This is a genomic window from Ruegeria sp. CG8, from assembly GCF_056537165.1.
Genome location: NZ_JBQFRA010000007.1, coordinates 1 through 94,694 on the forward strand (window position 1 = coordinate 1; position 94,694 = coordinate 94,694).

Annotated in this window: 111 protein-coding genes and 2 tRNA genes; 63 read left to right on the top strand and 50 right to left on the bottom strand. The window is 60.0% G+C overall.

What is annotated here, in order from left to right; all coding sequences use genetic code 11:
- The first annotated feature begins 217 nt into the window (after positions 1-217).
- From ACR0EF_RS17565 to ACR0EF_RS17630, 14 genes are all read left to right on the top strand, one after another.
- Entirely contained in the window at positions 218-1,165 is a 948-nt protein-coding gene (locus ACR0EF_RS17565; protein WP_170343453.1) for an aldo/keto reductase, read from the top strand.
- A gap of 222 nt (positions 1,166-1,387) precedes the next feature.
- Entirely contained in the window at positions 1,388-1,702 is a 315-nt protein-coding gene (rpsJ, locus tag ACR0EF_RS17570; protein WP_008756422.1) for a 30S ribosomal protein S10, read from the top strand.
- An 18-nt stretch (positions 1,703-1,720) separates the two neighbouring features.
- Complete coding sequence (gene rplC / locus ACR0EF_RS17575) at positions 1,721-2,446, top strand: 50S ribosomal protein L3 (RefSeq protein WP_170343454.1); 726 nt, start codon at positions 1,721-1,723, stop codon at positions 2,444-2,446.
- Positions 2,443-3,060 carry a 50S ribosomal protein L4 gene (gene rplD / locus ACR0EF_RS17580; RefSeq protein WP_170342972.1) on the top strand — a complete coding sequence of 206 codons (618 nt, stop codon included), beginning with the start codon at positions 2,443-2,445 and terminating at the stop codon, positions 3,058-3,060. The genes rplC and rplD overlap by 4 nt, the downstream gene beginning before the upstream one ends.
- Entirely contained in the window at positions 3,057-3,353 is a 297-nt protein-coding gene (locus ACR0EF_RS17585; protein WP_093965341.1) for a 50S ribosomal protein L23, read from the top strand. The genes rplD and ACR0EF_RS17585 overlap by 4 nt, the downstream gene beginning before the upstream one ends.
- A 183-nt stretch (positions 3,354-3,536) precedes the next feature.
- Positions 3,537-3,896: a helix-turn-helix domain-containing protein gene (locus ACR0EF_RS17590; RefSeq protein WP_170373354.1), complete on the top strand. Its 360-nt coding sequence runs from the start codon at positions 3,537-3,539 to the stop codon at positions 3,894-3,896.
- Positions 3,893-4,432 (top strand): ImmA/IrrE family metallo-endopeptidase, encoded by a 540-nt coding sequence (locus ACR0EF_RS17595; protein ID WP_170373355.1) that lies wholly within the window; start codon positions 3,893-3,895, stop codon positions 4,430-4,432. Before ACR0EF_RS17590 ends, ACR0EF_RS17595 begins: the two co-directional genes overlap by 4 nt.
- A gap of 751 nt (positions 4,433-5,183) precedes the next feature.
- Positions 5,184-6,026: a 50S ribosomal protein L2 gene (gene rplB, locus ACR0EF_RS17600; RefSeq protein ID WP_093965344.1), complete on the top strand. Its 843-nt coding sequence runs from the start codon at positions 5,184-5,186 to the stop codon at positions 6,024-6,026.
- Between the two features lie 3 nt (positions 6,027-6,029).
- Positions 6,030-6,308 (top strand): 30S ribosomal protein S19, encoded by a 279-nt coding sequence (gene rpsS / locus ACR0EF_RS17605; RefSeq protein ID WP_005980699.1) that lies wholly within the window; start codon positions 6,030-6,032, stop codon positions 6,306-6,308.
- A gap of 3 nt (positions 6,309-6,311) precedes the next feature.
- Positions 6,312-6,692 carry a 50S ribosomal protein L22 gene (gene rplV, locus ACR0EF_RS17610; RefSeq protein WP_039538267.1) on the top strand — a complete coding sequence of 127 codons (381 nt, stop codon included), beginning with the start codon at positions 6,312-6,314 and terminating at the stop codon, positions 6,690-6,692.
- A complete protein-coding gene (gene rpsC, locus ACR0EF_RS17615; protein ID WP_093965346.1) occupies positions 6,692-7,402 on the top strand; it encodes a 30S ribosomal protein S3 in 711 nt (236 codons plus the stop codon). Before rplV ends, rpsC begins: the two co-directional genes overlap by 1 nt.
- Positions 7,403-7,414: 12 nt before the next feature.
- On the top strand, positions 7,415-7,828 hold the full coding sequence (gene rplP / locus ACR0EF_RS17620) for a 50S ribosomal protein L16 (RefSeq protein ID WP_005980704.1): 414 nt from the start codon (positions 7,415-7,417) through the stop codon (positions 7,826-7,828).
- 126 nt (positions 7,829-7,954) lie between these two features.
- Entirely contained in the window at positions 7,955-8,356 is a 402-nt protein-coding gene (locus ACR0EF_RS17625; protein ID WP_170373356.1) for a YybH family protein, read from the top strand.
- 75 nt (positions 8,357-8,431) lie between these two features.
- A complete protein-coding gene (locus tag ACR0EF_RS17630) occupies positions 8,432-9,052 on the top strand; it encodes a 2OG-Fe(II) oxygenase family protein (protein ID WP_170373357.1) in 621 nt (206 codons plus the stop codon).
- Between the two features lie 16 nt (positions 9,053-9,068).
- Here the strand turns inward: ACR0EF_RS17630 and ACR0EF_RS17635 are convergent, their stop codons facing one another.
- The gene (locus ACR0EF_RS17635; protein WP_170373358.1) at positions 9,069-9,662 is read right to left on the bottom strand and encodes a thermonuclease family protein; all 594 of its coding nucleotides are present in this window, start codon (positions 9,660-9,662) and stop codon (positions 9,069-9,071) included.
- A gap of 305 nt (positions 9,663-9,967) precedes the next feature.
- Between ACR0EF_RS17635 and rpmC the strand changes: the two genes are divergently transcribed.
- The 32 genes from rpmC to ACR0EF_RS17795 all read left to right on the top strand — a co-directional run bounded on the left by rpmC (position 9,968) and on the right by ACR0EF_RS17795 (position 33,062).
- On the top strand, positions 9,968-10,174 hold the full coding sequence (rpmC, locus tag ACR0EF_RS17640; RefSeq protein ID WP_093965352.1) for a 50S ribosomal protein L29: 207 nt from the start codon (positions 9,968-9,970) through the stop codon (positions 10,172-10,174).
- A 4-nt stretch (positions 10,175-10,178) separates the two neighbouring features.
- Positions 10,179-10,409, top strand: a complete 231-nt coding sequence (gene rpsQ, locus ACR0EF_RS17645; RefSeq protein WP_170342963.1) for a 30S ribosomal protein S17 — start codon at positions 10,179-10,181, stop codon at positions 10,407-10,409.
- Between the two features lie 76 nt (positions 10,410-10,485).
- On the top strand, positions 10,486-10,854 hold the full coding sequence (gene rplN / locus ACR0EF_RS17650; RefSeq protein WP_008757934.1) for a 50S ribosomal protein L14: 369 nt from the start codon (positions 10,486-10,488) through the stop codon (positions 10,852-10,854).
- A 2-nt stretch (positions 10,855-10,856) separates the two neighbouring features.
- Positions 10,857-11,168 carry a 50S ribosomal protein L24 gene (gene rplX, locus ACR0EF_RS17655; protein ID WP_068340764.1) on the top strand — a complete coding sequence of 104 codons (312 nt, stop codon included), beginning with the start codon at positions 10,857-10,859 and terminating at the stop codon, positions 11,166-11,168.
- Positions 11,161-11,721 (top strand): 50S ribosomal protein L5, encoded by a 561-nt coding sequence (gene rplE / locus ACR0EF_RS17660; protein WP_170373359.1) that lies wholly within the window; start codon positions 11,161-11,163, stop codon positions 11,719-11,721. Before rplX ends, rplE begins: the two co-directional genes overlap by 8 nt.
- A gap of 19 nt (positions 11,722-11,740) precedes the next feature.
- Entirely contained in the window at positions 11,741-12,046 is a 306-nt protein-coding gene (rpsN, locus tag ACR0EF_RS17665) for a 30S ribosomal protein S14 (protein ID WP_068340744.1), read from the top strand.
- Between the two features lie 13 nt (positions 12,047-12,059).
- The gene (gene rpsH, locus ACR0EF_RS17670; RefSeq protein WP_170373360.1) at positions 12,060-12,452 is read left to right on the top strand and encodes a 30S ribosomal protein S8; all 393 of its coding nucleotides are present in this window, start codon (positions 12,060-12,062) and stop codon (positions 12,450-12,452) included.
- An 11-nt stretch (positions 12,453-12,463) separates the two neighbouring features.
- Positions 12,464-12,997, top strand: coding sequence for a 50S ribosomal protein L6 (rplF, locus tag ACR0EF_RS17675; RefSeq protein ID WP_170373361.1), 534 nt, complete (start codon positions 12,464-12,466; stop codon positions 12,995-12,997).
- Positions 12,998-13,008: 11 nt separating this feature from the next.
- A complete protein-coding gene (gene rplR / locus ACR0EF_RS17680) occupies positions 13,009-13,368 on the top strand; it encodes a 50S ribosomal protein L18 (RefSeq protein ID WP_010437103.1) in 360 nt (119 codons plus the stop codon).
- 114 nt (positions 13,369-13,482) lie between these two features.
- Complete coding sequence (rpsE, locus tag ACR0EF_RS17685; protein WP_093965365.1) at positions 13,483-14,046, top strand: 30S ribosomal protein S5; 564 nt, start codon at positions 13,483-13,485, stop codon at positions 14,044-14,046.
- Between the two features lie 12 nt (positions 14,047-14,058).
- On the top strand, positions 14,059-14,247 hold the full coding sequence (gene rpmD / locus ACR0EF_RS17690) for a 50S ribosomal protein L30 (RefSeq protein WP_093965366.1): 189 nt from the start codon (positions 14,059-14,061) through the stop codon (positions 14,245-14,247).
- A gap of 235 nt (positions 14,248-14,482) precedes the next feature.
- Positions 14,483-14,818: an ArsR/SmtB family transcription factor gene (locus tag ACR0EF_RS17695; protein ID WP_170342961.1), complete on the top strand. Its 336-nt coding sequence runs from the start codon at positions 14,483-14,485 to the stop codon at positions 14,816-14,818.
- Entirely contained in the window at positions 14,811-15,266 is a 456-nt protein-coding gene (locus ACR0EF_RS17700; RefSeq protein ID WP_170372865.1) for an SRPBCC domain-containing protein, read from the top strand. Before ACR0EF_RS17695 ends, ACR0EF_RS17700 begins: the two co-directional genes overlap by 8 nt.
- A 150-nt stretch (positions 15,267-15,416) precedes the next feature.
- The gene (locus tag ACR0EF_RS17705; RefSeq protein WP_170343462.1) at positions 15,417-15,632 is read left to right on the top strand and encodes a DUF1127 domain-containing protein; all 216 of its coding nucleotides are present in this window, start codon (positions 15,417-15,419) and stop codon (positions 15,630-15,632) included.
- A gap of 184 nt (positions 15,633-15,816) precedes the next feature.
- Entirely contained in the window at positions 15,817-16,647 is an 831-nt protein-coding gene (locus ACR0EF_RS17710; protein WP_254434037.1) for a hypothetical protein, read from the top strand.
- A gap of 149 nt (positions 16,648-16,796) precedes the next feature.
- Complete coding sequence (rplO, locus tag ACR0EF_RS17715; protein ID WP_170342955.1) at positions 16,797-17,270, top strand: 50S ribosomal protein L15; 474 nt, start codon at positions 16,797-16,799, stop codon at positions 17,268-17,270.
- A gap of 109 nt (positions 17,271-17,379) precedes the next feature.
- The gene (secY, locus tag ACR0EF_RS17720) at positions 17,380-18,744 is read left to right on the top strand and encodes a preprotein translocase subunit SecY (protein ID WP_093965375.1); all 1,365 of its coding nucleotides are present in this window, start codon (positions 17,380-17,382) and stop codon (positions 18,742-18,744) included.
- Positions 18,741-19,385 carry an adenylate kinase gene (locus ACR0EF_RS17725; protein WP_170343464.1) on the top strand — a complete coding sequence of 215 codons (645 nt, stop codon included), beginning with the start codon at positions 18,741-18,743 and terminating at the stop codon, positions 19,383-19,385. The genes secY and ACR0EF_RS17725 overlap by 4 nt, the downstream gene beginning before the upstream one ends.
- 199 nt (positions 19,386-19,584) lie before the next feature.
- Complete coding sequence (rpsM, locus tag ACR0EF_RS17730; protein WP_093965378.1) at positions 19,585-19,953, top strand: 30S ribosomal protein S13; 369 nt, start codon at positions 19,585-19,587, stop codon at positions 19,951-19,953.
- Between the two features lie 15 nt (positions 19,954-19,968).
- Complete coding sequence (gene rpsK, locus ACR0EF_RS17735) at positions 19,969-20,358, top strand: 30S ribosomal protein S11 (protein WP_008757289.1); 390 nt, start codon at positions 19,969-19,971, stop codon at positions 20,356-20,358.
- Positions 20,359-20,474: 116 nt separating this feature from the next.
- A complete protein-coding gene (locus tag ACR0EF_RS17740; RefSeq protein ID WP_170343465.1) occupies positions 20,475-21,491 on the top strand; it encodes a DNA-directed RNA polymerase subunit alpha in 1,017 nt (338 codons plus the stop codon).
- Between the two features lie 118 nt (positions 21,492-21,609).
- On the top strand, positions 21,610-22,035 hold the full coding sequence (gene rplQ, locus ACR0EF_RS17745) for a 50S ribosomal protein L17 (protein WP_093965383.1): 426 nt from the start codon (positions 21,610-21,612) through the stop codon (positions 22,033-22,035).
- 171 nt (positions 22,036-22,206) lie between these two features.
- The gene (locus ACR0EF_RS17750; protein ID WP_170373362.1) at positions 22,207-23,592 is read left to right on the top strand and encodes a trypsin-like peptidase domain-containing protein; all 1,386 of its coding nucleotides are present in this window, start codon (positions 22,207-22,209) and stop codon (positions 23,590-23,592) included.
- A 4-nt stretch (positions 23,593-23,596) separates the two neighbouring features.
- Positions 23,597-24,910 (top strand): replication-associated recombination protein A, encoded by a 1,314-nt coding sequence (locus ACR0EF_RS17755; protein WP_170373363.1) that lies wholly within the window; start codon positions 23,597-23,599, stop codon positions 24,908-24,910.
- A gap of 96 nt (positions 24,911-25,006) precedes the next feature.
- Complete coding sequence (locus tag ACR0EF_RS17760) at positions 25,007-25,813, top strand: crotonase/enoyl-CoA hydratase family protein (protein ID WP_170373364.1); 807 nt, start codon at positions 25,007-25,009, stop codon at positions 25,811-25,813.
- A gap of 133 nt (positions 25,814-25,946) precedes the next feature.
- On the top strand, positions 25,947-26,990 hold the full coding sequence (locus ACR0EF_RS17765) for an RluA family pseudouridine synthase (protein WP_170373365.1): 1,044 nt from the start codon (positions 25,947-25,949) through the stop codon (positions 26,988-26,990).
- Positions 26,987-27,658: an HAD-IA family hydrolase gene (locus ACR0EF_RS17770; protein WP_170373366.1), complete on the top strand. Its 672-nt coding sequence runs from the start codon at positions 26,987-26,989 to the stop codon at positions 27,656-27,658. The genes ACR0EF_RS17765 and ACR0EF_RS17770 overlap by 4 nt, the downstream gene beginning before the upstream one ends.
- Before the next feature lie 4 nt (positions 27,659-27,662).
- Positions 27,663-28,370 carry an ATP12 family chaperone protein gene (locus ACR0EF_RS17775; RefSeq protein WP_170373367.1) on the top strand — a complete coding sequence of 236 codons (708 nt, stop codon included), beginning with the start codon at positions 27,663-27,665 and terminating at the stop codon, positions 28,368-28,370.
- A gap of 210 nt (positions 28,371-28,580) precedes the next feature.
- Positions 28,581-29,597 carry an amino acid ABC transporter substrate-binding protein gene (locus ACR0EF_RS17780; RefSeq protein WP_170343472.1) on the top strand — a complete coding sequence of 339 codons (1,017 nt, stop codon included), beginning with the start codon at positions 28,581-28,583 and terminating at the stop codon, positions 29,595-29,597.
- A 126-nt stretch (positions 29,598-29,723) separates the two neighbouring features.
- Positions 29,724-30,956, top strand: coding sequence for an amino acid ABC transporter permease (locus ACR0EF_RS17785; protein ID WP_170361668.1), 1,233 nt, complete (start codon positions 29,724-29,726; stop codon positions 30,954-30,956).
- Positions 30,957-30,959: 3 nt separating this feature from the next.
- Positions 30,960-32,258, top strand: coding sequence for an amino acid ABC transporter permease (locus tag ACR0EF_RS17790; protein ID WP_170342939.1), 1,299 nt, complete (start codon positions 30,960-30,962; stop codon positions 32,256-32,258).
- Between the two features lie 12 nt (positions 32,259-32,270).
- The gene (locus ACR0EF_RS17795; RefSeq protein ID WP_170361666.1) at positions 32,271-33,062 is read left to right on the top strand and encodes an amino acid ABC transporter ATP-binding protein; all 792 of its coding nucleotides are present in this window, start codon (positions 32,271-32,273) and stop codon (positions 33,060-33,062) included.
- A gap of 48 nt (positions 33,063-33,110) precedes the next feature.
- Here the strand turns inward: ACR0EF_RS17795 and ACR0EF_RS17800 are convergent, their stop codons facing one another.
- The 15 genes from ACR0EF_RS17800 to rpmH form a co-directional block, all read right to left on the bottom strand.
- Entirely contained in the window at positions 33,111-33,608 is a 498-nt protein-coding gene (locus ACR0EF_RS17800; protein WP_170373368.1) for a SixA phosphatase family protein, read from the bottom strand.
- Positions 33,605-34,318 carry a 4Fe-4S dicluster domain-containing protein gene (locus ACR0EF_RS17805; RefSeq protein WP_174825258.1) on the bottom strand — a complete coding sequence of 238 codons (714 nt, stop codon included), beginning with the start codon at positions 34,316-34,318 and terminating at the stop codon, positions 33,605-33,607. Before ACR0EF_RS17805 ends, ACR0EF_RS17800 begins: the two co-directional genes overlap by 4 nt.
- Complete coding sequence (locus tag ACR0EF_RS17810) at positions 34,255-35,049, bottom strand: sterol desaturase family protein (RefSeq protein ID WP_170373370.1); 795 nt, start codon at positions 35,047-35,049, stop codon at positions 34,255-34,257. Before ACR0EF_RS17810 ends, ACR0EF_RS17805 begins: the two co-directional genes overlap by 64 nt.
- 52 nt (positions 35,050-35,101) lie before the next feature.
- Entirely contained in the window at positions 35,102-35,965 is an 864-nt protein-coding gene (gene argB, locus ACR0EF_RS17815) for an acetylglutamate kinase (RefSeq protein WP_170372843.1), read from the bottom strand.
- A gap of 155 nt (positions 35,966-36,120) precedes the next feature.
- On the bottom strand, positions 36,121-37,524 hold the full coding sequence (locus ACR0EF_RS17820; protein WP_170373371.1) for a PepSY-associated TM helix domain-containing protein: 1,404 nt from the start codon (positions 37,522-37,524) through the stop codon (positions 36,121-36,123).
- 66 nt (positions 37,525-37,590) lie between these two features.
- On the bottom strand, positions 37,591-37,947 hold the full coding sequence (locus tag ACR0EF_RS17825; RefSeq protein ID WP_254434038.1) for a DUF2946 family protein: 357 nt from the start codon (positions 37,945-37,947) through the stop codon (positions 37,591-37,593).
- Between the two features lie 8 nt (positions 37,948-37,955).
- A complete protein-coding gene (gene yihA, locus ACR0EF_RS17830) occupies positions 37,956-38,609 on the bottom strand; it encodes a ribosome biogenesis GTP-binding protein YihA/YsxC (protein ID WP_170373372.1) in 654 nt (217 codons plus the stop codon).
- On the bottom strand, positions 38,606-39,343 hold the full coding sequence (locus tag ACR0EF_RS17835; RefSeq protein ID WP_170373373.1) for an MOSC domain-containing protein: 738 nt from the start codon (positions 39,341-39,343) through the stop codon (positions 38,606-38,608). The genes yihA and ACR0EF_RS17835 overlap by 4 nt, the downstream gene beginning before the upstream one ends.
- Entirely contained in the window at positions 39,340-41,166 is a 1,827-nt protein-coding gene (gene yidC, locus ACR0EF_RS17840) for a membrane protein insertase YidC (protein ID WP_170373374.1), read from the bottom strand. The genes ACR0EF_RS17835 and yidC overlap by 4 nt, the downstream gene beginning before the upstream one ends.
- A gap of 116 nt (positions 41,167-41,282) precedes the next feature.
- The gene (locus ACR0EF_RS17845) at positions 41,283-42,833 is read right to left on the bottom strand and encodes a GGDEF domain-containing phosphodiesterase (protein ID WP_170372833.1); all 1,551 of its coding nucleotides are present in this window, start codon (positions 42,831-42,833) and stop codon (positions 41,283-41,285) included.
- A gap of 68 nt (positions 42,834-42,901) precedes the next feature.
- Positions 42,902-43,795 carry a tRNA 2-thiocytidine(32) synthetase TtcA gene (ttcA, locus tag ACR0EF_RS17850; RefSeq protein WP_170373375.1) on the bottom strand — a complete coding sequence of 298 codons (894 nt, stop codon included), beginning with the start codon at positions 43,793-43,795 and terminating at the stop codon, positions 42,902-42,904.
- Between the two features lie 42 nt (positions 43,796-43,837).
- A complete protein-coding gene (locus tag ACR0EF_RS17855; RefSeq protein WP_170372829.1) occupies positions 43,838-45,460 on the bottom strand; it encodes an acyl-CoA dehydrogenase family protein in 1,623 nt (540 codons plus the stop codon).
- Between the two features lie 78 nt (positions 45,461-45,538).
- Positions 45,539-45,778 carry a membrane protein insertion efficiency factor YidD gene (yidD, locus tag ACR0EF_RS17860; protein ID WP_170366389.1) on the bottom strand — a complete coding sequence of 80 codons (240 nt, stop codon included), beginning with the start codon at positions 45,776-45,778 and terminating at the stop codon, positions 45,539-45,541.
- Entirely contained in the window at positions 45,775-46,197 is a 423-nt protein-coding gene (rnpA, locus tag ACR0EF_RS17865) for a ribonuclease P protein component (RefSeq protein WP_170373376.1), read from the bottom strand. Before rnpA ends, yidD begins: the two co-directional genes overlap by 4 nt.
- A gap of 26 nt (positions 46,198-46,223) precedes the next feature.
- Positions 46,224-46,358 (bottom strand): 50S ribosomal protein L34, encoded by a 135-nt coding sequence (rpmH, locus tag ACR0EF_RS17870; RefSeq protein WP_005980833.1) that lies wholly within the window; start codon positions 46,356-46,358, stop codon positions 46,224-46,226.
- A 268-nt stretch (positions 46,359-46,626) separates the two neighbouring features.
- Here rpmH and ACR0EF_RS17875 point away from each other — a divergent pair, with 268 nt between their 5' ends.
- The 4 genes from ACR0EF_RS17875 to ACR0EF_RS17890 all read left to right on the top strand — a co-directional run bounded on the left by ACR0EF_RS17875 (position 46,627) and on the right by ACR0EF_RS17890 (position 50,349).
- Positions 46,627-47,385, top strand: coding sequence for a TVP38/TMEM64 family protein (locus ACR0EF_RS17875; protein WP_254434039.1), 759 nt, complete (start codon positions 46,627-46,629; stop codon positions 47,383-47,385).
- Between the two features lie 3 nt (positions 47,386-47,388).
- Positions 47,389-48,807, top strand: a complete 1,419-nt coding sequence (locus ACR0EF_RS17880; RefSeq protein ID WP_170373377.1) for a dihydrolipoyl dehydrogenase family protein — start codon at positions 47,389-47,391, stop codon at positions 48,805-48,807.
- 18 nt (positions 48,808-48,825) lie between these two features.
- Positions 48,826-50,208 carry a sensor histidine kinase gene (locus tag ACR0EF_RS17885; RefSeq protein ID WP_254429446.1) on the top strand — a complete coding sequence of 461 codons (1,383 nt, stop codon included), beginning with the start codon at positions 48,826-48,828 and terminating at the stop codon, positions 50,206-50,208.
- Positions 50,209-50,272: 64 nt separating this feature from the next.
- A tRNA-Arg gene (locus ACR0EF_RS17890) sits at positions 50,273-50,349 on the top strand.
- 111 nt (positions 50,350-50,460) lie between these two features.
- Here ACR0EF_RS17890 and ACR0EF_RS17895 read toward each other — a convergent pair.
- From ACR0EF_RS17895 to ACR0EF_RS17945, 11 genes are all read right to left on the bottom strand, one after another.
- A complete protein-coding gene (locus ACR0EF_RS17895) occupies positions 50,461-50,838 on the bottom strand; it encodes a hypothetical protein (protein ID WP_170342917.1) in 378 nt (125 codons plus the stop codon).
- Positions 50,839-51,334: 496 nt separating this feature from the next.
- Positions 51,335-52,489 carry a Gfo/Idh/MocA family protein gene (locus ACR0EF_RS17900; RefSeq protein ID WP_170373378.1) on the bottom strand — a complete coding sequence of 385 codons (1,155 nt, stop codon included), beginning with the start codon at positions 52,487-52,489 and terminating at the stop codon, positions 51,335-51,337.
- Complete coding sequence (locus tag ACR0EF_RS17905) at positions 52,489-53,544, bottom strand: sugar phosphate isomerase/epimerase family protein (RefSeq protein WP_170373379.1); 1,056 nt, start codon at positions 53,542-53,544, stop codon at positions 52,489-52,491. Before ACR0EF_RS17905 ends, ACR0EF_RS17900 begins: the two co-directional genes overlap by 1 nt.
- A 26-nt stretch (positions 53,545-53,570) precedes the next feature.
- Positions 53,571-54,629: a LacI family DNA-binding transcriptional regulator gene (locus ACR0EF_RS17910; protein ID WP_170343496.1), complete on the bottom strand. Its 1,059-nt coding sequence runs from the start codon at positions 54,627-54,629 to the stop codon at positions 53,571-53,573.
- A 7-nt stretch (positions 54,630-54,636) separates the two neighbouring features.
- Entirely contained in the window at positions 54,637-56,259 is a 1,623-nt protein-coding gene (locus tag ACR0EF_RS17915) for a dihydroxyacetone kinase subunit DhaK (protein WP_170373380.1), read from the bottom strand.
- A gap of 10 nt (positions 56,260-56,269) precedes the next feature.
- Complete coding sequence (locus ACR0EF_RS17920) at positions 56,270-57,262, bottom strand: ABC transporter ATP-binding protein (RefSeq protein ID WP_170373381.1); 993 nt, start codon at positions 57,260-57,262, stop codon at positions 56,270-56,272.
- Complete coding sequence (locus tag ACR0EF_RS17925) at positions 57,255-58,352, bottom strand: ABC transporter ATP-binding protein (RefSeq protein ID WP_170373382.1); 1,098 nt, start codon at positions 58,350-58,352, stop codon at positions 57,255-57,257. The genes ACR0EF_RS17920 and ACR0EF_RS17925 overlap by 8 nt, the downstream gene beginning before the upstream one ends.
- 2 nt (positions 58,353-58,354) lie before the next feature.
- The gene (locus ACR0EF_RS17930; protein WP_170343500.1) at positions 58,355-58,543 is read right to left on the bottom strand and encodes a hypothetical protein; all 189 of its coding nucleotides are present in this window, start codon (positions 58,541-58,543) and stop codon (positions 58,355-58,357) included.
- A complete protein-coding gene (locus ACR0EF_RS17935) occupies positions 58,540-59,478 on the bottom strand; it encodes a carbohydrate ABC transporter permease (RefSeq protein ID WP_010442361.1) in 939 nt (312 codons plus the stop codon). Before ACR0EF_RS17935 ends, ACR0EF_RS17930 begins: the two co-directional genes overlap by 4 nt.
- Positions 59,475-60,422 carry a carbohydrate ABC transporter permease gene (locus tag ACR0EF_RS17940; RefSeq protein WP_170332156.1) on the bottom strand — a complete coding sequence of 316 codons (948 nt, stop codon included), beginning with the start codon at positions 60,420-60,422 and terminating at the stop codon, positions 59,475-59,477. The genes ACR0EF_RS17935 and ACR0EF_RS17940 overlap by 4 nt, the downstream gene beginning before the upstream one ends.
- A gap of 79 nt (positions 60,423-60,501) precedes the next feature.
- Positions 60,502-61,821, bottom strand: a complete 1,320-nt coding sequence (locus tag ACR0EF_RS17945) for an ABC transporter substrate-binding protein (RefSeq protein WP_093965439.1) — start codon at positions 61,819-61,821, stop codon at positions 60,502-60,504.
- A gap of 397 nt (positions 61,822-62,218) precedes the next feature.
- Between ACR0EF_RS17945 and ACR0EF_RS17950 the strand changes: the two genes are divergently transcribed.
- Complete coding sequence (locus ACR0EF_RS17950) at positions 62,219-62,998, top strand: MOSC domain-containing protein (protein WP_170373383.1); 780 nt, start codon at positions 62,219-62,221, stop codon at positions 62,996-62,998.
- 101 nt (positions 62,999-63,099) lie between these two features.
- Here ACR0EF_RS17950 and ACR0EF_RS17955 read toward each other — a convergent pair whose 3' ends face one another.
- On the bottom strand, positions 63,100-63,987 hold the full coding sequence (locus tag ACR0EF_RS17955; protein ID WP_170373384.1) for a sulfotransferase domain-containing protein: 888 nt from the start codon (positions 63,985-63,987) through the stop codon (positions 63,100-63,102).
- A 42-nt stretch (positions 63,988-64,029) separates the two neighbouring features.
- On the opposite strand from ACR0EF_RS17955, the gene ACR0EF_RS17960 reads away from it, so the two are divergent.
- Positions 64,030-64,269 carry a hypothetical protein gene (locus ACR0EF_RS17960; RefSeq protein WP_170373385.1) on the top strand — a complete coding sequence of 80 codons (240 nt, stop codon included), beginning with the start codon at positions 64,030-64,032 and terminating at the stop codon, positions 64,267-64,269.
- 63 nt (positions 64,270-64,332) lie between these two features.
- On the opposite strand, the gene ACR0EF_RS17965 is transcribed toward ACR0EF_RS17960, so the two are convergent.
- From ACR0EF_RS17965 to ACR0EF_RS17990, 6 genes are all read right to left on the bottom strand, one after another.
- On the bottom strand, positions 64,333-65,880 hold the full coding sequence (locus tag ACR0EF_RS17965; protein ID WP_170373386.1) for an arylsulfatase: 1,548 nt from the start codon (positions 65,878-65,880) through the stop codon (positions 64,333-64,335).
- A gap of 568 nt (positions 65,881-66,448) precedes the next feature.
- Positions 66,449-67,297, bottom strand: coding sequence for an enoyl-CoA hydratase/isomerase family protein (locus tag ACR0EF_RS17970; RefSeq protein WP_170373387.1), 849 nt, complete (start codon positions 67,295-67,297; stop codon positions 66,449-66,451).
- A gap of 78 nt (positions 67,298-67,375) precedes the next feature.
- Positions 67,376-68,164 (bottom strand): SDR family NAD(P)-dependent oxidoreductase, encoded by a 789-nt coding sequence (locus ACR0EF_RS17975; RefSeq protein ID WP_170373388.1) that lies wholly within the window; start codon positions 68,162-68,164, stop codon positions 67,376-67,378.
- Between the two features lie 12 nt (positions 68,165-68,176).
- Positions 68,177-69,142: an LLM class oxidoreductase gene (locus tag ACR0EF_RS17980; protein ID WP_170373389.1), complete on the bottom strand. Its 966-nt coding sequence runs from the start codon at positions 69,140-69,142 to the stop codon at positions 68,177-68,179.
- 13 nt (positions 69,143-69,155) lie between these two features.
- A complete protein-coding gene (locus ACR0EF_RS17985) occupies positions 69,156-69,932 on the bottom strand; it encodes a CmcJ/NvfI family oxidoreductase (protein ID WP_170373390.1) in 777 nt (258 codons plus the stop codon).
- A gap of 54 nt (positions 69,933-69,986) precedes the next feature.
- Entirely contained in the window at positions 69,987-70,682 is a 696-nt protein-coding gene (locus tag ACR0EF_RS17990; RefSeq protein ID WP_170373391.1) for an NAD(P)H-dependent oxidoreductase, read from the bottom strand.
- Positions 70,683-70,792: 110 nt separating this feature from the next.
- Between ACR0EF_RS17990 and ACR0EF_RS17995 the strand changes: the two genes are divergently transcribed.
- Positions 70,793-71,707: a LysR family transcriptional regulator gene (locus tag ACR0EF_RS17995; RefSeq protein WP_170373392.1), complete on the top strand. Its 915-nt coding sequence runs from the start codon at positions 70,793-70,795 to the stop codon at positions 71,705-71,707.
- A gap of 44 nt (positions 71,708-71,751) precedes the next feature.
- On the opposite strand, the gene ACR0EF_RS18000 is transcribed toward ACR0EF_RS17995, so the two are convergent.
- From ACR0EF_RS18000 to ACR0EF_RS18025, 6 genes are all read right to left on the bottom strand, one after another.
- Positions 71,752-72,834, bottom strand: coding sequence for an energy transducer TonB family protein (locus tag ACR0EF_RS18000; RefSeq protein ID WP_170373393.1), 1,083 nt, complete (start codon positions 72,832-72,834; stop codon positions 71,752-71,754).
- Complete coding sequence (locus tag ACR0EF_RS18005) at positions 72,831-73,208, bottom strand: ExbD/TolR family protein (RefSeq protein ID WP_170373394.1); 378 nt, start codon at positions 73,206-73,208, stop codon at positions 72,831-72,833. The genes ACR0EF_RS18000 and ACR0EF_RS18005 overlap by 4 nt, the downstream gene beginning before the upstream one ends.
- A 4-nt stretch (positions 73,209-73,212) precedes the next feature.
- Positions 73,213-73,578 carry an ExbD/TolR family protein gene (locus ACR0EF_RS18010; RefSeq protein WP_254430029.1) on the bottom strand — a complete coding sequence of 122 codons (366 nt, stop codon included), beginning with the start codon at positions 73,576-73,578 and terminating at the stop codon, positions 73,213-73,215.
- Positions 73,571-74,236, bottom strand: coding sequence for a MotA/TolQ/ExbB proton channel family protein (locus ACR0EF_RS18015; protein ID WP_170343512.1), 666 nt, complete (start codon positions 74,234-74,236; stop codon positions 73,571-73,573). The genes ACR0EF_RS18010 and ACR0EF_RS18015 overlap by 8 nt, the downstream gene beginning before the upstream one ends.
- A complete protein-coding gene (locus ACR0EF_RS18020; RefSeq protein ID WP_244952491.1) occupies positions 74,233-74,574 on the bottom strand; it encodes a hypothetical protein in 342 nt (113 codons plus the stop codon). Before ACR0EF_RS18020 ends, ACR0EF_RS18015 begins: the two co-directional genes overlap by 4 nt.
- A gap of 259 nt (positions 74,575-74,833) precedes the next feature.
- A complete protein-coding gene (locus ACR0EF_RS18025; protein ID WP_170370231.1) occupies positions 74,834-75,958 on the bottom strand; it encodes an ROK family transcriptional regulator in 1,125 nt (374 codons plus the stop codon).
- A 306-nt stretch (positions 75,959-76,264) separates the two neighbouring features.
- Here ACR0EF_RS18025 and ACR0EF_RS18030 point away from each other — a divergent pair, with 306 nt between their 5' ends.
- The 4 genes from ACR0EF_RS18030 to ACR0EF_RS18045 all read left to right on the top strand — a co-directional run bounded on the left by ACR0EF_RS18030 (position 76,265) and on the right by ACR0EF_RS18045 (position 79,832).
- On the top strand, positions 76,265-77,233 hold the full coding sequence (locus ACR0EF_RS18030; protein WP_093965461.1) for a sugar ABC transporter substrate-binding protein: 969 nt from the start codon (positions 76,265-76,267) through the stop codon (positions 77,231-77,233).
- A 114-nt stretch (positions 77,234-77,347) separates the two neighbouring features.
- Positions 77,348-78,421 (top strand): ABC transporter permease, encoded by a 1,074-nt coding sequence (locus ACR0EF_RS18035; RefSeq protein WP_093965462.1) that lies wholly within the window; start codon positions 77,348-77,350, stop codon positions 78,419-78,421.
- Entirely contained in the window at positions 78,421-79,197 is a 777-nt protein-coding gene (locus tag ACR0EF_RS18040) for an ATP-binding cassette domain-containing protein (RefSeq protein ID WP_170342885.1), read from the top strand. The genes ACR0EF_RS18035 and ACR0EF_RS18040 overlap by 1 nt, the downstream gene beginning before the upstream one ends.
- Positions 79,194-79,832 carry an AAA family ATPase gene (locus ACR0EF_RS18045; RefSeq protein ID WP_170373395.1) on the top strand — a complete coding sequence of 213 codons (639 nt, stop codon included), beginning with the start codon at positions 79,194-79,196 and terminating at the stop codon, positions 79,830-79,832. The genes ACR0EF_RS18040 and ACR0EF_RS18045 overlap by 4 nt, the downstream gene beginning before the upstream one ends.
- Here the strand turns inward: ACR0EF_RS18045 and ACR0EF_RS18050 are convergent.
- From ACR0EF_RS18050 to ACR0EF_RS18075, 6 genes are all read right to left on the bottom strand, one after another.
- Positions 79,829-80,347, bottom strand: a complete 519-nt coding sequence (locus tag ACR0EF_RS18050; RefSeq protein WP_170372785.1) for a GNAT family N-acetyltransferase — start codon at positions 80,345-80,347, stop codon at positions 79,829-79,831. The two genes, ACR0EF_RS18045 and ACR0EF_RS18050, sit on opposite strands and share 4 nt — an antisense overlap.
- On the bottom strand, positions 80,344-80,898 hold the full coding sequence (locus tag ACR0EF_RS18055) for a helix-turn-helix domain-containing protein (RefSeq protein ID WP_170372784.1): 555 nt from the start codon (positions 80,896-80,898) through the stop codon (positions 80,344-80,346). The genes ACR0EF_RS18050 and ACR0EF_RS18055 overlap by 4 nt, the downstream gene beginning before the upstream one ends.
- 108 nt (positions 80,899-81,006) lie before the next feature.
- On the bottom strand, positions 81,007-82,020 hold the full coding sequence (locus ACR0EF_RS18060) for a Fe(3+) ABC transporter substrate-binding protein (RefSeq protein ID WP_170372782.1): 1,014 nt from the start codon (positions 82,018-82,020) through the stop codon (positions 81,007-81,009).
- Positions 82,021-82,171: 151 nt separating this feature from the next.
- Positions 82,172-83,335 carry a WD40/YVTN/BNR-like repeat-containing protein gene (locus ACR0EF_RS18065; RefSeq protein ID WP_170373396.1) on the bottom strand — a complete coding sequence of 388 codons (1,164 nt, stop codon included), beginning with the start codon at positions 83,333-83,335 and terminating at the stop codon, positions 82,172-82,174.
- Positions 83,336-83,450: 115 nt separating this feature from the next.
- Complete coding sequence (gene ykgO / locus ACR0EF_RS18070; RefSeq protein ID WP_005648635.1) at positions 83,451-83,576, bottom strand: type B 50S ribosomal protein L36; 126 nt, start codon at positions 83,574-83,576, stop codon at positions 83,451-83,453.
- 93 nt (positions 83,577-83,669) lie between these two features.
- Positions 83,670-83,744: transfer RNA gene (locus ACR0EF_RS18075), tRNA-Val, on the bottom strand.
- A 148-nt stretch (positions 83,745-83,892) separates the two neighbouring features.
- Between ACR0EF_RS18075 and ACR0EF_RS18080 the strand changes: the two genes are divergently transcribed.
- Positions 83,893-84,753, top strand: a complete 861-nt coding sequence (locus ACR0EF_RS18080; protein WP_170373397.1) for an N-formylglutamate amidohydrolase — start codon at positions 83,893-83,895, stop codon at positions 84,751-84,753.
- 6 nt (positions 84,754-84,759) lie between these two features.
- Here ACR0EF_RS18080 and ACR0EF_RS18085 read toward each other — a convergent pair whose 3' ends face one another.
- Positions 84,760-86,013 carry a DNA polymerase IV gene (locus tag ACR0EF_RS18085; RefSeq protein ID WP_170373398.1) on the bottom strand — a complete coding sequence of 418 codons (1,254 nt, stop codon included), beginning with the start codon at positions 86,011-86,013 and terminating at the stop codon, positions 84,760-84,762.
- Between the two features lie 373 nt (positions 86,014-86,386).
- Positions 86,387-87,103, bottom strand: a complete 717-nt coding sequence (pyrF, locus tag ACR0EF_RS18090; RefSeq protein WP_170373399.1) for an orotidine-5'-phosphate decarboxylase — start codon at positions 87,101-87,103, stop codon at positions 86,387-86,389.
- Between the two features lie 87 nt (positions 87,104-87,190).
- Between pyrF and ACR0EF_RS18095 the strand changes: the two genes are divergently transcribed.
- From ACR0EF_RS18095 to clpB, 3 genes are all read left to right on the top strand, one after another.
- The gene (locus ACR0EF_RS18095; RefSeq protein WP_170372771.1) at positions 87,191-88,447 is read left to right on the top strand and encodes a tetratricopeptide repeat protein; all 1,257 of its coding nucleotides are present in this window, start codon (positions 87,191-87,193) and stop codon (positions 88,445-88,447) included.
- Between the two features lie 100 nt (positions 88,448-88,547).
- Entirely contained in the window at positions 88,548-88,862 is a 315-nt protein-coding gene (locus ACR0EF_RS18100) for a hypothetical protein (RefSeq protein ID WP_170343525.1), read from the top strand.
- A gap of 126 nt (positions 88,863-88,988) precedes the next feature.
- A complete protein-coding gene (gene clpB, locus ACR0EF_RS18105; RefSeq protein ID WP_170372769.1) occupies positions 88,989-91,607 on the top strand; it encodes an ATP-dependent chaperone ClpB in 2,619 nt (872 codons plus the stop codon).
- A 64-nt stretch (positions 91,608-91,671) separates the two neighbouring features.
- Here the strand turns inward: clpB and ACR0EF_RS18110 are convergent, their stop codons facing one another.
- Positions 91,672-92,655: a hypothetical protein gene (locus ACR0EF_RS18110; RefSeq protein ID WP_170373400.1), complete on the bottom strand. Its 984-nt coding sequence runs from the start codon at positions 92,653-92,655 to the stop codon at positions 91,672-91,674.
- Between the two features lie 224 nt (positions 92,656-92,879).
- On the opposite strand from ACR0EF_RS18110, the gene msrP reads away from it, so the two are divergent.
- Together msrP and msrQ are read left to right on the top strand one after the other, a co-directional pair.
- Entirely contained in the window at positions 92,880-93,782 is a 903-nt protein-coding gene (msrP, locus tag ACR0EF_RS18115) for a protein-methionine-sulfoxide reductase catalytic subunit MsrP (protein ID WP_170368113.1), read from the top strand.
- Between the two features lie 4 nt (positions 93,783-93,786).
- On the top strand, positions 93,787-94,401 hold the full coding sequence (gene msrQ / locus ACR0EF_RS18120; protein ID WP_170343529.1) for a protein-methionine-sulfoxide reductase heme-binding subunit MsrQ: 615 nt from the start codon (positions 93,787-93,789) through the stop codon (positions 94,399-94,401).
- Positions 94,402-94,480: 79 nt separating this feature from the next.
- Here msrQ and ACR0EF_RS18125 read toward each other — a convergent pair.
- Positions 94,481-94,694: hypothetical protein (locus tag ACR0EF_RS18125; protein WP_480771329.1), on the bottom strand; the 214-nt coding region annotated here is incomplete at its 5' end.

A 94,694-nucleotide genomic window follows, 5' to 3' on the forward strand; every position in this document is an offset into this window, starting at 1 on the left:
GGTTGCGGCAGGCGGTTTTCCAAAGCGAAGCCAGCCGAAAGCAACTCGGTGAGAAACCAAAGAAGGCCGTCCCAATCCGGGGCGGCCTTTTTCGTTAAGTCCCCAAAACATTGGTTGCACACATCTTGGTGTCGCACGCGAATACGCCAAGCTTGCGTTGAGTGGCGCCCCTCGACACAATTGCAGTCAGAAATGTCCTGTAGGGGAGGATAATGGGATGACCAAGCATGTTGAGATCGGCCGGACTGGGGTCAGGTTGCCGCAAATAGGGTTCGGTTCAACAGGGCTGGGAAGCATTCCACAGATATATGGATACGAAGTAGACGAAAGCCGTGCACTGGATACCATCAGGACAATTCTCCAACGTCCGGATGGCTTCATTGATACAGCGCGCGGGTATGCGTTGGGCCGAAGCGAAGAACGTATCGGGCAAGTCATTCGTGAGCTGGGCGGGTGGCCCGAGGGCCGGGTTCTGTCCACGAAACTGGACCGCGACATGGAGAGCAACAGGTTTGATGCGACACAAGCGCGAAGGTCGCTTGAAGCAAGCCTTGAAGCCCTTGGCGTCGACCAGGTGGATGTTCTTCACCTTCATGACCCTGAATACGCCGCAGATCTTTCCGAAGTGACCGGCACGGGCGGCGCGCTTGATGAGCTGTTTCGGATGAAGGAAGAGGGCTTGGCCAAAGCTGTGGGGCTTGCCGGTGGTCGAATTGACGTCCTGATGCCTATGCTACGCGATCGTGAGTTCGACGTCCTTCTGACGCACAACAGGCATACAGTCGTCAACATGAATTCCGCTCCGTTGATTGAACTTGCGCGTTCCAAGGGAGTGACCGTTCTGAATGCGGCGCCTTATTCCGGAGGAATATTGGCCAAGGGAAGTTCCGCTCATCATTTCTACGTATATCGGCCTGCAACCGAAGCTGTTCTGGGCCCGGTTCGTGCTGTCGAGAGTCTCTGTTCCCGCTACGATGTCCCGTTGGGGGCGCTAGCGTTGCAATTCTCGGTCAAAAACGCAGATATAGCTTCGACAATCTGCGGCGCGACATGGCCGCAGCACGTGGACCAGACATTCGAATGGGCCGACTGGTCTATCCCGGATGCGGTCTGGACAGAGCTGGCGGAATTGGGGCAATCCCAAAACGATCCTGAAGCCGGGTAGGGTCTTCAAGATTCAGCGCGGCGGCTCAACGCTCGTTGGACAATCCGCATTTGGGACTTGGTGGCATTTCCCCCTTGCCAAACAGCGCCAACCCCACTAAACCGCGCGAGTTCTCGGTGAGAACGTGAAGGCGGGGTGATTCCCGCCTTTTGGGTTCGATGAGGGTTGGCGATGAGCGCCCGTCCTCCTCTCAACTCCAACGCCTGAAAAAAGGCTGTAAATATGCAAAGCCAAAACATCCGTATTCGGCTGAAGGCATTTGACTATCGCGTCCTGGATGCCAGCACGCAAGAGATCGTCAACACTGCAAAGCGGACCGGCGCGAACGTGCGCGGCCCGATCCCGCTGCCGAACAAGATTGAGAAGTTCACGGTTCTCCGTGGCCCTCACGTTGACAAGAAATCCCGCGATCAGTTCGAGATCCGTACGCACAAGCGTCTCTTGGACATCGTAGATCCGACCCCCCAGACCGTGGACGCGCTGATGAAGCTCGACCTGGCCGCTGGTGTGGACGTCGAGATCAAGCTGCAGTCGTAAGATCGGAGGGTATTGATGATGCGCTCTGGTATTATCGCAAAAAAAGTCGGCATGACCCGCCTGTTCATGGAAGACGGCAAGCAGATCCCTGTGACCGTTCTTCACTTGGACAACCTGCAGGTTGTTGCACAGCGTACCGCTGACAAAGACGGCTACACCGCCGTTCAGCTGGGCGCCGGTGCTGCTAAGGCAAAACGCACCTCGAAGGCCATGCGCGGCCACTTCGCCGCCGCCAAGGTCGAGCCCAAGCGCAAGCTGGCCGAGTTCCGCGTGTCGGAAGACGCGCTGATCGAAGTGGGCGCCGAGATTTCGGCAGATCACTTCCTGGCTGGTCAGAAAGTTGACGTTTCGGGCACCTCGATCGGTAAAGGCTTTGCCGGTGCAATGAAGCGCCACAACTTCGGTGGTCTGCGCGCCTCGCACGGTGTTTCGATCAGCCACCGTTCGCACGGTTCGACCGGTCAGTGTCAGGACCCGGGCAAGGTGTTCAAAGGCAAGAAGATGGCCGGTCACATGGGTGCTGCCCGTGTTACCACCCAGAACCTGGAGGTCGTCAAAACCGACGCCGACCGTGGTCTGGTCTTCATCAAAGGCGCCGTTCCCGGACCGAAGTCGGGCTGGGTTACCGTCAAGGACGCCGTCAAGAAGAAAGCACCGGAAGGCCTGCCTTTCCCGGCTGCTGTGAAATCGGCTGCAACCGAAGCACCTGCGGAAGAAGCACCCGCGGAAGGTGGTGAAGCATGAAACTTGATGTAATCAAACTGGACGGCAAGAAAGCCGGCAACATCGAGCTGGATGCGGACCTGTTCGGCCTGGAGCCGCGCGCGGACATCCTGCACCGTGTGGTCCGTTGGCAGCGCAACAACGCGCAGGCTGGCACCCACAAGGTGAAGACCCGCTCGGAAACCAGCTACTCGACCAAGAAGATCTATCGCCAGAAGGGCACCGGTGGCGCACGTCACGGTGACCGCAACGCGCCGATCTTCCGCAAGGGTGGCATCTACAAGGGTCCGACCCCGCGTTCGCACGGCCACGACCTGCCGAAGAAGTTCCGCAAGCTGGGCCTGCGCCACGCACTGTCGGCCAAGGCCAAAGCCGGTGAGCTGGTCGTGATCGAAAGCGCCGAAGCCGAAGGCAAGACCGCCGCACTGGCCAAGCAGGTTGCAAACCTGGGCTGGAAGCGCGCTCTGGTCATCGACGGCGCCACCGTGAACGAAGGGTTCGCCCGCGCAGCCCGCAACATCGAAGGTCTGGATATCCTGCCGTCGATGGGCGCAAACGTCTATGACATCCTCAAGCGTGACACCCTGGTGCTCACCAAGGCGGGTGTCGAAGCACTGGAGGCTCGACTGAAATGAGCGCGAAGGCAGAACACTACGACGTGATCCGCAAGCCGATCATCACCGAGAAAACGACCATGGCGTCCGAAAACGGCGCGGTTGTCTTCGAGGTCGCGATCGACAGCAACAAGCCGCAGATCAAAGAGGCCGTCGAGGCGCTGTTTGGTGTGAAGGTCAAAGCGGTAAACACCACCGTGACCAAAGGCAAGGTCAAGCGGTTCCGCGGCCAGCTGGGCAAGCGGAAAGACGTCAAAAAGGCCTATGTGACCCTGGAAGAGGGCAACACCATCGACGTGACCACCGGTCTCTGACCGGACCCGTCTTTGGAGAGAGAAAAAGGCCCCCGCCGAAAGGCGGGGGTTTTTTTTGACCTCCGGGATAGGTTAACCGTGTTGGTGAAGAAATAACCCGATGAGGTGCAGAAAATTAACCAGTAAGGTTTACATTCTCAACCTCCGATGTTATATCATGAATACTCAATGAGGAGCGAACCAATGACAACGACTGAAATTGGAAAGGAGCTGCGGAAACTACGAATTGATGAGGGTGAACGTCTTCTGGATATGTCTAAGCGACTTGAAAAATCCTCTGCGTTCATCTCTGCCGTCGAGCGCGGCAGCAAGAGCCCGCCCTCTGGCTTCGAAGATCTTGTGATTTCTGTTTATCATCTTGTCGGAGATGCTGCCCAAGCGCTTCGCAAGGCGGCAGACAGGTCACGCAAGTCTTTTACAGTTGAGGCCAACTCGCCACTTGCCCGCGACACAGCCGGCTTAATGGCGCGCCGGATGGATTCACTATCCGAGGACGAGCTCAAGAGCATCTTCGAAATCCTCAGCAAGAAGGACGAACCATGACTCAGGCTAACGACTTTATTGTACCTCCCCGCAGTTGGCCGGAAATTGGCGGTATTGCCGACAACCTCCGGCACAACTTGGGGCTCGCCAATGAGCCCCACTTGCCAGTGATCGAATTGATTGAGCAAGTCCTTGATCAAAAGCTTGAACTGCTTCGATTGGAAGTGGGGGATCGAGCCGAAATGTGTGGCGCAGAGGGTTTGACCTGCCCCAATGGCGATTTCATCATGCTGCGGGATGATGTCTATGAAGGTGTTTGGGCTGGTCAGGCCCGCCCTCGGTTTACGACTGCGCACGAACTCGGTCACTGGGTAATGCACACGAATATTTCGATGGCCCGCTCGCAGCGAGGTGACGGCACTCCGCACTTTCGGCTCGCCGAACCACAAGCCAATCAATTTGCCGCGGAAATTCTGATGCCCGAGCAGTTCATTACGGCGATGGATCAGGAAGACGATCTTATTAGGCGTTTCAATGTTTCTTGGGATGCGGCGCGCAACCGCCTTCTTTACCTGCATAAGAAAGGGAGGTTGTAACGAAAGAAGGCTCAGGTTGCAGCCCGAGCCTCCAAACGAATTCTGTATCGTGCTAACCGGGGCTTGACGATGCAGTGCCTCCCGAAAGCGCAAATCAGTCTCGTAGCAGGGCCGATTTTTAGCGCACTTCGGGTCAAATGGCAAGATACGCCCCGATGAAGGACGGTGTGATGACGAAGCGTTCACTCACTCCTCCGCCCGGTTACCGGTACGTGTTCCGCCCTTGGCGGACCTGCCCAAAGACCGGGCAGCGGCTCTACGCGAAAGCGTTCGGGTTGCGGGCGTGGCCAATCCTCCTTCCGGAGTAGGTCAGCAAACAGAGAACTTGGTGGGCGAGTCATCGCCCTCCATTCATATCAACTTGCCGAAAGGAATGTAAAAATGGCTCGTAAAACCTTTAAGATTGGTCGCAGCGCAAAGACTGGCCGCTTCACAACCGTCAAACGTGCGCAAACAAAAAAGTCCACTCACGTGGTCGAATCCATCAAAAAGAAAAAGTGAGGGCGCGGCAGGTCTCTGTTTGGGGTTTGGGGAAACCTGCCTTCGGGTGTGCATCGGGGAATTATAAAACCCCTATAGACACCCTCCTCCAACCCTGCTAAACGCTCCCAATCTTGCGGCCTCGGATTCGTTCCGGGGCCTCTGATATTTGCAACCGGGGACCTTCGGGGCCCTATAACCTGGGCACCTACGGGGGCCTCTCACATAGCGGGGATTGATCCTCGCGCTTGCTAAACGGAAGACAGAAAGCATGGCACTCAAGTCGTACAAACCGACGACGCCGGGCCAGCGCGGGCTGGTGCTGATCGACCGTTCGGAGCTTTGGAAAGGACGTCCGGTCAAGTCTCTCACTGAGGGTTTGACCAAATCGGGCGGCCGGAACAACACCGGACGGATCACTTCACGCCGCCGTGGCGGTGGCGCAAAGCGTCTCTACCGGATCGTTGACTTCAAACGGAACAAACTGGATGTGGCGGCAACCGTCGAGCGGATCGAATACGACCCGAACCGGACCGCGTTCATCGCACTGATCAAATATGACGACGGCGAGCAGGCCTATATCCTGGCGCCGCAGCGTCTGGCGGTTGGCGACAAGGTCATCGCTTCGGCCAAGGCCGACATCAAGCCCGGCAACGCGATGCCGTTCTCGGGCATGCCGATCGGTACCATCGTGCACAACATCGAGATGAAGCCCGGCAAGGGCGGTCAGATCGCGCGTGCAGCGGGCACCTACGCCCAGTTCGTCGGCCGCGATGGCGGCTATGCCCAGATTCGTCTGAGCTCGGGCGAGCTGCGCATGGTGCGCCAAGAATGCATGGCCACCGTCGGTGCCGTGTCGAACCCCGACAACAGCAACCAGAACCTCGGCAAAGCCGGTCGTATGCGCCACAAGGGCGTGCGTCCGTCGGTCCGTGGTGTTGCCATGAACCCGATCGATCACCCCCACGGTGGTGGTGAAGGCCGGACCTCGGGTGGCCGTACGCCGGTTACGCCTTGGGGTAAGGACACCAAGGGTAAGCGTACCCGCAACAAGAACAAAGCGTCCCAGAAGCTGATCATCCGCTCGCGGCACGCCAAGAAGAAAGGGCGTTAAGACATGTCTCGCTCTGTTTGGAAGGGTCCTTTCGTCGACGCTTACGTGCTGAAAAAAGCCGAAGCTGCGCGCGAGTCGGGCCGCAACGAAGTCATCAAGATCTGGTCGCGTCGTTCCACCATTCTGCCCCAGTTCGTGGGTCTGACCTTTGGTGTGTACAACGGCCAGAAGCATATCCCGGTAAACGTCTCGGAAGACATGATCGGTCAGAAGTTCGGTGAGTACTCGCCGACCCGGACCTATTATGGCCATGCCGCAGACAAAAAAGCGAAGCGGAAGTAAGTCATGGGCAAGGAAAAGAACCCCCGCCGCGTGGCTGAAAACGAAGCAATGGCAAAAACCCGTATGCTTCGCACCAGCCCGCAGAAACTGAACCTGGTTGCGCAAATGATCCGCGGCAAGAAAGTCGAGAAGGCTCTGACCGACCTGACTTTCTCGAACAAGCGTGTCGCGCAGGACGTAAAAAAGTGCCTGCAGTCCGCAATCGCGAACGCCGAAAACAACCACAACCTGGACGTGGACGAGCTGATCGTCGCCGAAGCATGGGTTGGTAAGAACCTGGTCATGAAGCGCGGTCGTCCGCGTGCCCGTGGCCGTTTCGGCAAGATCATGAAGCCGTTCTCGGAGATCACCATCAAGGTGCGTCAAGTTGAGGAGCAAGCCTAATGGGACATAAAGTCAATCCGATCGGCATGCGCCTTCAGGTCAACCGCACCTGGGACAGCCGTTGGTACGCAGATACCAAGGACTACGGTGATCTTCTGCTGGAAGACCTCAAGATCCGTGAGTTCATCAAGAAAGAGTGCAAGCAGGCCGGCATCGCCCGTGTGATCATCGAACGTCCGCACAAGAAGTGCCGCGTCACGATCCACACCGCGCGTCCCGGTGTCATCATCGGCAAGAAAGGCGCGGACATCGAAGTTCTGCGCAAGAAAATCGCGCAGATGACCGACAGCGAACTGCACCTGAACATCGTCGAAGTGCGCAAGCCGGAACTCGACGCGCAGCTGGTTGCCGAGTCGATCGCTCAGCAGCTGGAGCGCCGAGTTTCGTTCCGCCGCGCGATGAAGCGGTCGGTTCAGAACGCCATGCGCATGGGCGCCCTGGGTATCCGGGTGAACGTCGCTGGTCGTCTGGGCGGCGCCGAAATCGCACGGACCGAGTGGTACCGCGAAGGCCGCGTGCCTCTGCACACCCTGCGTGCCGACATCGATTACGCACATGCCGAAGCGATGACCCCCTACGGGATCATCGGGATCAAGGTCTGGATCTTCAAAGGTGAGATCATGGAGCACGATCCGCAGGCACGTGACCGTAAAGCACAGGAACTCCAGGACGGCCCTGCACCTCGTGGTGCTGGTGGCGGTCGTCGCTAAGGAGGGAAAGATATGCTTCAACCAAAGCGTACAAAATTCCGCAAGATGCACAAAGGCCGGATCAAGGGTGAAGCCAAGGGCGGCTCTGATCTGAACTTTGGCACCTACGGTCTGAAGGCTCTGCAGCCCGAGCGCGTCACTGCACGCCAGATCGAAGCTGCGCGTCGTGCCATGACCCGTCACATGAAGCGTCAAGGTCGCGTCTGGATCCGGATCTTCCCGGATACCCCCGTGACCTCGAAGCCTACCGAAGTCCGTATGGGTAAAGGTAAAGGCTCGGTCGACTATTGGGCAGCCAAAGTGAAGCCCGGTCGCGTGATGTTCGAGATCGACGGCGTCAACGATGAAATCGCGCGCGAGGCTCTGCGCCTGGCTGCGATGAAGCTGCCGATCAAGACCCGCGTGGTGGTCCGCGAGGACTGGTAAACCGGTCTTGCCAAGACTTCAGAAAACCCCGCCGAACCGGCGGGGTTTTTTGTTTTTCGGATGGTTTGGGTTAGGCTCCGCTTCAGCTTTTGATAATTTGGAAAAGCCTAGAACAGGGGGCCTCAAATGGTTTCGACGTCAGAGATAGAAAAGATTGACGACGGCTTCTTTGCCGCACTGAACGCAATGTTCGAGGGTGACGTTGCACCGATGGAGGCGCTGTGGTCGCATGCGGACGATGTCATCTATATGGGCCCGTCACCCGATCTGTTCCACGTTGGGTGGAAAGTCACGGATCAGGATTGGATCGCGCAGGGTCGGGCGCATCTGGGCGGGTCGATCAAAGTGCTGAACCGGCATGTTGTGGTTGGGGATACGCTTGCCACTGTGCATCATGTCGCCGAGGCATCGGGGCAGGGCGATGGGGCCGGTATCCGGATGCGCGGCACGAATGTCTATCGCCATGAAGGTGGAGCGTGGAAGCTGATCGCGCATCACAGCGACCCGTTGCCCTATATTGACTTGTGACAGCAGCAGGGGTTTTCCAAATTCGAAGAAAGTTCCTCTATCGCGCCTGGGCGTCGAATAGGGTAATGGACGCCCATGGCACAGATTGAATCACTCTTCGTTACCCGTCTCTACCGCGCCGCTCTGTCTGAGTTTGATCCAAGGATCGATCCGGAGGAGCTGCAGAACTCGTGCCTTGTCATTGCTGAGGATGACGAGGCCGGGCAGGAGTGGTGCGAAAAAAACGGCTATCCGGGTTACACCAGCTATGCCTCGTTGACTGATCTGCCCTGGCGGTTTCCGATCTTTCAGGACTTGGTGAAGACTTTGGATCAGCACGTGGCTGCATTCGCAAAAGACCTTGAGTTTGATCTCGATGACCGGGAATTGAAGCTGGAGGATCTTTGGATCAACATCCTGCCCGAGGGTGGAATGCATGCCAGCCACATCCATCCGCACAGTGTGATTTCTGGAACGACCTATGTGTCAATGCCGGAAGGCGCCAGCGCGCTGAAGCTGGAGGACCCCCGCTCGGGCCGCATGATGGCCGCGCCGGTGCGCCACAAGGGCGCCCGACGCGAATTGCAGCCCTTCATTTATATGAAGCCGAAGGTCGGCGACGTTCTGCTGTGGGAAAGCTGGCTGCGCCACGAGGTGCCCATGAACATGGCCGAAGAAGAACGGATTTCGGTGAGTTTTAACTATAAGTGGGAGTGAACTCCTTGGGTCGTATTTAACTGCCGGCATTGTGCCGGTTTGATCTGCGCCCATAGGCGACGACTGTCGTCGTCCTGCGAACCGAAATCGATGCGTGACCGAAAGCCCCATTCCGCAGCCGTTCTCTGGCGCCGGTCGGTTCGAGATGCCTATACCTTCCCTGTGAAAAGAAAGGCAGGTCCAGCGCAAGCCCCCTTTTGACCAGCTCCGCGCCGATGTCCTGCCCATTGGGTAGGTATGCAATTCCAACTAACCGGTCATAGGATGTTTCGCCGTTCAGCTTGACGGTAATCACCTGACCTTTGCAGATTTCGACCATCGTCCACTTTGCCTTTAGGCCCCATGGCATGTCCAGCTCGGGCGCATCAATGCCGGCTAGACGGATCTTTGTTCCACGGACAATGATTGTGTCGCCATCGATCACATAGGCGCGCCCCGTCAGAACGCGGTTGGAGGGAACAACACTCGGCTGTTGTCGCGGGATTGCGCGTTTCCGTGTGGAGGCTTGCGGAGGCTTTTGATGGCCTCTATGACGGGCGACAAAGCGTGGCTTTCTTGATATTAAAACAACTAGAAGTGCCGCAAACCCAATTAGGACAACCAGTTCCATTTTTTTCCACCGTTCCTAAGTCAGCGGGCTGAAGATACTTCAAGGGTTTCACGTGTCTTTTGAGTTTCGGCCAAACCCGTTTCCACAGAAGACAACGCGCAAGTGGTCAGGTTCTGACGTGACCCGTTGGTTGCCCGGTTCTGGCTGCAAAACTTCCTCTTGCCACCCACCCACCAAACCCTTATACGGCGGCATCCTGCGGTCTCCCGGCGTTGTCGGGCGATTCGCATGTCTATCATTCATCCACCAGGTCCAAGGTGACCCGTGTACGGGGCCTTCTGGTGTTTTGAGCAAAGGAAAAGGCGATGAACGCCCAAGAACTGCGTGAAAAGACCCCGGACCAGCTCCGCGAGGAACTGGCCAACCTGAAGAAAGAAAGCTTCAACCTGCGCTTTCAACAGGCCACCGGTCAGCTGGAAAACACTGCTGGTATCAAAGCGGCCCGCCGCAATGCTGCCCGCGTCAAAACCATTCTGAACGAAAAGGCCGCTGCCGCGGCATCCGAGGAGTAATCAGATGCCCAAGCGTATCCTGCAAGGCACCGTGACCAGCGACGCCAACGAACAGACCATCACCGTTCTGGTCGAGCGCCGTTTCAAGCACCCTCTGCTGCAGAAAACCGTTCGTAAGTCCAAGAAATACCGGGCTCACGACGAAAAGAACGCCTTCAAGGTCGGCGACACCGTACGCATCATCGAATGCGCGCCGAAATCGAAGACGAAACGTTGGGAGGTTCTGGAGGCCTAAGCCTCCGGGACTTTTCCATTTGTCGAAACCCTGGGGGATTTAACAAGACCAGCCCCCACAGGTCGGGAGAAACCACATGATCCAGATGCAGACCAATCTGGATGTCGCTGACAACTCCGGCGCACGCCGAGTTCAGTGCATCAAGGTCCTGGGTGGTTCCAAGCGTAAATACGCCTCCGTTGGCGACATCATTGTCGTCTCGGTGAAGGAAGCCATCCCGCGCGGCCGCGTAAAGAAAGGTGACGTCCGTAAGGCTGTCGTCGTACGCACCGCCAAGGAAGTCCGTCGCGAAGACGGCACAGCGATCCGTTTCGATCGCAACGCCGCCGTCATCCTGAACAATAACAACGAGCCAGTCGGTACCCGTATCTTTGGCCCCGTTGTTCGGGAATTGCGCGGCAAGAACTTCATGAAAATCATCTCGCTGGCTCCGGAGGTGCTGTAATCATGGCTGCTAAACTCCGCAAAGGCGACAAGGTCGTCGTGCTGGCCGGCAAGGACAAGGGCAAAGAGGGAACCATTTCCTCGGTTGACCCCAAAGCCGGTAAAGCTGTTGTCGAAGGCATCAACATTGCCATCCGTCACACACGTCAGTCTCAAACCTCGCAAGGTGGTCGCCTGCCTCAGGCAAACCCGATCGAGCTGTCGAACCTGGCGCTGCTGGACAAGAACGGCAAAGCAACCCGCGTTGGCTTCCGCATGGAAGGTGACAAGAAGGTTCGCTTCGCGAAGACCACAGGGGACGTGATCGATGCTTGATTCCGCAACCTACATCCCGCGTCTGAAAGCTCAGTACGTTGAAACCATCCGTGCCGCTCTGAAAGAAGAGTTCGGCTACAAGAACGACATGCAGCTGCCCAAGCTGGACAAAATCGTTCTGAACATCGGTTGTGGTGCTGAGGCGGTCAAAGACTCGAAGAAAGCGAAAGCTGCTGTCGAAGATCTGACTGCTATTGCAGGTCAAAAGGCCGTTGCAACCAAGGCGAAGAAGTCGATCGCGGGTTTCCGCGTCCGTGAAGACATGCCGCTGGGCGCGAAAGTGACCCTGCGCGGTGACCGGATGTACGAATTCCTGGATCGCCTGATCACCATCGCGCTGCCGCGCGTTCGTGACTTCCGCGGTGTTAAGCCGTCTTTCGATGGTCAGGGCAACTTTGCCATGGGCATGAAAGAGCACATCGTGTTCCCGGAAATCGATTTCGACAAGGTCGATGAGGTCTGGGGCCTGGATATCGTAATTGCCACCACAGCGAAAACCGACGCTGAAGCGAAGAGCCTGTTGAAAGCATTCAACATGCCGTTCAACGCGTAAGCGCCGGGAGGATTGAGACATGGCTAAAAAAGCAATGATCGAACGCGAGAAGAAGCGCGAACGCCTGGTGGCCAAATATGCCGCAAAGCGTGCCGAGCTGAAAGAAATCGCGAATGACGAGAGCCGCCCGATGGAAGAGCGTTTCAAAGCGCGTCTGAAACTGGCGAAACTGCCGCGCAACAGCTCGGCTACCCGTCTACACAACCGTTGTCAGCTGACCGGTCGTCCCCACGCTTACTACCGTAAGCTGAAGGTAAGCCGTATCGCGCTGCGCGAGCTGGGTTCTGCTGGTCAGATCCCCGGCATGGTGAAATCGAGCTGGTAAGGGAGACATAGATATGAATGATCCTATCGGCGATATGCTCACCCGTATCCGTAACGCGCAAATGCGCGGCAAGTCCACCGTTTCCACCCCGGCGTCCAAGCTGCGCGGTTGGGTTCTGGACGTGCTGGCGGACGAAGGCTACATCCGTGGCTATGAAAAGACGACCGGTGCAAACGGTCATCCGGCCATCGAAATCAGCCTGAAATACTACGAAGGCACTCCTGTCATTCGCGAGCTGAAGCGGGTTTCGAAACCCGGTCGTCGCGTCTACATGGGCGTCAATGACATCCCACAGGTCCGTCAGGGTCTGGGCGTGTCGATTGTCAGCACTCCGAAAGGTGTGATGTCGGACGCAAACGCTCGCTCCAACAATGTTGGCGGCGAAGTGCTCTGCACCGTCTTCTAAGGAGGTCTGCAATGTCTCGTATTGGTAAAAAACCGGTCGAGCTGCCCAGCGGCGTTACCGCCTCTGTGTCGGGTCAGACCATCGAAGTCAAAGGTCCGAAAGGCACCCGCAGCTTCACCGCCACCGACGACGTGACGCTGTCGGTTGAAGACAACGTGGTCAAGATCGACCCCCGTGGCATGTCCAAGCGTGCCCGCCAGCAGTGGGGCATGAGCCGCACCATGGTTGCCAATCTGGTAACCGGTGTGACCGAAGGCTTCAAAAAAGAGCTGGAGATCCAGGGTGTTGGTTACCGGGCTCAGATGCAGGGCAATACCCTGAAGCTGAACCTGGGCTACAGCCACGATGTTGATTTCACTGCTCCGGAAGGTGTCACCATCACCGCGCCGAAGCAGACCGAAATCGTTGTGGAAGGTATCGACCAGCAGCAGGTGGGCGAAGTCGCGGCCAAAATCCGCGAATGGCGCCGTCCCGAGCCGTACAAAGGCAAGGGCATCCGCTACAAGGGCGAGTTCATCTTCCGCAAGGAAGGCAAGAAGAAGTAAGGACGAACACAATGGCAAACAGCAAAAGAACCCTGTTTCTGAAGCGCCGCCTGCGCGTTCGGAACAAACTTCGCAAGGTCAACGCGGGTCGTCCGCGTCTGTCCGTACACCGTTCGAACAAGAACATCTCCGTTCAGCTGATCGACGACGTACGTGGCGTGACCCTGGCCTCGGCCTCGACCCTGGAAAAGGATCTGGGTGTTGTTGGCAAGAACAACGTCGAAGCGGCCACCAAAGTGGGCGCAGCCATCGCCGAGCGGGCCAAGAAGGCCGGCGTCGAAGAGGCTTATTTCGATCGTGGCGGCTTCCTGTTCCACGGCAAGGTGAAGGCAGTTGCCGACGCTGCGCGTGAAGGCGGCCTGAAAATCTAAGACCTGTGGGCGGGTTTCGATCCGCCCCGATGATCCGGGGGCCTCGGCGTCGGTCGAGGCTCACTTGGATTGAAGAAAACGGCGTCAAGCGCCACATGAGAAAAGGGATGCCAAATGGCAGAACGTGAAAACCGTCGGGGCCGTGGCCGCGACCGTGAAGAAGCACCGGAATTTGCCGATCGTCTGGTCGCAATCAACCGCGTGTCGAAAACCGTAAAAGGTGGTAAGCGCTTTGGCTTCGCCGCTCTGGTGGTTGTTGGCGATCAGAAAGGCCGCGTGGGCTTTGGCAAAGGTAAAGCGAAAGAAGTACCTGAAGCCATCCGCAAGGCGACCGAGCAAGCCAAGCGTCAGATGATCCGCGTGCAGCTGCGCGAAGGCCGGACCCTGCACCACGACATCGAGGGCCGTCACGGCGCCGGTAAAGTGGTCATGCGCACCGCACCGGAAGGTACCGGTATCATCGCCGGTGGTCCGATGCGTGCCGTGTTCGAAATGCTGGGCGTAAAGGACGTTGTGTCCAAGTCGCTGGGCTCGCAGAACCCGTACAACATGATCCGAGCCACCATCGACGGCCTGAAGAAAGAACAGAGCCCGCGTTCGGTTGCCGCGCGTCGTGGCAAGAAGGTCGCCGATATCCTGCCCAAGCGGGATGAAGCACCGGCTGAAGCCGAAGCGTAAGGAGAGCGAGCAATGGCAAAAACCATCGTCGTCAAGCAGATCGGTTCGCCGATCCGTCGCCCCGCCGAACAGCGCGCAACCCTGATCGGTCTGGGCCTGAACAAGATGCACAAGACCCGCGAATTGGAAGACACTCCGTCGATCCGCGGCATGGTCAACAAGATCCCGCATCTGGTTGAGATCATCGAAGAGCGCGGCTGAGCGCCAACTTCGAAAGCCTAATGAACGCCTCCGATCTGATCGGGGGCGTTTTCATTTTTGGCCGTCGCCTGCGCGGAATGTCGGAAGACCGCCTTTTGCGGTGAACTAGGGCAAGGCCTGGCCAGGAATTTGCAGGTAGACACCTTTTTGCCCTCCGTCCTGACCCTGAAATTAAAACATAGCCAAACGGCTAACTTTTTCTTGACGCGGGTGGTGCGTTGAAATACTTAGCCTTATGGCTAACAAACTCGATACTTTTTTTTCTGCGCTGGCCGATCCGACCCGGCGTGCCGTGATCGAGCGGCTGATCACTGGCCCAGCGGCCGTGTCCGAGCTGCACGAAGCGCACGACATGGCGCTGCCATCGTTTCTGAAGCATCTCGGCAAACTGGAATCCGCTGGAATGATCCGTTCGGAGAAGATCGGTCGGGTTCGCATGTTGCATATCGAAGCCGCCCCGATCGCCGAGGCGGAAGGTTGGTTGAAACAACAACGTCACCTCTGGGAAGGCCGGCTGGATCGCCTGTCTGCACTTGCCGAGCAAATTGAGAAGGAATCCGACGATGGCTGATTACGAAACTTTGATCCTGGAACGCGAGATTGCCTGCGCTCCCGACCGGCTGTTTCAGGTGTTGACCGACCGCGAGTTGCGCCAGAAATGGGCCGCACCAGACGATGAAAGCGTAGTTTTGATCGATGTGTTCGACTGTCGACCCGGAGGCCGTGAGGAAACGCGGTGTGGACCGAAAGAGGCGCCCGAGTTCAATACGACCAGCCTGTTCCACGTAGTCTCGCCGGAGTTTCTTTCATTGACCGAAACACTTGTCATTCAAGGAGAGTTGGTCTCGGTCTCGCTGTGCGGCCACGAAATCCTGCCGAATGGCCGTGGCAGTACGCTGCGCGTCACGTTGCAGATCACAAGCCTGGCCGGGCCAGAACTGTTTCAGGACTACAAAGGTGGCTGGTCTGCTGCTTTGGACAACCTGTCCCGGCTTGCGGCCAGTAGCGGTCACTCCTGATTGACGCCGCCATGCCAAAAATGCATAGCGGCCAGTCCAAAACCATCGTTGTTAGCGGTAACCGAAGTACCTATCTCAACCCTGTCCAAGACAGGAACCAAGTAAGTGACATCGGGGAATACGCCCCGACATTCGAAAGGAAATGAGATAATGGCACACACAGCGACCCTGACACATGGCGGCTTCAACCTGACCGCCCGTATCGCAAACCTGATCGAGCGCGTGAAAGAAAACCGCGCCCGGGCCAGCGAGTACACCCGCACGTATACCGAGCTGCAGCGTCTGAGCGACCGCGAGTTGAACGACATCGGCATCCGCCGGTGCGACATCGCCGACATCGCCCGCGAGCATGCCTACTGCTCGTAAGATACAGGACGACAACATATGAAGCAGAGGCGCCCAAGTGGCGCCTCTTTTGTGTTTACGGATCCCACACGGGCAGGAAAATGTTTGTTACCACAACTGCGACGTTGCGCGGCGCCGGGAATTGGGTCACTCCGATGCAGGCAAGCCGTCAAGGCATGAACACATTGGGCAGAGAGGGCAGAACATGGCACGGGACTTCCAGATTGCAATGCTGTGGGTCGAGGGGCCGCTCAGTTTTTTGGAACTGCTGTGCATCCAGTCGTACTTGGATATGGGCCACAGCGTGCGGCTTTATACCTATAGCAATGTGACGAACATCCCCGAGGGTGTCGAGCACCGTGATGCCCGCGAGATCCTGCCGGATTCCGAATTTATCACGCATGAGCGTACCAATAGCCCCGCGCCGCATTCCGACAAGTTCCGCTACCGGATGCTGGCTCAGGAGCCCGACCTGATCTGGGCCGACACCGATGCCTATTGCCTGAAACCCTATTCAACGGCGAATGGTCATTACTATGGGTATCTCGAGGGTGAGGTGGCGATTGGGGTTCTGGGCCTGCCGCAGGACAGTGAAACTCTGGCCAAGCTGATCGAGTACACGAATGATCCCTACCTTATTCCTCCTTGGTTACCGCCGCGCCACCGCCGACCGCTGGAAGAGGCGCGGGACGCCGGGAACCCGACCAACGTTCCCGAGGCGTTGTGGGGCGTGTGGGGGCCAAAGGCATTCACCTGGGCGCTGAAGGAAACAGGCGAGATAAAATACGCCCTGCCAGAGCATGTTTTTTACCCGATCAACTTTTCGCGGCGCCGGGCCCTTGCCCGGCCGAACGAAAATCTTGACCGGTTTTTTCACGAGGATACCGTCTCGATCCATCTATACGGGCGCCGGATGCGGGCGATCATGCGCAAGAACCACGGTGGAATACCACATCCCGACAGCCTGGTCGGGCGACTTGTGGCCAAACATGGAATTGTGCCCCAAGATGCGCCCATTGCTGGCCGCGACGACTGAGCCGCTGCTGCCGGGCAATCAAAACTTGCAACTCGGGGCGCGAGGCTGTACTGCGCTCCGGTGGCGTGTTTGCCACGAGAATCAAAACCAAGAAATGCCGTGTTTGGCCCATCACGCTTCGGGGTCATATCCGGCTTAGGAGAAGCGACATGAAACTGCACGAATTGCGCGACAATCCCGGCGCCGTCAAGAAACGCACCCGCGTTGGCCGTGGTCCCGGCTCTGGCAAGGGTAAAATGGGTGGCCGCGGTATCAAAGGCCAGAAATCTCGTTCGGGTGTGGCCATCAACGGCTACGAAGGCGGCCAGATGCCGCTGTATCAGCGCCTGCCCAAGCGCGGCTTCAACAAGCCGAACCGCAAGGAATTTGCCGTCATCAACCTGGGCCTGATCCAGAAATTCGTCGACGCCGGCAAACTGGACGTTAAATCGGCCATCACCGAGGACGCACTGGTTGCCTCGGGTCTGGTGCGCCGCAAGCTGGACGGTATCCGCGTTCTGGCCAAAGGCGAAATCAGCGCCAAGCTGAACCTCGAAGTGACCGGCGCGTCGAAAGCGGCGATCGAAGCCGTGGAAAAAGCGGGCGGTTCACTGAAGGTCACAAAAGCCGCTGCGGCAGAGTAAGCGCTTGTGAGCGGGCGCCGACCCGCTTACATAGACCTCAGAGTTTTCCAAGACGCCGCCCGAGCCGGAAAACGGTTCCGGGCGGCGTTTTCATAAGAGAGACCGATTTATGGTATCAGCAGCAGAACAAATGGCAGCCAACACAAGCTGGGCTGCTCTGGGCAAGGCCACCGATCTGCGCAACCGCATCCTGTTCACGCTGGGTTTGCTGATCGTCTATCGTCTGGGCACCTTCATTCCGGTGCCGGGGATCGACGGTCAGGCGCTGCGCGAGTTCATGGAACAGGCGGGGCAGGGCATCGGTGGGATGGTTTCGATGTTCACCGGCGGGGCGCTGGGGCGGATGGGTATCTTTGCCCTCGGCATCATGCCCTATATTTCGGCATCCATCATCGTACAGCTGCTGACCTCGATGGTGCCCGCGCTCGAACAACTCAAGAAAGAGGGCGAGCAGGGCCGCAAGAAAATCAACCAGTACACCCGTTTCGGCACCGTCGCGCTGGCCACCGTTCAGGCCTATGGCTTGGCGGTTTCGCTGGAATCGGGCGATTTGGCCACTGATCCGGGCCTGTATTTCCGCCTGTCGACGATGATCACTCTGGTCGGTGGCACCATGTTCCTGATGTGGCTGGGTGAGCAGATCACCGCGCGCGGCATCGGCAACGGCATCTCGCTGATCATTTTTGTCGGCATCATCGCCGAGGTTCCGGCTGCGCTGGCCCAGTTCCTGGCCTCGGGCCGTTCGGGCGCGATCAGCCCGGCCGTGATCGTCGGCGTGATCGTGATGGTGATCGCCGTTATCACCTTCGTGGTGTTCATGGAACGCGCGCTGCGCAAGATCCACATCCAGTACCCGCGCCGCAATGTCGGCATGAAAGTCTATGAAGGCGGCTCGAGCCACCTGCCGGTAAAGGTCAACCCGGCCGGCGTGATTCCGGCGATCTTCGCCAGCTCGCTGCTGCTGCTGCCGGTCACGATATCGACCTTCTCGTCGGGTGCGGCGAACGGACCGATCATGTCGTGGCTGCTGGCCAATTTCGGACCGGGACAGCCGCTGTACCTGCTGTTCTTCGCTTCGATGATCGTGTTCTTTGCGTATTTCTACACGTTCAACGTGTCGTTCAAACCGGATGACGTGGCGGACAACCTGAAAAAGCAGAACGGTTTCGTGCCCGGCATCCGTCCCGGAAAGAAGACCGCCGAGTATCTGGAATACGTGGTCAACCGCGTACTGGTTCTGGGCTCGGCCTATCTGGCGGCGGTCTGCCTGCTGCCTGAAATTCTGCGCGGCCAGTTCGCCATCCCGTTCTATTTCGGCGGCACCTCGGTTCTAATCATCGTCTCTGTGACCATGGACACAATCCAACAGGTTCAGAGCCACCTGCTGGCGCATCAATACGAAGGGCTGATCGAAAAGTCCCAGTTGCGCGGTAAAGGCAAGAAACGCGGCAGGAAGGGACCCGCTCGTCGATGAATATCATTCTTCTGGGCCCCCCGGGGGCAGGCAAGGGTACGCAGGCACGTCACCTGGTTGAAACGCGGGGCATGATCCAGCTCAGCACCGGTGACATGCTGCGCGAGGCCCGCAGCTCGGGAACCGAAATGGGCAAGAAGGTGGCCGCGATCATGGACGCGGGCAAGCTTGTCACCGACGAGATCGTGATTGGCTTGATCGAAGAGAAGCTAACCACCGAAAAGGGCGCTGGCTTCATCTTCGACGGCTTCCCGCGCACCTTGGCCCAGGCTGACGCCTTGTCGGCTCTTCTGACCAAGCTGGGCCAGTCGCTGCACACCGTGATCGAAATGCGCGTGGATGACGAGGCCCTGGTTGATCGGATCACTGCCCGGTCGACCTGTGGCGGTTGCGGCGAGGTCTACAATGACAAGACCAAACCGATCCCGGCCGATGGTAAATGCACCAATTGCGGCAAAGAAAACGATTTCGTCCGTCGTGCCGACGACAACGAGGAAAGCCTGCGCACCCGGCTTATGGAGTATTACAAGAAGACCTCGCCGTTGATTGGCTATTACTACGCCAAGGGCGATCTTCGACCGGTGAACGGGCTGGCGGACATCAAGGAAGTCCGAGCCTCGATCGCAGCCATATTGGGTTAAGCTTGCAAAGGGCTTGACGCCAAGCGCAAAAGCCCATATCGACCCCCATCCCTTTGGGGAATCAATCGCGCACGCGGGATTCGTTCCGCTTGTATAGACCACCTCGTATAATGCTGAACCCTCTGGCCACACTGCCACGGTTAGGCGTTGTGAAAAAAGGTTCTGGAATTACGGAACCGCAACGAAAGGAAAGTGACACGTGGCACGTATTGCCGGCGTAAACATCCCGACTGCAAAGCGGGTACCAATCGCCCTCACATATATCACCGGTATCGGCAACACCTCGGCCAAAGCGATCTGCGAAGCCGTTGGCATCGACACGACCCGTCGCGTCAATGAACTGTCTGATGCCGAAGTTCTGGCCATCCGCGAATACATCGACGCGAACTTCACCGTCGAAGGTGACCTGCGTCGCGAAGTTCAGATGAACATCAAGCGTCTGATGGACCTGGGCTGCTATCGCGGTCTGCGTCACCGCCGCAACCTGCCGGTTCGCGGTCAGCGTACCCACACCAACGCTCGTACCCGCAAAGGCCCCGCAAAGGCCATTGCTGGTAAGAAGAAATAAGGGAGGGTCTGACTGATGGCACGTGACAAGACTCGCGTTAAGCGCAAAGAGCGTAAGAACATCGCATCGGGCGTCGCCCATGTGAATTCGACCTTCAACAACACCAAGATCCTGATCTCGGACGTGCAGGGCAACGCCATTTCGTGGTCGTCGGCCGGCACCATGGGCTTCAAGGGATCGCGGAAATCGACCCCCTACGCCGCTCAGATGGCTGCAGAAGATGCAGGCAAGAAGGCGCAGGAACATGGCGTCAAGACGCTGGAAGTCGAAGTTCAGGGCCCCGGTTCGGGTCGTGAATCGGCTCTGCGTGCGCTGGCTGCCGTGGGCTTCAACATCACGTCGATCCGCGATGTGACCCCGATCGCCCACAATGGCTGCCGCCCGCCGAAGCGCCGCCGCGTCTAACCGATCGAATTACCAGGCTGGGGCCGTGTTTTTACACGGCCCCGGTTCGCCGTTTTGAAACCTCGGGCGTCTGCACCTGATTGGTCATGGGGCGCAGACAGGAATGGAGGGATTACATGATCCACAAGAATTGGGCAGAATTGATCAAGCCGACCCAACTGGAAGGCAAGCCGGGCAACGATCCCGCGCGGCAGGCAACCCTGTTTGCAGAGCCGCTTGAGCGTGGCTTTGGTCTGACCCTGGGCAACGCGCTGCGCCGTGTTCTGATGAGCTCGCTGCAAGGCGCCGCCATCACCAGCGTCCAGATCGACAACGTCCTGCACGAGTTCAGCTCGGTCGCAGGCGTTCGTGAAGACGTCACCGACATCATCCTGAACCTCAAGCAGGTCGCTCTGCGCATGGAAGTCGAAGGGCCCAAGCGCCTGTCGATCAATGCCAAAGGCCCCGCAGTTGTCACCGCCGGTGATATCAGCGAAAGCGCCGGCATCGAGGTTCTGAACCGTGATCACGTCATCTGCCACCTGGACGATGGCGCCGAGCTGTTCATGGAACTGACCGTCAACACCGGCAAAGGCTATGTCTCGGCCGAGAAGAACAAGCCCGAAGATGCGCCCATCGGCCTGATCCCGATCGACGCGATCTACTCGCCGGTCAAGAAAGTCGCCTATGACGTTCAGCCGACCCGTGAAGGCCAGGTTCTGGACTATGACAAGCTGACCATGAAGATCGAAACCGACGGCTCGATCACGCCCGAGGACGCGCTGGCCTTCGCCGCCCGCATCCTGCAGGATCAGCTGTCGATCTTCGTCAACTTCGACGAGCCGGAATCGGCCGGTCGCCAGGACGAGGACGATGGTCTGGAGTTCAACCCGCTGCTGCTGAAGAAAGTGGACGAGTTGGAACTGTCGGTTCGTTCGGCGAACTGCCTGAAGAACGACAACATCGTCTACATCGGCGACCTGATCCAGAAGACCGAAGCCGAGATGCTGCGCACCCCGAACTTCGGCCGCAAGTCGCTGAACGAGATCAAGGAAGTGCTGTCCGGCATGGGTCTGCACCTCGGCATGGATGTCGAGGATTGGCCGCCCGACAACATCGAAGATCTGGCGAAGAAATTCGAAGACGCGTTCTAAGCGCGTCTTCTCCAATGCCCGGGCTGCCGGGGACCGTATGGGCATTTCCGCCCCAAGGAGAGCCGGTGACACGCATCGCCGGCCAGACAAAGCAAAACGCGAAAGAAGGAATTGAAAAATGCGTCACGCACGTGGTTACCGCCGCCTGAACCGTACTCATGAGCACCGCAAGGCCCTGTTCTCGAACATGGCCGGCTCGCTGATCGAGCACGAACAGATCAAGACGACCCTGCCCAAGGCAAAAGAACTGCGCCCGATCGTTGAAAAACTGATCACCTTGGGCAAGCGCGGCGATCTGCACGCCCGCCGTCAGGCCGCAGCTCAGCTGAAGGAAGACAAGGACGTCGCCAAGCTGTTCGAGGTTCTGGGCCCGCGCTACAAGGACCGTCAGGGCGGCTATGTCCGTATCCTGAAAGCTGGCTTCCGCTATGGCGACATGGCTCCGATGGCGATCATCGAATTCGTTGATCGTGACATCGACGCCAAAGGCGCAGCCGACAAGGCCCGCGTCGCCGCCGAAGAAGTGGACGTTGACGAAGAATAAGAACCGGCTGCATTGCCGCTTCAAGGCCCCTGTCCGGATATCCCGGTCAGGGGCTTTTTCTTGTGGATCGCCTCGCTCACGGCGGACATGGCAGCGGCAAGGTTTCGCGTGCTCTATTGCATTCGCGTGCCGACCTCCGCATATCTTCGGCGGATGATGAACGGAGCTGTCATGATACGCACGATCCTGGCCGTATGCCTGATGACACTGGCCACCCATGCCGGTGCCGAGACACGGGTTCCTCAGTCACAGGTCGAGATTTCGATGGGTTTTGCCCCGGTGGTCAAAAAGGCGGCCCCGGCGGTGGTGAACATCTATGCCAAGATCGTCCGGCCTGGACGCAGCAGTCCGATTTTCACGGATCCGTTCTTTCGCGACTTTTTCGGCGGTGGGTTCGGTGCACCGCGGCCGCGGGTGCAAAACTCGCTGGGGTCGGGCGTCATCCTGACCGAGGACGGCTATGTCGTCTCGAACTATCACGTTGTCGGCACCGCGACCGAGATCCGGGTCGTGACCACGGATCGTCGCGAGTTCCAGGCCGAGGTCGTTCTGGGCGACGAGGAAAGCGACATCGCCATCCTGCGCCTGCGGGACGCGCAGGGACTGCCGTTTCTGCGTCTGCGGGATTCTGACCATGTCGAGGTGGGGGAACTGGCCCTGGCCATCGGCAACCCGTTCGGCGTGGGGCAGACCGTGTCGTCTGGCATCATCTCGGGGCTGGCGCGGTCTGGCACCGCCACTGGCAATGCACGGGGCTATTTCATCCAGACAGACGCGCCCATCAACCCGGGCAATTCCGGTGGCGCCCTGATCGACGTGAATGGTGACCTGATCGGCATCAACACCTCGATCCTGACGCGGTCGGGTGGATCCAATGGGATTGGCTTCGCCATTCCGGCCAATCTGGTCGCAGAGTTTCTGCGGCAGGCCCAGGAAGGAAACGATGGTTTCGTCAGCCCTTGGGCGGGTATGGCCGGACAGACCATGAGCGCCGACATCGCCGAATCCCTTGGGCTTTCGTTGCCGCAAGGCGTTGTGATCTCGGACCTCCATCCGCTCAGCCCGTTGGCCGAGGCCGGCCTGCGGGTCGGGGACATCGTCACGCATGTGGACGGCGAAGAGGTGAATTCTCCGGCTGAGATGAAGTTCCGCATGTCTGTGGCGGGTTTTGGTGGGACATCCGTTCTGACCCGGCTCCGCGGTAGCGAGCGTGCTGAGGTCAGCGTCGATCTGGTGCCCGCGCCCGAGACGCCTCCGGCCGAGGAAACCACTCTGGACGATCGCACGGTTCTGCCGGGTATGACGGTTGCGCGCATCAACCCGGCAATGATTGCCAAGATGGGCCTGCTTCTGTCGCAGACCGGGGTGGTCGTGGTCGACCCCGGCCCATATGGTGCTCGGGCCGGCTTGCGGCCCGGCGATGTCATTAATGCCGTGAACGGGCGACATGCTGAACGCCCGCGCGACATCGTTCGGGCGTTGCGCGATCCGGGGCGGCGGGTGCAGATCGACCTGGTGCGCGGTGGCAAGCCTGTGTCGTTGCGGTTCAGGCTCTGACGGCATGAGTGACCTTTTCGACACCGAAGGCCAGTCCTCGGAACCGGCCCCGAACCGCCCGCTGGCCGACCGCCTGCGGCCCCAGGCGCTGTCCGACGTGATCGGGCAGCAACAGGTTCTGGGCTCAGAGGCGCCGCTGGGGGTGATGCTGGCGTCGGGCAGCCTGTCCAGCCTGATCTTCTGGGGGCCGCCGGGGGTGGGCAAAACCACGATCGCGCGGCTGCTGGCCAAGGAAACCGACCTTCATTTCGAACAGATCAGCGCGATCTTCACCGGTGTTCCTGACCTCAAGAAGGTGTTCGAGGCCGCCAAGTTGCGGCGGCGGAACGGCCGGGGGACGCTGTTGTTCGTGGACGAGATCCATCGTTTCAACAAGGCCCAGCAGGACGGGTTCCTGCCGCATATGGAGGACGGGACGATCCTTCTGGTGGGCGCGACCACCGAAAACCCTTCGTTCGAGTTGAACGCCGCCGTGCTCAGCCGCGCGCAGGTGCTGGTGCTGGAACGGCTGGATCTGGCCGATCTGGAACGCCTGACACAGCGTGCCGAAAAAGAGCTGGGCAAGGCGCTGCCCCTGACACCCGCGGCGCGGGACGCGCTGCAGGAAATGGCGGATGGAGACGGCCGGGCGCTGTTGAACCTGATCGAACAGATCGCGGCCTGGTCGGTGGACGCGCCGCTGGACCCCGACGCTTTGGCCAAGCGCCTGATGCGACGCGCCGCGAAATACGACAAGTCGGGGGACGAGCACTACAATTTGATCTCGGCACTGCACAAATCGGTGCGCGGGTCCGACCCGGATGCGGCGCTGTACTGGTTAGCCCGGATGCTGACCGGGGGCGAGGATCCGCGATACCTGGCCCGCCGCATCACCCGGATGGCGGTCGAGGATATCGGCCTAGCCGATCCGCAGGCCCAGTCGATCTGCCTGCATGCGTGGGAAGTTTACGAGCGGCTCGGGTCGCCCGAGGGTGAGTTGGCGCTGGCGCAGGCGGTCGTGTATCTGGCGCTGGCGCCCAAATCCAACGGGGCCTATGTGGGCTACAAGGCGGCGATGCGCCTGGCCAAGCAGTCGGGCAGCGAGCCGCCGCCCAAACACATCCTGAACGCGCCGACCGGGTTGATGAAGGATCAGGGTTACGGCGCGGGCTATGCCTATGACCACGATGCCGAGGACGGGTTCTCGGGGCAGAACTACTTTCCCGAGACCATGAAACGCCCGGTCCTGTACCAGCCAGTCGAACGCGGGTTCGAGCGCGAGTTGAAAAAGCGTCTGGACTACTTTTCGAAACTGCGCAGTCAACGCAGCGGGTCGTGACGCAAGGTCAGATCAGCCCGTGCCGTCGCGTTCTGCGCGACACCCAAGGCGTGCCCGGGTTTCCCTAGGGTTACATGCCGCAAGGGAGGAGCGCAGATGACCGTTTCCATCGACAAGACAGACGACGTGTGGACTATCATCCACGACCGGCCCCAGTCCAGAAACGCCGTGGATGCCGAACACGCGGCAGCCTTGGCCGAGGCCTTCATCGCCTTCGAGGACAGCACGGCCAAAGCTGCCGTGTTCTGGGGCAAGGGCGGCAATTTCTGCGCGGGCTGGGACCTCAAGATGGCAGCCACGCTGTCCGACCCGGACCTGCGCGAGCCGTATTTCGACAAGCACGCCTTTTCAATCGGGGCGGCGCCGTCGTTGCTGGGGCCGATGGGTCCATCGCGACTGGAGCTGTCCAAGCCGGTCATCGGCGCGATCGAAGGTGCTGCGGTGGCCGGCGGCATGGAACTGGCCCTGTGGTGCGACATCCGGGTGATGGCCGAGGACGCCTATATGGGCGTCTATTGCCGCCGCTGGGGGATCACGCTGATGGATGGCGGTTCGGTGCGGCTGCCGCGGCTGGTCGGGCAGGGCAAGGCGCTCGAGATCGCGCTGACAGGGCGCAAGGTCAAGGCTGACGAGTGCGAACGGATCGGACTTGCCGAGAAAATCGTGCCGCAGGGTGAAACCCGAATGGCGGCTGAAGCGATGGCGCAAGAGATTGCCCGGTTCCCGCAGGAGGCCGTCCGCGCCGACCGCCGCTCGATCATCGAAACCCGGGGGATGCCGATGCACGAGGCGTTGAAGGTCGAATGGGCCAACGGGCTGGACGCCATCCGCCGCGAGGGCACATCCGGCGCGGCTCGGTTCCGCGATGGGGCCGGGCGGCACGGGGATTTCACTGATATCTGAGCGGCCTTGGCCCCCGAACCCGTCAGCCTGCTTGACTCTTGCCTTGCGGCGCGCGACAGACGCGGATGTTTTCTGAGGCACTGACACGGGCGATTTTCCGGGCGCGCAGCATCCGGTCGCAAGGGGTATTGGCATGAGCGGCGTACAGATGATCACGGTCGAGCCGGGCGACGGCGACCAGCGGTTGGACCGCTGGTTGCGGCGCCTGTTCCCGCATGTCAGCCAGGGCCGGATCGAAAAGATGTGCCGCAAGGGTGAACTGCGCGTGGACGGCGGCCGGGTCAAGGGCTCGACCCGCTTGCAGGCGGGGCAGGTGGTGCGCGTGCCGCCCCTGCCGGACCCGGATCACAAACCGGCCCCGGCCCGCCCCCGCGTGACGGATGCCGATGCGAAAATGATCCAGTCCTGCGTGATCTATCGCGACGACCACGTGCTGGCACTGAACAAGCCCCATGGCCTGCCCGTTCAGGGCGGCAGCGGCCAGGCCCGGCATGTGGACGGCCTCGCCGAGGCGCTGCGTTTTGGCTATGACGAGAACCCGCGGCTGGTGCACCGGCTCGACAAGGACACCTCGGGCGTTCTGCTGATGGCGCGTACGCGCGAAGCGGCCAAGGGGCTGACCGCGGCCTTCCGGCATCGCAACACGCGCAAGATCTATTGGGCGCTGGTGGCTGGTGTGCCGACCCCGTATCTGGGCGAGATCAAGACCGGGCTGGTCAAGGCCCCCGGCCATGGCAAGCAGGGCGAGGGCGAAAAGATGATCGCCGTCCACCTGAACGAGATCGACAGCACGCCGGGTGCCAAACGGGCCCATACGCTTTATGCCACGCTGTATCGGGTGGCGGGGCGCGCATCTTGGGTCGCGATGGAGCCTGTCACCGGCCGCACGCACCAGCTGCGCGCGCATATGGCGGCCATCGGGCACCCGATCGTCGGCGATGGTAAATATGGCGGCTCGGGTCAGGAAAACCTGGGCGACGGCTGGGGCGCACAATTGGGCGGCGTCATCAGCAAGAAGCTGCATCTGCACGCCCGAACCGCGTCGTTCAAGCATCCGATGACCGGCAAGCAGATCACGATCAACGCTCCGCTGCCGCCGCACATGAAGGACAGCTGGGACACCTTGGGATGGACCGAGGATCTGGCCGCCGAGGACCCGTTCGAGGAGTTGCAATGACCGCGCCTCTGCGCCTGGTTCTGTTCGATGTTGACGGGACGCTGGTGGACAGCCAGGCCAGCATCGTGTCAGCCATGACCGCCAGTTTTCAGGCTCTGTCCCTTCCGGTGCCGGATCGCGCGGCGATCCTGTCGATCGTGGGGCTGTCCTTGCCGATTGCAATCGCGCGCCTCGCGCCGGATCAGTCGCAGGCAACTCAACGCCGGTTGGTCGAGGGCTACAAAGAGGCGTATCACGCTCATCGGCTTGAGATGGGGGCGGCAAGTTCACCGCTCTATCCCGGCGCGCGCGAGGTTATCGGATCGTTGCAGGCCGTGCCCGAGATCCTTCTGGGCGTGGCGACGGGTAAATCGCAGCGGGGGTTGGATGCCTTGCTCGAGGCGCACGGTTTGGATTCGGTCTTCGTTACCCGTCAGGTGGCGGACTATCATCCATCCAAGCCGCATCCCTCGATGATCGAAACGGCGCTTTTTGAAACAGGGGTGTCGGCCGGTGATGCGGTGATGATCGGCGACACCAGCTTTGACATGGAAATGGCGCGGGCCGCCGGGGTTGCGGGGATCGGCGTGGGCTGGGGCTATCATGAACGGTCGCAGCTGGGTGCGGCGACCGCGGTGATCGACCGGTTCGAGCAGCTGCCCGGCGTCCTGTCCGCAGTCTGGGGATAACGATATGAGTGAGTGGAAACCGAAACGCTTTTGGACAGCCAGTGCCGTGGTCGCGACCGATAGCGGTTTTACCGTCGAGTTGGATGGCCGCCGGGTGCGGACACCGGCCAAGGCTGCTCTGGTCCTGCCCACCCGGGCCATGGCCGAGGCGGTGGCCCGCGAGTGGGACGCGCAGGAAAAGGAAATCGATCCGGCGGCGATGCCCTTCACCCGCTCGGCCAACGCGGCAATCGACAAGGTGCAGCATCAGCACGCGGAAGTTGCCGACATGTTGTCGGACTATGGCGATTCGGACCTGCTGTGCTATCGCGCAACACACCCGGAAGCCCTGATCGAACGTCAGCGCCGTGAATGGGACCCCGCGCTGGACTGGGCCGCGGAAACGCTGGGCGCCAGACTGATCCCGGTTGAAGGCGTACGGCATCAGCCTCAGGCCCCGGAGGCACTGGACCGGCTGCGTCGGCAGGTTCACGACCTGGACGCGTTCCGTTTGGCGGCGTTTCACGACCTTGTGAGTCTGTCGGGTTCGTTGATTCTGGGTTTTGCCGCTGCCCAAAACTGGCGCAAACCGGACGAGATATGGCGCATTTCTCGGCTGGATGAATCGTGGCAGGCCGAGCAATGGGGGGACGACGAAGAGGCGGTCCAAGGCGCCGAATTGAAGAAGATCGCCTTTTTGCACGCGAAAACCTTCTACGATCTATCGGTTTGAGCCTTTCTGGTCCTGATTTGAGAGGCTTGGGCAGTTGCCTTGCCGGGAACATATCGTTTTCACTGATCCGACCCTTGACGTTTGTTTATGAATGCGCCCAAACTCGGGCGCACTAAAGGGGAGACACCTTTGGGGTAACCTATCCGGCTACCTTTGTGTGTCGGACAAGATCCGTCCCGGGATGGGGCGGGAAATCAGGAAGAGGTAAAAATGAAAAAATCCGTAATCTTGGGCGCGGCGACGATTGCCGGTCTTGCTGCCGGCGCGGCCGCGGCAGGAACCATGGACGACGTCAAAGCGCGCGGCAAGCTGAACTGCGGTGTTACCACCGGTCTGGTTGGCTTTGCTGCACCTGACGCGAATGGCGAATGGCAGGGCTTTGACGTTGCTGTATGCCGCGCAGTAGCCGCCGCCGTTCTGGGTGACGCGAATGCTGTTGAATTCGTTCCCACCACCGGCAAGACCCGCTTCACCGCTCTGGCTTCGGGCGAAGTTGACATGCTGGCCCGCAACACCACCTGGACCTTCAGCCGCGACGTCGACCTGAAGTTCGAATTCGTGGGTGTGAACTACTACGACGGTCAGGGCTTCATGGTTCCCAAGGCACTGGGCGTCAGCTCGGCCAAGGAACTGGACGGCGCCACTGTCTGCATCCAGACCGGCACCACCACCGAGCTGAACCTGGCGGACTTCTTCCGCTCGAACAACATCAGCTACGAGCCGGTTCCGATCGAAACCAACGCCGAAGCGCAGCAGCAGTACCTGGCAGGTGCCTGTGACGTTTACACCACCGACGCTTCGGGCCTGGCCGCAACCCGCGCCACGTTCGAAAACCCCGGTGATCACGTTCTGCTGCCCGAAATCATCTCGAAAGAGCCGCTTGGCCCGCTGGTCCGTCACGGCGACAACGAGTGGGGCGACATCGTTCGCTGGACCCTGAACGCTCTGATCTCGGCCGAAGAGCTGGGCATCACCTCGGCGAACATCGACGAGATGGCTGCAGGCACCGAGAACCCGGAAATCAACCGTCTGCTGGGTAGCGAAGGCACCCTGGGCGAGATGCTGGGTCTGGACGCACAGTGGGCCATGCGCGCCATCAAGGCGGGTGGCAACTACGGCGAAGTGTTTGCCAAGAACATCGGTGAGGAAACCCCGATCGGTCTGGCACGCGGTCTGAACGCACAGTGGACCGATGGTGGTCTGCTGTACTCGCCGCCGTTCCGCTAAAATCCACGGAAAAGGGCGCAGGGCAACCTGCGCCCTTTTTTGCAGAACAGAATGCTACGGGCTGCTCGGGAGCGGGGAAAACCCTGCCGGGAAGGAAGCGTCCGAAAAGCACGGGGATCCCAAAATATGTCGACTATGACTGACCCACCGAAGGCTGACTTTCGGTTGTCGATGCTCATAAACGATACACGCTATCGCTCTCTTACATTTCAGGTGATCGCGGCAATCGTTATTGCGCTCAGCATCTGGTATCTTGGTAACAACCTGATCCAGAACCTTAGGGCCGCAGGGCTCAACATTTCCTATTCTTTCTTGGGCGATCCGTCCGGGTATGACATCAACCAGCGTTTGATCGAATATGACAGCCAGTCCTCGCATGGGCGTGCGGCTGTCGTCGGCATTCTCAACACGCTTTTGGTTGCATTCCTGGCTTGTATCACTGCGACGGTGTTTGGCGTGATCGCAGGTGTTTTACGCCTGTCAAACAACTGGCTCGTATCCAAGCTGATGGCGGTCTACGTGGAAATCTTCCGGAATATTCCGGTTCTGATCTGGATCATCATCATCTTCACGATCATGACAGCCGTTCTGCCGGGACCGAGGGAGTTCCGGGGCGATAACCCAACATCCAGCATGCTGTTTGATCTGTTCGCCTTTACCAACCGCGGCGTCTATGTCCCGCGCCCCGAGTTTGCGAATGGGCTGTTCGGTTCGACCTTTCTGAATTGGCTGCTGGTCATCGCGGTTTTGGTCGCTTCCTGGTTTGCGTCTCGTGAAATTGAGAAACGCGCCACGCTCAAACAGGAACAGACGGGCGAGCGTCCAAAGACTGGCCTTGTGAAACTTGCAGTTTGGCTCGTGCCTTTTGCACTGCTGATGATTTTGATGGGCCTGACCTGGGATGTCCCCGCTCTGAAAGGTTTCAACTTCAGCGGTGGTATCAAGGTCGGCGGTCCGCTGATCGCATTGTGGTTCGCTTTGTCGATCTATACCGGCGCCTTCATCGCAGAAAACGTACGTGCGGGTATTCAGGCGATTTCAAAAGGCCAGACCGAGGCTGCGGCCGCGTTGGGCCTGCGTCCCGGTCGGATCATGAATCTTGTGATCCTGCCTCAGGCGCTGCGGGTCATCATCCCGCCGTTGATCTCGCAATATCTGAACATCACCAAGAACTCGTCGCTTGCGATTGCAGTCGGCTATGCGGATATCACCGCAACGCTGGGTGGCATCACGCTGAACCAAACCGGTCGGGCGATCGAGTGCGTCTTGCTGCTGATGCTGTTCTATCTGACAGCCTCGCTGCTGATTTCGATGGCGATGAACATCTACAACGCATCCGTCAAGTTGAAGGAGCGCTGAGCCATGGCTGATCAAACAACAAATCCGATCGCATTTGTGGCCGACGGCACCATTCCTCCGTCACCTCCGCCGGCAAACCAGACGGGTATCGTCAAATGGCTGCGCGAGAACCTGTTCTCGGGTGTCACAAACACGATCCTTACCCTTCTGTCGATTCTGCTGATCTATGTGCTTCTCAAGAACACCTTGCCGTGGATTTTGAACGGCGTTTGGAATGCGGACTCGCTGGCGCAATGCCGCGAGATTCTGGACGGCAAGACCGGGGCCTGTTTCGCAGTTCTGACCGAACGCTGGCATCAACTGATCTACGGGTTCAAATATCCAGTAGAAGCGTATTGGCGCCCGAACCTGGCGTTTGTGCTGATGCTGGTCGCTGTGGCACCTGTTCTGTTCTTCGACCTGCCTCGTAAGTTGCTGCTGTTTACGGCGCTCTACCCGTTTATCGCTTTCTGGCTGATTTGGGGTGGAACCATCATGGTGCCCATCGTGGCCCTGCTGGGCTGTGTCGCGGCAGGCGTGGTGTTCCAGAAATTTGGCCGCAACAGCTTTGCAGCCGGGTTCTTTGGGGCCATTGTCGTGGCGCTGGTCGTGTGGAATGTCGGCGGGGCACTCATTCCCGAAGACGCCAACGAAGGTGCGCTGCTGACTGCGGTGCCCAGCCGTGACCTGGGTGGTTTTATGCTGAACCTGATGCTGGGCGTGACCTGTGTGTCACTGTCCTTGCCCTTGGGTATTGCACTGGCTCTGGGTCGTCAGTCCGATATGCCGCTGATCAAGTGGGTTTGCGTCATCTTCATCGAATTCATCCGTGGCGTGCCTTTGATCACGCTGCTGTTCGTGGCTTCGGTGATGCTGGCCTATTTCTTCCCGCCTGACAGCACGGTCGACCTGTTCCTGCGCGTCGTGATCATGATCACAATGTTCTCTGCCGCCTATATCGCCGAGGTGATCCGCGGCGGTCTGGCTGCGCTTCCGCGCGGTCAGTATGAGGCAGCAGACAGCCTGGGCCTGGACTACCCGCAGGCGATGCGTCTGATCATCCTGCCGCAGGCCTTGAAGATCTCAATCCCTGGTATCGTGAACGTGGCCGTTGGTCTGTTCAAAGATACCACGCTGGTTTCGGTCATCTCGATGTTCGATCTGGTGGGCATGATCCGGGGTCCCATCCTGGCGTCGACCGAATGGAACGGCGTCTATTGGGAGCTTCTGGGCTTTGCCGCGCTTCTGTTCTTCGTCGTTTGCTACGGCATCTCTCAATATTCCCAGTGGCTCGAGCGTCGCCTTGCCACGGATCATCACTAAGGAGTTCAACACATGTCTGAACTTGCAATCGACCGCGAAATTGACCGCTCTAAAATGCAGGTGAGCGACGAGGTCGCCATCGAAATTACCAACATGAACAAGTGGTACGGGTCCTTCCACGTGCTGCGCGACATCAATCTGACCGTCAATCAGGGCGAGCGGATCGTGATCGCGGGGCCGTCGGGGTCGGGCAAATCCACTCTGATCCGCTGCCTGAACGCGCTGGAAGAACACCAGCAGGGCAAGATCGTGGTGGACGGAACCGAGTTGTCGAACGATCTGAAGAACATCGACAAGATCCGGTCCGAGGTTGGCATGGTGTTCCAGCACTTCAACCTATTCCCGCATCTGACCATTCTGGAAAACTGCACGCTGGCCCCGATCTGGGTGCGCAAAACGCCCAAGAAAGAGGCCGAAGAGCGCGCGATGCATTTCCTTGAGAAGGTGAAGATCCCCGATCAGGCGTTGAAGTATCCGGGACAGCTGTCCGGTGGTCAGCAACAGCGTGTGGCGATTGCCCGCTCGTTGTGCATGATGCCGCGGATCATGTTGTTCGACGAGCCGACCTCCGCTCTGGACCCCGAGATGATCAAAGAGGTGCTCGACACGATGATCGAACTGGCCGAGGAAGGCATGACCATGCTCTGCGTAACGCACGAGATGGGCTTTGCCCGCCAGGTGGCAAACCGGGTGATCTTCATGGATGCCGGTCAGATCGTTGAACAGAACGAGCCGGAAGAGTTCTTCAACAACCCGCAGAGCGAACGCACCAAGCTGTTCCTCAGCCAGATTCTGGGTCACTGACGCGGGTTGAGTACTACGTTGGAAAGGGCGGGGTGATCCCGCCCTTTTTCATTCCAGCAACGCGCGCGGCGTGACGAATTCGATCACCTGGCCGCCGTGCCAACCTATTCCGGACCAGTCCGCCAGATCAAGTTGAAGAACCGTGGTCGCACAGGTCGGATAGTCGAGGAAGCGCGGGTGCTCTGGTGCAGACCGAGCAATACGTTCCGCGAATTCCGCGATCCCCGGATTGTGGCCCAGCAGCAGGACCGTTTGACCCGTCGCCCTGGACAGCGCCTGCCGGATCTGATCGGGCGAGGCATGATAGAGTTCGGAGAGGAACCGGATGTTGGACGCACTCAGCCCCATCCGAAGCCAGGTCTCGCGCGTGCGTTCGGATGAAGAACTCAGGACCTCGTCGGGCAAGTACCCCTTGCGCCGCAGCCAATCGCCGATGGCGGAGGCCGAAGTTCGGCCGCGCTTGTTCAACGGTCGGTCATGATCGGGCAGGCCGGGATGGTCCCAACTGGATTTCGCGTGGCGGGTCAGGATAAGCGTGCGGGTCATTCCGGGTGAAAGGCTCTCATGTGATGGGCGGATTGCTCGGCCCGACGTCCGGCCCCGGCGCTGAGCGGACAGGCCAGCCGGGCCGCGCATCCCTGTGTCATGCAGGCCTGACCGGGCGGAGTTCTCAGGTAGCCGTGGCAGGCGTCGACGTCATAGAACGTCTTGGCGTTCAAGGCCCCAACCGGGCAGGCCGATGCGCAGGGCGCAGGGCAATTGATACATGGCGACGGGTCATCTGCGACGAGAATGTCGAACTCGTGATCAAAATGCAGGGCCCCACGGAATGAAATCATCATTCCCACCGTGTCGTGCACCAGCGCGCCCACCGGGCTTTGAAACGTACGTCCCGATTTCAACGCCCAATCTATGAATGGCGCATACGGGGGGCCGCCGAATGGATACCACGCCTGGGCGCGCAGGTTTTCTGCAAGAGTGCCGACCACTCGGAGCGACCAACGGTCGACCGGATCCGGCTTGCCGTCCAACCACTCGGCCGAAGCGGTGAGGACCGGCCAAAAGCTGCTGCCTGCCCCGAGCAGAATAAGCGTGCCACTATCCAACTGTTTGGCGCCACTCACCCGCGGGTGTTGCGCGCCCATGAGGACCAGGCCCGCGGCCTCAGATGCGGAAACCACTTGATCATAGGTCACTTGCGCCGAAACGGCAGAGCGAGGCTCCACCCCAGCTTCGTCGGTCGATCGTCCTGCCATTCCAGCCCCACCGTCATGTCGTCGTGGCCGGCCTCGGGCTGTGCCACATACGTCCCCATCAAACGATCCCAGATGGATAATGCAAAGCCATAATTGCTGTCATGTTCCCTGCGCAGCACCGAATGGTGGACCCGGTGCATGTCCGGTGTGACCAATATTCGGCGCATGGCGGCATCCACGGCGGCGGGCAGGCGGATGTTCGAATGGTTGAACAAAGCGGTGCCGTTCAGCAGGACTTCGAACAGGATGACCGCCAGCGCGCTGGGTCCCAGCAGGTAGACGAGACTGATCTTCAAACCCATCGACAAGGCGATCTCGACCGGGTGAAAGCGAACGGCCGTGGTGACATCCATATCCCGGTCTGCGTGGTGCACACGATGAAGACGCCACAGGATCGGTACCTTGTGGGTGATCAGATGTTGTGCCCAGATGGCGAAATCCAGCACCAGGACACAAAGGGTGACCTCGACCCATTTGGGCCAGTCCAGAGTGTTGAAAACTCCGACGCCTAACCGGCCGGCATCCAAAGCCGCCCCGACCGCCAGCAAAGGGAACCCGATCGCCATCGCCCGCAGTGTCAGTGTGTTCAAAAGGGTGACCGAGAGGTTGGTCAGCCAGCGGCGCGATCGAGGCACGCGTAGTGGACGGCGCGGGGCAAGCCTTTCGGCCAATGCGAAGGCCAGAAACAGCGTCAGAAAGATGCCCAAGCGGATGATGAGTTCACGCTCCATGCATTCAATTTTAAGCATGTGAATGTGAACTGCAAGGGCGGGCTTGCTCGCTTCAGTCGGGGCGGATCAGAGACCCCGCACCATGTTCGGTGAACAATTCCAGCAGCACGGCATTGGGGGCACGGCCGTCCAGAATGACCACGGCGCGCACGCCGCTGTGCAGCGCGTCCAGCGCGGTTTCGGTCTTGGGGATCATGCCGCCCGCGATGGTGCCCTCGCGGGTCATCTCGCGGATCTGACCAGCCTTCAACTCGGTCACGACCTCTCCGGCAGCGTTCTTGACGCCGGACACGTCCGTCAGCAGCAGCAGGCGATCGGCCTTCAGTGCCGAGGCGATCGCCCCGGCGGCGGTGTCGCCGTTCACGTTGAACGTCTCGCCATTGCGGCCCGCCCCCAGCGGAGCGATCACCGGGATTACGTCGTGCGAGAACAGGTCGTGCAGGATCTTGGGGTTCATTTCGGCGGGCGTGCCGACATAGCCCAGCGACGCATCGGTCTGCTCACAGGTCATCAGGTTGGCATCCTTGCCCGACAGGCCGACGGCCGTTCCACCCTGGGCATTGATGGCTTGCACGATGCGCTTGTTGACCACGCCGGACAAAACCATCTCGACCACTTCGACCGTGGCGGCATCGGTGACGCGCTTACCGTTCACGAAGTCCGACTGGATGTCCAGCTTGTCCAGCATCGCGTTGATCATCGGCCCGCCGCCATGCACGACCACCGGGTTCACGCCGACCTGACGCATCAGCACCACGTCGCGGGCAAAGCTCTCCATCGCTTCGTCGCTGCCCATGGCGTGCCCGCCCAGCTTGATCACGACGATTGCCCCGTCATAGCGCTGCAGATAGGGCAGGGCGCTGTTGAGCGTGGCGGCGGTGGCTATCCAATCCCGGTTCATGTCCTGTTTCTTCATGGCTGTCGTCCCTCTGGCCTTCCCTGTTAGGGCCTTTGGCCGGACCTGCCAAGCCCGGAACGGGTAGGCCGCAGGTTTTGTTGCGTGGCGCGCCAAAAGGGGGACGCTGTCGCGCCACGCAGACGGGCGGACCACAGGGGCACCGCCCGAACCGGTCAACTGAATGTGCGCCGAACCGCGGGGATGTTGCTGACCACCAGCAGGTCGACGGCCAGCACCGCAAGCAGCGTCAGCCCGACCAGCGGAAAGGCCATGGCCGTGAACAGCCCGACCAGCACCGCGCCCTTCCACAGGGGCATCTCAGACGGCATCGGCGGCGCCGCTAGACGGCTGGCGCCGGAGGGCCGCCGCTTGATCCACATGACAACGCCGGACACGCAGACAAAGATCACCGACAGGCAGAACACCACGTTCAGGACAAAGTTCCACAGACCCGCCAGACCCATATGCAGAGGAATGCCCACCGCCATTGCCTTGCCCATCAGCGAGTAGTCCTGAAACCGCACGTCGGCCAGAATCTTTCCGGTGTACTGGTCGACATGGACGGTGCGGTCCTCGGTGGCGTCGGTCGAATCGCCGCTCATGCTGTCGCGGTTCAGGGTCCACACGCCCGTGTCACCGTTGGGATAGGCGACGCGGAACCGGTTCTGCATGCCCAGGGACTCACCCAGCGCAACCATCGCATCGATATTGACCGCAACGCCCGCCGGTACCCCGGCCACGCCCGCTTCCGAACCCGAGGCCGGCATCGGCGTCTGTTCCAGCGCCCAGGGCACGTCGTTCTGGCTGCCGTGGTTCATGCTGGCATGCAGGTCGTCCGACAGTGGGACGTCGTCCCATTTCTCGGCCGGAAAGCTGCTCCAGGCCTGCACGAACTTGCCGCCCCAGATCCCGGTCCAGGACATGCCCGAGATCAGGAACCCGACCAGCAACAGCGACATCCAGAACCCGGTGACCGCGTGCAGAGATTTCCACAGGGCCCGGCCCCGCGCCCGCAGGTCGGGCACCAGGGCCGCCACCACGTTGCCGCGCGGCCACCACATGTAAAGGCCGGTGAACACCAGCAGCAGCGCCATCCCGGCCGCGATTTCCAGAATCCGGTCGCCAGTATCGCCCATCAGCAGGGTGGAGTGGATGTTGTCGGCCAGATCGTACCACCCCGCGCGGCGGTCCCAGACCTGGATCACCTCGCCGGAATACTGGTCGATCGCCACCATGCGCTGGCCGGTTTCGGCCTTGACGCGGAACACGGTTGCCAGCTCCGGCGCCTTGGGGCCGATCCATTCGACCACGCGGCCCGGTACGCGGGCCTGCACCAGATCGGCCAGTTCGGATGCGGGCATCGCCTGGCCCGTGATCTCGACCGCGATCTTTTCTCCGTCGCGGCCATCGGATTGGGTAATGAACATCATCATCAGGCCAGTCACCGCCAGGATGATAAGGAAGGGGACAACAAAAAGGCCCGCATAGAAGTGCCACCGCCAAGCGGCCCTATAGAATTTTTGCGCGTGCTCGCGCCGGGCCGTCTGCGCGACCCCGGTTTGGCTGTCTTGTGCCATTTCAGTCTCCAGAAATTCGGAACGTCCCCGGCCGGGCGGCCGAGGTTTCAGGTCTTGTTCGCGGTTTCAGGAGAGGTGGGGTGGACCCCGGGCATCGTACCGGGCGTAAAAGCCCGCGCTGCGATGGGTGAAATCCACATGCGCCCAACGCGCGGCAATCGGCCAGTCGGCGGGCAGCACTGCACCGACTTCGGGCAATTGGCCTGCCAGAACAATCCCGCCATAGGGGCAGGCGCTGCGTTCGTCGGTTTCGTTGTGGTCCGGGGCGTCCTCGCCCGGATCGATCCAGCGCTCGACCGGGCCGTCGCCGGTGCAGATCACCATCAGGATCGCCCCGTCCGAGCTGCGCGTGGGCATCCAGCCCATCGGGATTGTACCGGCTACCATCACGGCAACCAGCGTCAGCACCGAAATGAAGCGCATCCGCAGCATCATTCCAAATTGGCGATGATCGAACGCAGCGTCGGGATGCCGTCGCCCTTCTCGGACGAGGTCAGCACGATCTCGGGATAGGCGGCGGGGTGCTTGGACAGGGCGCCCCGCACCTGTTCCAGAACCTTTTCGCGGTCCTTGGCCTTGACCTTGTCGGCCTTGGTCATCACGCATTGAAAGGTCACGGCGCTGGTGTCCAGCAGCTTCATGATCTCGTCATCCACGGGTTTCACGCCGTGGCGGGAGTCGATCAGCACGAAGGCCCGGCGCAGGGTCTGCCGCCCGCTCAGATACTGTTTCAGCAGGCGTTGCCATTTCTCGACCACCTTGACCGGCGCGTTGGCATAGCCATAGCCGGGCAGGTCAACCAGATACAGGTCGGGGCCCTGGGTGAAAAAGTTGATCTCTTGCGTGCGGCCCGGCGTGTTCGAGGCGCGAGCCAACCCCTTGGTGCCGGTCAGAGCGTTGATCAGGCTGGACTTGCCCACGTTCGAGCGGCCGGCGAAACAGACCTCAAGCCGGTCGGGGGCGGGCAGGCCGTTCATTGCCACCACGCCCTTGACGAACTCGGACGGTCCGGCAAACAGCTTGCGGCCGGCCTCATTTGCGTGGTCGTCGGGATCGGCCGCCAGGGGAAATGGCAGAGCTTTCATAGAACCTGCACCTTGTCTCCGGGGCGGATCGTGCCTTGGCGAATGACTTCGGCGTATACTCCGAAATCCTGATGGTCCCAGCTGCGCAGAGCGCCCAGCGTATCCGCGTCCCGCACTCCGGTGTCGGGGTTCGCAGTCGTTGCCATGCAGCGCGTAATCCGTTCGCGCACGTGAAATACGGCCTCGCCGATCTGCACATCCTTATCCAGCCAATCGAATTCTTCCCAAAGAGGAAGGCCATCGAACCAGATGTTGCCACGCCAGCGGCAGATCGACAGTTCGCGGCCCAGACGCTGCTCGACCGCCCGGTGCGAGGCCATGTTGCACAGGCTGACCGAAGGATAGTCACTGTCGGTCATACCACGGCCAGGAACCCGGACGACCCGCGCCGATGCGGCGCGGTCGGCGGGCATCAGCGGGCGGACCCACTCCAGAAACAGGTCTTGTTCTGTGTCCGGGTGGAAGGTCAGATCGGGCCGATCCGGGTGGCTGAGGGTCACGCGATCCCCGTCCAGAACGGCCGATATCGCCATCAGCTGGGGCACCTTAGAGCCGCGGCTGAAATTGGCGCAGGGCGCCCACTCGGATCCGTCGGCCTTGGACATCTCATGCGCCACCGCCCAAACGCGATCCCCGGGCATGGTCTGCCCGGGGATAACGGTGACTTCCTGCAGGGATTCCCTGCCATGGCTCTTGATCGGATGGCGCCAGATCTGCGTGACTTGTCCGGTCATTTCTTGTCCGTCTTGGGGGTTTTCTTGAACCCCGACTTGATGTTGCCAAACACATCCGGCGTATAGCCCTGGCTGCGCATGATCAGGTATTGCTGGGTGAACGTGATGGTGTTGTTCGCGATCCAGTAAACGACCAGGCCGCTGGCAAAGCTGCCCAGCATGAACATGAATACCCATGGCATCCAGGCAAAGATCATGGCCTGGGTCGCGTCGGTGGGCGCCGGGTTCAGCTTTTGCTGCAGCCACATCGAGATCCCCAGCAGCAGCGGCAGGATGCCGATGAAAATCGTCGCCATCAGCGTGCCCGGCTCAGGTCCGGCCCACGGCAGCCAGCCGAAGAAGTTGATGATCGAGGTTGGATCCGGCGCACTCAGGTCCCGGAAAGGACCGAACCAGGGGGCTTGCCGAAGTTCGATGGTGACGAAGATCACCTTGTAGAGAGAAAAGAAGATCGGGATCTGCATCAGGATCGGCAGACAGCCGGCGGCCGGGTTGACCTTTTCCTTTTTGTACAGCTCCATCATGCCCTGCTGCATCTTCTGGCGGTCGTCGCCAGCAGCTTCTTTCAGGGCTTCCATTTGTGGCTGCAGTTCCTTCATCTTCGCCATCGAGACGTAGGATTTGAACGCCAGAGGGAACAGGATTGCCTTGATGATCAGGGTCAGCCCGATGATCGACCAACCCATGTTGCCGATCAGGGCGTTGATGTTGTGCAGCAGCCAGAAGATCGGCTTGGTCAGAAAGAAGAACCAACCCCAGTCAATGCTGTCGATAAACTTCTGAACGCCCTGGGCCTGATATTCGCGGATGGTCTCCCATTCCTTGGCCCCGGCAAACAGCCGGGTGGTAACCTCGGCGGATTCGCCGGGGGCAACCGTCATCGTCGGCAACACCGTTTCCGCCTGGTAGATCTTCCGACGCGCGTCATATTTCGCGGCCGCCTTGAAAGCCGACCCCGGATCGGGGATCAGCGTGGTCATCCAATAATGATCGGTAAAGCCGATCCAGCCGTTTTCCTTGACCTGATAGACCTCGGCCTGCGCCCGTTCGTTGGGGTCGATGTCGAAATCGCGGACATCGCCATAGTCGACCTCGGACAGGGTCCCGTCGGCCATGCCGATCACACCTTCATGCAGGATGAAGAAGTTCTTCAACCCCGGCAGATCGCCATCCTCGCCGATGCCGTGGCGGGCCAGAATGCCGTATGGGGCCATTCCGACCTCGGCTCCGGTGCCGTTTTCGACGGATTGGGTCACGGTGAACATGTAATCCGCATCCACACCGATCGTGCGGCGGAATGTCAGGCCCGCGCCATTTTCCCATTTCAGGGTTACGGGGCTGTCTACCGACAGAGTCTCGCCCTGTTCCAGCGTCCAGATGGTATTCGGGCCCGGCACGTCCGAGCCAGCCAAACCGGCACCGGGCGCCCACCCGTAGAGGGCGTAGTAGGCCGAATTGGACCCAACGGGCGACAGCAGTTCGACGATCGGAGCGCCTTCGTCGATCGAGACCTTGTAGTCTTTCAGATACAGTTCGTCGATCCGTCCACCCGAAAGCGACAGGCTGCCCGACAGACGCGGCGTGTCGATTTGGATCCGCGGCGCGGTGGCTTCCGGCAAGGTTTCCTCTGCGGTGGCGGTTGCCTCGCCGACAGTCGTGCTTCCGGCGCTGGGCGTCTGAATCTCTTCCCCCTCCGAGGCGCTGATCTCAGTCTGCTCAGGTGTTGTGGCCGGTTCCGGCGGAGGGAACAGCACAAACCAGACCAGGATCACAAGGAAACTAAGCGCGGTTGCAAGGATGAGATTCTTGTTCTGATCGTCCATCTGGGACAGCCACCTTGAGCAGTGAAAGACACCGCAGGGTTCAACAGAGTGCAGCCCAAAAGGTCAAGCGGAATCGCCCCGGAAATCGTGAGTGTAGGGCAATCCAGTCCCCGAAATCAGGATTTCCGGCCCATTTCGCGGCCAATCCGCGGTGCGCCTTCCAGTTTCGCGCGGCGGTCCTTGATCCAGCCGAGCGTATGCTCGACCGGCATCGGCTTGCCGATCCCAAACCCTTGGACATGGTGACACCCCAATTGCGCCATCAGCGCGTGCTCGCCGGGGGTTTCCACCCCCTCGGCCAGGGTTTCAAGGTTCAATCTCTCGGCCATCATCAGAATGGCGCTGACCATTTGCTGCTGGGACGGTTCCCGGTCCGCATTGGACACGAAAGACCGGTCGATCTTGATGCGGGAGACATCAAAGCGTTTGATCGACGAAAATGATGCGTGACCAGTGCCGAAATCGTCCAGATCGATGCAACAGCCGAGCTTGGACAACTGGGTCACGTTGCGGGTGATGACATCATCGGGGCGGCGCGAAAAAACGGTTTCAAGGACTTCCACAGCCAGCCGGTCCGGCGAAAGGTCGAACTGGTCCAACTCCCATCGCACCCGGTCAACAAGTGAGGGGTCCCGCAATTCGTCCGACGAAAAGTTGATGCCGATCCGAGGAATGACGGCGCCAGCGCAGTCCCAGTCACGCATCGCGCGAAAGGCGTGGTGGCGGATCGTCTGGCCCAACTTGTCCATCAGCTTGGCCTGTTCGGCAAAAGGCAGAAACACCTGCGGCCCGACAACTCCCTTGGAAGGGTGTTCCCATCGAGCAAGGGCCTCAAACCCGGTGATGTCGCCGGTGTCCGTTGAAACCTGTGGTTGAAACCATGGGCGGATCTGACCGGTTTCCAGAGCAGTCTCCAACTCCTTGCGGAAATTGATATGGACGACTGATCTGCGTCGCGTGGCCTCGGAGTAGGCGCGGATCGTGGAAGGCCCGTTCCGCTGTGCTTCGGCCAGCGCGGCCCGAGCGGCCTCGATCCAGCTGTCCGGCGCTTCATCGGCAACGGCAGAGTGCAGGCAAAATCCAGCAGAGCAGGACAGATAGAGGCTGGCATTGTCCAAAGCGATCGGTTCCTCCACCGTGCTTTGTATGCGGCCCGAGGTTTGGATGCAGCTTTCCAAGTCCAGATGCCGTGAGGGCCGCAACCCGATCAGGAACGTGTTTCTCGACAGGCGTGTTGCAATATCCTCGCTTCGGATCACCGCCAGGATGCGGTCGCAGAAGCGCCCTGCCACATAGCCGGCTGCCGCGGTTCCGTGCAGCTCTTCAATATCGTCGAAATCATCCAGTGACACAACGATGCAGGCTGAATCCTCTCCGGTTGCCCGCGATGTGCTGTGCAAATACTCCATCTCGGCGTAGAAAACATCACGTGGTAACAGTCCCCTGGGCCGCATGTGCGTCGCCGAACCAAGACCCACACCCGGTTGCAGCCGTTGGGCGGCCGAAAACAACAAGGGTAGCCCCAGGGCGACAACGACCAACGCCGTGTCGCCGCCCAGCCAGAAAGCAGCCAGGCACAATGCAGGTACGAATGCCAAAACCTGCGGCATTGCCAGAACGGTCAGCAGAGCATTCTGGAGACTCTGGGGTGAGAATTTTTTCAGCATCGATTCCGGCCTTCCAATTGCGCGAACTGCGTCCAATGGGAGGCTAGGAAATCAATCTGAGCCAGACGTTAACGCAGAAGCGGAATCTCTTCCGGATTTTCGCCGTTTTTGCCGGGGTCCAGCATCAGGCCGGCAAAATCGAAAAGTTTCGAGTCCAGAAGGTGCGAAGGCCGAGCATTGGTAAGCGCACGGAACATCACCTGCCGGCGTCCGGGGCTGTTCTTTTCCCATTGGTCCAGAATCTGTTTGACCTGCTGGCGTTGCAGGCCGTCCTGACTGCCGCACAGGTCGCAGGGAATGATCGGATAGTTCATCGCCTTGGCGAATTTCTCGCAATCGGCCTCGGCCACATGGGCCAGCGGGCGGTAGACGAACAGGTCGCCTTCTTCGTTCACCAGTTTCGGGGGCATGGTCGCCAGACGGCCGCCGTGGAACAGGTTCATGAAGAAGGTTTCCAGAATGTCATCGCGGTGATGCCCCAGCACCACGGCCGAGCATCCTTCCTCGCGCGCGATCCGGTACAGGTTGCCACGGCGCAGACGCGAGCACAGGGCGCAATAGGTGCGCCCCTGCGGCACCTTGTCGACCACGATGGAATAGGTGTCCTGATACTCGATCCGGTGCGGCACGCCCACCCGTTCCAGAAACTCGGGCAGCACGGTGGCCGGAAAGCCCGGCTGCCCCTGATCCAGATTGCAAGCCAGCAGGTCCACGGGCAGCAGGCCGCGCCATTTCAACTCGTACAGAACGGCCAGCAGGGTATAGCTGTCCTTGCCGCCGGACAGGCAGACCAGCCAGCGCGGCGGCTTGCCGTCCTTTTCGTGGGCCGACGGGTCAACCATGCCGTATTGCTCGATCGCCTCGCGCGTCTGGCGCACGATGCGTTTTCGCAGTTTCTTGAACTCGGTGGTCGAGGGCGCACCGGCAAACTGCGGATGGATATCGTCGGCTTCGTCGAACATGCGCAGCCCCTACCGCAGATGCGCCGGCCGGGCAAGGTCCGCCTAGCCGGACAGCCGGCCCAGCAGGGCATCGGTGTCCAGCCCGGAGACCGATCCGGGAATGCGCCCGCTTTCGCCCAGAACCCGGGTGGCGATGTATCCATCGGCCACCGCACCGGGCGCATGGCGCAGCAGCAGTGCGGCGGTCAGCAGATGCGCGGTGGCCTCGGCGAACCAGCGGGCCTCGGTCTCGGGGGGCAGGGTCGGCCAGCGGTCACGATGCGCCTTCAGGGCGGCGTCATAGCGGCGGTCGGCTCCGGTTGCGGCGTCCAGTTCGGCCTGCACGGTCTGCGCGGCCAGCGGATCGCGCGCAAGGCTGCGCAGAATGTCCAGGCAGATCACGTTGCCGGACCCCTCCCAGATGCCGTTCAGGGGGGCCTCGCGATAGATCATCGGCATCGGCGTGTCCTCGACATAGCCCATGCCGCCCAGCACCTCCATCGCCTCGACCGCCACGACCGGGCAGCGCTTGTTCGACAGGAACTTGGCCAGCGCCACCCCGATCCGGGCAAAGGCGCGGTCTTCGGCGGTGTTTCCGTCAAAGGCGCGGGCCACACGTAGGCCCAGCGTCAGCGCGCCTTCCCAGTCCAGCACCAGATCGGCCAGAACTGCGCGCATCAGAGGCTGGTCGATCAGGCGGCGCTGAAAGGCGCTGCGATGGCTGACCCAGTGATGTGCTTCGGACAGGGCCGCGCGCATCAGGCCGGCGGGGGCCATCGCGGTGTCGAGCCGGGTGTGATGCACCATCTCGATGATCGTGCGCACGCCGGCCCCCTCATCCCCCAGCTGATAGGCCAGCGCGTCATGGAACTCGACCTCGGACGAGGCATTGGCGCGGTTGCCCAGCTTGTCCTTGAGGCGCATCAGGTGGATGGCGTTGCGCTCGCCTTCCAGCCAGCGGGGCACCAGAAAGCAGGTCAGCCCGCCGGGCGCCTGCGCCAGCGTGAGGAACCCGTCGGACATCGGGGCCGAGCAGAACCATTTGTGGCCGCGCAGCCGCCAAGCATCGCCGTCGCGGGTGGCCGTGGTGGTATTGGCGCGCACGTCCGAGCCGCCCTGTTTTTCGGTCATCGCCATGCCCAAGGTCGCCGAGCGTTTTTCTCTGATCGGGCGGGGGGCTGGGTCATAAGTGTCGGCGGTCAGTTTCGGGCGCCAGATTTCGGCCAGTTCGGGGTTGGCGGCCAGCGCCGGCACGGCGGCATAGGTCATGGTCAGCGGGCAGCAATGGCCCGGCTCGACCTGGCTGGCCAGATAGACCATCGCGGCATGGGTCGCGTGACCGCCCGGCGCTCCGTCCCAAGCCAGTGCGGCATAGCCTGCCGATTGGCTCAGATCCATCATGTGATGATAGGCCGGGTGGAACCGCACTTCGTCCAGGCGGCGGCCGCCCCGGTCGAACAGGCAGAGTTCGGGCGGGTGCAGGTTGGAGTCGCGCCCGGCGTCGCGCGTTTCGGCTCGGCCCAGAGCGGCCCCGTAGGCGGCCAGCGAGGCCGCCCGCGCCCCGGCGCGCGTGGCGCAGTCCCTCAGAACCGGGTCCGAGGTCCACAGGTCAACGTCGTTGCGCTCGGGCGGTTGGTTCGTCACCTCATGCGTGGGCAGAGACTGGCGGGCGTTGGATCTGGACATGGGCGCCTCGGAGAGTTGTTGCTGAAACCGATGTTCAGCGGCGCACCCCCCTTGGGTCAAGCGTGACGGGGTGTCAGATCAGGGCGCGTCGGGGGTGTCGTCGGGCACCGGGTCATAGCCGTCGCCGCCCCAGGGATGGCAGCGCCCGATGCGGCGCGCGGCCAGCCATGCGCCCTTGATCGGGCCGTGCTTTTCCAGCGCTTCCAGCGCATAGGCCGAGCAGGTCGGCTGATAGCGGCAGTTGAACCCCACCCACGGGCTGAAGATCAGCCGGTAAGCCCGGACGGGCAGCGCGAGGATATGGGCAAGCAGGGTCATTTGCGCGGGCTGTGGATCTTGCGCAGGCCCTGGCGCAGATCGTCCAGCAGGGCGTCAAAAGGGCGGGCGGCGGTCACCTCGGCCCGTCCGATCAGGACATAGTCCCACCCGTCCCGGCCGTGGTCCGGCAGAACGGCGCGGGCCGCCTCGCGCAGGCGGCGCTTGGCCCGGTTGCGGGCTACGGCATTGCCGACCTTTTTTGAGCAGGTGAATCCGACACGAATGCCCTCGGCCTCATCCGGGGCGCGCTTGCGGGCCTGCACCATCATGGAAGGCGTGCCCTGTCTGCGCGCCCGTGCGGCCCTGAGGAAATCGCTGCGCTTGCGCAGCACCGACAGGGCAGGCGCGCAAACGGACGCCGCCGGGGGCATATCCCCGGGGTGGTCAGTGCCATCCACAGGGGCCTCCGGCGGCGTCATGTTCAAAACCTGAAAGGTCGCGCGGTTTATGCGCTCAGCGACTTGCGGCCGCGGGCACGGCGTGCGTTCAGGATCTTGCGGCCGGCCTTGGTGGCCATGCGCGCGCGGAAACCGTGGCGGCGTTTGCGAACCAGGTTCGAAGGCTGATAGGTGCGTTTCATCGCTCCGTCTCCAATCTTTGGCGGTCGGGTGCGGCGCGGATTCGCCTGCCCGTGGTGTTCGAAGCCCGTCCTCTACTGGGAACCGGCGGGCAAGTCAAACCCCATCGCAACGGTTTTCGTGCCTTTTGCAACAATTCTGTCGGGCGACCGGGCAAAAGTTTCAGAATCAGCCCGAGGACGGCGGATTTCTCACATTGAACCGGTGCGTGTTCAACCCGGCGTGAGGACCCTGTTGCACAGAGGGTCAAGTGCGCATCTTGTGGGGCAGATGAAGCATTCGAACCCGGACGACGAAATGACCGAAACCACCCAGGTGCCGCGCAGCGGGCTGGCACGACATATTCCCCTGATCGTGATCCTGACGGTTGCCGTCGTCGGCTTTTTTGCGCTGGGCGACTACCTGACCTTTGAGACCCTACGCGACAATCGCGAGGCGCTGTTGGCCTGGCGCGATGCCAATTACTGGTCGTTGGCGGGCGTTTTCATCCTGTTTTACGTCCTGATCGTCACCTTTTCTTTGCCCGGTGCGGCCGTGGCCTCGATGACGGGCGGGTTCCTGTTCGGGCTGTTCGCGGGCACCGTGTTCAACGTATTTGCCGCAACCGTGGGGGCCTCGGCGATCTTTCTGGCGGCCCGTTGGGGGTTGGGTGAGACGTTGACGGCGCGGCTGGAGGCTTCGGAAGGCACCGTCAAGCGAATCAAGGACGGGTTGCGCGAGAACGAGATCCCGGTGCTGTTCCTAATGCGGCTGGTGCCGATGGTGCCGTTCTTTGTCGCCAATCTGGTGCCGGCGCTGGTGGGGGTAAAGTTCCGGAACTTTCTGCTGACCACGGCGCTGGGCATCATTCCGGGCGGCATCGTCTATACCTGGATCGGCGTCGGTCTGGGTGGCGTGTTCGACCGGGGCGAGACGCCGGACCTGTCGCTGCTGACCGAGCCTTTCGTGATCGGCCCGATCCTGGGGCTGTGTGCGCTGGCGGCTTTGCCTATTCTCCTCAAACTCATTCGCGGCCGAAGGGGCCTTTGATCCATGCAAGAGCTCAAGACCGACATCCTGGTAATCGGGGCCGGGTCGGGCGGCCTGTCGGTGGCTGCCGGGGCCAGCCAGATGGGCGCCGACGTGATCCTGCTGGAAGGGCATAAGATGGGTGGCGACTGCCTGAACTATGGCTGCGTCCCGTCCAAGGCCCTGCTGGCCAGCGCCAAGCTGGCCCATGCGCAGAGCCATGCCGCGCCGTTCGGCGTTGCCGACCACGCGCCGCAGGTGGACTATGCCGCCGCCAAGGATCATGTGCGGGACGTGATCGCGCAGATTGAGCCCATGGACAGCCAGGAACGGTTCGAAGGTTTCGGCGTGCGCGTCATTCGCGACTGGGGGACCTTTCTGTCGCCCAGGCAGGTTCAGGCCGGCGATTTCGTCATCACCGCCCGTCGCGTGGTGCTGGCCACGGGCTCGTCCCCGCTGGTGCCGCCGATCCCGGGGCTGGATGGCGTGCCGTTTGAGACCAACGAGACCATCTTCGACCTGCGCGACACGCCCGACCACCTGCTGATCATCGGCGGGGGACCCATCGGCATGGAAATGGCGCAGGCCCATGTCCGGCTGGGCTGCAAGGTGACGGTGATCGAAGGCGCGCGGGCGCTGGGCAAGGATGACCCCGAGGCGGCCGCAGTGGTATTGGAGGCTCTGCGCGCCGAAGGGGTCGAAATTCTGGAACATGCAATGGTGGCCCGGGTGCGCGGGAAGGCCGGGGCGGTCGAGGTCGTCACCGAGGACGGCGTGGTCCATGCAGGCACGCACCTGCTGCTGGCGGTGGGCCGCAAGGCCAACACCGACCGCCTGAACCTGCAGGCTGCCGGCATCGACCAGACGCGCACGGGCATCAAGGTGGATGACAGCCTGCGCACCACCAACCGAAAGGTCTATGCGATCGGCGACGTCGCGGGCGGGCTGCAGTTCACCCATGTGGCGGGGTATCACGCAGGGGTCATCATCCGTTCGGCCCTGTTCGGGCTGCCGTCCAAGGCCAAGACGGCGCACATCCCCTGGGCGACCTATACCGACCCCGAACTGGCCCAGCTCGGCCTGACCGAGGTGCAGGCGCGCGACCGCCACGGCGACAAGGTCGAGATCGCCCGGTTCGACTATGCCCACAACGATCGCGCCGTGGCCGAACGCAAAACGACCGGGTTCATCAAGGTCATGGTCGTCAAGGGGCGCCCGGTGGGGGCCACAATCGTGGGTCATCAGGCGGGCGAACTGATCAACTTGTGGTCTCTGACGCTGGCCAATAACCTGAAGATGAGCCAGATCGCGGCGATGGTGTCGCCCTATCCCACGATCGGAGAGCTTAACAAACGGGTGGCGGGCGCCTATTTCTCGCCAAGACTGTTTGAGAATCAGATGGTTGAACGAGTGGTCAGGCTGGTCCAGCGCTGGATCCCCTGATCGGGAAAGGAGCGCCACTTGAACTCGCTGTCGGGTCGTTTCCTGATCTTGACGACGGTCTTCGTGATGTTGGCCGAGGTACTGATCTTCGTGCCGTCGATCGCGCGCTTCCGCGAGGATTTTCTTCTGAACCGGCTGGAACGCGCCCAGATCGCCTCGCTGGCGCTGCTGGCCGACGACATGCTGGCCGACGAGCTGGAGGCCGAGCTTTTGGCCAATGCCGGGGTCTACAACGTGGTGCTGCGCCGGGACGAGGTTCGCCAGCTGATGCTGTCTTCCCCTATCCCAGACCAGGTCGCCAAGACCTATGATCTGAGGGGCGCCGGGCCTTGGGTTCTCATTCGGGACGCGATGATCCGTTTCTTTACGCCCGAGAACCAGGTCATTCGCGTCATCGGGCAGCCTGTGCGGGATGCGGGTCTGCTTATAGAAGTCACCATGGACAGCGCGCCCCTGCGTATGGCGATGATCGACTATGGCCTGCGCATCCTCGGCCTGTCCTTTGTCATCTCGATCATCACGGCGTTTTTCCTGTTCCTCGCGGTGCGGGTGGTTCTGGTGCGCCCGATCAAAAGCGTAGTGGGCTACATGCAGCGTTACGCCCGTGCACCCGAGGATGCGCGCGGCATCATCTCGCCCCAATCCAAGGTGACCGAACTGCGCGAGGCTGAAGAAGCCCTGCAGATGCTGCAGACCGACCTGACCCAGGCCCTGAAACAGCGCGAGAGGCTGGCACAATTGGGTGGCGCGGTGGCCAAGGTCAGCCACGATCTGCGCAACATCCTGACCTCGGCCCAGCTGTTCACTGACCGGATCGAGGCCAGCGACGACCCGCTGGTCCGACGGATGGCGCCCAAGCTGGTCAACTCGATCACCCGGGCGGTATCCCTGTGCGAAAGTACGCTGGCCTTCGGGCGGGCCGAAGAGCCCGCGCCCACCCTGACCATGGTGCGGTTGCGCGATATCGCGGCCGACGTAGCGTCCAGCGAGGCTCTGGCCGTAGACGGTGGCTGTATCGAAATTGCCAACGACGTTCCGGACGATCTGGTTGTTCGGGCCGATCCGGAACAGATGTTCCGGGTCATCATGAACCTTGTGCGCAACGCACGCCAAGCACTGATGACATCCGGCCAACCAGGAAAAATCACGATCTCGGCCTCCGAAGATCAGGACGCATGGGTCATCGAGGTTCGGGATACCGGCCCCGGTTTGCCGCCACGAGCGCAGGAGAATCTGTTCACGCCGTTTCAGGGTGGTGTGCGCAAAGGTGGCTCGGGCCTGGGTCTGGCGATTTCGCAGGAACTGGTGCGCGGCCACGGGGGAGAATTGGTGCTGACCAGCACCGGCCCGGAGGGCACGGTCTTTGAAATAAGGCTCCCACGGGGGGAGATGGGTTTTTGAATTATTTTTGAAGAATCGGGTTGCACGTCCCGAACGCCGGGTCTAAATACCGCCTCACCAACGCGGACCGATAGCTCAGCTGGATAGAGTACTTGACTACGAATCAAGGGGTCGGGGGTTCGAATCCTCCTCGGTCCGCCACTGGTAACTCCCGAAAAACAGTGTTTTCGTCAGTATGGCCCATGTGGTGAATCCGAGGTGTTCTGTCTCAAGACAACTTCGAGGCAACCGCGCTGGGTTTAATGGGGTGTTTCACCCCATTCCATATGGTCCGCCTTCCTGTAGTTCGCCGAATGCCGCCCAAACCTCGTGGCAGGCGCGTTCGAACGCCACATCATCTTTTGGGATGCTGGCCTTGAAATTGGGGTAAGACATGTGGTTGCCCAAGTTCATTAGCACGGTCACGAGGTGGTTGCGCGGTATGAATGCCCGGTAACGGTAATCGCCGCCCGGTGTTTCGATCACCTGACCGTCCATGCCATAGTCGCGCAGCAATTCGGCGTCCTGTGCGCGGCGAAACCGCAGGCAGACGCGGGATCCCATGTGCGGCCCGCTGGTGTTGCCGTCCTCATCCTTGGCAACGGCTGAGAAAAAGCCCGAACCCTCGGGCGTCGAGAATGCTACCCACATCTGCAGGTCCTCCTATTTTTTGGGAAAGGGCGCGCTGTCTATCAGAAAAAATACAGGGTCGTCAAATCGAGGGGGCTTGCGCGCTCGGTTGTTTGGCCTGGAGGCGCAAACCGAGACCTCAAAATCCGGCAGCGGATACGTGATGGTTGGAGGCTATTCGTACCCATCCAGTTTTGCCTTGATCGCCTTCCGTTGCGGCGATCTTTCTGAAAGCGGTTGCCGATATCTTTGAGCCGATGTGCTGGATTGACGCTCTTGCCGATGGTTCCGTTGTGGGCCGGTTCGGGCCATTTGTACTTGCTGGCCGCGTTGGCGGCTTCGTCCGTAGAGCGGCCATTGGTGGACGATGCGGCGGAGGATTGCTTCGCCGGCGGGCTGTGGTTTTGGCGGCCACAGAGTTCCTATACTGCGGCGAACTGGTGGTTGGACGAGCCGAGGGGCAGGGAAGGGTTGGCTGGCTCAGTATCCGGTGCCTACCCTATGCCCACAGCCAGACTTACTCCAACTTGACCCAAGCCGCGTTTCTGGACGAGCTTTGCACACAAGCGGCTACAAATTTGACGCCGTCTAGCCCGTCGTGCACGGTTGGGTAAACAACGGACGCCTCAGGTGAAATCCCATTTCGGAAAGCCTGGATCGCCTCAGCAGCCTCTCCGTAAATATTGGCGAACCCTTCAAGATATCCTTCGGGATGGCCCTGAGGAACTCTGCTCAAGCGATTGGCAGCGTCACCAGCTCCAGCGCCATTGCGGGTGATCAGACGCTTTGGTTCGTTGTAGGGCGTGAACCAGAGATAGTTCGGGTCTTCCTGAGCCCACTCCAGCCCACCTTTTTCGCCGTAGACCCGCAACCGAAGTGCGTTTTCGTTGCCGGGAGCCACCTGAGAGGACCACAGCATACCCCGTGCTCCGCCTTCGAAGCGAAGCAAGACATGTGCGTTGTCATCGACTTGGCGCCCCGGCACGAAAGCTTGCAGATCCGCCGCAAGGCTTTCCGCCCTCAGCCCGGTCACAAAACAAGCGAGGTTGTAGGCATGGGTTCCGATGTCACCGGTTGATCCGCCCGCGCCGGAGCGTTCGGGATCGGTTCGCCACTCCGCCTGTTTGAAATCCTGCTGCTCGGTCAGCCAGTCCTGCGGGTATTCAACCTGGACGACGCGGATTTTGCCAATATCGCCGTTGGCAACCATTTCACGCGCCTGCCGAACCATTGGGTAGCCCGTGTAGTTGTGGGTCAGTATGAACAGGGCATTCGCGCTTTCCGCCGCTTTGACCAGTTTTTTTGCATCGGCAAGGGTCGAGGTGAGTGGCTTGTCACAAATGACGTGAATCCCACGTTTCAGGAATTCACGCGCGGCGGCATAGTGGACGTGATTTGGCGTGACGATTGAGACCGCCTCGATCCCGGATTTGAGCCGGGCTTCCCGGATCGCCATTTGTTTGAAGTCTTCATAGACCCGTTCGAGACCCAATGCCCGGCCGCTTTCAATGGATTTTTCGGGCGTCGAAGACAAAGCGCCGGCAACCAGTTCGAACCTGTCATCCAATCGCGCCGCTATGCGATGAACGCCGCCTATGAAGGCGTCATTTCCGCCGCCGACCATGCCAAGCCGAATGCGACCCGAGGCTTCTTCACTGCGTCCAGTAACCATTATTCGATCCCCAGCATTTTGCGATTGGCGGCTTCGTCAGTGCCACCGTCCGCGAAATCATCAAAGGCTTTCTCGGTCACACGGATGATGTGATCCGACACAAACTGAGCGCCCTCACGCGCTCCATCCTCGGGGTGTTTGAGACAGCATTCCCATTCGACCACAGCCCAGCCATCAAAGTCGTTCGCCGCCATTTTTGAGAAGACTGCCCCGAAATCCACCTGGCCATCACCAAGTGACCGGAACCGGCCGGCACGATCCACCCAGCTTTGGTATCCTGAATAAACCCCTTGCCGCCCGGTCGGGTTGAACTCGGCATCTTTGACATGGAACATCCGGATCCGATCCTTGTAGATGTCGATATTGTCCAGATAGTCGAGGCATTGCAGTACGTAGTGCGAGGGGTCGTACAACATGCAGGCCCGTGGGTGATTGCCTGTCCGTTCGAGGAACATCTCGTAGGTCACGCCGTCGTGGAGGTCCTCTCCGGGGTGAATTTCATAGCAGACATCAACGCCGCATTCCTCGGCGTGATCAAGGATTGGCCCCCAGCGGCGGGCGAGTTCATCAAATGCCGTCTCAATCAAGCCGGCAGGGCGCTGCGGCCAGGGATAGACGTAGGGCCACGCCAACGCGCCCGAGAATGTCGCATGCGCCGAAATGCCCAGGTTCTTCGAAGCGGACAATGCTTTTTTGACCTGGTCTACGGCCCATTCTTGCCGGGCTTTCGGGTTTCCTCTGACTCTCTCGGCGGCAAAGCCATCAAAGGCGCTGTCATAGGCCGGGTGAACGGCCACAAGCTGACCCTGAAGGTGCGTTGACAGTTCAGTGACTTCGACGCCATTTTCCCTGGCTTTGCCTTTGAAGTCATCGCAGTAATCGGTGCTGGACGCGGCCTGTTCAAGGTCGAACAACCGGCCATCCCAACTGGGAACCTGGACGCCCTTGTATCCACAGTCAGCCGCCCATTTGGTAATCGCGTCCCACGAATTGAACGGTGCTTCGTCCCCTGCGAATTGTGCAAGAAACAATGCTGGACCTTTGATCGTTTTCATAAGTTTCCTCCCCAAAACCTAAGCCGCTATGGCGGTAAATTTTCCCTCAGATAGATGTCGATACGGATACGTTCCTGCGCTTTGTTGAATGGGACTTTGTCCGAAGTCGCACGCAGAAGGCGGACGGCTGAACGAACAATGTGCCCGGTGTCTTGCGAGATCAGAGCGTCAAACGTGCCAAGCCTCAGAGCCTCTCGACTAAGCGGAGTCAGCTCATGCGCTATGATCACCAAATCCTTGCTGAGCTTGTTTTCCGAAAGGAATTGAATAAGGCCGGCATTGCCCGCTGCTGACGAGTATATTCCGACCAGATCCGGATAGGTTTCGAAGATCTCGGGCATCATCTTGTAAATCAGATCCGGGTCATCCCGGCCCTCAACAGACGCCACGACCTCGAGATGCGGAAACTCCTCGGCCACAACAAGATCAAAGCCCTGGCGACGCTCTAGGTGGTCACGTGCCAAACGAGAGCCAGTCAGAACCAGGACCTTGCCTTCCCGATGCACGAAACGCCCCATCAATTGACCGGCGGTTCGTCCTGCGGAAACGTTGTCAATTCCTACAAAGTGGTCTCGCTCGGAACTCGGCAGGTCAGACACCAAGGCAACCACCGGAACCCCTTTGTCCTTGAGCCGTCTCACGGCATCGCGAACAGAAGGCGTTTCGGGTCCGAAAACGGCAACTCCATCAACATCCAAACTATCGACAGCATCCAGAATGTTGACGATATCCTGCGGTTCAAACGGAGCGACCCTTTTGATCGTAATGCGTGTCCGCTCGATAAACTGGTCACGGGATTGCTCTGCGATCTGGTTGCTGATCGCTTCCACAAATTCATTGTCGGTGTCCGGCAAAACAAAAAGGAAATTGTAAACCCGGTTTCGTGCGAGGTTGGCCGCGGCGGTGTCGCGCACATACCCCAGTTCATCAATTGCCTTTTGTACTTTCTGAACGGTTACTGCGCGCACGCCGGGGCGCCTGTTCAAGACCCGGTCCACAGTCGCAAGACTGACGCCCGCAACCCGCGCGATGTCATTGACGGTTGGCTTCTTCACCAATTCTAGTTTTTGTTTTTGGTCTGCCACGTGTTCTTCAGCCCTCAAGCTCCCGAGCCAAGCCCTCGAATAACAAGGCAACGGCCTCAGCGCCGGGATCGTTATGTCCAACTAGGTTTTCTTCGGGAACATAGGCTGCTCGGCCCGCCTTCGCACGGCGAATTTTGGCTGTATTGTTTGCACCTTCGCGGGCGGCATGTGCGGCATGGGTCAACCCCGATGGGAGAGCGGCAAGCGCGGGTGCCAAGGCGTCAATCATAGTTCTGTCGCCGACCTTGGCGCCTCCAACTTGGCTGACGCGTTTCAGGCCTTCTTCCAGGGATTTGGCTACGGTTGCCCCATTGGCACATGCGTCACCAGCTGCGTTGAAGAAAATTGCAAGTATCACGCCGGAGGAGCCACCCATAGTCTGGCTCAATTCATTGCCCAACGCCGGAAACAGCTGAGTCAAATCAGCGAGCGGCATGCGGTCCAGGCTGCCTTGCAGCGCTCTTGCGGCCGTCGCCAATGTGCTTCCTGTATCGCCATCACCGGATTTCGCGTCCAGTTCGTTCAGGTTCTTCTCAGCGTTGATGAGGAGTTCAGACAAGCGCGAGATCGTTTCCCTTGTGGTGGGATTGTTCGAAGGAATTGGATCGATCGGCGTCAGGCCGTCAGGCAATGGTGCCACTTTGATCGGGTCGATGGAATTGACCCTGGGCCACGCGGCCAGATCAACAGGTGCTTCAAGAGCTGACAAATCGGCCTGATCCACGGGGAGAATGGAAACAGAAAACCCGTGCATATCCAGCGATGTCATCATGGGGGCCGGGCCGATGATATGGTGGGCTATACCGGTCTCGGACAAGGCGTGTGTTAGGACAGCCATTTCCAGCGGAGTCGTTGAGCCGAGATTGTTGACCAACGCCACACATTCCCCAGCCCCAAGCCGTTGCCTCAGTTTCTCCACCACTGTGGACATGGCCGAGACGGCATTTGAGAACTCGACTTGCTGCACACCCGGCTCGCCATGGATGCCCAAGCCAAGTTCCGCCTTGCCGGGTGCGATCCTGTCTTCTTTCGGAGATCCCGGAACGGTACAGGTGTCCAGGCTCATACCGATGCTGACAACTTTTTCGATGGTGCTACTGGCTGCTTTGGCAACGGTGTCCAGGTCAGCACCGTTTTCCGCAAGCGCTCCGGCGATTTTGTGCACGAACAACGTGCCTGCCACGCCACGTGGTTGCGGCAGGTCGGGCAGGGCGATGTCGTCGTCGACGACCACCATCTCAACCTTGCGACCCAATGCACGGGCGCGTTCAGCGGCCAGCCCAAAGTTCAGCCGGTCACCGGTATAATTCTTGACGATCAGCAAGCACCCAGCCTCACCCGTGACTGCAAGAATGCCCGCCAGAACCGCCTCGACAGACGGGGACGCAAACACTTCGCCGCAGACTGCGGCCGTCAGCATACCGGCGCCAACAAAGCCCGCATGGGCGGGTTCGTGACCTGACCCTCCACCGGACACCAACGCCACCTTCGACTTGTCCCAATCCGACCTGTAGACAACTTTGATATGCGGGTAGCCGTCCAGCCGGGTAAGCCTCCCTCCAGAGGAGGCCAGTAGTCCGTCTATGGCATCTGTTACCAGAGTTTCTTTTGTGTTGAGGAACTGGGCCATGCTTTGCTCCTTAATTCACCCGCGCGCCGGACGCGTCAAAATACAATGGGTTGTGGGGGCGGATTTTAATAATTTTTCCAGATGGATAGTCCTGGTGGACATCTATCAACGTCACGACCGGGTGACCGTTTAGGTCCAGGTGCAGCCGTGTTTGATCGCCCAGATGCTCGGCGCGTATCACGCGCGCCTCACTGCCTTCACCTTCAACGATGTTTTCCGGGCGAAGCCCAATCTGCGGACCCTTGTGGTCGCCTCCGAACAACTCGGACGGCAGGATGTTGATCCGTGGCAGACCCAACCTGCTGGCCACGTAAACGCTGCCGGGGTTTTCATAGATATCGCGAGGGGTACCGTACTGAACCAGCCTGCCGTTTTCCAAAACGCCGATATGCGTGGCCATTGTCATGGCTTCCACCTGATCATGGGTCACATAAAGCAAGGTTGATCCCAGGTCGGCCTGAATTCTCTTCAACTCGACCCGCAAATCCGCCCGAAGCTTGGCGTCCAAAGAGCTGAGCGGTTCGTCCATCAGGAAGATCTGGGGGTCACGCACCAGCGCCCGTCCGATCGAGACACGCTGCATTTCGCCGCCAGACAGTTCGGTGGCTTTGTTATCCAGCTTGTGCGGGATCTGCAGGATCTCCGACACTTCGGTGACCTTCCTCGCGATCTCATCCTCTGGCGTCTTCAGGATCGGCGACCGCAGAGGGAAAGACAGGTTTTCACGCACTGTCATATGCGGGTACAGCGAGTATTGCTGGAAAACCATCGCCACGTCGCGCTGGGCGGGTGTATCCATCCCGACGTCGCGCCCGGCAATGCGAACTGTGCCTGAATCCAGTTTCTCGAGCCCGGATATCAATCTCAGCGTCGTTGTTTTTCCCGCACCCGTCGGACCCAACAACACCACAAAGGCTCCGTTGGGGATCGTCATTGAGATATCATCCACCGCTTTGATGTCGCCGAATGACTTCGAAATGTTTTCCAGAACGACTTCAGCCATTGCTCAGTACCTCGTCGTTCAGTGCGGACCTCAACGCGCGTCCGGTAGATTTTTCGAAAAGGGTTACTGCGGATGAGCGGAATTCCAATCCGACCGTCTCGCCGGGATTGACGGTTTCGCGGGCATCAATCCGGGCTTTCAGCTCTCCGTTCGGGCTTTGCAGCGTCACGATCTGGGTGGTTCCAAGATATTCTGCGGCCAGCACCTTGGCACGGTAGGCGCTGGCATCTGACAGAAAAACATGCTCGGGTCGAACGCCGAAAACCAAGTCACCTTCCGCACCTTCCATCAGTTTGGGCACGGCTTCGTCATGGCCATTCAGCCGTACCATTTCCGAGCCAGGCGCGACCGTTCCCTGAAACGGCAGGAAGTTCATCGAAGGCGATCCGATAAAATCCGCAACGAACATTGTGGCCGGTTTGTCGTAGATTTCCTGAGGCGTGCCGAATTGCTCAATTACAGCGTTGTTCATCACAACGATTTTGTCGCCCATTTGCATGGCTTCCAGTTGGTCATGTGTGACGTAAACAGTGGTTGCGCCCATGCGATCGTGGAGCGCGCGCAATTCTTCGGCCATGTGCTCACGAAATTCGGCATCCAAAGCGCCAAGAGGTTCGTCCATCATGAATGCCTTGGGCTCGCGAACAATTGCGCGACCCAGCGCCACGCGTTGCCTGTCGCCACCTGAAAGCCCACCCACCGGGCTGTCGAGGATGTCGTTTATCCCCAGAATTCCCGCGACTTCTTCGACTTTGGCTTTGACAGCAGCGCGCGGCATGCCCTGCGAAATAAGCGGATAGCTGATGTTCTTGCGCACGTTCATGTGGGGATACAGCGCGAACATCTGGAACACGAAGGCAATGTCCCGCTCTGATGGCGGCCGCTGGCTGATCTCTTCGCCGTCCAGATAGATTTCGCCCGACGTTGGAAGCTCCAATCCCGCGATCATCCGCAGCGTCGTCGTTTTCCCGCAACCGGAGGGGCCCAGCAGCATGAAAAACTCGCCGTCTTCAATCGTGAACGAACTTTCGCGGACAGCCGTGAAGTCGCCGAACATCTTCTTTACGTTTTTGACTACGATCTGGGCCATTTCTACTCCGGGAAATGGCTGACGATGATGAACATGACGGTTCCGATCAGCGTGACGATGAAAGAGTAAGTGAAGGCCCAAAGGACAAAGGGCTGCATCAGCATGAAGACACCCAGTGCGATGAGGATGGTTGCGACCATCTCCCATGGACCGCGGCGGAGCCGCACCAATCCGGAAAGAAACTCGCTCATTTGCGTACGGCTCCGAATGTAATCCCGCGCAGCAAGTGTTTGCGCATCAGGATGGTGAAAATCATGACCGGGATCAGGAAGATCGTCGCGCCGGCCGCAACGGCAGGCCAGTCCAGGCCGCCAATACCGATGATGGTCGGGATGAACGGTGGTGCAGTTTGCGCGTTTGCGGATGTCAGTAGCACGGCAAACGCGTACTCATTCCAAGCGAAGATCAGGCAGAAGATCGCAGTTGACGCAATTCCGGTAGCGGCTTGCGGCAACACCACTTTGTAGAAAGCCTGAAACCTCGTGTAGCCATCGATAAGGGCGGCTTCCTCGTACTCTCTTGGGATTTCGTCGATGAACCCTTTCAGCAACCAAACCGCCAGAGAGATATTTACCCCTGTATAGAGCAGGATCATTCCCAGATGCGTATCGCTCAGCCCAAGGTTTCTGAACATCAGGAAGATCGGGATGGCGACAGCGACCGGAGGCATCATCCTTGTACTCAGGATGAAGAACAGAAGGTCGTCCTTGAGCGGGACCTTAAATCGGCTGAACGCATAGGCAGCCAGCGTGCCGAGGAAGATACTCAAGAACGTCGAGCCAAATCCGATGATGACCGAATTCATGAAGCGCTCGCCGAACTTGGAGGGCCCAACGATCACCATGTCGTATTGGCGGACGATCTCATCGGCCCAGTTCTGCGGCGGGTTGGCTTCCAGAAACTCCTGTGTCTGCCTGGTGCGCGTGGTGAAAAGATTGACGTAACCTTCGAGCGTTGGGTCAAAGACCACTTTGGGCGGGTAGCTGATCGCGTCGGCGGGGGATTTGAACCCGGTCAGTAAGATCCAAACCAGCGGGATCATCGTGATCAGCGCATAAGTGATGACCAGGAAGCCTGCGATCCATTTGGACCGGTTCGAAGGTTCAGTGACGGAAAAACTGCTCATCTCTGTTTCACCTTGTTCAGGGCTTTGACGTAGATCGACGCAAGGCCGAACACGGTGACGAACAAGATGATCGCATAGGCCGAGGCGTAGCCCGTCCGCCACTTCTCAAACGCCTCTCGCTTGAGATTGATTGAGGTGAGTTCCGTTACAGATCCCGGTCCACCGCCGGTCAGCTGAACAACCAGGTCGAACATCTTGAAGTTCTCGATCCCTCGAAACAGCACAGCGAGCATCAGGAACGGCAGCACCATCGGAATGGTAATCGTAAAGAACTGCCGCAGCTTGCTGGCCCGGTCGATCTCAGCCGCCTCGTAGATGTAGTCGGGGATGCTGCGCAGCCCGGCCAGACAGATCAGCATCACGAAGGGGGTCCACATCCAGGTGTCAACGATCACGATCGCCCAAGGGGCCAAAGTGACCGACCCCAGCATTTCAAAGCTTGAGGGGTCCTTGCCGGTGAACCAGGACACGATGTAGTTGAACAGGCCGATTTGAGGCTGATACAGGAACTTCCAGAAATTCCCGACGACGGCCGGGGACAGCATCATCGGCAGCACGATGATCGTGGTCCAAAGATCGTTGCCCTTGAATTTCTTGTTGATCAACCACGCCAGCGTGAACCCGATCAGGACCTGGAAAAAGATTGTCCAGAACAGGAAATGCGCTGTTGCCTGCATATTCAGCCAGGTATCCGAGTCCGTCAGGATACGCTCGTAGTTCCTGAGTCCGACGTCTTTGACTTCGCGCCCGATCCGGTTGGCCTTGTAGTTGGTAAAGCTCAGCTGGATGGTCCAGATCAACGGAAAGATGTTGATCGCCAGCAATAGAAAAATCGTTGGGGAGATGAAAATCCAGGCGATCGCGCGGTCGGATAATCCTCGGATTTTTCGCGCAACTCGCTCGGGCGTTGCCTGCGCAACGCGATCTACGGTCCTGTCAGACATCTCTTTGCCAGCTCTTGTTGGTTTAGGACTCACGGGTGAAGGTGGAGCGGGATTGCACCCGCTCCTGCCTGTGTCCGGACTACAGCTTGCCTTCGTCTTCGAAGACTTCGGTCCAGTCTTGGATCAGAAGGTCAAGCGCTTCTTGAGCGGTGCCCTGGTCCGCAACCACGTAGTCGTGGATTCGCTTCTGCATCGCCAGCAGCAGTTCCGCATAAGCAGGCTCCTGCCAGAAATCCTGCACCCCGGCCATCGCTTCCAGGAAGTCACCGGCAAACGGCTGGCTGTCAACAAAACCCGGATCTTCCAGTACGGAGTTATGTGCCGAGTAGCCGCCGAGCTCCCACCATTTGGCCTGAACGTCCGGTTGTGCAAACCACTTGATGTACTCAAGTGCGGCGTCCTGTTTGTCAGAGTAGCTGACAACAGAGATACCTTGTCCGCCCAGTGTCGAACCTGCCTGATTTTGTGGTGGGTTCACAAAGAAGTCGATCTTGTCGCCGCCGGTATTGGGATCGGCGTAGAGACCCGGGAAGAACGCAAACCAGTTCATCGCCATGGCGACCTGACCGGACTTAAAGGCGTCCAGACTCTCACCCATGTAAGAGTTGGTATATCCCGGAGGCGTCGCCGTTTCGTAGAATTCCTTGTAGAATTCCAGAGCTTCAACCGCTTCGGGCGAGTTCACGGCGCCTTCCATGTCATAGGAACCCGGCGTGTTTTCGTATTTGAAGCCCCAAGGATACAGCGCTCCGGTCACACCCATGGTGATCCCTTCCGAGCCGCGCTCGGTAAAGATGGCTGCGCCATAGACAGTCTTGCCGTCGATCTCACGACCTTGGAAGAACTGCGCGATCTGCAGGAGTTCTTTTTGCGATTGAGGCTCGCGAAGATCCTGACCCGTCGCCTCTTTGTAAGCGGCTTGGATATCGGGGTTTTCGAACCAGTCCTTGCGGTAGAACCAGCCATTCGCATCGCCCATCGCTGGCAGCGCATAGTAGTTCGGCGTGCCCTTGGGCCAGGTCGAGTATGCATAGACGGTGGCCGGCGCGAAATCGTCCATGCTGATGCCTTCAGCATCGAAGAAGTCGTTCAGTTTCACGTAGTGGCCATTCTCAGCGCCCCCGCCGATCCACTGGCTGTCGCCGATCAACAAGTCGCAGAGCTTGCCCCCAGAGTTCAGCTCGTTCAGCATCCGATCCGCAAAATTCGGCCAGGGAACAAACTCGAAGTTCATCGTGTGACCGGATTCGGCTTCGAATTCCTTTGAAAGCTCGACAAGCGCGTTGGCCGGGTCCCATGCAGCCCAACAAAGCGTCAGATCTTCAGCATTCGCCTTGGTGGAAAGAGTAGTAGCGGCAAGGACTATTGCGCTGGCCGAGGCCAGTTTTGTGTAAGTCATCCATTCCTCCCTTTTTTCGCCGTCAATCGAGGATGTGCGAATCGCGGCATACCTCCAAGGCTATTTGAGGTACGCACATCAAGTCTAGATATTTTTGAGGTTCGTACCTCAAGCGGACGGTGGTTGACGATTGGTGCTCCTTTAAATCACTGATGTAATGTAATTTTATTCCATTTGGTCGGTGTGCATGTATTTTCAGCAGTGAGGCATTTAAGGGCCGCACCCTCCAAAAGTGGCCCAGCTCACAATCACGGCCATCAAGCGGCCACCGGATTTTGGAACCCGCTTGTGAAGCCCTAGCGGATTATTCGGTCGATACCTTTGAGGATTGGAGATAGCGTCAAACCGCACGGGCCACTCTGGATCGTGCATGACTTGTATGGTCAGGGGCAGACGTATGAATACGCTCTCTATCGTCAGATTGAACCGGTACCCAATCAAAGGCTTGAGTGCCGAGCCGATGCAAACCGTGACGCTGCGGGCAGGGGAGGGGATCCCGGGTGATCGCCTGTTCGGATTTGCGCGCTACAACTCCGGATTCGACGCACAGAACCCTCAGCCACTGCCGAAAGATCGCTTTGTTGTTTTGTTGAATGAGGCCGCGCTGGCAGGCGTTGAGACAAGCTTTGATTTTGAGACCCAAGATCTTGAGATCAAAGCGAACGGCAAAACACAAAGCTTCAATATGCGAACACCAGAAGACCGGATGAATGCAGCAAGTTTCCTGTCTTCAGAAATCGGCTTGAAAGATCCCGAACTGCCGGTATTCGTCTCGTCTGCTCCTCATCGGTTTACGGATGTGTCCGTCGTCTCCCCAAAGATGATGAACGCGATATCCGTTCTTAATCGCGCATCGGTGAGAGAGTTGGGTGAAAAACTGAATGCAGAGATCCAGCCAGCGCGGTTCCGCGCGAACATCGAGATAGACGGCTTGCCTTCGTTTTCCGAGTTGGATGCAGTTGGATCAGTTCTGAGATTTGGCGATGTTGAGTTGAAGATACTATCGCGTACGAAAAGATGTGCGGCCACTGAAGTGAACCCGGATACGGCCGAGCGTGACTTGAAAATACCCTATCTTATTAGGAAGCTGATGGGGCACATGGATATGGGAGTCTATGTCGAGGTGACCAAAGGCGGAACCCTAAGTGTCGGCCAACCCGGGGAAATGCTTGCCTGAATGCCGCCCCCCTCAGATTGGCGACCTCGGGAAACCCCTGTTCCATATTCAATCGTGAAAAAGATCTTCGGTTTTTGCTGGTTCGCCCGGGGTGGCGATGTCTACGCAGCGAAGCTCCCCTGAGAGCCATATTCCAACCAGTCTCGGTCTTCGGGATCCAGGTGTGCATCCATCATCGCGTCGTAGCTTGCCAGTTCTTCCGCCGTCAGTTTCCCGTGCCATTTGCCGCTCGTTCCGCTGTGGAAAAACTCGGCATCCGACTTGAAGAACCCTTTGCCACCTGAGGGGGCATAGCGTTCTGCTTTGTCCTTCATATTGTCGAAGGTCGCAGCTTGAACCAATTGATCCATGACTGCCTCTGAATGGGTCGTGCCCAAGATGTCAGCCAGCCTGAAGAACGTTCCTCTCAAGTCCCGGGTCATGTCTGCGTAGTGAAAAAGCGATACGTTCGGCCGGTCGGAAAGCGCCGCAGCGGCTTTGTAATGCCGAATGATATGGGCCAGTGGCATCGCATCGGTATCGAACCCTTCCGCCCCGCCGTCCAGAAAGCGACGGAATGTGATACCTTCTTCATCGTTCTCGGGATACCAGGTGTCAAACCAGGTCATTGGAATGTTTCTGACGTGTTTGCGATACGAGAAATGCGCATCGAGGGGATGACGAAAAACACAGATGTACTGTGCTTGATCATCCAGAGGTAACCCATCCATCGGTGTGTGGCTTTTCATGCTGCGTCGATGCTGCATGGCTTCGAGCCGCTCTGCGACTTCAGGCATTTCTCGGATTCGGATGTCTACCCACGGCATCTTCACGGACAACTCCGTTTCAACTTCTGGATCACCAGAAAACAACAGCGATACGATGGTTTGCATCCAGGTCGTGCCGCATTTCGGAGGTGTCACTACGAACACATCATCGGGGCGGATGCGAACCATATCCCAGCGTCTATTGTCGGTCAGGGGGCCAAGGTAGAGCTTTCGGTTTTTCACGTCTGAAAACTCCTCCGCGCGAATTGGTTCAGGAAAAGTGGAATGAAAGTGAAAGGCGACTGGTTCTCATGGCAGAAAGCCCAAAAAGCCAGTTGCTGCCTTGTTGAGTCAGGCCGGCAACAGAATGAGAGCGGAGCAGCACCTAAACGTTTTTCCAAAGACCGCTCAGGGTTCTGTCCAGCAAGCAGCGCGCAATGCCCGCAAAACGGAACCAAGCCGCCGTTCATCCTTTCCCTTGGACTGCGCTGGTCTTCAGTCCAAGGGGATGATTTGCCAGTCTGAATTCGACAAACAGTTGTCTTTGAATTCAGACTGGCGAACACAGCTCACGGCGTCCCGTTGGTGCTATTGGTTCCCGGCACGGCTTGTGAGTTCCTCCATGACGTTGTCGAGGTTGAAGCTGCCGGGTTTTTGCCTTGGCGGAAATTCCTCGAAGCTTTGTAGCCATTGCCCAACGAAGGCGGAGGCCGGAGCTATCGCGAACATATGCTCGAGGAACCAGCGCTGGTATCCCATAGCGTTCTCTTCCTCGGCTCGCTCGAACGGATCGCTGCGGAGGTTTGCCAGCATCGGTGCACGCAAGACTTCAAACGGCGAGAGCCATACATCAAGCCCATGCGCATTCTGCTTCAGGAATGTCACCTTGTACTGTTCGTATCGCAAGGCGGCGACGCTGCCATCATCGGTCCAATAGATGAACTCGCTGCGCGGCCACTCATCCGTTTCACCTGAGAGCGACGGCAGAAGATTGTAGCCGTCAAGATGGGCCTTGTATTGGCGACCGATCGCTTCAACGCCACCATCGAGCAACTTTTCTTTGATGTCTGGCTCACCGACCGCAGCCAGAATGGTAGGCAACATATCCGTATGCGATACTACGCCATTGACCTTCGATCCCGGCTCGATGACGCCCGGCCACTTGATGACCGTCGGGACACGATAGCCACCTTCCCATTGCGTGTTCTTCTCACCGCGGAAGGGTGTCGTACCGCCATCCGGCCACGTGAACGTCTCCGCTCCGTTGTCGGTTGAATACATTACGACGGTGTTGTCGGCGATTCCGAGCTCATCAAGTTTATCAAGCAGTACACCGACATGCCCATCATGCTCGACCATGCCGTCGGGATAAACTCCAAGTCCCGTCACTCCCTCGGACTCTTCCTTCAAATGCGTGAATATGTGCATGCGGGTGGAGTTCCACCAAAGGAAGAAAGGTTTGTCCTGTTCAACGGCTCTATCCATGAAATCCAACGCGCTGGCCGTGACTTCTTCGTCAACGGTTTCCATGCGCTTTTTCGTAAGCGGCCCGGTATCCTCGATCGAGCCATCAGCGGTCGACTTGATCACCCCGCGCGGGCCGAAGTTTTCCCTGAAGGCTTCATCCTTGGGGTAGTCAGGGTTTTCGGGCTCTTCTTCTGCGTTGAGATGGTAAAGGTTTCCGAAAAATTCATCGAAACCATGGTTTGTGGGTAGGTGCTCGTCACGGTCACCCAAATGGTTTTTGCCGAACTGGCCAGTCATGTAACCATGGTTTTTGAGCAGCCCGGCGATGGTTGGGTCTTCGACGGGCATGCCCTCGGGCGCGCCGGGTAGGCCGACCTTGGTCAAACCCGTGCGGATGGGAGATTGTCCCGTGATAAAGGCTGCTCGTCCTGCGGTGCAGGACTGCTCTCCGTACCAATCAGTAAATAACGCGCCTTCTTTGGCTATGCGGTCGATGTTGGGTGTCTGATACCCCATCATGCCATGGTTGTAGGCACTGATATTCCAGAATCCAATATCATCTCCCCAAATAATCAGGAAGTTCATAGGGGGATCATCTTGTGCGGAAACGGCTGTGGCAGCTGCAGCAAATAAGGCCGCCATTATCGTTGATCTTGTTTTGTATTTCATTTTCGTCCTCCCAAAATTTCTTGTTAATACCGAGTAACCTACCACAAATTTGCCGGTTTTGTCGGGGCACTTGCGGTTTTCAGGATTTCGGGCGGAAACGCGCAAGTGATCCAAGAGACCCAATCGACGTTGATGGCTTTGATTTACGAGCCGACCGAGACTTTTCTCCGCGCTTCAAGGCATGGTTGATCAAGACGAGTTTTGTCGAACCTCGGAGCCACGCCAATGCGGTTTTTGGGGCACTTCTTCTTCTTCTTCTTTTGGCGCAAAGAAGGCACCCGCTGAACGTTTTTTGGGTGTGTGTTCAGTAAGCCTGTCGGTCGTTCCGGCACATTCGATCCCGTGCGTTGGCGACCGAAAAGCGCCGCGCACCGTTGATCAACCCGGCCGTCGGTGCTGCTGCCGTCTATCCTTTAGCCTATCGCCGGCTTCGGAACATGGGTGTTTGGATTCCTTGACAACCGCAGCATCGCGACCTGCGTGCCTCCGCCCCCTTGCCGTCGGAACGCCCAAACCTGCTGCGGGATATGATCCGCTGAAACCGATTTCAGCGGATCAAGGGCAATGGTCAGTTGGTGATTTCTTGCACCTTCATGACCAGTTCGTTCCAGTTTCGCTGGTTTTCGATATCATGCTCGAGCCCTTGTTCATCGGCAATTCGAAAGCGTTTGACCGCCGGCGTCTTGCTTGTCGCTTGGTACAGCCAATAGGCCTCGGCCCTCAACGCCTCGGAAATAGGTTTGTCGATGGATTCGTAGACCATCTGCTTGCACGCGTTGATGGATTCGGCGGGGAACTGGGCAATGCGCCTGGCCAGAGCATCGACATAGGGACCGATCTCGTCAGGGTCCAGCGCCTTGTTGATGGTGCCCATGCGCTCGGCATCGTCGGCATCGTAGTCCTGCGCACTCAGGATGATTTCCAATGCCCGGCCAAGTCCGGTTTGGCGCGCCATGCGAGAAGCTCCGCCGCCGCAGGGCAGGATACCCATGCCAACTTCCATCTGCATGAACTTGAACTTCCCGCGTGCCGCAAAACGCATGTCCAGCGCGAGCGCGAGTTCGTGTCCGCCGCCACGCGCGAAGCCTTCAAGCTTTGCGATTGTTGCCTGCGGGACCTTGCTCAGCCGTTCGCACACTGACTGCAGGTCCAGCAGCTGGGCTTCTTCGCGCGAAACGGCCTCGGTCGAAAGATCCTTGAGCAACTCGGTATCGTAATGACAGACCCAGATTTCGGGGTTCGCAGACTGGAAGATCACCACTTTGGTTTCCCGGTCCCGCTCCAGCCGCATCGCAAGGCTGTTGAGGTCGGCCAGCATCTCCTGGCCCTGAACATTGACCGCTCCGAAGTTGAACGTCACGGTGGCAATTGCATTCTCGACCGCGACGTCGAAGGTCTGGAAATTTTCGTATTTCATTGGACAGTCCTCTCCTGTTCTCGCCATCAAAGATGCGAGGGTTTGCATGGATTGGCAGGGCGCGGGAGTGCGCCCGGCTTAGCCGTATCGGCGGATAGTGTCTTGAATGGCCTTCATGACGTCGGCAGCGTGTTCGGACTTCAGCGCTGCGGGGTGCGGGTCTGCAAATGTACCGCCGTCATTGTCGAAATAGGCGCCCGACGCCTGCGCGAACCGATCGCTAAGTGCGGCGTCGATCAGGATGTCGGCGCCGATGTTGAGGTCGTTGCCGGCGACTCCGAAACCGTCCTTGACCATTTTGGACGCCAGCAACGAACCCGGATTGACCGCGATCAACGTCGGTCCATCGGGGAGGGCGCGGGCCTGTTCGCGCGTCCATATCGTGATTGCCAACTTGCTTTGCGCATATGCGCCCATATCGGCCAGCCGCGTTTTGCCGGTCAAAGCATCCACATCCACAGGGGCCTGGGCGGCCGAGGACAGGTTCACGACGCGGCCAGTCTTGGGAATGATCGGAAGCAGAAGTTCGGTCAGCAGATAGGGCGCGAACGTGTTCACGACGAAGCGGATATCGAGACCGTTTTCGAGAGTGGTCTGCGGAGCCTTCAGGACGCCGGCGTTGTTGATCAGCACATCCAGCCGGTCGTGATTGGACCGGATGGCCTCCGCCAAAGACCTCACGGCTGATAGGTCGGACAAATCGGCGCTGTAGGTTTCCGGCTGTCCTCCAACCTCCTGGGCGGCTGCCTCCAGCTTTGCTGAGTTCCGCCCGTGCAACAGAACACGGTGACCGTCATCGGCCAGTTTTTTGGCGGTGAGCAGTCCGATACCATCGGTTGCTCCAGTGATCAGAATGGTTTTGGTCATGTGATCCGTTCCTTATGAAAATTCCGGCAAGATCGTATCCGCCAGGCGTTTGAGTGTCGGTTCGATGGCAGCTTGGTTGAAACGCAGATTCAGGGCGACGTGGTTCATCCCCAACTCACGGATTTCAGCCAAGTAGCGCTGCAGGAAATTCGAACCCGACTGGAACCCCAGATGTATTGGGCGTGCGGGGGCATTTGGGTCTTCCAGCAAGTCGACATAGAGCGACTGCATCACCGGTTTGTCCGGTTGCCCCAGTGCTTTCAGACGGTTCCGGTAATCGGCCACCGCGCGCCCCTGTGATGCCGCGTCGCGCGGATAGGTCATCCATCCATCGCCGTTTTCAGCCACCCAATCCGGGGATTGTCGACTGCCGCCCGTGATCAACAGCGGCAGGCGCGTTCCCGAGGGTTTCGGCAGAAGGTCAATGTCGCCGGGCAGATGTCCCTGCAGGCTTTCATGCTTGGGATAGGGTGTTGCCGTTGCACGGATATAGTCGACACTGTCGCGGAACCGTTCACCGCGATCGGCGAAGGACTGACGCATTGCAGGATACTCTTCCGGCCGATCGCCAGAGGCCACACCCAACAGCAGACGGCCATCGGACAATACATCCGCCGACGCGGCTGCCTTTGCCACATGGGCCGGATGGCGCAGGGGCAAAACGATGCTGGCGGTCCCCAGGGCAATGCGATCCGTCGCGGTCGCTAGCGCACCCAGATAGACGAACGGGTCAAAGATCTGGCCGGGGTCCCCGAAACTTGGAACATTGAATGGCACGTCGCGCAGCCAAAGCGCGGCAAAGCCCAGAGACTCGGCCAATTGCGCGGCCTTCATGTGGCCCTTCATCGTCGGCTCGGATCCCACCGGGTAGGCCTCAAGCGGCAATACCAGCCCGAGCGTCAGCTGATCCGGTCGAAATACCTGACCGTAGGCCTTGTTGATCGGGGCAAAGGACAGGTTTTGGTTTTTGTCCAACATGATGGTTCCTTGCTCAGTACCGCACCAAAGTGCGGGTCTCGATGCTCTTCCGGATGGTGGTGACGGTCGGGTCCTCGACCATATCGAGCGCGCTGTGCGCGACGGAAGGCAACCCCCGATTGTCGTAGATGTTGAAAATCGCGATTTCATCCGGGCTCATTCGAGACAGATAGACCCAGTCATGCCGTGCATTCCCGACAAGCCCCATGATCTGCCCTTTGCGGTCAGGATAGATCAGGTCAAGCAGGATCCAGTCTTTGGGTTCGACGGACGAAGGACGGACAAACCCCAGCGGCGCGCTGTTGATCGGGTGACCGACCGGCCGCCATAGATTGACAAAGGCATAGTGCCCTTTGCTCCACTCGACCGCCCGCTCGGCGCCGAGCAAATCCTCCAGCCGTTGCCGAGCGCCGTCCGCGCTGTAATCGCTGTGGACATTGCGCGCCGGCTTGCGCGTCGCCTTTGGGTCGTCCACGCGCAAGGTATGGTCGAAGATCACCACCTCGCGAACGCCGATCTTTGCGGTCAGCAGTTGAGTGAGCTCGTGTTCGTAGGTCCGTTTCCACTGATCCCCGGAAAAATCGCGGATGGCACTGGGCGCATTCAGAAACTCGACGCCGTCGGGGTCAAAGCGCAGGGGTTGCCCCGATGTCCGCATATCAGTCAGGTTCACCTGTGTCGGTAACAGTTCGGGCGAAATCAGGTTGCCGACAATGCCGCCGGCGTCCAGTTGGAACGCCTGCCGTTCAGGTTTGTGAACGTGATAGTTTACGATACCGGTTCGTTGCATCTGTACCCTCACTGAATTGCGGATGACGCAGCCCCTGGCTTTATCGACGTTGGCTCAGAACCAGTTCACGGTTTCGGCCATCGGGCGGCGGGTCTTGGGGAATTGCGGATCACTGGCGCGATACCCAAAGGCAAACATCACCGCGGGTTTCCATTTCGAGGTATCCACCCCGAAATGCTCGGCCAGAGTCTGGGTGGTGAGTTCCATGTCAAACCCTTCGATGGGGCAGGAATCGATACCCATCAAAGCAGCGGTCGTCATCATGTTGGCCAGAACGATATAGGCCTGTTTGCCGGCCCAGTCGGTGATCTCGCGTTCAGTGGTGATGCGATGGTCGGTTGACTGGAACTTGCCATAAGCACCGTTGAACAACTCGATGACGTCCTCGGGCAGTTGTTTGACCTTGCGATAGTGGTCTTGCAGATAATCAGACCCAGCGGTCATGGTTGCCGCAGTGCTGGCCAGAACGATGCCAAAGTGGCTGGCTGTCCCCAGCTGGCCGGAGCTGCCGTTCATCATGCCATTGGCGCCCCAGGAAAACTCGCGCAAAAGCTCGCGTTTGTCGGGCGATTGGATGACAAGAATCTTGAATGGCTCGTGCCCGAAAGAGGTGGGCGACAGGCGGCCAGCTTCAAGAATGGTTTCGAAATCGGCGTCGCTGATCTTGCGGTCGGGATCAAAGACCTTTGTCGCGTGCCGGAAATTGAAGGCTTCGAGGATCTGTGACTGAACGTTCGGGCGAACGGACATTGGTGGCTCCATTTGGTTTGTCTTCCGTGGAGCCAGAAATATCACTTGCAGAATCCGATGAAACAGAGGATATCAGGTTTCAGTTTTCGGATTTTGCGTATAATAAGCTAATGGACACACAAGCGCTTCGTCTTTTTGTGCTTGCAGCGGACAAGCTGAACATATCGGCCGCCGGGCGCGAACTGGGTTTGGTGCCCGCAGTCTCCAGCGCCCGACTTGCCAAGCTGGAGCATCAGCTGGGTGTCGAGTTGCTTCACCGCTCGACCCGGAAAGTATCGTTGTCTCTGGAGGGCGCTGAGTTTCTACCTTATGCGCGCGAGATTCTGGCGCAGGAGAATGCGGCCTTGGCCGCTTTGGGGCAGGGGTCGGCCCAAGCCACCGGCACACTGCGGTTTACTGCGCCCAGCACGTTTGCACAGCTCTACATTGCTCCGATCCTTGCAAAGTTCCAGGAACAGCATCCGGGTGTGACCCTGGACCTGCGTCTGTCGGATGCTCAGTTTGATCTGATCGAAGGCAGCTATGATCTTGCTTTGCGGAACGCACCGCTGATCGATACCAGCCTCAAGGGGCGCAAGCTGGCGGATGACAAACGCATCCTCTGCTCGGCACCAGAATACCTGTCGGCCCACGGAGAGCCCAAGACGCCGGATGATCTGGCGCATCATCGGCTGATTGCATTTCGCCACACCCGAGCCCGGGCGCTGAAAACTGCCCGGGGAGCTGTCGCAAGTTTCGATCCCGGAGCCACGAAATGTCCATTGATCATGGATGACGGTCTCAGCCAGAAGCTGGCCACCGTGGCAGGGGCGGGGATCTCGATGAACTCACTGTGGAGCGTTCAGGAGGAGCTTGCCTCGGGCAAGTTGCGTCATGTCCTTCCCGAATATGAGGCGGCGGAAGACAACGTGCTGTGGCTGATCTATCCCAAGTCGAACGTATTGTCGCCAAAGGTAAGGGTCTTCATGGATTTTCTGATCACCGAGATCGGCGTGAAGCCTCCGTGGGAAAGATCATTGGTCTGACTGATTGCGTCCAGTTGCTTCGGGCCAGCGCAGCAAAGGCCCGATTAGCCGTTCTGAAAGTAGAACGACAGCTTCCGGCTGACCCCGCCTGGAGGTTTCGGGAAGGGCGATGCGCGACGGACTTGTTCCTTGGCGGCCCTGTCGACCTCGGTCGAGCCGGAACTGTCGATGATATCGACCCAGGCCAGTGTTCCGTCCGGATTGATTTCAAAGAAGACTTTGGCAAAGCCGCGAACCGAGACATAGACCGGCGGAGTTCTGTTGAGGTGGACAAGAACCTGCCCGGCGTAATTGGTGACATTCGAGTTTCCCGGGCCTCGACCGCCGGACTGATTGGAGTTGCCTCCTCGGCTGAAGGAATCGACCCCCTGTCGGCGATAGGTCGTCAGCGGCGAGTCGATCTGCTTGTTGGGAAATCGCAGGTTGTCAAAACTGTCGAGCCGGCTGGCCCTTTGGTCGGGTACAGGGGCCGCAGCAGGGGTCCGGTCCGGAAGGCGCGGGCGGATCGATGTTGCAACCGCCAGATCCGAGACGCCGTCTTCGGTGTCGCTTTCGACCGGTTGCTGCTCCTCCGCCGGCACTGAGGGGTCCGGGATCGGCGAGGGGGCCGGCAGGGCTGCCAGTTGCTCTGGTTCCGAAACCGGGTCCTCTATGGGTTCGACCGGTGCTTCGGGCGCCGCTGCGGACTGCGTTTCGGCTTGGGCGGGGGGTGTTTCATCCACCTCATCGGCGGCCTGCCGATCACTTTCGGCCGAGTCCGCCGGCTCAACGATTTCCGGAACGGGCTGATCAGGCTGCACCGGGTTGGTTTGTCCGATATCAGGCGAATTGACCTTTTGCGGATCCGACGAAGCGACCAGTGTTTCGCTGACGGGTATTTCGGCCCGGTCCGGCTCTGTCGGCTGTTCGACATCGGGCTCGGGCTCTTCTGCGGGGGTTGGCGGCTCGGGCGGGGTCGCGGTTTCCGCCAGATCCTCGAACGCATTGCCCAAGGCAACCGTGTCCGGTTGCGGTCCGGCCGTCGCAGGGTCCGCAGAATCCCGCGCGGCTGGCAGCAGCAGGAAAAGGTGGAGCAGCACCGAAAGCACAAGGGCCAGCGCCGCGACAAACAGAGATTCCCGGATCATTCGAGCGCCCGTTCGGTCACCGCAAAGACTGCGGTGGCGCCGAGACGGCGCAAGGCGCCGGTGACTTCGATCAGGCGTGCCCCGGAAACGTTCCGGTCAGGCACGATCCGCACGGGTTCTTCCCCCCGGCCGGTCATGTAGGTCTGCGGATCCGTCGGTGTTCCACGAAAGCTGAGCGTCCCGTCAGCGTGAAGAACCAGAGCATCGGGTGGTTCGCGGCCATCCAGATCGGATGTGTTGACCAGTTCCAAGTCCGGGTCCAACGGTTTAGCAACGGTTCCGGCGATCAAAAAGAAGATCAGCATCAGAAAGACCACGTTGATCAACGGGATGGTCGAGTCGCGCTTGCGGCTTGGGCGGTCGTGGCGGATCATGGCGTCACTCCAGAACCGTTACCGACAGACCGTCGAGGCCGCGCAATTTCACCAGAAAGTCAACAAGCCGTTGGGCGTTGACGTCGCCGTCAAGACTGACCAGCACCTGCCCGGGCTGCAGTGCCTGTGCCAATTCATCCAGCGAGAGCGGTGCTCCGTTCAGCACCACGCGGTTCGCCCCCAATTGCACAAATGCGCGATCCGACGGAGCGCTGGGCTCTGATGGGCCCGCGGCTGCGCTGCTGAGTTGAATTTCTCCGAATGTCGAAAAGGTCGACGTTAGCATGAAGAACAGCAAAAGCAGAAAAATCACGTCGATGAGCGGTGTCATCGACATGGCGCGCCGAACAAATGGGGCCGCGTTACGCATGTCCCGGCGCGGCGACAAAAGCGGTGCTTGTCGTTGCTGTAGGCAGCGCCTGGGTCGGTACGAGAATCGTGCGCAAGGCCTTGTCTGCGAACACCCGCTCGCGCGCGGTACGGCTTTCGAACCAGGACAGGACCATGGATGTGGGCATCGCAACCGCCAGACCCACCGCAGTCGTCACCAGCGCAACCCAGATCCCACCAGCCAGCAGCGACGGATCCACACCGGCCCCGGCCGTCTGCAGGCTTTGGAACGCTTCGATCATGCCCAGAACCGTACCGAACAACCCCAGCAAGGGGGCCAACTGCGCGACCGTATCCAAAAGCCGGAAACCGCGCTCGAGCCCGGCCAACGCCAATCCGGCTTCGGCGTCCAGCCGTTCGTCCAGCCCCGCCGTATCCGGGGCGTTCATTGCCGCACCCACGATCGGGGCAAGGTAGCTGCTGCTGGCGGCCAGACGCTCGCGCGCAGTGTCGTGGTCTCCGGCATCCCAGGCCGCCAATGCCTGGGACAGCACCCTGTGGCGGCCGACGCCACAGGCCGCAAACTGCCAGAGCTTGTAGATCGAAACCGCCACGGTCAGGATCGACATCACAAGAAGGATCGCCACTACTGGCCCGCCCAATGCAAGGATCTGGCCAAGCGCGTTGAAGATGTTCATCCCAAAAGCTCCATTTCCAAGCGGCTGGTCACCGACAGGGCCGAATTGCAAAGATCACTCTCGGAACCGCCTGTTACGCAGGAACTGGCTCCGTTTATCAGAACGCGCCCGACCGTTGCGCATGGTCTGTCAGGCAGGTCGAACTGGCGCACACGCGGGCGGTCCTGCGGCAAATCCCGAAAATCGAACAATGACAGTTTGATCACCGAACCCTGCGTGTCGAAGATCACGGTTTCGAAAACGGCTTTGTCGATCGCCTGTCCGGTTTCGTTGGTGATCAGAAATGACAGCCGACAGGCCTGCCCCACATCCTGCGCCGCGTTGAGTTCCAGTGACAACCCTGCGCCATCGGCGTCAGATGATTGCGCACTGGCCGCAAAGGGGAGGGCTGAACATGCGATAAGGGCGGGTAAAAGGTGACGCAGTTTCAATGATAGAACCTCATTCTGAACACGTGGTACCTGCAGCCCGCCAAACAGTGCTGGCGCCGTGTCTGTGATATCTTAGACCGGCTGTGCGGGGAAGGGTTGGCGGGGGCATTGTGATCGTTCGTCAGGCGAAACCTCGCCAATACTCTTGGAGGTTCGCGGCTGTCGCTCAGGTTTCGACAAGATATCTGTCCGACAGAGGCAGGCTGGCTGCCCCCAGGGCGCGGGCATCCGGACCCACCGACCCGGCCAGAACCGAGGGCTGCTCGAGCCCGGTGAAGTTGAGCTGGGAGAGATGCGTCTCAACACGTTCGATCAAGTGCGCGGTAACGCTCTCGGGCATCCAGCCATCGATTTTCACCGTTTCAAAGTCGATCAGGCTGCAGGAAGACAAGATTGCATAGGCCAGACCTTTCGCGGCCTCGTCCATCCATGCCTCGAGAAGCGTGTCCGGCATGTCCCAATGGTCCGGGGTCTCCCACATGTGGAAGGGATCCAGCCCTGCGGCGACAAGCTTCTGCTCAAGCACGCACAGGCTGGCGACATCGATCAGGGGTTTGACTTCGCCCGAGCCGACGGGAACCGGCAACGGACCCAAGGCGCCTGCATTCCCGCGCCCGGAAAAAATGACGCCGTTCAGGACGACTCCCCCGCCAATGAAGTACCCCATGTAAAAATACAGAAAGTTCCGCGGTCTTTCGGATGGTCCGAACACCAACTCTGCCCCGCAAGCCGCGGTGGCATCATTCTGCAAATAGACGGGGATGTTTCGCGCTTGGGAAAGACTGGCCTGCAGATCGGCCGAGCGCCATGGATCCATCCTTTCTTGTGGGACATTCAGGGTCTGCGCCCAGTCCCAGAGATAGAAGGGCATCGCAATGCCCAACCCGGCAACCCGGTCACGCGATGCTGCCGGCATCTGGTGTATCATCCTGTCCAATGTGCCCGTGGCGAAATCCAATGTCGCATCGGGGGTGGGATAATCATAGGTCTCGCGCGCGCGATCCCGTACTTTGCCCAGGAAATCGGTCAATACAAGCTCGGTGCTGCGGCGGCCGACCTTCAGTCCCAGAAAATAGGCCCCATCCGGATTCAGGCGCATTGGCACTGAGGGTTGCCCAACCTTGCCACGTTGTGGCTCACCCCGCAGCAGCAACCCATCGCTTTCCAGTTGGCGCATGATCACCGAGACAGTCTGCGCCGACAATCCGGTCATGCGGGCCAGCTCCGATTTGGCGAGCGCCTGGTGCCGGCGAACCAGCGACAACACCAGTCGTTCGTTGTGGGCGCGCATGCCACTTTGGTTCGTCCCGCGCACGGTCGAAACACGCTCGGGCGGATTGCTCTGCGCTGATTGTTCGTCGGGCACGGGCCGCTCCTCCTTTAGTCAAGAATGTGGATGCGCCTACCCAGTGTCAATAATAAATAAGAGTGATTTATTTATTGACAGAACCCGAGAATCACCGGATGGTTTTACGCATGGGAGCCGGCGGAATTCCGTCCGGACTCCTTAGATGCCCATCGGGTATCGGAGATATTGGGAGGAAAAGCCTTGAAGATTTCAGCATTTGCTGGCGCGACCGCGCTGGCCTTTACAGCCATGGCAGGCGCTGCCGCCGCGCAGGACACGGTCTGCCTGATCACCAAAACCGACACCAACCCCTTCTTCGTGAAGATGAAAGAGGGGGCCACCGCCAAGGCCGAAGAGCTGGGCATGACGCTCAAGGCGTTTGCTGGCAAGATCGACGGCGACCATGAGACACAGGTGCAGGCGATCGAGACCTGCATTCTGGACGGCGCCAAGGGTATCCTGTTGACCGCATCCGATACCTCGTCGATCGTTCCGGCCGTCCAGCAGGCGCGCGACGCCGGTGTGCTGGTCATCGCGCTGGATACACCGCTCGAACCGATCGACTCGGCGGACGCGACTTTTGCAACCGACAACTTTCTGGCGGGCGAGCTGATCGGCAAATGGGCCGCAGCCACGCTGGGAGACGAAGCCCAGAATGCGAAGATCGCGATGTTGGATCTGGCAGTCAGCCAGCCCTCGGTCGGGGTGCTGCGCGATCAGGGCTTCCTGCAGGGGTTCGGCATTGACCTGGGCGACCCGAACAAATGGGGCGACGAAACCGACCCGCGCATCGTGGGCCATGACGTCACCGCCGGGAACGAAGAGGGTGGCCGCAAAGCCATGGAGAACCTTCTGGCCAAGGACCCGATGGTCAACGTGGTCTATACGATCAACGAACCGGCCGCCGCCGGCGCGTATGAGGCGCTCAAGGCCATCGGCCGCGAAAACGACGTGCTGATCGTCTCGGTCGACGGCGGCTGCCCCGGTGTGCAGAACGTGGCCGATGGTGTGATCGGCGCGACCTCGCAGCAATACCCGCTGCTGATGGCATCGCTTGGCGTCGAAGCGGTCAAGAAATGGGCCGACGAGGGCGTGAAGCCCGAGAACACGCCCGGCAAGGATTTCTATGACACCGGTGTTGCGCTGGTGACGGACAAGCCGGCCGATGGCGTTGAGTCGATCTCAGTCAAAGAGGGCATGGACCTCTGCTGGGGCTGATCTGATCCCTTCAGGGGCCGCAGCACGCGGCCCCTGAATTGAACCACGACCTCACCCGAAATTTTGCTAGAGTCGCCCCAAGACGGGAGCTTGACGCATGGGGGAACCTCACTGATGTCCGACACATCGAGACAGTCCGACGATTTCGAAGCCGCAGCCAAAGGCAGCCCGGAACAAGTTGCCGAATTCGAAGATCACCACCGCGGTTTCATGGGGACGGTCCAACACTTTCTGCATGTGAACCCGTCGCTGGTGCCGCTGATCGTTCTGGTCGCGGCGATCCTGATTTTCGGCGCCTTGCTTGGGGCCAAGTTCTTTTCGCCATTCGCACTGACCCTGATCCTGCAACAGGTGCAGATCGTCGGCATCGTGGCCGCCGCCCAGAGTCTTGTGATCCTGACCGCCGGGATCGACCTGAGCGTGGGGGCGATCATGGTCATGTCCTCGGTGGTGATGGGCCAATTCACCTTCCGCTATGGGCTGCCGCCCACGGTGGCGATCCTGTGCGGTCTGGCCATCGGGACCGCCATCGGCGCCGTGAACGGGTTCCTGGTCAGCCGGGTCAAGCTACCACCCTTCATCGTGACGCTGGGCATGTGGCAGATCGTTCTGGCCGCCAACTTCCTGTATTCACAGAATGAAACCATCCGGTCGCAGGAAATCGAGGCCAACGCCCCGATCCTTCAACTGTTCGGCGCCAAGTTCAATGTCGGCGGGGCTGTTTTCACGGTCGGAGTGATCTTCATGCTGGTGCTGATTCTGGTTCTGGCCTATGCGCTGCGGCATACCGCGTGGGGGCGCCATGTCTATGCCGTGGGCGACGACCCCGAGGCCGCCGAGCTGTCGGGCGTGAATGTGCATCGCACGCTGATGTCGGTCTACATGCTGTCGGGGCTGATCTGCGCCTTTGCCGGCTGGGCGCTGATCGGGCGCATCGGCTCGGTCTCGCCCACCTCGGGGCAGTTGGCCAACATCGAAAGCATCACCGCCGTCGTGATCGGAGGCATTTCATTGTTCGGGGGGCGTGGATCGATCCTGGGCTCGTTGTTCGGGGCGCTGATCGTTGGCGTGTTCACCCTCGGCCTGCGGTTGTTGGGCGCGGATGCGCAGTGGACTTTCCTTCTTATCGGTATGCTGATCATCGCCGCCGTGGCCGTGGACCAGTGGATCAGAAAGGTAGCAGCGTGATGGAACCCATTCTCAAAGGGCGCAATCTGGTCAAACGCTATGGCAAGGTCACGGCGCTGGATCATTGCGATTTCGACCTGATGCCGGGCGAGATCCTGGCCGTGATCGGCGACAACGGCGCGGGTAAATCGACCCTGATCAAGGCGGTTTCCGGTGCCGTCGCCCCGGATGAGGGCGAGATCTGGCTGGAAGGGCGAAAGGTCGATTTCCACTCGCCCATCGACGCGCGCGAAGCCGGGATCGAAACGGTCTATCAGACGTTGGCCATGTCGCCCGCCCTGTCGATCACCGACAACATGTTCATGGGGCGCGAGATCCGGCGCAAGGGACCGTTGGGTTCGGTGTTCCGGATGCTCGACCGTCCGGCGATGGAGAAGTTCGCCCGCGACAAGCTGAACGAACTGGGGCTGATGACGATCCAGAACATCAACCAGGCGGTTGAGACCCTGTCGGGTGGACAACGTCAGGGTGTCGCCGTGGCTCGTGCGGCGGCGTTCGGGTCCAAAGTCATCATCCTTGATGAACCCACCGCGGCGCTTGGCGTCAAGGAAAGCCGGCGGGTTCTGGAACTGATCCAGGATGTGAAATCGCGTGGCATTCCGATCATTCTGATCAGCCACAATATGCCCCATGTGTTCGAAGTGGCCGACCGCATCCATGTGCATCGGTTGGGCAAGCGGCTCTGCGTGATCGACCCTAAGGACTACACCATGTCCGATGCCGTGGCCTTCATGACGGGTGCCAAAGAGCCCCCGGAACAGGATCGCGCGGCATGACGGCCGAAGGGTCATCGCCACAGGCGCTGGCCGAGCGGATCGCCGACGCCGCAGCCGGGCTGGCGGACGGCGAAGCGCGCCAGCTTGTTGCCGTGGCCGGGCCGCCGGGTGCGGGGAAATCCACCGTGGCCGCTCTTGCCCAACAGGCGCTGCAGGGGCGCGGCATTCCGACCGGGCTGCTGTCGATGGATGGTTTCCACTATGACAACCAGATCCTGATGGCACGCGATCTGCTACCGCGCAAGGGTGCGCCCGAGACATTCGACCTGCCGGGCTTTCACGCCTTGGTGCGCCGCCTTCAGGCCGAAGACGAGGTCGCCGTGCCCGAGTTCGACCGCGTGCTCGACAAGTCCATCGCCGCCTGTTCGTTCGTGACCCGCGACCAGAAGGTGGTGATCGTCGAGGGAAATTATCTCCTGCTGGACGAACCGGGGTGGCGCGATCTGAGCGATCTGTGGGCGCTGACCGTGTTTCTGGACGTGCCCCTGCCGACGCTCGAGGCGCGGTTGCTGGACCGTTGGATCGGGCTGGGCCTGCCGCGCGACGAAGCTGAGCGCCGAGCCTTCGCCAATGACATTCCCAACGCCCGACGCGTGGTGCAGAGCTCGGGCGCGGCCGACCTGGTGCTGCGTTAGCCCAGAGCCTTGTACATGTAGGTGGTGGGTTCGAACACGGGCTCGAACGGGTTGCGGCAATAGCCGGGAATCTCTCCGGCAGTTTCAAAGCCCAGGCTCTGGTACAGGATGCGCGACGGGTCGGTGCTGCGCGTGTCCAACACCAACAGGGTTCGGCCTAGTTCGGTGGCGCGCGTTTGCAGCGCGTGCATCAAGGCGCGGCCCAGCCCGCGCCGCCGTGCGTCGGGATGCACCAGCAGCTTGGCCACATCGGCACGGTGCGGCTGGTTGGGCATCGCAGCCGGAATCAGCTGAACCGTCCCTTGGATGCGTCCGTCGCCATAGGCCACGAAAAGATCCAGATCTCCGGCTGACAGCGCCGGGCGCACGCGCTCCTGCCAATAGGCGCGCGCGGCGTCATGGGAAAACGGCAGAATGAACCCTATACTGGCGCCGGCATGCACGCAGCCATGCAGGATATCCGCCAGATCCTCCACCGCCTGGTCAAAAGTCGTTTCGGTCAGGCGTGTAATCATATCAGCACCAGAATGTAGCGGGCGCCGCGGGACGCCTCGGTTTCAAAACGGGTCGCGCCTGACAGATGATAACGCAGGCAATCACCCCCGTTCAGCGCATGGGACGTTCCATCAACGGTCAGGGTCAGTGCGCCATCCAGCACGATCAAGTGATGTTCCTGCCCGGGACGAGGCGGTGCGTCATAGGTGATCGTTGTGCCGGGTGGGAGGTGACATTCCAGAACCTCGCCCGTCAGCCCCGCCGAGGGCGGCGACACCGACCGGCGCGTGAACCGGGTTTCGGGGTCGCGCCATTCGATCTGCCGTTCGTAAGGAACCTTGGGGTCGAAGCTGTCCTCGACCATCATCAACAGGCGCGACATCGGCAGGCCGTAGGCTGCGCATAACCGGCCAAGATTCTCAGCCGTCGGGCTGACCTCGGCCTTCTCCATGCGCGACAGGGTGGCCCGACTAACACTGCTGGCCTGCGCGAGTTGTTCAAGCGACCAGCCCCGACTGCGGCGCAGGTCGCTCAGATGGCGCGCGAGGCGGCTGGACAGGTTGTCTAGCATTTCTCATATCCGAGAATCATTTTCGATAATGAGAAAGTTAGCAGAAATAAATAAAATAAAAAGGGGCGCCTGTGCTGCGCCCCTTCAACTGCTCGATATGATGTCGGCTTACTTCCAGCCAACCTCGTTGAAGATCTTCTGGGCCTCGGGGATGTTCTTGGCGACTTCAGACAGGTTCACTTCATCGGCCTTGAATTCACCCAGAGCGGCCACGTTCTCGGCCAGATCGACACCTTGGACGGCGGGGAATTCATCGTTGCCGTTCGAGAAGTAGACCTGTGCCTGATCGCTGGCGAGGTATTCCAGGAACTTGACCGCATTGTCCTTGTTCGGGGCATGGGCCGCGACGCCCGCACCCGACAGGTTCATGTGTGCGCCTTCGGCATCCTGCGCGGGGAACTGAATACCGATCATGTCGACGCTGTCCGACAGGCCCTTGACGTCTTTGCGCAGGGCACGTGCAAAGTAGTACGAGTTCGACACGGCGATTTCGCATTCACCGGACACGATTCCACGCAGCTGATCGGTGTCGCCGCCCTGAGGTTCACGCGCCATGTTGGCCACGACGCCCTCGGCCCATTCTTTGGCCTTTTCGGCACCATGATGGGTGATGATCGAGGCCAGCAGGGTCTGGTTGTAGGTGTTGCTGGACGACCGGATGCAAACCAGCCCTTTGTATGCAGGGTCGGCCAGATCCAGGTAGGTGGCCGGCGGGTTGGTCAGGTCATTCTTGTCGTAGAAGATGATGCGCGCGCGCTGCGAGAAGCCGAACCACTGGTTGTCTTCGTCCTGCAGGTTGGCGGGGATGCGCTCTTCCAGAACGTCGCTGTCGACCGCCTGCAGCAGGCCGGCGTTCTTGGCCCGCGCCAGGCGCGAGGTGTCCACGGTCAGCAGGATGTCGGCGGGCGAGTTCGCGCCTTCGGCTTCCATCCGCGCGATCAGCTCGTCGGCCTTGCCTTCGATGCGGTTGATCTTGATGCCAGTGGCTTCTTCGAAATCGGTGTAGAGACGCTCGTCGGTGTCGTAATGGCGCGAGGAGTACAGGTTCAGCTCGCCTTCAGCGGCGGCCGATCCGGCGATCAGGGCCGACAGTGCGGCGGCGATAAAGCTCGTGGTTTTCATCTGTGGATGTCCCGGTTGTCGAATCTCATGAGCGGGGTATTACCCGACTGATTTGCTCAATTAAACGATTCCGGGCGGGATGCAAGAAAATCCGACAAAATTACTTGGTCTAATTTGCCGCAGCGTGTTTGGGTGCGCCGGGCTGGGTTGTCTAGCGTGCGCGTTGAATGGTCTCGACCGACAAAATGGTCGGCAGATGCCTGGCGATCTCGGTCCAGGTTTCGCCTTCGTCGGCGCTTGCAAACACCGAGCCGCTGTTGGTTCCGAAATAGACACCCGCAGGGTCACGACAATCTCCTGCCATCGCCTGGCGCAGAACAGTGAAAAAGCAGCTGGTCTGCGGCAGCCCTTCGCGACAAGCGGTCCAGCTTTGGCCACCATCGGTCGATTTCCAGACCGCCGCCGCCGCATCCGGCGGATACCGTCCGATGCTGTCTCCATTCAGGGGAATGGTCCAGATCGTATCGGGATCGTGGGGATGGACGTGGATTGGGAATCCAAAGGTCGACGGCAACCCGCCGGAGATATCGTCCCAGCTGCGCCCGCCATCAGACGAACGCCAGACGCCATGATGGTTCTGTTGATACAGCAGCCCTTTGGTGCCGGGCGCCCGGACCATGTTGTGTACGCAATGACCGATTTGACCGTCCCGCGGCGCGGCCGGATGGTCGTGCTGCCCGCAACTCTCGGCGTTCGACAGCCGGTTGCGCCGCTCCCACGTAGTGCCGCCGTCTTCCGAGGCGAATACTCCGGCCGCCGATATGCCCACCCACAGCTTTTGCGCATCGTCTGGATCGGAAACGATCGTGTGCAGCACCAAGCCTGCGGCCCCCGGTGACCAGTCTTCGGCTGAGGGGTGATCGGTCAGGCCATTGACCGTTTCCCAGGTCTGCCCAGCATCCGAACTGACCAACAACCGCGCCGGTTTTGTTCCCGCGTACAATGCCCCGCCCGTATGATGCAGCGACCAGATCTGCGAGAACTCGTCGCCGAACGGTGCTGCTTCTCCGGTCCACCCGATCAACTCGGCAAAGTCGGGATCGTTCGCGGCCCACTCGTCCTGCTGCCCTTGGGTGAGTTTGGTGACCTCCCAGCTCTGGCCCCCGTCCTCGGAGCGCCAGACGCCGGCTCCGTGCCAGTCGCCGCCGCCGCCGGCCCAGAGTGTCCCGGTTTCGTCATCTCCGACGACGTGGTTGATGGGCCAGCCGCCGCAATGCGGACCCGTAACGCGCCAAGATGCGCGATCCGGGTCTCCGATGATCACGAAGGCACCCTTGGTGGTGCCCACCAGTATGTCGATGCAAGGGTATTTCATCCGTTTCGCGCTCCCGGCTGTTTTGGACAGCCTAACACGAACGGTCAGTCTCGGCGCGCGGCACAAAAAAACCGCGCCCGGAGGCGCGGTTCTTTGAAACAGCGATTTACCGTTCTCAGCCCTGACGAGCTTTGAACTTGCGCTGCGTCTTGTTGATCACATAGACGCGGCCTTTGCGACGCACAACCCGGCAGTCGCGGTGCCGGTTCTTGAGCGAGCGGAGCGAGTTCTTGACCTTCATGGTCTCTCTCCAATTCTGCGGCGCCTTCATCAAGGACGTGGCCAGCGCCTGGGTTAGCGGGTGCCCCGGGTCAGACCCGAAACAGTGAAACGATGGTGGGCGGTACAAGGATCGAACTTGTGACCCCTTCGATGTCAACGAAGTGCTCTACCGCTGAGCTAACCGCCCACTTTCCCTTTGCGTATCCTGCCCCATAACGAAACGGGGCGCGGATCTCCGCGCCGGTGGAGGGGTCTATAAAAGGAGTCGCGAAGGGGTTCAAGGGGTTTGGTCCAACAATTTTCCGGTCTATGTTATCGGCAAAGAAGGAGAGGCCATGCACAGCGCCGCATACGCTTTGGAAATGCCCGCAGAACGCACGTCGTGCGTTGTTTTTTCTTCGCCACATAGCGGTCGGAACTATTTGCCGGGCTTTCTGGATCGTTCGGTTCTGAACCGCAATGTGATTCGCTCTTCCGAAGATGCCTTTGTCGATCAACTGTTCGCTTCCGCCTCGATCCAGGGCGCACCGTTGATTGCAGCGCAGATGCCGCGCGCGTTCCTTGACCTCAACCGCAGCGCCGAGGAACTGGATCCTGCGTTGATTCTGGGCGCGCGCCGCCAGGGACACAACCCGCGCGTGGTATCGGGGTTGGGCGTGATCCCCCGTGTCGTATCCAACGGTCGCGCAATCTACAGCGGCAAGCTTACGATGGACGAAGCGCGCCTGCGCATCGACACCTATTGGCGCCCCTATCACGCCCGCCTGAAGTCTCTTTTGGCCGAATCGATCGACATGTTCGGACAGGCCATCTTGATCGACTGCCACTCGATGCCACACGAGGCCGTTGCCATGGCCGGGAACCCCAAGGGGCGCCGTCCCGAGATCGTACTGGGGGATCGGTTTGGTGCCTCGGCATCGGGCGTCATTGTTGATCAGATCGAAGCAGCCTTTTCGTCCGCAGGTCTGACCGTGGCCCGCAACACACCCTTTGCAGGGGCGTACGTGACCCAGACCTACGGGCGTCCTGCCCGCCATCAGCATGCGATTCAGATCGAGATCGACCGGGCGCTCTACATGAATGAGAACACGATCGAGCCCAACGCCAATTTCTTGGCGTTCAGGGATATTCTGGAAGAAGTCATCGCGGATATCGCCCGAATTGGATCTCAGCCGGCACGGTTGGCCGCCGAATAGGAAGTGTCACCGCAGCGCTCGGCCCTTCACGATTGCATCAGTTCCATATTTTCGGCGGATCTCGTCGGTCGCACGTTCCGCTTTCGAGCGTTGCGTGGCCCCGGGGTCCAGCAGGTCGCCGGAAATGTCGGCCTGATCTTCGGCGCACAGGTCTGACAATCCGCAGCCCAGCAGACGATAGGGGCCCTGATCGCCGACCTGATCGAACAGCCCGCGGGCGGTGCGATAGATGCGGTCGGCCATCTGTGTCGCATCCCGCAACGAGACTCGGCGGGTCAGCAGTTTGTGGTTGGCCTTCTTGAGCTTCAGCGTCACGACCCGCCCGGCCAGCCCCTTGGCCTTCGCTCGGTCGGCCACCTTTTCCGCCATGCGCCAAAGGTGACCGTCCAGAATGTCGGGGTTGGCGGTGTCTTCAAAAAACGTTGTTTCATTGCTGATCGACTTCATCGGCTCGTGGGCCGAAACGCGCCGCTTGTCCTGCCCTCTGGCCAGGTGCCACAGCCGATAGCCCATCGAGCCGAAGCGCGCCGTGAGGGCCTCTTGATCCCATCGCAGCAAGTCCGAGAATGTGCGAATGCCGGCCCGTTCCAGTGACTCCTGCGCAGCCGGTCCGATGCCCCAGATCAACCGCACCGGCTTGTCGTTCAGAAACTCGGCGGTTTCCGCCATGCCGATCACGGAAAACCCGCGCGGTTTGTCCAGGTCGGACGCCACCTTGGCCAGAAACTTGTTGTGCGAAAGCCCGATCGAGCCGGTCAGGCCCAGCTCGTCTTTCATGCGTTTGACCAGCCGTGCCAGCATCACCGCGGGCGGCGCGCCATGCAGTCGCTGGGTGCCTGACAGGTCCATGAACGCCTCGTCCAGTGACAGGGGTTCGATATCCGGTGTCAGTTCGTCCATCATCGCGCGGATCTGTCGTGAGACCTCGACATAGACGGACATGCGCGGTTTGATCACCACTGCATCGGGGCATAGTTTCAGCGCCTGAAACATTGGCATCGCTGAGCGTACGCCGCGAATACGCGCCACATAGCAGGCCGTTGAAACCACGCCACGCCGTCCCCCACCGATGATCACCGGCTTGTCCGCCAGTTCGGGGTTGTCGCGCTTTTCGACCGAGGCATAGAACGCATCGCAATCCATATGGGCGATGGTCAGATCGAACAGCTCTGGATGCCGCAACACCCGCGGGCTGCCGCAGGAGGGGCAGCGCCGTTCGTCGTGAAGACTGGCAAGGCAATCGCGACAGAGAGCGGGCATCATTTCCTTTCCACGGGCACCGCGAATGAGCGGTCTGTCCGAGGTGCCAAAAGTACAACACAGCACGCTGCAGCGCAAAGCGATTGAACGAAAAGGTGGGGCCGACAAGAAGACCCCCCGCAGTTTCGCGGGGGGAGGTAACGGGCCTCAGGAAGACGCGGCCCGTTGGGGAGTGTCTCTTGATCAGAATCGCCCAAAAATGTCGATTTCGATAGGCCTACGAAACAGGTCCCAAAACTCGTGTTTTTCATGTGTGTTTTGGGGCACAGAGGCAATTTGGCGCGGCAGCGGCCAAAAGTGACGCAAGGTCAACCGTTTGCGGGCCAAATCGTGCTTCTGGAATCGGGATTTGACGCGACTTGCCCTCGAAATGTTACACCGAACGCAACTCGGCCAGTACGGCGTCGGCTGCAGCTTTGGGGTCGGCGGCCTGATAAATCGGCCGCCCGACCACGATGTGATCGGCCCCGTCACTGATTGCGGCGGCGGGTGTCGCGACGCGTTTCTGATCGCCAAGATCCGATCCGGACGGCCGCACGCCAGGGGTGACGATCAGTCGGCCGTTGGCCTGGGGCAGGGCGCGGATCGGGGCCGCCTCTTGCGGACTGGCGATCACGCCGTCGGCGCCCGCCTCGAATGCGCGGGCCGCGCGTTCCAGAACCATGTCCTGCATGTCGCCGGACTTCATCAAACCTGCATCCAGATCGTCACGGTTCAGCGAGGTCAGGATGGTCACCGCCAGGATCTTCAGGTCCTTGCCTGCTGCGCCTTCCTTGGCGGCACGCACAACGTGGGGGTCGCCATGCACCGTGAGGAAATCCAGATCGAACTGCGCCAGCCCCCGCACTGCATTCTCGACCGTGTTGCCGATGTCGAACAGCTTCATGTCCAGAAAGATGCGCTTGCCGTGCTCCTGCTTCAACTCGTTTGCCAAGGCCAACCCACCACCGGTCAGCATCCCCAGACCGATCTTGTAAAACGATACCGCGTCGCCCAGCGTCTCGGCCATTTTCAGCCCTTCCAGTGCGTTGGGTACGTCGAGGGCGACGATCAGGCGGTCATCTGCGGTTTGGGGCAGGGCTTTGGGCATTGTTTCGACCTTTCAGGCTTGACGGGATCGGCGCTTCTGTAGAGCGTGTGGCGCAATCAGACAAGAAAAGACGCAGGGAAGTAAGGGATGATACGGTTGGGTGTGGTGGCTTCGGCAGCTGTTTTGGCCGGGGCGGGCGCTGTCTGGGCCGGCGAAACGGATTGCGGAGAGGCCCGGCTGGTCTGGGCGGACGTCAAAGACAGCGGGTCGGCGGCGGCCATCCAAAGCTTTGCCGAGGTCTATGCGGAGTGCCCGATCTACTCGCAGCTTGCACGCGAGCAACTGGCCGAATTCAATGGAGGTGCTCCCGAACCGGAGGAGGTCAGCGTCCCCAAAGAAGACACACGACGCCTGCTTGTCACCGACCTGCGACCCCGGCCGGAACCAAACCCCGACGATCCGCCATACGAGCCCGACTATTCGGACGGAGAATATGAGTGCCTGATGGCCGCTGCCGCTCCGGGCCAGTCGCCCTATTTCGACGGGGTGGAATGGGCGGACATGGACGCTGAGGACGCAATCGGCATCTGCGCCGATGCCCTGTTGAACGCGGACGAAGCTGATGCCGAGGTTGTGGCGGCGTTTGCCCGCGCGCTTCTGAAGGGCGGCGAATTGCAGATGGCGCTCGAGTTTTCCGAAATGGCTGCGATGGAGTGGAGCGGGCTCGCCATGAACACGCTCGCTTCGCTCTATAACGAGGGTCAGATCGTTCCCGAAAACGATGAAACGGCGTTCGGGTGGTACATGGCGGCCGCCGATGCCGGCCTGTCCATGGGAATGCACAACGTGGCATACGGCTATGAACACGGGGATGGTGTCGCGCCCGACATCGACAAGGCGCTCGAGTATTATGAACGGGCTGCGTTCTTTGGGTATGATCCTTCTATGGTCCGCCTTGGCATCTTCCATCGCGACGGTATGCATGTCGCACAGGATATGGACCGCGCGGTCGACTATCTGGAGCGGGCCGCCGATCACGGAAACGTCGATGCTGCGGTGCATCTGGGCTTGATCTACGAAACCGGCCAGAACGGATATCCCAAGGATATCGAAAAGGCGCTGGAGTATTACTTCCAGGCCGCCGAAGAGGATGACGTCGTGGCGCTGCATAATCTGGCGTCGCTGACCTATCACGGGCGGGACGGAGTACCCCAGGACACGCAGGCGGCTTTTGTGCTCTGGGGCAGGGCGGCCGAGCTTGGCCATATGGCCTCGCAGCGCAAGTTCGGCCGGCTGCTGCACGAGGCGGGCGAGATCGAAGGCGCGTTGAAATATTACCGTCTTGCGGCCGATCAGGGCGACGACGTTGCAACAAAACTGATCCGGGAAATCGAAGGCGATTGACCGCCACGGCTGGCAGGGGAGACCCTGGTTTCCCCGCTTTGGCCCAACTGTGCTATGGTGCCGCCATTCAGGACCAAAAATTGCACCAAAGGGACAGACCATGAAGCATCTATTTCCGCTGGCCGCCGTGGCCGCGCTCGCCGCTTGTGACGACACCCCTCCACAACCCGAGACGGGCGCTGCCCCGCCGCCCACCAACGACGATTTGTACCTGGTCGGCGGCTATCGGTCCGAGGATGACTGGTGCCAGTTGACCGGCGAAACCGCCTTTACCGTCAATTTCCTGGACCACACGGCCGACCTTGTCTCGTGCCCCACCGGCAGCGCCGCCGCGCAGTCGCTGGTCGAAATGCAGAATGCTCAGCAGGTGACCGAAACCGGCGGCTATACCGTCTATACGATTCCCCGCGGCTGAGCGTTTTTTGACCCGCTACCCTCTTGAAGCAGCGGGGACATTTCCCAAATTGATCCATGAGGCCCGGACCACTGCGTGCTGCCAAGCAGGCGCAAATTTAACGGGCGCTTGGAAAAGGAGAATGCCATGGACTTGAACAAGTTCACCGAGCGTGCACGAGGTTTCGTGCAGGCGGCGCAAACCATTGCGCTGCGCGAGGGACACCAGAGATTGGCTCCCGAACATATTCTGAAAGCACTGATGGATGATGACCAGGGGCTGGCCAGCAACCTGATCAAACGTGCGGGCGGCGCGCCCGAGCGCGTGGTCGAAGCGCTGGATGTTGCCCTGGCCAAGATCCCGAAGGTCAGCGGCGACGCGGGCCAGGTCTATCTGGACGGTCAGACCGCCAAGGTTCTGGACGAGGCCGAGAAGATCGCCAAAAAGGCCGGCGACAGCTTCGTACCGGTCGAGCGCGTGCTGATGGCTCTGTGTATCGTCAAATCCAAGGCGAAAGAGGCCCTGGAAGCCGGTGCCGTGTCCGCCCAGAAGCTGAACGAGGCGATCAATGACATCCGCAAGGGCCGTACGGCCGACAGCGCCAATGCCGAAGAAGGCTATGACGCGCTGAAGAAATATGCCCGCGACCTGACCGAGGCCGCCCGAGAGGGCAAGATTGACCCGATCATCGGCCGCGACGAGGAAATCCGCCGCGCCATGCAGGTGCTGTCGCGCCGGACCAAGAACAACCCGGTTCTGATCGGTGAGCCCGGTGTGGGTAAGACCGCCATCGCCGAAGGTCTGGCTCTGCGCATCGTGAACGGCGACGTGCCGGAATCGCTGAAGGACAAGAAGCTGCTGGCCCTGGACATGGGTGCCCTGATCGCCGGTGCGAAATACCGCGGTGAGTTCGAGGAACGCCTGAAAGCCGTTCTGAACGAAGTCACCGCGGCCGCCGGCGAGATCGTTCTGTTCATCGACGAGATGCACACGCTGGTCGGGGCCGGCAAGTCCGACGGTGCGATGGATGCGGCCAACCTGATCAAGCCCGCGCTGGCGCGGGGCGAGCTGCACTGCATCGGCGCCACCACGCTGGACGAGTACCGCAAATACGTCGAGAAGGACGCGGCCCTTGCCCGCCGGTTCCAGCCCGTCTTCGTGCAGGAACCTACGGTCGAAGACACGATCAGCATCCTGCGCGGCATCAAGGAGAAATACGAACTGCACCACGGTGTGCGCATCTCGGATTCGGCGCTGGTGTCGGCTGCGACCCTGTCGCACCGCTACATCACCGACCGCTTCCTGCCCGACAAGGCGATCGACCTCGTGGACGAGGCCGCCTCGCGTCTGCGCATGGAAGTGGACAGCAAGCCCGAAGAGCTGGACCAGTTGGATCGCCAGATCCTGCAGCTCCAGATCGAGGAAGAGGCGCTGAAGCTTGAAGATGACGCGGCTTCGAAAGATCGGCTTGAAGCGCTGCAGAAGGAACTGGCCGAGCTCAAGGAGAAATCCGCCGAGCTGACCGCCCAGTGGCAGGCCGAGCGGGACAAGCTGGCCAGCGCCCGCGAGCTGAAGGAACAGCTGGACAAGGCGCGCGCCGAGCTGGAGATCGCCAAGCGCGAGGGCAACCTGGCCAAGGCCGGTGAGCTGTCCTATGGCGTGATCCCCGAGCTGGAGCGCAAGCTGGCCGAGGCCGAAAGCCAGGAAAGCAACGCGGTCATGGCCAAGGAAACGGTGCGTCCCGAACAGATCGCGGCCGTGGTCGAACGCTGGACCGGCATCCCGACCTCGAAGATGCTGGAAGGCGAGCGCGAAAAGCTGCTGCGCATGGAAGAAGCGCTGCATGCCCGCGTGGTCGGCCAGGACGAGGCCGTGCGCGCCGTGGCCAACGCCGTGCGCCGGGCCCGGGCCGGTCTGAACGACGAGAACCGCCCGCTGGGCTCGTTTCTGTTCCTCGGCCCGACCGGTGTGGGTAAGACCGAGCTGACCAAGGCCGTCGCCGAATACCTGTTCGACGACGAACACGCGATGGTGCGGATCGACATGTCCGAGTTCATGGAGAAACACGCCGTCGCCCGCCTGATCGGTGCCCCGCCGGGCTATGTCGGCTATGAGGAAGGCGGCGTTCTGACCGAAGCCGTCCGTCGCCGGCCGTACCAGGTGGTGCTGTTCGACGAGGTCGAGAAGGCGCATCCGGACGTGTTCAACGTGCTGTTGCAGGTGCTGGATGACGGTGTCCTGACCGACGGTCAGGGCCGCACGGTCGACTTCAAGCAGACGCTGATCGTGCTGACCTCGAACCTTGGCTCGCAGGCGCTGAGCCAGTTGCCCGAAGGGGCCGACACGGCGCAGGCCAAGCGCGATGTGATGGACGCGGTTCGGGCGCATTTCCGGCCCGAGTTCCTGAACCGTCTGGATGAGACCATCATCTTCGACCGGCTTCAGCGGTCGGACATGGATGCAATCGTCGACATCCAGCTGGCCCGCTTGCGGAAGCGGCTTGCCGGGCGCAAGATCGATCTTGTGCTGGACGATGCTGCCAAGGAGTGGCTGGCCAACGAAGGCTACGACCCGGTCTTCGGGGCGCGTCCGCTCAAGCGCGTGATCCAGCGTGCCCTGCAGAACCCGCTGGCCGAGGCTTTGCTGGCCGGCGACATCCGGGATGGCGACACCGTGCCGGTAACTGCCGGACCCGATGGTCTGATCATAGGCGACCGGTTGGGCACCAGCGACCGCCCGCGCCCGGACGAGGCCGTGGTCCACTAACTTGCGGCTTGGCTGAAACAGGAAAGGCCCGCCAGAAATGGCGGGCCTTTTTCATGCGCACCAATCAGTCGTGGTTCTGACGGCTTTTGCGCAATGCTCGCAAGTCGTCGGCACTCAGGCGCGGACCGGACTCGGGCGATGGTGGTGGTGCCGGCGGAGCCATGCGCTGGGCCGGATCCACCATATGGCGGCTGGGGCGCCCGCCCTGCAGTTTCAGATAGGCCAATACCGCACCCGCGGATTGCAGGCTCAGCCCCCAAAGCCCGACCAGGATAAAGCTGAGAAACAAGGCCACTGCAGGCCAGATCGGGTTTTCGATGGCGCCACCGCGGAACAGGCCTTCGATTTCGGTAACGGACGTTGCCAACGCCGGTAGCCCCGCCACGAAGGCCACGGCCAGAAAGGCGAGGACGTAAAGCACCATCATCGATACATAGCTGATGGCCACCAAAGCAAAGAGCGGCCAGAAGGACGCACCCAGATTGCGGAAGGGTGTATAAGGTCGGTCGTCAGGATCGCTGCCCAAGGCCGCCGCAGCCAGGGGAACCAGCAGACTGGCCCGCGCAGCCGAGGCTACCGTGAATACCGCAACCGTGACGACGAGGCCCGCCACCGAAACCGACGCGCCGGCCGAGGTCAGCCAAACCAGTGCCGGTGTTTCGGGGGTCTTGGTCAGATCGACCAGATTGGGCGCGACCTGAACAAAGGCCAACCCGACCACTGGCGCAAGGATCAGGCCGATCGCCAGGGACTCCGCCGCGCCATAGGCAATGGCGGGAACGATCAGCTTGCGATAGCCCACGCCGGGTCGGATCAGCTTTGACTGGAACCCGAACCGGGCGCCGACCATGATCGGGATCACGCCGGATGAGGCGCTGATCAGGAAGGTTGCGATGAACAGTGTTCCGGGCAGGATCAACCCGATGACGAACCCGATCACGCCACCCAACGCGCCGTACAGAAAAAGGCCGATGAGCAGGATCGGGAACGTCACCGCAAAGCGCCACAGGATCGAAAGGGACAAAGGAATGGTTTTGGTCAGTAACACGGGGCGGCCTTCACACAGTCTCTGGTGGTTTCGGCGATACCTTATCGGATGTGCAGCTTCCATCCCGTTGATGCCGTTCCAAACAGGTGTTCGTCTGTGCGCGACGGGAATGCAACGCAGGCTTCGTTACAGTCCCGTCTCTCAATCGTGACGCAAGTTGCGTTGGTCCGGTGTTAAAACGGGGCTAATTCAAGGCTGATTTTTGTAAATGAACGGAGAACGGAATGGCGCACCGCTGGATCAACACTCTGACACATGCCGATACGACCCCGCGGGCGGCGTTCCTGAACCGCCGACAGATCATGGCGGGACTCGCCGGATCGGGACTGGCGATGATCGCGGGCCGTGCAGGTGCGGAAGATGCGCTGGAGCAGAACACGTGGGAAGAGATCACGTCCTACAACAACTACTATGAGTTCGGGACCCGCAAGGACGACCCTGCGAAATACGCCCATACCCTCAAGACCGAACCATGGAGCGTCACGATCGACGGGTTGGTTGACCGCCCGGGAGAGTATGATTTCCAGGACATCATGTCCGAAATGACGATCGAAGAACGCATCTACCGTTTCCGCTGTGTCGAGGCCTGGTCGATGGTCGTGCCCTGGAACGGGTTCGAGCTGGCCGATCTGCTGAACATGGCCGGTGTGCAGGAAGGGGTGAAATACGTGGCCTTCGAAACCGCGCTGCGCCCCGACGAGATGCCAGGCGTTGCATATCCGGTTCTGGACTGGCCGTATCGCGAAGGTCTACGGCTGGATGAAGCCATGCATCCGTTGACGATCATGGCGACGGGTATCTATGGCCGCCCGATCCCCAATCAGAACGGCGCCCCGTTGCGCCTGGTGGTTCCATGGAAATATGGCTTCAAGTCGATCAAATCGATCGTACGAATCACTTTGACCGAGGAAGAGCCGCCAACCAGCTGGAACATGGCCAACCCGCGTGAATACGGGTTCTACAGCAACGTGAACCCGACCGTGGATCATCCGCGGTGGTCCCAGGCCTCGGAACGCCGCATCGGCGGCGGGTTGTTTGCCAAGCGACAACCGACACTGATGTTCAACGGTTACGAAGAAGAGGTCGCAGGGCTTTATGACGGTATGGATCTCAGGGAATACTACTGAGGCCATGCACAAGCTGAACCAGATACTGCGCCGCGTTCCTGTCTGGGCGGTCTACATCGCCGGATTGGTTCCGGTGCCCTGGTTGTTCTACCAAGGCATGACCGGTGGCCTTGGATTCGAACCGATCGAGGCTTTGGAACATGAATATGGAGAACTGGCGCTTCAGTTGTTGATCCTGGGTTTGGCGGTCACGCCGCTGAGGCGGCTCACCGGCTTGAACCTCATGAAGTTCAGGCGGGCCATTGGCGTTTTGACCCTATCCTATGTGGCGTGCCATCTTTTGGTTTGGCTGGTTCTGGACGTGCAAGACCCAGGTCAAATTTGGGCAGACATCATAAAGCGACCCTACATCACGGTCGGCATGGCGGCATTCGTTCTGATGCTGCCGCTTGGGATTACGTCGAACAATGCCTCGGTCCGGTGGCTGGGGGCGGCTTGGCGGCGCCTTCACAAGCTGGTCTACCCGGCAGCCATTCTTGCAGGGCTGCACTACGTCATGTTGGCGAAGGGCTTTCAGATCGAGCCCCTGATCTACTTGTTTGTGATTCTTGCCCTGTTGCTGCTGCGCTTGCCCAAACCGGCATTCAATACGGCGTCCCGGCGCGCCGATTCCGCGTGACTCGGGTGCTGGGCTGTGGGTAACCATGTGGGCAAGTCAGGCAGCGAGTGCTTTCGCACTGCGAGGCCCAGGCGAAAACTCAGTTCTGGGGAGGTATGAAGGAATCAACACTCGGATAATAAACAATTATTTTTGTTATCGCGATTTTTTCCCAATTCCTGTCATTTTCTGCTTGCGGTGATTTGTAGTTATCCTTAGAACGCCCTTCACCGGCGCTGCTGAGGCGGTGTTGGTTGGTCGGAGTGACGGCCTGACGGACTGGAAAGACGGTTGAGACGCCTGGGAGAGACCGG

Excerpts from the sequence above, each read along its gene's own strand:
- ACR0EF_RS17565 (WP_170343453.1), top strand. The coding sequence starts at position 218 with ATGACCAAGCATGTTGAGATCGGCCGGACTGGGGTCAGGTTGCCGCAA.
- rpsJ (WP_008756422.1), top strand. The coding sequence starts at position 1,388 with ATGCAAAGCCAAAACATCCGTATTCGGCTGAAGGCATTTGACTATCGC.
- rplC (WP_170343454.1), top strand. The coding sequence starts at position 1,721 with ATGCGCTCTGGTATTATCGCAAAAAAAGTCGGCATGACCCGCCTGTTC.
- rplD (WP_170342972.1), top strand. The coding sequence starts at position 2,443 with ATGAAACTTGATGTAATCAAACTGGACGGCAAGAAAGCCGGCAACATC.
- ACR0EF_RS17585 (WP_093965341.1), top strand. The coding sequence starts at position 3,057 with ATGAGCGCGAAGGCAGAACACTACGACGTGATCCGCAAGCCGATCATC.
- ACR0EF_RS17590 (WP_170373354.1), top strand. The coding sequence starts at position 3,537 with ATGACAACGACTGAAATTGGAAAGGAGCTGCGGAAACTACGAATTGAT.
- ACR0EF_RS17595 (WP_170373355.1), top strand. The coding sequence starts at position 3,893 with ATGACTCAGGCTAACGACTTTATTGTACCTCCCCGCAGTTGGCCGGAA.
- rplB (WP_093965344.1), top strand. The coding sequence starts at position 5,184 with ATGGCACTCAAGTCGTACAAACCGACGACGCCGGGCCAGCGCGGGCTG.
- rpsS (WP_005980699.1), top strand. The coding sequence starts at position 6,030 with ATGTCTCGCTCTGTTTGGAAGGGTCCTTTCGTCGACGCTTACGTGCTG.
- rplV (WP_039538267.1), top strand. The coding sequence starts at position 6,312 with ATGGGCAAGGAAAAGAACCCCCGCCGCGTGGCTGAAAACGAAGCAATG.
- rpsC (WP_093965346.1), top strand. The coding sequence starts at position 6,692 with ATGGGACATAAAGTCAATCCGATCGGCATGCGCCTTCAGGTCAACCGC.
- rplP (WP_005980704.1), top strand. The coding sequence starts at position 7,415 with ATGCTTCAACCAAAGCGTACAAAATTCCGCAAGATGCACAAAGGCCGG.
- ACR0EF_RS17625 (WP_170373356.1), top strand. The coding sequence starts at position 7,955 with ATGGTTTCGACGTCAGAGATAGAAAAGATTGACGACGGCTTCTTTGCC.
- ACR0EF_RS17630 (WP_170373357.1), top strand. The coding sequence starts at position 8,432 with ATGGCACAGATTGAATCACTCTTCGTTACCCGTCTCTACCGCGCCGCT.
- ACR0EF_RS17635 (WP_170373358.1), bottom strand. The coding sequence starts at position 9,662 with ATGGAACTGGTTGTCCTAATTGGGTTTGCGGCACTTCTAGTTGTTTTA.
- rpmC (WP_093965352.1), top strand. The coding sequence starts at position 9,968 with ATGAACGCCCAAGAACTGCGTGAAAAGACCCCGGACCAGCTCCGCGAG.
- rpsQ (WP_170342963.1), top strand. The coding sequence starts at position 10,179 with ATGCCCAAGCGTATCCTGCAAGGCACCGTGACCAGCGACGCCAACGAA.
- rplN (WP_008757934.1), top strand. The coding sequence starts at position 10,486 with ATGATCCAGATGCAGACCAATCTGGATGTCGCTGACAACTCCGGCGCA.
- rplX (WP_068340764.1), top strand. The coding sequence starts at position 10,857 with ATGGCTGCTAAACTCCGCAAAGGCGACAAGGTCGTCGTGCTGGCCGGC.
- rplE (WP_170373359.1), top strand. The coding sequence starts at position 11,161 with ATGCTTGATTCCGCAACCTACATCCCGCGTCTGAAAGCTCAGTACGTT.
- rpsN (WP_068340744.1), top strand. The coding sequence starts at position 11,741 with ATGGCTAAAAAAGCAATGATCGAACGCGAGAAGAAGCGCGAACGCCTG.
- rpsH (WP_170373360.1), top strand. The coding sequence starts at position 12,060 with ATGAATGATCCTATCGGCGATATGCTCACCCGTATCCGTAACGCGCAA.
- rplF (WP_170373361.1), top strand. The coding sequence starts at position 12,464 with ATGTCTCGTATTGGTAAAAAACCGGTCGAGCTGCCCAGCGGCGTTACC.
- rplR (WP_010437103.1), top strand. The coding sequence starts at position 13,009 with ATGGCAAACAGCAAAAGAACCCTGTTTCTGAAGCGCCGCCTGCGCGTT.
- rpsE (WP_093965365.1), top strand. The coding sequence starts at position 13,483 with ATGGCAGAACGTGAAAACCGTCGGGGCCGTGGCCGCGACCGTGAAGAA.
- rpmD (WP_093965366.1), top strand. The coding sequence starts at position 14,059 with ATGGCAAAAACCATCGTCGTCAAGCAGATCGGTTCGCCGATCCGTCGC.
- ACR0EF_RS17695 (WP_170342961.1), top strand. The coding sequence starts at position 14,483 with ATGGCTAACAAACTCGATACTTTTTTTTCTGCGCTGGCCGATCCGACC.
- ACR0EF_RS17700 (WP_170372865.1), top strand. The coding sequence starts at position 14,811 with ATGGCTGATTACGAAACTTTGATCCTGGAACGCGAGATTGCCTGCGCT.
- ACR0EF_RS17705 (WP_170343462.1), top strand. The coding sequence starts at position 15,417 with ATGGCACACACAGCGACCCTGACACATGGCGGCTTCAACCTGACCGCC.
- ACR0EF_RS17710 (WP_254434037.1), top strand. The coding sequence starts at position 15,817 with ATGGCACGGGACTTCCAGATTGCAATGCTGTGGGTCGAGGGGCCGCTC.
- rplO (WP_170342955.1), top strand. The coding sequence starts at position 16,797 with ATGAAACTGCACGAATTGCGCGACAATCCCGGCGCCGTCAAGAAACGC.
- secY (WP_093965375.1), top strand. The coding sequence starts at position 17,380 with ATGGTATCAGCAGCAGAACAAATGGCAGCCAACACAAGCTGGGCTGCT.
- ACR0EF_RS17725 (WP_170343464.1), top strand. The coding sequence starts at position 18,741 with ATGAATATCATTCTTCTGGGCCCCCCGGGGGCAGGCAAGGGTACGCAG.
- rpsK (WP_008757289.1), top strand. The coding sequence starts at position 19,969 with ATGGCACGTGACAAGACTCGCGTTAAGCGCAAAGAGCGTAAGAACATC.
- ACR0EF_RS17740 (WP_170343465.1), top strand. The coding sequence starts at position 20,475 with ATGATCCACAAGAATTGGGCAGAATTGATCAAGCCGACCCAACTGGAA.
- rplQ (WP_093965383.1), top strand. The coding sequence starts at position 21,610 with ATGCGTCACGCACGTGGTTACCGCCGCCTGAACCGTACTCATGAGCAC.
- ACR0EF_RS17750 (WP_170373362.1), top strand. The coding sequence starts at position 22,207 with ATGATACGCACGATCCTGGCCGTATGCCTGATGACACTGGCCACCCAT.
- ACR0EF_RS17755 (WP_170373363.1), top strand. The coding sequence starts at position 23,597 with ATGAGTGACCTTTTCGACACCGAAGGCCAGTCCTCGGAACCGGCCCCG.
- ACR0EF_RS17760 (WP_170373364.1), top strand. The coding sequence starts at position 25,007 with ATGACCGTTTCCATCGACAAGACAGACGACGTGTGGACTATCATCCAC.
- ACR0EF_RS17765 (WP_170373365.1), top strand. The coding sequence starts at position 25,947 with ATGAGCGGCGTACAGATGATCACGGTCGAGCCGGGCGACGGCGACCAG.
- ACR0EF_RS17770 (WP_170373366.1), top strand. The coding sequence starts at position 26,987 with ATGACCGCGCCTCTGCGCCTGGTTCTGTTCGATGTTGACGGGACGCTG.
- ACR0EF_RS17775 (WP_170373367.1), top strand. The coding sequence starts at position 27,663 with ATGAGTGAGTGGAAACCGAAACGCTTTTGGACAGCCAGTGCCGTGGTC.
- ACR0EF_RS17780 (WP_170343472.1), top strand. The coding sequence starts at position 28,581 with ATGAAAAAATCCGTAATCTTGGGCGCGGCGACGATTGCCGGTCTTGCT.
- ACR0EF_RS17785 (WP_170361668.1), top strand. The coding sequence starts at position 29,724 with ATGTCGACTATGACTGACCCACCGAAGGCTGACTTTCGGTTGTCGATG.
- ACR0EF_RS17790 (WP_170342939.1), top strand. The coding sequence starts at position 30,960 with ATGGCTGATCAAACAACAAATCCGATCGCATTTGTGGCCGACGGCACC.
- ACR0EF_RS17795 (WP_170361666.1), top strand. The coding sequence starts at position 32,271 with ATGTCTGAACTTGCAATCGACCGCGAAATTGACCGCTCTAAAATGCAG.
- ACR0EF_RS17800 (WP_170373368.1), bottom strand. The coding sequence starts at position 33,608 with ATGACCCGCACGCTTATCCTGACCCGCCACGCGAAATCCAGTTGGGAC.
- ACR0EF_RS17805 (WP_174825258.1), bottom strand. The coding sequence starts at position 34,318 with ATGGCAGGACGATCGACCGACGAAGCTGGGGTGGAGCCTCGCTCTGCC.
- ACR0EF_RS17810 (WP_170373370.1), bottom strand. The coding sequence starts at position 35,049 with ATGGAGCGTGAACTCATCATCCGCTTGGGCATCTTTCTGACGCTGTTT.
- argB (WP_170372843.1), bottom strand. The coding sequence starts at position 35,965 with ATGAAGAAACAGGACATGAACCGGGATTGGATAGCCACCGCCGCCACG.
- ACR0EF_RS17820 (WP_170373371.1), bottom strand. The coding sequence starts at position 37,524 with ATGGCACAAGACAGCCAAACCGGGGTCGCGCAGACGGCCCGGCGCGAG.
- ACR0EF_RS17825 (WP_254434038.1), bottom strand. The coding sequence starts at position 37,947 with ATGCGCTTCATTTCGGTGCTGACGCTGGTTGCCGTGATGGTAGCCGGT.
- yihA (WP_170373372.1), bottom strand. The coding sequence starts at position 38,609 with ATGAAAGCTCTGCCATTTCCCCTGGCGGCCGATCCCGACGACCACGCA.
- ACR0EF_RS17835 (WP_170373373.1), bottom strand. The coding sequence starts at position 39,343 with ATGACCGGACAAGTCACGCAGATCTGGCGCCATCCGATCAAGAGCCAT.
- yidC (WP_170373374.1), bottom strand. The coding sequence starts at position 41,166 with ATGGACGATCAGAACAAGAATCTCATCCTTGCAACCGCGCTTAGTTTC.
- ACR0EF_RS17845 (WP_170372833.1), bottom strand. The coding sequence starts at position 42,833 with ATGCTGAAAAAATTCTCACCCCAGAGTCTCCAGAATGCTCTGCTGACC.
- ttcA (WP_170373375.1), bottom strand. The coding sequence starts at position 43,795 with ATGTTCGACGAAGCCGACGATATCCATCCGCAGTTTGCCGGTGCGCCC.
- ACR0EF_RS17855 (WP_170372829.1), bottom strand. The coding sequence starts at position 45,460 with ATGTCCAGATCCAACGCCCGCCAGTCTCTGCCCACGCATGAGGTGACG.
- yidD (WP_170366389.1), bottom strand. The coding sequence starts at position 45,778 with ATGACCCTGCTTGCCCATATCCTCGCGCTGCCCGTCCGGGCTTACCGG.
- rnpA (WP_170373376.1), bottom strand. The coding sequence starts at position 46,197 with ATGACGCCGCCGGAGGCCCCTGTGGATGGCACTGACCACCCCGGGGAT.
- rpmH (WP_005980833.1), bottom strand. The coding sequence starts at position 46,358 with ATGAAACGCACCTATCAGCCTTCGAACCTGGTTCGCAAACGCCGCCAC.
- ACR0EF_RS17875 (WP_254434039.1), top strand. The coding sequence starts at position 46,627 with ATGAAGCATTCGAACCCGGACGACGAAATGACCGAAACCACCCAGGTG.
- ACR0EF_RS17880 (WP_170373377.1), top strand. The coding sequence starts at position 47,389 with ATGCAAGAGCTCAAGACCGACATCCTGGTAATCGGGGCCGGGTCGGGC.
- ACR0EF_RS17895 (WP_170342917.1), bottom strand. The coding sequence starts at position 50,838 with ATGTGGGTAGCATTCTCGACGCCCGAGGGTTCGGGCTTTTTCTCAGCC.
- ACR0EF_RS17900 (WP_170373378.1), bottom strand. The coding sequence starts at position 52,489 with ATGGTTACTGGACGCAGTGAAGAAGCCTCGGGTCGCATTCGGCTTGGC.
- ACR0EF_RS17905 (WP_170373379.1), bottom strand. The coding sequence starts at position 53,544 with ATGAAAACGATCAAAGGTCCAGCATTGTTTCTTGCACAATTCGCAGGG.
- ACR0EF_RS17915 (WP_170373380.1), bottom strand. The coding sequence starts at position 56,259 with ATGGCCCAGTTCCTCAACACAAAAGAAACTCTGGTAACAGATGCCATA.
- ACR0EF_RS17920 (WP_170373381.1), bottom strand. The coding sequence starts at position 57,262 with ATGGCTGAAGTCGTTCTGGAAAACATTTCGAAGTCATTCGGCGACATC.
- ACR0EF_RS17925 (WP_170373382.1), bottom strand. The coding sequence starts at position 58,352 with ATGGCCCAGATCGTAGTCAAAAACGTAAAGAAGATGTTCGGCGACTTC.
- ACR0EF_RS17930 (WP_170343500.1), bottom strand. The coding sequence starts at position 58,543 with ATGAGCGAGTTTCTTTCCGGATTGGTGCGGCTCCGCCGCGGTCCATGG.
- ACR0EF_RS17935 (WP_010442361.1), bottom strand. The coding sequence starts at position 59,478 with ATGAGCAGTTTTTCCGTCACTGAACCTTCGAACCGGTCCAAATGGATC.
- ACR0EF_RS17940 (WP_170332156.1), bottom strand. The coding sequence starts at position 60,422 with ATGTCTGACAGGACCGTAGATCGCGTTGCGCAGGCAACGCCCGAGCGA.
- ACR0EF_RS17945 (WP_093965439.1), bottom strand. The coding sequence starts at position 61,821 with ATGACTTACACAAAACTGGCCTCGGCCAGCGCAATAGTCCTTGCCGCT.
- ACR0EF_RS17950 (WP_170373383.1), top strand. The coding sequence starts at position 62,219 with ATGAATACGCTCTCTATCGTCAGATTGAACCGGTACCCAATCAAAGGC.
- ACR0EF_RS17960 (WP_170373385.1), top strand. The coding sequence starts at position 64,030 with ATGAAAGTGAAAGGCGACTGGTTCTCATGGCAGAAAGCCCAAAAAGCC.
- ACR0EF_RS17965 (WP_170373386.1), bottom strand. The coding sequence starts at position 65,880 with ATGAAATACAAAACAAGATCAACGATAATGGCGGCCTTATTTGCTGCA.
- ACR0EF_RS17970 (WP_170373387.1), bottom strand. The coding sequence starts at position 67,297 with ATGAAATACGAAAATTTCCAGACCTTCGACGTCGCGGTCGAGAATGCA.
- ACR0EF_RS17975 (WP_170373388.1), bottom strand. The coding sequence starts at position 68,164 with ATGACCAAAACCATTCTGATCACTGGAGCAACCGATGGTATCGGACTG.
- ACR0EF_RS17980 (WP_170373389.1), bottom strand. The coding sequence starts at position 69,142 with ATGTTGGACAAAAACCAAAACCTGTCCTTTGCCCCGATCAACAAGGCC.
- ACR0EF_RS17985 (WP_170373390.1), bottom strand. The coding sequence starts at position 69,932 with ATGCAACGAACCGGTATCGTAAACTATCACGTTCACAAACCTGAACGG.
- ACR0EF_RS17990 (WP_170373391.1), bottom strand. The coding sequence starts at position 70,682 with ATGTCCGTTCGCCCGAACGTTCAGTCACAGATCCTCGAAGCCTTCAAT.
- ACR0EF_RS17995 (WP_170373392.1), top strand. The coding sequence starts at position 70,793 with ATGGACACACAAGCGCTTCGTCTTTTTGTGCTTGCAGCGGACAAGCTG.
- ACR0EF_RS18000 (WP_170373393.1), bottom strand. The coding sequence starts at position 72,834 with ATGATCCGGGAATCTCTGTTTGTCGCGGCGCTGGCCCTTGTGCTTTCG.
- ACR0EF_RS18005 (WP_170373394.1), bottom strand. The coding sequence starts at position 73,208 with ATGATCCGCCACGACCGCCCAAGCCGCAAGCGCGACTCGACCATCCCG.
- ACR0EF_RS18010 (WP_254430029.1), bottom strand. The coding sequence starts at position 73,578 with ATGCGTAACGCGGCCCCATTTGTTCGGCGCGCCATGTCGATGACACCG.
- ACR0EF_RS18015 (WP_170343512.1), bottom strand. The coding sequence starts at position 74,236 with ATGAACATCTTCAACGCGCTTGGCCAGATCCTTGCATTGGGCGGGCCA.
- ACR0EF_RS18025 (WP_170370231.1), bottom strand. The coding sequence starts at position 75,958 with ATGCGCGCCCACAACGAACGACTGGTGTTGTCGCTGGTTCGCCGGCAC.
- ACR0EF_RS18030 (WP_093965461.1), top strand. The coding sequence starts at position 76,265 with ATGGCAGGCGCTGCCGCCGCGCAGGACACGGTCTGCCTGATCACCAAA.
- ACR0EF_RS18035 (WP_093965462.1), top strand. The coding sequence starts at position 77,348 with ATGTCCGACACATCGAGACAGTCCGACGATTTCGAAGCCGCAGCCAAA.
- ACR0EF_RS18040 (WP_170342885.1), top strand. The coding sequence starts at position 78,421 with ATGGAACCCATTCTCAAAGGGCGCAATCTGGTCAAACGCTATGGCAAG.
- ACR0EF_RS18045 (WP_170373395.1), top strand. The coding sequence starts at position 79,194 with ATGACGGCCGAAGGGTCATCGCCACAGGCGCTGGCCGAGCGGATCGCC.
- ACR0EF_RS18050 (WP_170372785.1), bottom strand. The coding sequence starts at position 80,347 with ATGATTACACGCCTGACCGAAACGACTTTTGACCAGGCGGTGGAGGAT.
- ACR0EF_RS18055 (WP_170372784.1), bottom strand. The coding sequence starts at position 80,898 with ATGCTAGACAACCTGTCCAGCCGCCTCGCGCGCCATCTGAGCGACCTG.
- ACR0EF_RS18060 (WP_170372782.1), bottom strand. The coding sequence starts at position 82,020 with ATGAAAACCACGAGCTTTATCGCCGCCGCACTGTCGGCCCTGATCGCC.
- ACR0EF_RS18065 (WP_170373396.1), bottom strand. The coding sequence starts at position 83,335 with ATGAAATACCCTTGCATCGACATACTGGTGGGCACCACCAAGGGTGCC.
- ykgO (WP_005648635.1), bottom strand. The coding sequence starts at position 83,576 with ATGAAGGTCAAGAACTCGCTCCGCTCGCTCAAGAACCGGCACCGCGAC.
- ACR0EF_RS18080 (WP_170373397.1), top strand. The coding sequence starts at position 83,893 with ATGCACAGCGCCGCATACGCTTTGGAAATGCCCGCAGAACGCACGTCG.
- ACR0EF_RS18085 (WP_170373398.1), bottom strand. The coding sequence starts at position 86,013 with ATGCCCGCTCTCTGTCGCGATTGCCTTGCCAGTCTTCACGACGAACGG.
- pyrF (WP_170373399.1), bottom strand. The coding sequence starts at position 87,103 with ATGCCCAAAGCCCTGCCCCAAACCGCAGATGACCGCCTGATCGTCGCC.
- ACR0EF_RS18095 (WP_170372771.1), top strand. The coding sequence starts at position 87,191 with ATGATACGGTTGGGTGTGGTGGCTTCGGCAGCTGTTTTGGCCGGGGCG.
- ACR0EF_RS18100 (WP_170343525.1), top strand. The coding sequence starts at position 88,548 with ATGAAGCATCTATTTCCGCTGGCCGCCGTGGCCGCGCTCGCCGCTTGT.
- clpB (WP_170372769.1), top strand. The coding sequence starts at position 88,989 with ATGGACTTGAACAAGTTCACCGAGCGTGCACGAGGTTTCGTGCAGGCG.
- msrP (WP_170368113.1), top strand. The coding sequence starts at position 92,880 with ATGGCGCACCGCTGGATCAACACTCTGACACATGCCGATACGACCCCG.
- msrQ (WP_170343529.1), top strand. The coding sequence starts at position 93,787 with ATGCACAAGCTGAACCAGATACTGCGCCGCGTTCCTGTCTGGGCGGTC.